102 protein-coding genes, 2 pseudogenes and 1 riboswitch (2 of these 105 running past the window's edge) are annotated in these 112,838 nt (G+C 65.4%); of the genes and pseudogenes, 53 read left to right on the forward strand and 51 right to left on the reverse strand.

Annotation, left to right across the window (positions count from 1 at the left end):
• From AZSP09_RS11795 to argC, 6 genes are all read left to right on the forward strand, one after another.
• A protein-coding gene (locus tag AZSP09_RS11795) for a response regulator (protein WP_152090144.1) crosses the window boundary here: on the forward strand, window positions 1–759 show its 3' portion. 405 nt of this gene lie to the left of the window's left edge; 759 of the gene's 1,164 nt are visible here — the last part of the coding sequence; its start codon lies off the left edge, out of view; its stop codon occupies window positions 757–759.
• Complete coding sequence (gene bamE / locus AZSP09_RS11800) at window positions 756–1,241, forward strand: outer membrane protein assembly factor BamE domain-containing protein (RefSeq protein ID WP_152090145.1); 486 nt, start codon at window positions 756–758, stop codon at window positions 1,239–1,241. Before AZSP09_RS11795 ends, bamE begins: the two co-directional genes overlap by 4 nt.
• An 80-nt stretch (window positions 1,242–1,321) precedes the next feature.
• Window positions 1,322–1,403, forward strand: a riboswitch (S-adenosyl-L-homocysteine riboswitch).
• Window positions 1,404–1,490: 87 nt separating this feature from the next.
• On the forward strand, window positions 1,491–5,171 hold the full coding sequence (gene metH, locus AZSP09_RS11805; protein ID WP_152090146.1) for a methionine synthase: 3,681 nt from the start codon (window positions 1,491–1,493) through the stop codon (window positions 5,169–5,171).
• 286 nt (window positions 5,172–5,457) lie between these two features.
• Window positions 5,458–6,195: an acetoacetyl-CoA reductase gene (gene phbB / locus AZSP09_RS11810; protein WP_014235888.1), complete on the forward strand. Its 738-nt coding sequence runs from the start codon at window positions 5,458–5,460 to the stop codon at window positions 6,193–6,195.
• 160 nt (window positions 6,196–6,355) lie between these two features.
• The gene (locus AZSP09_RS11815; RefSeq protein ID WP_152090147.1) at window positions 6,356–7,720 is read left to right on the forward strand and encodes a ferredoxin reductase family protein; all 1,365 of its coding nucleotides are present in this window, start codon (window positions 6,356–6,358) and stop codon (window positions 7,718–7,720) included.
• 118 nt (window positions 7,721–7,838) lie between these two features.
• On the forward strand, window positions 7,839–8,798 hold the full coding sequence (argC, locus tag AZSP09_RS11820; RefSeq protein WP_152090148.1) for an N-acetyl-gamma-glutamyl-phosphate reductase: 960 nt from the start codon (window positions 7,839–7,841) through the stop codon (window positions 8,796–8,798).
• A 92-nt stretch (window positions 8,799–8,890) separates the two neighbouring features.
• On the opposite strand, the gene AZSP09_RS11825 is transcribed toward argC, so the two are convergent.
• The 3 genes from AZSP09_RS11825 to AZSP09_RS11835 are packed head-to-tail and all read right to left on the reverse strand — an operon-like array spanning window position 8,891 to window position 11,155.
• Complete coding sequence (locus tag AZSP09_RS11825; protein ID WP_197739013.1) at window positions 8,891–9,331, reverse strand: GNAT family N-acetyltransferase; 441 nt, start codon at window positions 9,329–9,331, stop codon at window positions 8,891–8,893.
• Between the two features lie 37 nt (window positions 9,332–9,368).
• A complete protein-coding gene (locus tag AZSP09_RS11830) occupies window positions 9,369–10,577 on the reverse strand; it encodes an exo-beta-N-acetylmuramidase NamZ family protein (protein WP_152090149.1) in 1,209 nt (402 codons plus the stop codon).
• Window positions 10,578–10,585: 8 nt separating this feature from the next.
• Window positions 10,586–11,155 (reverse strand): DOMON-like domain-containing protein, encoded by a 570-nt coding sequence (locus AZSP09_RS11835; RefSeq protein ID WP_152090150.1) that lies wholly within the window; start codon window positions 11,153–11,155, stop codon window positions 10,586–10,588.
• A gap of 117 nt (window positions 11,156–11,272) precedes the next feature.
• On the opposite strand from AZSP09_RS11835, the gene AZSP09_RS11840 reads away from it, so the two are divergent.
• Entirely contained in the window at window positions 11,273–12,163 is an 891-nt protein-coding gene (locus tag AZSP09_RS11840; RefSeq protein WP_152090151.1) for a radical SAM protein, read from the forward strand.
• Window positions 12,164–12,173: 10 nt separating this feature from the next.
• Window positions 12,174–12,620, forward strand: a complete 447-nt coding sequence (locus tag AZSP09_RS11845) for a PACE efflux transporter (RefSeq protein ID WP_152090152.1) — start codon at window positions 12,174–12,176, stop codon at window positions 12,618–12,620.
• On the opposite strand, the gene AZSP09_RS11850 is transcribed toward AZSP09_RS11845, so the two are convergent.
• Together AZSP09_RS11850 and AZSP09_RS11855 are read right to left on the reverse strand one after the other, a co-directional pair.
• Window positions 12,581–13,318, reverse strand: coding sequence for a 2-phosphosulfolactate phosphatase (locus AZSP09_RS11850; protein WP_152090153.1), 738 nt, complete (start codon window positions 13,316–13,318; stop codon window positions 12,581–12,583). The genes AZSP09_RS11845 and AZSP09_RS11850 overlap by 40 nt on opposite strands.
• Window positions 13,319–13,574: 256 nt before the next feature.
• Window positions 13,575–14,594, reverse strand: a complete 1,020-nt coding sequence (locus tag AZSP09_RS11855) for a diguanylate cyclase domain-containing protein (RefSeq protein WP_172974752.1) — start codon at window positions 14,592–14,594, stop codon at window positions 13,575–13,577.
• Between the two features lie 116 nt (window positions 14,595–14,710).
• Between AZSP09_RS11855 and murB the strand changes: the two genes are divergently transcribed.
• Window positions 14,711–15,745, forward strand: coding sequence for a UDP-N-acetylmuramate dehydrogenase (gene murB / locus AZSP09_RS11860; RefSeq protein ID WP_152090155.1), 1,035 nt, complete (start codon window positions 14,711–14,713; stop codon window positions 15,743–15,745).
• Between the two features lie 310 nt (window positions 15,746–16,055).
• On the opposite strand, the gene AZSP09_RS11865 is transcribed toward murB, so the two are convergent.
• Window positions 16,056–16,967: a DUF2971 domain-containing protein gene (locus AZSP09_RS11865; RefSeq protein ID WP_152090156.1), complete on the reverse strand. Its 912-nt coding sequence runs from the start codon at window positions 16,965–16,967 to the stop codon at window positions 16,056–16,058.
• Window positions 16,968–17,474: 507 nt separating this feature from the next.
• On the opposite strand from AZSP09_RS11865, the gene AZSP09_RS11870 reads away from it, so the two are divergent.
• A complete protein-coding gene (locus tag AZSP09_RS11870) occupies window positions 17,475–17,963 on the forward strand; it encodes a hypothetical protein (protein WP_014235900.1) in 489 nt (162 codons plus the stop codon).
• A gap of 22 nt (window positions 17,964–17,985) precedes the next feature.
• Here the strand turns inward: AZSP09_RS11870 and AZSP09_RS11875 are convergent, their stop codons facing one another.
• A complete protein-coding gene (locus tag AZSP09_RS11875; protein WP_152090890.1) occupies window positions 17,986–18,729 on the reverse strand; it encodes an N-acetylmuramoyl-L-alanine amidase family protein in 744 nt (247 codons plus the stop codon).
• Between the two features lie 49 nt (window positions 18,730–18,778).
• Between AZSP09_RS11875 and AZSP09_RS11880 the strand changes: the two genes are divergently transcribed.
• From AZSP09_RS11880 to AZSP09_RS11890, 3 genes are all read left to right on the forward strand, one after another.
• Window positions 18,779–20,605: a M61 family metallopeptidase gene (locus AZSP09_RS11880; RefSeq protein ID WP_152090157.1), complete on the forward strand. Its 1,827-nt coding sequence runs from the start codon at window positions 18,779–18,781 to the stop codon at window positions 20,603–20,605.
• A gap of 20 nt (window positions 20,606–20,625) precedes the next feature.
• A complete protein-coding gene (locus tag AZSP09_RS11885; protein ID WP_152090158.1) occupies window positions 20,626–20,991 on the forward strand; it encodes a cupin domain-containing protein in 366 nt (121 codons plus the stop codon).
• 76 nt (window positions 20,992–21,067) lie between these two features.
• Window positions 21,068–21,445 carry a hypothetical protein gene (locus tag AZSP09_RS11890; RefSeq protein ID WP_014235904.1) on the forward strand — a complete coding sequence of 126 codons (378 nt, stop codon included), beginning with the start codon at window positions 21,068–21,070 and terminating at the stop codon, window positions 21,443–21,445.
• A gap of 9 nt (window positions 21,446–21,454) precedes the next feature.
• On the opposite strand, the gene AZSP09_RS11895 is transcribed toward AZSP09_RS11890, so the two are convergent.
• A complete protein-coding gene (locus AZSP09_RS11895) occupies window positions 21,455–21,787 on the reverse strand; it encodes a DUF1840 domain-containing protein (protein ID WP_014235905.1) in 333 nt (110 codons plus the stop codon).
• 163 nt (window positions 21,788–21,950) lie between these two features.
• On the opposite strand from AZSP09_RS11895, the gene can reads away from it, so the two are divergent.
• The gene (gene can, locus AZSP09_RS11900) at window positions 21,951–22,607 is read left to right on the forward strand and encodes a carbonate dehydratase (protein WP_014235906.1); all 657 of its coding nucleotides are present in this window, start codon (window positions 21,951–21,953) and stop codon (window positions 22,605–22,607) included.
• Window positions 22,608–22,781: 174 nt separating this feature from the next.
• Window positions 22,782–24,341, forward strand: coding sequence for an acetyl-CoA hydrolase/transferase family protein (locus tag AZSP09_RS11905; RefSeq protein ID WP_014235907.1), 1,560 nt, complete (start codon window positions 22,782–22,784; stop codon window positions 24,339–24,341).
• A 70-nt stretch (window positions 24,342–24,411) separates the two neighbouring features.
• On the opposite strand, the gene AZSP09_RS11910 is transcribed toward AZSP09_RS11905, so the two are convergent.
• The gene (locus tag AZSP09_RS11910; RefSeq protein WP_152090159.1) at window positions 24,412–24,927 is read right to left on the reverse strand and encodes a DUF2059 domain-containing protein; all 516 of its coding nucleotides are present in this window, start codon (window positions 24,925–24,927) and stop codon (window positions 24,412–24,414) included.
• A 231-nt stretch (window positions 24,928–25,158) separates the two neighbouring features.
• On the opposite strand from AZSP09_RS11910, the gene AZSP09_RS11915 reads away from it, so the two are divergent.
• The 3 genes from AZSP09_RS11915 (at window position 25,159) to AZSP09_RS11925 (ending at window position 29,126) form a co-directional block, all read left to right on the forward strand.
• On the forward strand, window positions 25,159–26,049 hold the full coding sequence (locus AZSP09_RS11915; RefSeq protein WP_152090891.1) for an ROK family protein: 891 nt from the start codon (window positions 25,159–25,161) through the stop codon (window positions 26,047–26,049).
• 18 nt (window positions 26,050–26,067) lie between these two features.
• Window positions 26,068–26,769 (forward strand): MOSC domain-containing protein, encoded by a 702-nt coding sequence (locus AZSP09_RS11920; protein WP_152090160.1) that lies wholly within the window; start codon window positions 26,068–26,070, stop codon window positions 26,767–26,769.
• A gap of 185 nt (window positions 26,770–26,954) precedes the next feature.
• The gene (locus tag AZSP09_RS11925; RefSeq protein ID WP_172974753.1) at window positions 26,955–29,126 is read left to right on the forward strand and encodes a bifunctional diguanylate cyclase/phosphodiesterase; all 2,172 of its coding nucleotides are present in this window, start codon (window positions 26,955–26,957) and stop codon (window positions 29,124–29,126) included.
• A 10-nt stretch (window positions 29,127–29,136) separates the two neighbouring features.
• Here the strand turns inward: AZSP09_RS11925 and AZSP09_RS11930 are convergent, their stop codons facing one another.
• The 9 genes from AZSP09_RS11930 to rsmB all read right to left on the reverse strand — a co-directional run bounded on the left by AZSP09_RS11930 (window position 29,137) and on the right by rsmB (window position 42,646).
• Window positions 29,137–30,249: a hypothetical protein gene (locus tag AZSP09_RS11930; RefSeq protein WP_152090162.1), complete on the reverse strand. Its 1,113-nt coding sequence runs from the start codon at window positions 30,247–30,249 to the stop codon at window positions 29,137–29,139.
• A 221-nt stretch (window positions 30,250–30,470) separates the two neighbouring features.
• Window positions 30,471–32,495, reverse strand: a complete 2,025-nt coding sequence (locus tag AZSP09_RS11935; RefSeq protein ID WP_152090163.1) for a primosomal protein N' — start codon at window positions 32,493–32,495, stop codon at window positions 30,471–30,473.
• A gap of 651 nt (window positions 32,496–33,146) precedes the next feature.
• Window positions 33,147–34,229, reverse strand: a complete 1,083-nt coding sequence (hemE, locus tag AZSP09_RS11940) for a uroporphyrinogen decarboxylase (RefSeq protein ID WP_014235914.1) — start codon at window positions 34,227–34,229, stop codon at window positions 33,147–33,149.
• A 99-nt stretch (window positions 34,230–34,328) separates the two neighbouring features.
• Window positions 34,329–35,786 (reverse strand): TrkH family potassium uptake protein, encoded by a 1,458-nt coding sequence (locus tag AZSP09_RS11945; RefSeq protein WP_152090164.1) that lies wholly within the window; start codon window positions 35,784–35,786, stop codon window positions 34,329–34,331.
• Window positions 35,787–35,796: 10 nt separating this feature from the next.
• Complete coding sequence (trkA, locus tag AZSP09_RS11950) at window positions 35,797–37,227, reverse strand: Trk system potassium transporter TrkA (protein WP_014235916.1); 1,431 nt, start codon at window positions 37,225–37,227, stop codon at window positions 35,797–35,799.
• Window positions 37,228–37,343: 116 nt separating this feature from the next.
• Window positions 37,344–38,600 carry a sigma-54-dependent transcriptional regulator gene (locus AZSP09_RS11955; protein WP_152090165.1) on the reverse strand — a complete coding sequence of 419 codons (1,257 nt, stop codon included), beginning with the start codon at window positions 38,598–38,600 and terminating at the stop codon, window positions 37,344–37,346.
• Window positions 38,601–38,623: 23 nt separating this feature from the next.
• On the reverse strand, window positions 38,624–40,744 hold the full coding sequence (locus tag AZSP09_RS11960; RefSeq protein ID WP_152090166.1) for a sensor histidine kinase: 2,121 nt from the start codon (window positions 40,742–40,744) through the stop codon (window positions 38,624–38,626).
• Window positions 40,741–41,349, reverse strand: coding sequence for a DUF4390 domain-containing protein (locus tag AZSP09_RS11965; protein ID WP_152090167.1), 609 nt, complete (start codon window positions 41,347–41,349; stop codon window positions 40,741–40,743). The genes AZSP09_RS11960 and AZSP09_RS11965 overlap by 4 nt, the downstream gene beginning before the upstream one ends.
• Complete coding sequence (gene rsmB / locus AZSP09_RS11970; protein ID WP_152090168.1) at window positions 41,309–42,646, reverse strand: 16S rRNA (cytosine(967)-C(5))-methyltransferase RsmB; 1,338 nt, start codon at window positions 42,644–42,646, stop codon at window positions 41,309–41,311. Before rsmB ends, AZSP09_RS11965 begins: the two co-directional genes overlap by 41 nt.
• A gap of 173 nt (window positions 42,647–42,819) precedes the next feature.
• Between rsmB and AZSP09_RS11975 the strand changes: the two genes are divergently transcribed.
• Both AZSP09_RS11975 and AZSP09_RS11980 read left to right on the forward strand, forming a co-directional pair.
• Entirely contained in the window at window positions 42,820–43,722 is a 903-nt protein-coding gene (locus AZSP09_RS11975) for a cation diffusion facilitator family transporter (RefSeq protein ID WP_014235921.1), read from the forward strand.
• A complete protein-coding gene (locus AZSP09_RS11980) occupies window positions 43,722–44,645 on the forward strand; it encodes a S1/P1 nuclease (RefSeq protein WP_152090169.1) in 924 nt (307 codons plus the stop codon). Before AZSP09_RS11975 ends, AZSP09_RS11980 begins: the two co-directional genes overlap by 1 nt.
• 89 nt (window positions 44,646–44,734) lie before the next feature.
• Here the strand turns inward: AZSP09_RS11980 and htpX are convergent, their stop codons facing one another.
• The 3 genes from htpX to def are packed head-to-tail and all read right to left on the reverse strand — an operon-like array spanning window position 44,735 to window position 47,125.
• Entirely contained in the window at window positions 44,735–45,580 is an 846-nt protein-coding gene (htpX, locus tag AZSP09_RS11985) for a zinc metalloprotease HtpX (RefSeq protein ID WP_130459636.1), read from the reverse strand.
• A 57-nt stretch (window positions 45,581–45,637) separates the two neighbouring features.
• Window positions 45,638–46,564 carry a methionyl-tRNA formyltransferase gene (gene fmt / locus AZSP09_RS11990; protein WP_152090170.1) on the reverse strand — a complete coding sequence of 309 codons (927 nt, stop codon included), beginning with the start codon at window positions 46,562–46,564 and terminating at the stop codon, window positions 45,638–45,640.
• Window positions 46,565–46,621: 57 nt separating this feature from the next.
• Window positions 46,622–47,125, reverse strand: coding sequence for a peptide deformylase (def, locus tag AZSP09_RS11995; protein WP_152090171.1), 504 nt, complete (start codon window positions 47,123–47,125; stop codon window positions 46,622–46,624).
• A gap of 180 nt (window positions 47,126–47,305) precedes the next feature.
• Between def and AZSP09_RS12000 the strand changes: the two genes are divergently transcribed.
• The 4 genes from AZSP09_RS12000 to AZSP09_RS12015 all read left to right on the forward strand — a co-directional run bounded on the left by AZSP09_RS12000 (window position 47,306) and on the right by AZSP09_RS12015 (window position 52,700).
• Complete coding sequence (locus AZSP09_RS12000) at window positions 47,306–48,298, forward strand: LysM peptidoglycan-binding domain-containing protein (protein WP_232058792.1); 993 nt, start codon at window positions 47,306–47,308, stop codon at window positions 48,296–48,298.
• 9 nt (window positions 48,299–48,307) lie between these two features.
• Window positions 48,308–49,426, forward strand: coding sequence for a DNA-processing protein DprA (gene dprA / locus AZSP09_RS12005; RefSeq protein WP_152090172.1), 1,119 nt, complete (start codon window positions 48,308–48,310; stop codon window positions 49,424–49,426).
• 10 nt (window positions 49,427–49,436) lie between these two features.
• Entirely contained in the window at window positions 49,437–49,925 is a 489-nt protein-coding gene (locus tag AZSP09_RS12010; RefSeq protein WP_152090173.1) for a DUF494 family protein, read from the forward strand.
• A 189-nt stretch (window positions 49,926–50,114) separates the two neighbouring features.
• Window positions 50,115–52,700: a DNA topoisomerase III gene (locus AZSP09_RS12015; protein WP_152090174.1), complete on the forward strand. Its 2,586-nt coding sequence runs from the start codon at window positions 50,115–50,117 to the stop codon at window positions 52,698–52,700.
• A gap of 89 nt (window positions 52,701–52,789) precedes the next feature.
• Here the strand turns inward: AZSP09_RS12015 and AZSP09_RS12020 are convergent, their stop codons facing one another.
• The 3 genes from AZSP09_RS12020 to AZSP09_RS12030 all read right to left on the reverse strand — a co-directional run bounded on the left by AZSP09_RS12020 (window position 52,790) and on the right by AZSP09_RS12030 (window position 55,446).
• Window positions 52,790–53,266, reverse strand: coding sequence for a Dps family protein (locus AZSP09_RS12020; protein ID WP_014235930.1), 477 nt, complete (start codon window positions 53,264–53,266; stop codon window positions 52,790–52,792).
• Between the two features lie 114 nt (window positions 53,267–53,380).
• On the reverse strand, window positions 53,381–54,292 hold the full coding sequence (locus AZSP09_RS12025) for a hydrogen peroxide-inducible genes activator (RefSeq protein WP_152090175.1): 912 nt from the start codon (window positions 54,290–54,292) through the stop codon (window positions 53,381–53,383).
• Window positions 54,293–54,741: 449 nt separating this feature from the next.
• Complete coding sequence (locus tag AZSP09_RS12030) at window positions 54,742–55,446, reverse strand: pseudouridine synthase (RefSeq protein ID WP_152090176.1); 705 nt, start codon at window positions 55,444–55,446, stop codon at window positions 54,742–54,744.
• 144 nt (window positions 55,447–55,590) lie between these two features.
• On the opposite strand from AZSP09_RS12030, the gene AZSP09_RS12035 reads away from it, so the two are divergent.
• Together AZSP09_RS12035 and tpx are read left to right on the forward strand one after the other, a co-directional pair.
• The gene (locus tag AZSP09_RS12035; protein WP_152090177.1) at window positions 55,591–56,022 is read left to right on the forward strand and encodes a hypothetical protein; all 432 of its coding nucleotides are present in this window, start codon (window positions 55,591–55,593) and stop codon (window positions 56,020–56,022) included.
• Window positions 56,023–56,394: 372 nt separating this feature from the next.
• On the forward strand, window positions 56,395–56,898 hold the full coding sequence (gene tpx / locus AZSP09_RS12040) for a thiol peroxidase (RefSeq protein ID WP_152090178.1): 504 nt from the start codon (window positions 56,395–56,397) through the stop codon (window positions 56,896–56,898).
• Window positions 56,899–57,002: 104 nt separating this feature from the next.
• Here tpx and AZSP09_RS12045 read toward each other — a convergent pair whose 3' ends face one another.
• The 11 genes and pseudogenes from AZSP09_RS12045 to dnaA form a co-directional block, all read right to left on the reverse strand.
• Entirely contained in the window at window positions 57,003–58,127 is a 1,125-nt protein-coding gene (locus AZSP09_RS12045; RefSeq protein ID WP_152090179.1) for an acyltransferase family protein, read from the reverse strand.
• A 272-nt stretch (window positions 58,128–58,399) separates the two neighbouring features.
• Window positions 58,400–58,561, reverse strand: a pseudogene (locus tag AZSP09_RS20380) (IS3 family transposase); the annotation flags it as partial.
• Window positions 58,558–58,644, reverse strand: a pseudogene (locus tag AZSP09_RS20750) (transposase); the annotation flags it as partial. The pseudogenes AZSP09_RS20750 and AZSP09_RS20380, both read right to left, overlap by 4 nt.
• A 76-nt stretch (window positions 58,645–58,720) precedes the next feature.
• Window positions 58,721–59,668, reverse strand: coding sequence for a DUF5655 domain-containing protein (locus tag AZSP09_RS12055; RefSeq protein ID WP_152090181.1), 948 nt, complete (start codon window positions 59,666–59,668; stop codon window positions 58,721–58,723).
• A 28-nt stretch (window positions 59,669–59,696) separates the two neighbouring features.
• Window positions 59,697–61,310: a type I restriction-modification system subunit M gene (locus tag AZSP09_RS12060; protein ID WP_152090182.1), complete on the reverse strand. Its 1,614-nt coding sequence runs from the start codon at window positions 61,308–61,310 to the stop codon at window positions 59,697–59,699.
• A 27-nt stretch (window positions 61,311–61,337) separates the two neighbouring features.
• Window positions 61,338–62,504 (reverse strand): AAA family ATPase, encoded by a 1,167-nt coding sequence (locus AZSP09_RS12065; RefSeq protein WP_152090183.1) that lies wholly within the window; start codon window positions 62,502–62,504, stop codon window positions 61,338–61,340.
• 3 nt (window positions 62,505–62,507) lie between these two features.
• Window positions 62,508–63,758 (reverse strand): restriction endonuclease subunit S, encoded by a 1,251-nt coding sequence (locus AZSP09_RS12070; RefSeq protein WP_152090184.1) that lies wholly within the window; start codon window positions 63,756–63,758, stop codon window positions 62,508–62,510.
• 3 nt (window positions 63,759–63,761) lie between these two features.
• Window positions 63,762–66,797: a type I restriction endonuclease subunit R gene (locus tag AZSP09_RS12075; RefSeq protein ID WP_152090185.1), complete on the reverse strand. Its 3,036-nt coding sequence runs from the start codon at window positions 66,795–66,797 to the stop codon at window positions 63,762–63,764.
• Between the two features lie 153 nt (window positions 66,798–66,950).
• A complete protein-coding gene (gyrB, locus tag AZSP09_RS12080) occupies window positions 66,951–69,443 on the reverse strand; it encodes a DNA topoisomerase (ATP-hydrolyzing) subunit B (RefSeq protein ID WP_152090186.1) in 2,493 nt (830 codons plus the stop codon).
• A gap of 72 nt (window positions 69,444–69,515) precedes the next feature.
• A complete protein-coding gene (gene dnaN, locus AZSP09_RS12085) occupies window positions 69,516–70,622 on the reverse strand; it encodes a DNA polymerase III subunit beta (RefSeq protein ID WP_152090187.1) in 1,107 nt (368 codons plus the stop codon).
• A 229-nt stretch (window positions 70,623–70,851) separates the two neighbouring features.
• Window positions 70,852–72,279: a chromosomal replication initiator protein DnaA gene (gene dnaA / locus AZSP09_RS12090; protein WP_152090188.1), complete on the reverse strand. Its 1,428-nt coding sequence runs from the start codon at window positions 72,277–72,279 to the stop codon at window positions 70,852–70,854.
• A 398-nt stretch (window positions 72,280–72,677) separates the two neighbouring features.
• On the opposite strand from dnaA, the gene rpmH reads away from it, so the two are divergent.
• The 8 genes from rpmH to AZSP09_RS12130 all read left to right on the forward strand — a co-directional run bounded on the left by rpmH (window position 72,678) and on the right by AZSP09_RS12130 (window position 80,389).
• Window positions 72,678–72,812 (forward strand): 50S ribosomal protein L34, encoded by a 135-nt coding sequence (gene rpmH, locus AZSP09_RS12095; RefSeq protein ID WP_014235940.1) that lies wholly within the window; start codon window positions 72,678–72,680, stop codon window positions 72,810–72,812.
• Window positions 72,813–72,853: 41 nt separating this feature from the next.
• Window positions 72,854–73,318 (forward strand): ribonuclease P protein component, encoded by a 465-nt coding sequence (rnpA, locus tag AZSP09_RS12100; protein ID WP_014235941.1) that lies wholly within the window; start codon window positions 72,854–72,856, stop codon window positions 73,316–73,318.
• Window positions 73,318–73,548 (forward strand): membrane protein insertion efficiency factor YidD, encoded by a 231-nt coding sequence (gene yidD, locus AZSP09_RS12105; protein WP_014235942.1) that lies wholly within the window; start codon window positions 73,318–73,320, stop codon window positions 73,546–73,548. The genes rnpA and yidD overlap by 1 nt, the downstream gene beginning before the upstream one ends.
• A 55-nt stretch (window positions 73,549–73,603) precedes the next feature.
• Window positions 73,604–75,259: a membrane protein insertase YidC gene (gene yidC / locus AZSP09_RS12110; protein ID WP_014235943.1), complete on the forward strand. Its 1,656-nt coding sequence runs from the start codon at window positions 73,604–73,606 to the stop codon at window positions 75,257–75,259.
• Window positions 75,260–75,323: 64 nt separating this feature from the next.
• Entirely contained in the window at window positions 75,324–76,676 is a 1,353-nt protein-coding gene (gene mnmE, locus AZSP09_RS12115) for a tRNA uridine-5-carboxymethylaminomethyl(34) synthesis GTPase MnmE (protein ID WP_152090189.1), read from the forward strand.
• Between the two features lie 85 nt (window positions 76,677–76,761).
• Window positions 76,762–77,853, forward strand: a complete 1,092-nt coding sequence (locus AZSP09_RS12120; RefSeq protein ID WP_232058898.1) for a hypothetical protein — start codon at window positions 76,762–76,764, stop codon at window positions 77,851–77,853.
• Between the two features lie 180 nt (window positions 77,854–78,033).
• The gene (locus AZSP09_RS12125) at window positions 78,034–79,188 is read left to right on the forward strand and encodes an ABC transporter substrate-binding protein (protein ID WP_130459609.1); all 1,155 of its coding nucleotides are present in this window, start codon (window positions 78,034–78,036) and stop codon (window positions 79,186–79,188) included.
• 31 nt (window positions 79,189–79,219) lie between these two features.
• A complete protein-coding gene (locus AZSP09_RS12130) occupies window positions 79,220–80,389 on the forward strand; it encodes an ABC transporter substrate-binding protein (RefSeq protein WP_014235947.1) in 1,170 nt (389 codons plus the stop codon).
• Window positions 80,390–80,537: 148 nt separating this feature from the next.
• Here AZSP09_RS12130 and AZSP09_RS12135 read toward each other — a convergent pair whose 3' ends face one another.
• The 5 genes from AZSP09_RS12135 to AZSP09_RS12155 form a co-directional block, all read right to left on the reverse strand.
• Window positions 80,538–81,293: an ABC transporter ATP-binding protein gene (locus AZSP09_RS12135; protein WP_152090892.1), complete on the reverse strand. Its 756-nt coding sequence runs from the start codon at window positions 81,291–81,293 to the stop codon at window positions 80,538–80,540.
• On the reverse strand, window positions 81,293–83,071 hold the full coding sequence (locus tag AZSP09_RS12140) for a branched-chain amino acid ABC transporter ATP-binding protein/permease (RefSeq protein WP_412784076.1): 1,779 nt from the start codon (window positions 83,069–83,071) through the stop codon (window positions 81,293–81,295). Before AZSP09_RS12140 ends, AZSP09_RS12135 begins: the two co-directional genes overlap by 1 nt.
• Window positions 83,071–84,120, reverse strand: a complete 1,050-nt coding sequence (locus tag AZSP09_RS12145) for a branched-chain amino acid ABC transporter permease (RefSeq protein ID WP_152090191.1) — start codon at window positions 84,118–84,120, stop codon at window positions 83,071–83,073. The genes AZSP09_RS12140 and AZSP09_RS12145 overlap by 1 nt, the downstream gene beginning before the upstream one ends.
• A 79-nt stretch (window positions 84,121–84,199) precedes the next feature.
• On the reverse strand, window positions 84,200–85,354 hold the full coding sequence (locus AZSP09_RS12150) for an ABC transporter substrate-binding protein (protein ID WP_152090192.1): 1,155 nt from the start codon (window positions 85,352–85,354) through the stop codon (window positions 84,200–84,202).
• 123 nt (window positions 85,355–85,477) lie between these two features.
• A complete protein-coding gene (locus tag AZSP09_RS12155) occupies window positions 85,478–87,175 on the reverse strand; it encodes a tetratricopeptide repeat-containing response regulator (RefSeq protein ID WP_130459605.1) in 1,698 nt (565 codons plus the stop codon).
• Window positions 87,176–87,448: 273 nt separating this feature from the next.
• Between AZSP09_RS12155 and mnmG the strand changes: the two genes are divergently transcribed.
• The 13 genes from mnmG to AZSP09_RS12220 all read left to right on the forward strand — a co-directional run bounded on the left by mnmG (window position 87,449) and on the right by AZSP09_RS12220 (window position 98,785).
• The gene (mnmG, locus tag AZSP09_RS12160; RefSeq protein ID WP_152090193.1) at window positions 87,449–89,323 is read left to right on the forward strand and encodes a tRNA uridine-5-carboxymethylaminomethyl(34) synthesis enzyme MnmG; all 1,875 of its coding nucleotides are present in this window, start codon (window positions 87,449–87,451) and stop codon (window positions 89,321–89,323) included.
• A complete protein-coding gene (gene rsmG / locus AZSP09_RS12165; RefSeq protein WP_152090194.1) occupies window positions 89,320–89,961 on the forward strand; it encodes a 16S rRNA (guanine(527)-N(7))-methyltransferase RsmG in 642 nt (213 codons plus the stop codon). The genes mnmG and rsmG overlap by 4 nt, the downstream gene beginning before the upstream one ends.
• A gap of 4 nt (window positions 89,962–89,965) precedes the next feature.
• Window positions 89,966–90,748 carry a ParA family protein gene (locus AZSP09_RS12170; protein WP_014235955.1) on the forward strand — a complete coding sequence of 261 codons (783 nt, stop codon included), beginning with the start codon at window positions 89,966–89,968 and terminating at the stop codon, window positions 90,746–90,748.
• A complete protein-coding gene (locus tag AZSP09_RS12175; protein WP_014235956.1) occupies window positions 90,745–91,578 on the forward strand; it encodes a ParB/RepB/Spo0J family partition protein in 834 nt (277 codons plus the stop codon). The genes AZSP09_RS12170 and AZSP09_RS12175 overlap by 4 nt, the downstream gene beginning before the upstream one ends.
• Before the next feature lie 280 nt (window positions 91,579–91,858).
• Window positions 91,859–92,200: an ATP synthase subunit I gene (locus AZSP09_RS12180; RefSeq protein WP_043797713.1), complete on the forward strand. Its 342-nt coding sequence runs from the start codon at window positions 91,859–91,861 to the stop codon at window positions 92,198–92,200.
• 1 nt (window position 92,201) lies between these two features.
• Window positions 92,202–93,077: a F0F1 ATP synthase subunit A gene (atpB, locus tag AZSP09_RS12185; protein WP_152090195.1), complete on the forward strand. Its 876-nt coding sequence runs from the start codon at window positions 92,202–92,204 to the stop codon at window positions 93,075–93,077.
• 63 nt (window positions 93,078–93,140) lie between these two features.
• A complete protein-coding gene (gene atpE, locus AZSP09_RS12190; protein WP_014235959.1) occupies window positions 93,141–93,389 on the forward strand; it encodes a F0F1 ATP synthase subunit C in 249 nt (82 codons plus the stop codon).
• Window positions 93,390–93,427: 38 nt separating this feature from the next.
• Entirely contained in the window at window positions 93,428–93,898 is a 471-nt protein-coding gene (locus tag AZSP09_RS12195; protein WP_014235960.1) for a F0F1 ATP synthase subunit B, read from the forward strand.
• Window positions 93,899–93,903: 5 nt separating this feature from the next.
• The gene (locus tag AZSP09_RS12200; RefSeq protein WP_014235961.1) at window positions 93,904–94,443 is read left to right on the forward strand and encodes a F0F1 ATP synthase subunit delta; all 540 of its coding nucleotides are present in this window, start codon (window positions 93,904–93,906) and stop codon (window positions 94,441–94,443) included.
• A 9-nt stretch (window positions 94,444–94,452) separates the two neighbouring features.
• A complete protein-coding gene (gene atpA / locus AZSP09_RS12205; protein ID WP_014235962.1) occupies window positions 94,453–95,991 on the forward strand; it encodes a F0F1 ATP synthase subunit alpha in 1,539 nt (512 codons plus the stop codon).
• Between the two features lie 18 nt (window positions 95,992–96,009).
• Window positions 96,010–96,873, forward strand: coding sequence for a F0F1 ATP synthase subunit gamma (atpG, locus tag AZSP09_RS12210; protein WP_014235963.1), 864 nt, complete (start codon window positions 96,010–96,012; stop codon window positions 96,871–96,873).
• 28 nt (window positions 96,874–96,901) lie between these two features.
• A complete protein-coding gene (gene atpD / locus AZSP09_RS12215) occupies window positions 96,902–98,305 on the forward strand; it encodes a F0F1 ATP synthase subunit beta (RefSeq protein WP_014235964.1) in 1,404 nt (467 codons plus the stop codon).
• Between the two features lie 57 nt (window positions 98,306–98,362).
• Window positions 98,363–98,785 carry a F0F1 ATP synthase subunit epsilon gene (locus tag AZSP09_RS12220; RefSeq protein WP_014235965.1) on the forward strand — a complete coding sequence of 141 codons (423 nt, stop codon included), beginning with the start codon at window positions 98,363–98,365 and terminating at the stop codon, window positions 98,783–98,785.
• A gap of 83 nt (window positions 98,786–98,868) precedes the next feature.
• On the opposite strand, the gene AZSP09_RS12225 is transcribed toward AZSP09_RS12220, so the two are convergent.
• Genes AZSP09_RS12225 through AZSP09_RS12240 form a run of 4 tightly spaced genes read right to left on the reverse strand, consistent with a single transcriptional unit; the run spans window position 98,869 to window position 101,595 of the window.
• The gene (locus AZSP09_RS12225; RefSeq protein ID WP_152090196.1) at window positions 98,869–99,444 is read right to left on the reverse strand and encodes a ubiquinone biosynthesis accessory factor UbiJ; all 576 of its coding nucleotides are present in this window, start codon (window positions 99,442–99,444) and stop codon (window positions 98,869–98,871) included.
• A 5-nt stretch (window positions 99,445–99,449) separates the two neighbouring features.
• Window positions 99,450–100,361: a Tim44 domain-containing protein gene (locus AZSP09_RS12230; RefSeq protein WP_152090197.1), complete on the reverse strand. Its 912-nt coding sequence runs from the start codon at window positions 100,359–100,361 to the stop codon at window positions 99,450–99,452.
• Between the two features lie 33 nt (window positions 100,362–100,394).
• On the reverse strand, window positions 100,395–101,129 hold the full coding sequence (gene ubiE / locus AZSP09_RS12235) for a bifunctional demethylmenaquinone methyltransferase/2-methoxy-6-polyprenyl-1,4-benzoquinol methylase UbiE (protein WP_014235968.1): 735 nt from the start codon (window positions 101,127–101,129) through the stop codon (window positions 100,395–100,397).
• A gap of 40 nt (window positions 101,130–101,169) precedes the next feature.
• The gene (locus tag AZSP09_RS12240; protein WP_152090198.1) at window positions 101,170–101,595 is read right to left on the reverse strand and encodes a gamma-butyrobetaine hydroxylase-like domain-containing protein; all 426 of its coding nucleotides are present in this window, start codon (window positions 101,593–101,595) and stop codon (window positions 101,170–101,172) included.
• Window positions 101,596–101,749: 154 nt separating this feature from the next.
• Between AZSP09_RS12240 and phoB the strand changes: the two genes are divergently transcribed.
• Window positions 101,750–102,442, forward strand: a complete 693-nt coding sequence (gene phoB, locus AZSP09_RS12245) for a phosphate regulon transcriptional regulator PhoB (protein ID WP_014235970.1) — start codon at window positions 101,750–101,752, stop codon at window positions 102,440–102,442.
• 40 nt (window positions 102,443–102,482) lie between these two features.
• Entirely contained in the window at window positions 102,483–103,784 is a 1,302-nt protein-coding gene (gene phoR, locus AZSP09_RS12250; protein WP_152090199.1) for a phosphate regulon sensor histidine kinase PhoR, read from the forward strand.
• A 16-nt stretch (window positions 103,785–103,800) separates the two neighbouring features.
• Here phoR and AZSP09_RS12255 read toward each other — a convergent pair whose 3' ends face one another.
• Complete coding sequence (locus AZSP09_RS12255) at window positions 103,801–105,414, reverse strand: hypothetical protein (protein ID WP_152090200.1); 1,614 nt, start codon at window positions 105,412–105,414, stop codon at window positions 103,801–103,803.
• A 269-nt stretch (window positions 105,415–105,683) separates the two neighbouring features.
• Window positions 105,684–107,279 carry a hypothetical protein gene (locus tag AZSP09_RS12260; protein ID WP_014235973.1) on the reverse strand — a complete coding sequence of 532 codons (1,596 nt, stop codon included), beginning with the start codon at window positions 107,277–107,279 and terminating at the stop codon, window positions 105,684–105,686.
• Between the two features lie 176 nt (window positions 107,280–107,455).
• Here AZSP09_RS12260 and AZSP09_RS12265 point away from each other — a divergent pair, with 176 nt between their 5' ends.
• Entirely contained in the window at window positions 107,456–108,832 is a 1,377-nt protein-coding gene (locus AZSP09_RS12265) for a deoxyguanosinetriphosphate triphosphohydrolase (protein WP_014235974.1), read from the forward strand.
• Here AZSP09_RS12265 and AZSP09_RS12270 read toward each other — a convergent pair.
• The 5 genes from AZSP09_RS12270 to AZSP09_RS12290 all read right to left on the reverse strand — a co-directional run bounded on the left by AZSP09_RS12270 (window position 108,825) and on the right by AZSP09_RS12290 (window position 111,231).
• Entirely contained in the window at window positions 108,825–109,160 is a 336-nt protein-coding gene (locus AZSP09_RS12270; protein ID WP_152090201.1) for a hypothetical protein, read from the reverse strand. The two genes, AZSP09_RS12265 and AZSP09_RS12270, sit on opposite strands and share 8 nt — an antisense overlap.
• A 3-nt stretch (window positions 109,161–109,163) precedes the next feature.
• On the reverse strand, window positions 109,164–109,472 hold the full coding sequence (locus AZSP09_RS12275) for a YqjK-like family protein (protein WP_014235976.1): 309 nt from the start codon (window positions 109,470–109,472) through the stop codon (window positions 109,164–109,166).
• A complete protein-coding gene (locus tag AZSP09_RS12280; protein WP_014235977.1) occupies window positions 109,469–109,876 on the reverse strand; it encodes a phage holin family protein in 408 nt (135 codons plus the stop codon). Before AZSP09_RS12280 ends, AZSP09_RS12275 begins: the two co-directional genes overlap by 4 nt.
• A 111-nt stretch (window positions 109,877–109,987) precedes the next feature.
• A complete protein-coding gene (locus tag AZSP09_RS12285; protein ID WP_014235978.1) occupies window positions 109,988–110,308 on the reverse strand; it encodes a DUF883 family protein in 321 nt (106 codons plus the stop codon).
• Window positions 110,309–110,445: 137 nt separating this feature from the next.
• Window positions 110,446–111,231 (reverse strand): exodeoxyribonuclease III, encoded by a 786-nt coding sequence (locus AZSP09_RS12290; RefSeq protein WP_152090202.1) that lies wholly within the window; start codon window positions 111,229–111,231, stop codon window positions 110,446–110,448.
• 55 nt (window positions 111,232–111,286) lie between these two features.
• Here AZSP09_RS12290 and pyrE point away from each other — a divergent pair, with 55 nt between their 5' ends.
• The 3 genes in view from pyrE to AZSP09_RS12305 are tightly spaced (each overlapping or abutting the next) and all read left to right on the forward strand, a layout consistent with a single transcriptional unit that may run on beyond the window.
• Window positions 111,287–111,931: an orotate phosphoribosyltransferase gene (gene pyrE / locus AZSP09_RS12295; RefSeq protein WP_014235980.1), complete on the forward strand. Its 645-nt coding sequence runs from the start codon at window positions 111,287–111,289 to the stop codon at window positions 111,929–111,931.
• Window positions 111,912–112,628 (forward strand): hypothetical protein, encoded by a 717-nt coding sequence (locus tag AZSP09_RS12300; protein ID WP_014235981.1) that lies wholly within the window; start codon window positions 111,912–111,914, stop codon window positions 112,626–112,628. The genes pyrE and AZSP09_RS12300 overlap by 20 nt, the downstream gene beginning before the upstream one ends.
• On the forward strand, window positions 112,612–112,838 hold the 5' end (the start) of the coding sequence (locus AZSP09_RS12305) for an AzlC family ABC transporter permease (RefSeq protein ID WP_152090203.1). It continues 517 nt past the right edge of the window; 227 of the gene's 744 nt are visible here — the first part of the coding sequence; it begins with the start codon at window positions 112,612–112,614; its stop codon lies off the right edge, out of view. The genes AZSP09_RS12300 and AZSP09_RS12305 overlap by 17 nt, the downstream gene beginning before the upstream one ends.

Consider the following 112,838-nt stretch of genomic DNA (forward strand, 5'->3'; position numbering starts at 1 on the left):
TTCCTCAAGGACCAGAACGCCTACCTGGAGAGCGAGGTGCAGCGCCGCACCCAGGAGGTTTCCATGATCCAGGACGTGACCATCATGGCCATGGCCTCCCTGGCGGAAACCCGGGACAACGAAACCGGCAACCACATCCGCCGCACCCAGAACTACGTGCGCATCCTGGCCCGGCAGCTGCAGGGCCACCCCCGCTTCGCCGCCTTCCTCAGCGACGCCAACATCGAGCTGCTGTACAAGTCCGCACCCCTGCACGACATCGGCAAGATGGGCATTCCCGACCGCATCCTGCTCAAGCCGGGCAAGCTGACCCCGGAAGAGTTCGAGATCATGAAGACCCACACCACCCTGGGCCGGGACGCCATCCTCCACGCCGAAGTGCGGCTCAACTCGCCCAACACCTTCCTCCGCTTCGCCCGGGACATCGCCTATGCGCACCAGGAGAAATGGGACGGCAGCGGCTACCCCCTGGGCCTGCGGGGCGACGAGATTCCGGTGGCGGCCAGGCTCATGGCGGTGGCCGACGTCTACGACGCCCTCATCAGCCGCCGGGTGTACAAGCCCCCCTTCCCCCATGAGCAGGCGGTACAGATCATCAGCGAAGGGCGCGGCAAGCACTTCGATCCGGACATGGTGGACGCCTTCCTCCAGGTGGCCGAGGATTTCCGCAGCATCGCCGCCACCTTCGCCGACACCGAAGGCGACGCCCAGCTGGAGGCGGAGCGGGTGCGCCTGCAATTCACCGAGGCCGCCCCGTGAAGGGCCGTCCCCTGGCCGTCCTGGCCCTGCTTTTGGGCCTCTCCCTGGCGGGCTGCGACTACCTGGCCCTGCAGGACCTGAAACCCGGCACCTCCACCGACCTGGAAGTGCGGGACCGCTTCGGCACCCCCGCCATGGAATGGCACAACGAGGACGGCAGCCTGACCTGGGAATATCCCCGGGGCCCGGCCGGGGTGGACACCTACATGATCACCCTGGGCCCCGACCGCATCCTGCGCTCGGTGGAACAGGTGCTGACCGAGGCCAACTTCGCCCGCATCGAAAAGGGCATGAGCCAGGAGCAGGTGCGGCGCATCCTGGGCCGGCCGGGCAGCATCAACCACTTTCCCCTGAAGCCGGAAACCGTGTGGGACTGGCGCATCGCCGGCATCCCCGCCAGCGACGAAACCCACTTCCACGTGCACTTCGGTGCGGACGGCCGGGTCAGCGGCACCTCCCGGCGGGTGGAAGCGAAGGCCTGAAGTCGCCGATCGGCACGGAGCCCCCTGTTTTTTATCAAGTTTTGCTTGGCAGCGGGGGCCGCAAAAAGTAAACTTGCGACCCTGCCGAGGAGCGCTGCGACCCGACCGGTTTTTTCCGGACGCCGGGCCAGGCTCGGCAACGATCAACGGCGCTCGCAAACCCCCGAAATGGTTTGTGGCGCCGTTTGCTTTTCCAGCATGCAAAGTGGCGGCGCCCGGCCGGTGAATACTGAAACGCCGAGGTAATCCATGCAGCCCGACCGCAGCTCCGAACTCTCCGCCCTTCTCCAGCAGCGCCTCCTGATCCTGGACGGCGCCATGGGCACCATGATCCAGCGCCACGGGCTGACCGAGAAGGACTACCGCGGGACCCGCTTCGCCGACCACGCCCACGACCTGAAGGGCAACAACGACCTGCTGCTGCTGACCCGCCCCGAGGTCATCCGCGGCATCCACGCCGAATACCTGGCGGCCGGCGCCGACATCCTGGAAACCAACACCTTCAACGCCACCAAGGTGTCCCAGGCCGACTACAAGCTGGAAGCCATCGTCTACGAACTGAACGTGGCCGGCGCCAAGCTGGCCCGGGAAGTGTGCGACGAATTCACGGCAAAGAACCCGGCCAAGCCCCGCTTCGTCGCCGGGGTGCTCGGCCCCACCAGCCGCACCGCCTCCATCTCCCCGGATGTGAACGACCCGGGCTACCGCAACGTCACCTTCGACGAGCTGGTGGAAAACTACCTGGAAGCCATCCGCGGCCTCACCGACGGCGGCGCCGACATCCTTCTGGTGGAGACGGTGTTCGACACCCTCAACGCCAAGGCCGCCCTGTTCGCCATCGAGACCTTCTTCGACAAGGTGGGCCGCCGCTGGCCGGTGATGATCTCCGGCACCATCACCGACGCCTCCGGCCGCACCCTCTCGGGCCAGACCGCCGAGGCCTTCTGGAACTCGCTGAACCACATCAAGCCCCTCTCCTTCGGCCTCAACTGTGCCCTCGGCGCCAAGGAACTGCGCCAGTACGTGGAGGAGCTGTCCCGGGTGTGCGACTGCTTCGTCTCCGCCCACCCCAACGCCGGCCTGCCCAACGCCTTCGGCGGCTACGACGAGACGCCGGAACAGCTGGCCGAGGAAATCGCCGACTGGGCCAGGCACGGCTTCGTGAACATCGTCGGCGGCTGCTGCGGCACCTCGCCGGACCACATCGCCGCCATCGCCAAGATGGTGGCCGGCATCGCCCCCCGGGCCATTCCGGCGATCGAGCCCCAGCTGCGCCTCTCCGGCCTGGAGCCTTTCAACGTCGGCCCCGACAGCCTCTATGTGAACGTGGGCGAGCGCACCAACGTCACCGGCTCCAAGGCCTTCGCCCGCATGATCCTGGAAGGCCGCTACGACGATGCCCTGGCAGTGGCCCGGCAGCAGGTGGAGAACGGCGCCCAGGTCATCGACATCAACATGGACGAGGCCATGCTGGATTCCGTGGCCGCCATGGAGAAGTTCCTCAAGCTGATCGCCTCGGAGCCGGATATTTCCCGGGTGCCCATCATGCTCGACTCCTCCAAGTGGGAGGTGATCGAGACCGGCCTCAAATGCATCCAGGGCAAGGGCATCGTGAACTCCATTTCCATGAAGGAAGGGGAGGCCAAGTTCCTGGAGCAGGCCAAGCTGGCCCGCCGCTACGGTGCCGCCGTCATCGTCATGGCCTTCGACGAGAAGGGCCAGGCCGACACCTACGCGCGCAAGACCGAGATCTGCAAGCGGGCCTACGAGCTGCTGGTCGGTATTGGCTTCCCGGCCCAGGACATCATTTTCGACCCCAACATCTTCGCCATCGCCACGGGTATCGAGGAGCACGACAACTACGCGGTGGACTTCATCAACGCCACCCGCTGGATTCGTGAAAACCTGCCCCACGCCCAGATTTCCGGCGGCGTCTCCAACGTCTCCTTCTCCTTCCGCGGCAACGACCCGGTGCGGGAAGCCATCCACACCGTCTTCCTCTACCACGCCATCCAGGCCGGCATGACCATGGGCATCGTCAATGCCGGCATGCTCGGCGTGTACGACGACCTGGAACCGGAACTGCGGCAGAAGGTGGAAGACGTGGTGCTGAACCGTCATCCGGGTGCGGGCGAAGCATTGGTGGAATTCGCCCAGACCGTGAAGGAAGGCAAGGCCAAGGACACGGGGCCGGACCTCACCTGGCGCACCCTACCGGTGGAAAAGCGCCTGGAGCACGCCCTGGTCAAGGGCATCACCGACTTCGTGGTGGCCGACACCGAGGAAGTGCGGGCCGCCCTGGCTGCCGCCGGCAAGCCGCCCCTGGCCGTCATCGAAGGCCCCCTGATGAACGGCATGAACACCGTGGGCGACCTCTTCGGCGCCGGCAAGATGTTCCTGCCCCAGGTGGTGAAGTCCGCCCGGGTGATGAAGCAGGCCGTGGCCCACCTCATTCCCTACATCGAGGAAGAGAAGGCCCGCACCGGCGCCTCCTCCAAGGGCAAGATCGTCATCGCCACGGTCAAGGGCGACGTGCACGACATCGGCAAGAACATCGTCGGCGTGGTGCTGGGCTGCAACGGCTACGACGTGGTGGACCTGGGGGTGATGGTGCCCACCGAGAAAATCCTGCACGCCGCCAAGGAGCACGGCGCCCAGGCCATCGGCCTCTCCGGCCTGATCACGCCTTCCCTGGAAGAAATGAGCCACGTCGCTTCCGAAATGCAGCGCCAGGGCTTCAACGTGCCCCTGCTCATCGGCGGCGCCACCACCAGCCGGGCCCACACCGCCATCAAGATCGCCCCCAACTACCAGGCACCGGTGGTCTATGTGCCGGATGCCTCCCGGGCCGTGGGCGTGGTCACCAGCCTGCTCTCGGAAGGCCAGCGGGAGAGCTACGCCGCCGAGGTGGCCGCCGACTACGCCAACATCCGCCAGCAGCACGCCGGCAAGAAGGGCAGCGCCATGGTCACTCTGGCCGAGGCCCGGGCCAACCGCCTGGCCTGGGATGCCACCCTGGTGCCGACGGTGCCGCAGAAGCTGGGCCTGCAGGTGCTGCAGGACATCGACCTGGCCACCCTGGCCGAGTACATCGACTGGGGCCCCTTCTTCCAGACCTGGGACCTGGCCGGCCGCTTCCCCGCCATCCTCGACGATGCGGTGGTGGGCGAGACCGCCCGGGGCGTCTATGCCGACGCCCAGGCCATGCTCAAGCAGATCATCGAGGAGAAGTGGCTCCGGGCCGGTGCCGTCTTCGGCCTGTGGCCGGCCAATGCCGTCGGCGACGACATCGTCTTCTACGCCGACGAGCAGCGCAGCGCGCCGGTGCTGACCTGGCACGGCATCCGCCAGCAGCACAAGCGGCCCGAGGACAAGGCCAACCTGTGCCTCTCCGACTACGTGGCGCCCAAGGAAAGCGGCATCGCCGACTATGCCGGCGCCTTCGCCGTCACCGCCGGCCTGGGCATCGAGCAGAAGCTGGCGGAATTCGAGGCGGCCCACGACGACTACAAGTCCATCATGCTCAAGTCCCTGGCCGACCGCCTGGCCGAAGCCTGCGCCGAGTGGCTGCACCAGAAGGTGCGCAAGGAGGACTGGGGTTATGCCGCCGACGAGCAGCTCTCCAACGAGCAGCTGATCAAGGAAGAGTATCGCGGCATCCGCCCGGCCCCCGGCTACCCGGCCTGTCCCGACCACACCGCCAAGGGTGGCCTGTTCCAGCTGCTGCAGCCGGAAGCAAACATCGGCATGGGCCTCACCGAGAGCTACGCCATGACGCCGGCGGCGGCCGTTTCCGGCTTCTTCCTGGCCCACCCCCAGGCCCAGTACTTCGCCATCCAGAAGATCGGCCAGGACCAGCTGGAAGACTGGGCCGGCCGGGCCGGCTTCACCCTGGAGCAGGCCAAGCGCTGGCTGGCGCCCAACCTGTAACGGCACCTGCCCCCAGGGGCAGGAGGGACGCCACTCTCCGGCATGGCATGGCCGGGAAGCCCGTCTTTTCTGCCTCCCGGACCACCCCCTTCCCAGCGCGGCCCGCCCTTCCCGGCGGGCCGTTCTGCTTTTGCTGCACCGCCAGACCACGGGCATTTTCTTGGTGCCATAATGAAATCGCCATGGCGTCTCCCCATGGGGTGCCGCCGGGCCAGATTGCCGGGGGCAGCGCACATTCCTTTAACAAGCCTCCCGGACTCCAACCAAAAATAACGAGGAGGTTCCAATGAATCAAAAACTGGCATACGTCACGGGGGGAATGGGCGGCATCGGCACCGCCATCTGCCAGCGCCTGCACAAGGACGGTTTCAAGGTCGTCGCCGGCTGCGGCCCCACCCGGGACTACAAGCAGTGGCTGGAGGAACAGAAAGCCCTGGGCTACACCTTCTACGCCAGCGCCGGCAATGTGGGCGACTGGGATTCCACGGTGGAGGCCTTCGCCAAGGTCAAGGCCGAACACGGCCCGGTGGCGGTGCTGGTGAACAACGCCGGCATCACCAAGGACGGCCAGTTCCGCAAGATGAGCAAGGCCGACTGGGATGCGGTGCTGTCCACCAACCTGGACAGCCTGTTCAACGTCACCAAGCAGGTCATCGAGGACATGATCGAGGCCAATTTCGGCCGCATCATCAACATCTCTTCGGTGAACGGCCAGAAGGGCCAGTTCGGCCAGGTGAACTACTCCACCGCCAAGGCCGGCATCCACGGCTTCACCATGGCCCTGGCCCAGGAGGTGGCGGGCAAGGGCGTCACGGTTAACACCGTCAGCCCCGGCTACATCGGCACCGACATGGTCCGCGCCATCCGCCCCGAGGTGCTGGAGAAGATCGTCGCCACGGTGCCGGTGAAGCGCCTGGGCGAGCCGTCCGAGATCGCCTCCATGGTGGCCTGGCTGGCCTCCGACGAGGGCGGCTACGCCACCGGCGCCGACTTCTCGGTGAACGGCGGCCTGCACATGGGCTAAGGCCCACTTCGCTGCGGCCCGCGGCCGGCCCGTCCCTCCGGGGGCGGGCCGGCTTTTTTTCGCCCGGCAATAAGTTGTTACCTGAATTTACCGGATACGGCATGGACGCCCCCGGCTCATGGTGGTTTCATATAAAGAAACAAAGCCGCTCGAGATCGTCATGAAGAACATCAAGCTCACCCTGTGGGGCCTGTTCCTGGGCCTGTCCGCCCTCTGGCTGCTGGCCGACAGCCTGCTGCCTGCCCCCTTCACCTACTTTTCCTTCCGCGGCGTCTTCGTCCAGTACACCGGCCTCCTGCTCATGGGCGCCATGAGCCTGGCCATGATCCTGGCGGCCCGGCCCAAATGGCTGGAGCCCCGCCTCAACGGCCTGGACAAGATGTACCGCCTGCACAAATGGCTGGGCATCAGCACCCTGGTGCTGGGCGTCATCCACTGGTGGTGGGCCCAGGGCACCAAGTGGATGGTGGGCTGGGGCTGGCTGGTCAAGCCGGCGCGCAAGGGCGCCGGCCCGGGTGGTCCCGGCGGCCCTGGCGGCCCCGGCATGGGCGCGGACACCCTGGCCGAATGGCTGCGCAGCCAGCGGGGCCTGGCGGAGAACATCGGCGAATGGGCCTTCTACGCCGCCGTGGTGCTGCTGGTGCTGGCCCTGGTGAAGCGCTTCCCCTACCACCGCTTCGTGCAGACCCACAAATGGCTGGCAGCCCTCTACCTGCTGCTGGTGTACCACGCCCTGATCCTGTTCAAGGCCGAATACTGGAGCCAGCCGGTGGGCTGGGCCCTGGCCCTGCTGCTGCTCGGCGGCACGGTGGCGGCCTGGCTGGTGCTTTCCCGCCGGGTCGGCGCCGGGCGCAAGGTTGCGGGACGCATCGAAAGCCTCACCTACTACCCGGAACTGCAGGTGCTGGAGACGGCGATCCAGCTGGAGCCCGGCTGGGCCGGCCACACCGCCGGCCAGTTCGCCTTCGCCACCTCGGACCAGGGGGAGGGCGCCCATCCCTACACCATCGCCTCGGCCTGGGAGCCGGAAAACCGGCGCATCGTCTTCATCACCAAGGCCCTGGGCGACCACACCAGCCGCCTCCGGGAAAAGCTCAAGGTGGGCGCCGGCGTGGTCGTCGAAGGTCCCTACGGCTGCTTCGACTTCAACGACCGGCAGCCCCTGCAGATCTGGATCGGCGCCGGCATCGGCATCACTCCCTTCATCGCCCGCATGAAGCAGCTGGCCGCCCGGCCCGGGCAGCAGAGCATCCACCTGTTCCACCCCACGGCGGAATACTCGGAGGCCGCCATCGCCAAGCTGCGGGCCGATGCCGCCGCCGCGGGGGTGCATCTGCACCTGCTGGTGAGCCCCCGGGACGGCCTGCTGGATGGGGAACGCATCCGCCAGGCCGTGCCCGACTGGCGCCAGGCCAGCCTGTGGTTCTGCGGCCCGCCCGCCTTCGGCCAGGCCCTGCGGCAGGATTTCCAGGCCCAGGGCATGGCGGCGGAACGCTTCCACCAGGAACTGTTCCAAATGCGCTGAGGCCCCAAGAGGCGAAAAGCAGGGCGGGCAGAAGGGAATTGGTCATCAAAAAGCCTTCCAGCCCGCCTACAATAGCGGCTTGATCCTCAGCACACTGCGCACGCACACGGAATTCGCCATGACTTTCAAGGTATTCATCGACGGCCGCCACGGCACCACCGGTCTCAAGATCGACGAGCGGCTCTCCATCCGCCCGGAAATCGAAATCCTCACCATCCCCGAGGACAAGCGCAAGGACCCGGCGGTCAAGGCCGAGTACATCAACAACGCCGACGTGGTCTTCCTTTGCCTGCCCGATGCCGCCTCCCGGGAATCCGTAGCCCTGCTGGCCCCGGGCAACACCAGGACCCGCTTCCTCGACGCCTCCACCGCCCACCGCACCAACCCGGACTGGGTGTACGGCCTGCCCGAACTCAACGGCGGCCAGCGCGAGCGCGTCGCCAAGGCCCAGAAGGTGGCCGTGCCCGGCTGCCACGCCAGCGGCTTCATCATGCTCATGGCCCCCCTGGTGGCCGGCGGCATCGTGCCCAAGGACTACCCGGTCAGCACCTACTCCATCACCGGCTACAGCGGCGGCGGCAAGGAAATGATCGCCAGCTACGAAGAGCCCGCCAGCCTGCCGGACGCCATGAAGAGCCCGCGCTTCTACGCCCTTGGCCTCACCCACAAGCACCTGCCGGAAATGCAGATGCAGACCGGCCTGGCGCATCAGCCCCTGTTCACCCCCATCGTCGGCAACTTCGCCCAGGGCATGGTGGTGGCGGTGCCCCTGCTGCCCCGGATGCTCGGCAAGACGGTCACCCCGGCCGACCTGCAGGCCTTCTACAGCGAGTACTACGCCGGCGAAGTGTTCGTGAAGGTGATGCCCCTGGATGCCGCCCCGGTGCTGGACAACGGCTTCCTGCCCGCCACCGCCTGCAACGACACCAACCGGGCCGAGATTTTCGTCTTCGGCCACGGCGAGCAGATCCTGGTGGCCTCCCGCTTCGACAACCTGGGTAAGGGCGCCTCCGGCGCCGCCATCCAGTGCATGAACCTGATGCTGGGGGTGGATGAGGCGACGGGACTGGCCGTATAACGTCGCCAATCCAATTGCACAAAAAGGCCGAAGCGGAATTACCACTTCGGCCTTTTGTTTTCATGCTGCCCAGCCCTTGGGCTAAATTTCCGTCACCCTACTAGTCGGGACATCACCGCATTCTCCAGGGCCACACCCCGAACCACCGGGTACTGGACTTGCTCCACCACGAAACCAAAATGGCGAAAGAACGGCTGGGCCGTCAGGCTGACGTGGGAATGGAGATGCCGTAACCCCTGAGTCCGGGCTGTATTGAGCAGGTGGCGCATCAACCGCCCACCAACCCCTTGGCCGGCACAGTCCCCGTCGACAAAAAACTGGTCTATGTATCCCGAGGGCTGCAGGTCGGCAAAGCCCACCGGCGCCCCCTCAATCTCCGCAACGTAAGGCCGATTAGCCTGGATGCGTGCTATCCACTGAGCGTCGTAGTCAGCATCGGTCGTAAGCGGCGCCCATGCGTCAAGCTGGACCGCCGTGTAATCCCGGGCCGCCAGGTCATGTACTGACCTACGAAAGACAGCAAGTAATTCCAATTCTTCTCCGGGAATCACGGAGCGAATATGTACCATGTCAGTAGAGCAGGAAGGGGGCCCGTTCCGCCGCCCACGCCGCCTCGTCCGGCCGCACCAGGGCGTCGAAATCGGCCGGGGTGGCGGCGGCATCATCCACCCATTCCCGCAGCAGGGGGCTGCCGTTGATGAGGTCGATGGCCAGACGGTCCCGTTCGTATTCGTAGGGGAAGTCACGCCAGATCGGGTAGTCGGGCTGCAGGCGACGCAGGGCCTTGAAGGCCAGGGTCTGCAGGCGCCAGGGCTGGAAGGCGGCGTGGTCGTAGTGGGCCGGGTCTTCCACGTGGATCTGCACGCCGTGGCACAGCTTGCCGGCGTGCTTGTGGAAGGTGGGCTCGAACCAGCATTCCCGCAGCACGCAGCCCTTGAGCCATTCGGGGGCCAGGGCGCCCATTTCGGCGATGATCGCCCGGGCGTCGATGTCCGGGGCGCCGAAGAGTTCCAGGGGGCGGGTGGTGCCCCGGCCTTCGGAAAGGGTGGTGCCTTCGAGCATCACCGTGCCGGCGTAGGCCCGGGCCATGGAGAGATTGGGGGCGTTGGGGCTGGGGTTCACCCAGCTGCGCTCGCCCAGGGGCCAGCCGTAGCCGGGGCCGGCTTCGGGCTGCCAGCCGGCCATGGTGATGACCTGGCAATCCACGTCCAGCTTGAGGCTGGCGACGAACCAGCGGGCCAGCTCACCCATGGTGAGGCCGTGGCGCATGGGTAAAGGTCCGGCACCGACGAAGCTCTCCCAGCCCTGGCGCAGCAAGAGGCCTTCCACCGGGCGGCCGGCGGGGTTGGGACGGTCCAGCACCCACACCGACTTGCCGTGCTTGGCGGCGGCCTCGAGCACGTAGCGCAGGGTGGTGATGAAGGTGTAGATGCGGCAGCCGAGATCCTGCAGGTCCACCAGCAGCACGTCGAAGCTGTCCATCATGGCGTCCGTGGGCCGGCGCACTTCGCCGTAGAGGCTGAAGACGGGAATGCCGTGCAGGGGGTCCACGTAGTCCGGGGATTCCACCATGTTGTCCTGCTTGTCGCCGCGCAGGCCGTGCTGGGGGCCGAAGGCGGCACTGAGCTTGAGGTCGGGCAGGGCGGCCAGGGCGTCCAGGGAATGGGTCAGGTCCCGGGTGACGGAGGCGGGATGGGCGAGGAGGGCGACCCGCTTGCCCGCCAGGGGACGGCGCAGGGCGGGGTCGGCGAGCAGGCGGTCGAGGCCAAACTGGATCATGGGATGTCCTACAGGTCGGGCAGGGCGAGGGGAACGGCAAGCGCGAATCCGTCCCGGTGGTGAAAGTCGGCTTTGCCGGCGGGGTGGGCCAGGGCCCAATAGGAAAGCTGGCCGGGGGCGCCGTCGGCCAGCTCCACCACGGAGGTCAGGGCCAGATGCAGCTCGCCGTCGCCGGCAGGCAGGGCTTCGGCGGGCAAGGCAACGCGGAGGTTCAGGCTGCCCTCAGCCACCTGCCACTCCAGATGGGGCGCCGGCAGGGTGACATTTTCCAGGCGCTGGCGGTAGGCAGCGAAGGCGTAACCGGCCCACTGGCCGGAGGGGGAGAAGTTGTACTCCCGATACGCCTCACCGCCCCGGCGGAGGAAAACCTCGAAACAGGTGTGGGCCCACAGCCGGTCGGGCGCCACCGGTGCGGCGGGGGAAGGCAGGCGCAGGGCGGCCAGATCGCCGGCGAGGTGGTAGTCCAGTTGCAGGCCGCCGCTGCCATGGGCGGCCACGGCCACCGCAATACCGGCCACGGCAGGAGCCGGATGCTCGGGATGGGGCGTCAGGGCGCGGTTGGCGGGCAAGGAGGTCATGGGCAAAAGGGGGAAGGTGCCGGGCATGGGCAAAATGGGCAAGCAGGGGCGAAGTTTAGCCCAGCCCGGGCCGCCCCGGATGCCGCGAGGCCGGCGAAGGGCCGTACAATTTGGCCCATGCTCCCGATCCGCTACGTCGAACCCGTGTTCCGCCCGCCCAGCGAGGCCGAATCCCTGATCCTGCCCGTCACCGACGGCTGCTCCTGGAACCAGTGCACCTTCTGCGAGATGTACACCGCCCCCCAGAAGCGCTTCCGCGCCCGGGAGGAGGAAGAGGTGCTGGAAAGCATCCGCCGCGTCGGCGCCCAGTACGGCAGCCAGGTGCGGCGGGTCTTCCTGGCCGACGGCGATGCCCTGGTGCTGCCCACCCGGCGCCTCCTGGCCTACCTGGAAGCCATCCGCAGCCACCTGCCGGCGGTGCGGCGGGTGTCCAGCTACTGCCTGCCGCGCAACCTGCGCAAGAAATCCGTGGACGAGATCAAAGCCCTCAAGGAGGCCGGCCTCTCCATGGCCTATGTCGGCGCCGAATCCGGTGACGACCTGGTGCTGGAGAAGGTAAACAAGGGCGAGACCTTCGACAGCACCCGGGAGGCCCTGGCGAAGCTGGGGGAGGCCGGCATCACCCGCTCGGTGATGATCCTCAACGGCCTGGGGGGCCACGCCCACTGGCAGCAGCACGCGGAAAACTCCGCCCGCCTGGCCAACTCCACCCAGCCCGAATTCCTTTCCACCCTGGTGGTCAGCTTTCCCATGGGGGAAGAGCGCTTCCGCGCCGACAACCCGGAGTGGGAACCTCTCGACCAGTTGGGCCTGTTTCGCGAGATGGAGCGCTTCCTCTCCCTGCTGCAACTGAAGCGCACCGTCTTCCGCAGCGACCACGCCTCCAACTGGCTGGTGCTGAAGGGCAACCTGCCCACGGACCAGGACAAGCTGCTGGCCCAGGTGCGCGCCGCCCTGGCCGACCCGGCCCACGCCCCCCTGCGGCCCGCCTGGGCCCGGGGCCTGTGAGGCAGACGCCATGAGCCACGGCGTGCCCCTGCGCAGCTTCAAGGACCGGCTCCGCCAGGTGGCCCTCTTCGAACTGCTCGGCCTGCTGCTGATCACCCCGGGCTTTGCCTGGGTCTCGGGCCAGTCCATGGAAAGCGCCCTGGGCCTGCTGGCCGTGCTGTCCCTCATGGCCGCCCTGTGGAACGGCGGCTACAACACGGCGGTGGACTGGCTGCAGGCCCACCACTTCGGCACCCGGGCCGACCAGCGCGGCTGGCGCGGCCGCATCCTGCACGCCGTGTGCTTCGAGGGCGGCCTACTGCTCCTGACCCTGCCGGTGATCGTGCTGTGGACCGGCCTTTCCTGGTGGGCCGCCCTGGTGGCGGACCTGGGCCTGGCCCTGGTGTATACCGCCTACGCCTTCGTCTTCAACCTGGCCTACGACCGGCTCTTTCCCATCGTCCCGCCGCCAGCGTAGACCGCCACCAGCCGCAGCCCCAGGGGCGAGGGCAGGGCCTGCAGGGCGAAGTCGAAACGGTCGGCCTCGGCGCACAGGTCCAGGTCGGCGGAGGGCAGGTGGGGCTGGTCGCCGGCGGCGAAGCGGCGGCCGAAGTCCGACTGCCGCACCCGCTCGGAGAAGGGCTCCGGGGAAGGGTCGCCGCCCTGCAGCAGGGCTTCCAGATAATCGGCGCAGGCCACGTCCTCGTCGCCGTCCCGGTCCGTCCATTCGCCGGTGATGACCAGGGTCACCCGGGGCACACCGGCGGCCAGGATCACCGCCGCCGTGGCCCGGGCATTGAGCAGGGCCGCGCCGAAGAGCAGGGGGGCCGTCCGGTAGCGGCTGAGGCCCCGCACCCCGGCGGCCGTGCAGTGGATCAGGGTGCGCCCCTGCAGCTCCGCCCCCTGCACCGCGCTGGGGGAATTGCCGTAGTGGTAGCCGGGAATGGGAGCGCCGCCGCCCACCGCCCCCACCAGCAGGGCCTGGGGCAGATGCTGCAACAGCAGCAGGCCGTCGCCGGGGGCGGCCACCGGGTACAGCTCCCGGGCGCCCCGATGGATGGCCCAGGCGGCGGTGGAGAAGGAGCGCAGCACGTCGATCACCACCACCGCCCCGGTGGGTTCGGGGGCGGCACTGAGTCGGTTCAGGTAGCGGCGTTCGACAAGGGGCGGGGGCATGGTGTCCCCATGCTAGCAAAGCCGGGCGGGGCGCGGAATCCAGGGCCTTTCCGGACGTCGCCGGGCTTCAGATGCGGCGCCGCATCGCTGCCCCGGGGGACGGCGGCCACGACACGGAGGAGGACTATCCGCTGGCCCGCCCATAGCCAAACTGCGGGGCGGAGCTGGCCTGGGCCGGCAGCAGCGCTGCGGCGAGGGAAGTCGGCCGATGCCGGCCCTGCCGTTGCTCATGGGGGACTGCCGGCTAGCGCCCCACTCAGGCGGCCGCCAGTTGCAGGCGGTTGCGCCCGGCTCTTTTTGCCCCGTAGAGGGCCTCGTCGGCCTGGTGCACCAGGGTTTCGGCATGCGCCTCCCGGCTCGGCACCACGCTGGCAATGCCAAGGCTGACGGTGACGATGCGGGGAGCGGTTGCCTCATGGGGCAGGGCCAGGGCCCAGATCGCCTGCTGGATGTTGCGGGCGATCTCCTGGGCCTCGGGGGCGGAGGTATTCGGCAGCAGCACGACGAACTCCTCCCCGCCATAACGCGCCACCAGATCGCTGGCCCGCCGCCCCGCCCGAGTGAGCACCCTGGCCAGGGCCTGCAGGCAGGCGTCCCCCTCCAGGTGGCCGTAGTGGTCGTTGAAATGCTTGAAGAGGTCCACATCCAGCATGATCAGCGCCAGGGGAGCGGCGCTACGCTGGGCCCGGCTCCACTCCTGCACCAGGGTCCGGTCGAAAGCCCGGCGGTTGGCGATGCCCGTCAGCCCGTCCGTATAGCTCAGGGCCTCCAGCTTGGCATTGGCCTCTTCCAGGGCCCGGGTGCGCTCCTCCACCAGGGCCTCAAGCTCCCGGTTGCGCTCGTGCAGGCCCTGGAGGGGATACACCTCCCCGTCCCGGACCAGGTGATAGGGAATGGAAATGCCGCTGTGGGCGATCATCCAGGCGCCGTTTTCCTGCTTGAACAGGAGCACCAGCCGGGCCGTCTCCCGGGACAGGATATGGTCGGGCAGCGGCAGGTGGATATGGAAGAAGGCCGTGACCAGGACCACGTCGGCACTGATATCCTGCAGCGACAGATCCAGCATTTCGATGCGCAGGGGTTCGGCAACCTGGGCAAAGTCCTGGCGGGTGATCCGGACCCATTCGGCCTTGTCCTTCACCAGGAAATCACCGCCACCGGTATAGCCGCTGAAGTTTTCGCTGAAGCGGGAGGTCAGCCGGTCATCCCGGGTGGCGTACATCTCGATGTATTCATCAAACAGGGAGCGAATCAGGCGCTGTCGTTCTGGGTCCATGGGCAGTGTCATTCAGTAGATCGTCATAACGAATGATGCCTGAAAACGAAGGCGTAGAATGGTGCCTTGCGCCCTTCTCCCGGCACCCAACCCTCCGCCCGACCTGACGCCACGCCATGCTGCCCACCTTCCTGCAAGCCGACGCCGACCTGCAAGCCCTCAACACCCTGGCCCTGCCGGGACGCGCCGCCTTCCTCGGCTCCATAACCGCAACGGCACAACTGGCGGCCATCTCCGCCGTGCCTGCCCTGCAAGGCAAGCCCCGCTTCATTCTCGGCGGTGGCAGCAATCTGGTGCTGAACGGCGACTTCCCCGGCCTGGTGCTGCGCCTGGCCATCCCCGGCCGGGAGCTGGCGGCGGAAGACGACGAGGCCTGGTACATCCGCGCCGGCGCCGGCGAGAACTGGCACGACTTCGTGCGCTGGACCCTGGCCGCCGGCTATCCGGGCCTGGAGAACCTCTCCCTCATCCCCGGCACAGTCGGCGCCGCGCCGATCCAGAACATCGGCGCCTACGGCCTGGAAGTGGGGGAGCGCTTCCACCACCTGGAAGCGGTGGACCTCACCACCGGCGCCGCGGTGCGCTTCGACCGCCACCAGCTGCGCTTCGGCTACCGGGACAGCCTCTTCAAGCAGGAGGGCTGGCACCTCGACGGCCGCTACGCCATCACCCACGTCACCTTCCGCCTGGAGAAGTGCTGGCAGGCGGTGACCCGCTATGCGGACGTGGCCAAGGAACTGGCCGCCGCCGGCATCGCCGCCCCCACGGCCATGCAGGTGTCGGACGCCATCATCGCCATCCGCCAGCGCAAGCTGCCGGACCCGGCCCAGGTGCCCAACGCCGGCAGCTTCTTCCACAACCCGGTGGTGGACGCCGCCACCGCCGCCCGGCTGGCAGCCGAGTACCCGACCCTGCCCCAGTACCCCCAGCACGACGGCCGGGTGAAGCTGGCCGCCGGCTGGCTGATCGAGCAGGCGGGGTGGAAGGGGAGGAATCTGGGGCCGGCGGGGATGTATGAGAAGCAGGCGCTGGTGCTGGTGAATCGTGGAGGGGCCACGGGGGCGGATGTGGGGGCGGTGATGGGGGCCGTGCAGGCCAGTGTGCAGGAGAAGTTTGGCGTCGGGCTGACGCCGGAGCCGATTTTTCTCTGAGGTTGGCTTTGGGGTTTTCTGCCTTCCGTTCGGAAGGTGTTGCTTCGCTTCAAGCGTGATGGGGTGTTTTACGGCTGGGTTCCGCGCCTGACGCGCGGGTTACTTTCTTTTGTCTCGCCAAAAAGAAAAGTAACCAAAGAAAACGCGAGCCCGGTTTGGCGCCCCTTCGGGGTTCCCTGCGCTACTCGCTTCCGGCGGGGGCTGCGCAACTCGGGCCTGAAGGCCCTCAGACAGTGCTCGCCCTTTTCCCGCCAGAAGCTCCGTTGCTCGGCGCCGCACAGGGCAATCTCGGGACTCTGCCCTGTACAAGCTATTCGCCATCACATACCGAGAAATCACCTTGAGCTTCCTTTTCCCGCCAGTATTGGGAAATACTTGGTGAATCCCATAGCAGTTCGTCAATGTTCCAACGATAGCGTTTCAGCCTAAAGGTTGTTGAATCTTCGCAGATCCCATAAAACTTTGGTTCGTTATCTGTGCCTCTAAACAACTTGGCAAGTGTGGCTGCAACTGAATGAGAACATCTCAGACCAAAATAGATCGCAGAGATTAGATAGGGGCTTGCATCCACTCCACTCCCATCTCTCACATGTCGCCACTCCTTTTCATATCGCCATTGACTAGCTTTGCGATAAAAGTATGAGTCATGCACCCGTTTTCGTGAAGTAACCAACTCGTCAATGATCCAACCATACAGATCACTAGCCTTGATATCTCGGACTCCTGAGTAATCCACCGCAAAAGGTTTGGCAAACTCCAGTTGAGAGGTGTCGTACTCGATACAAATTCCATTATGCTGATCGGCATAATGACTCCACATAAGAGGGCAGTTCCATCGTTGAGCCAACGACAGCACACCCTTTCTACGCATTAGCTTCTCAAGACAGTCTTGAATCTCCCGCGCAAAATTTATCTTCAGTTTTGATTTTGAATCCGAGGGAGTTCCATCCCAGTTCGGCTCGGTACTGTAGTAACGAATTTGGTCAATTCGCTTGCTAATGGCTTTGGAATCTCCACTCCCTTTTTGCGTCTTAGAAAGCATCTCAAAACAGAGCTTTTCAAGGCTCTGAGTGTCAATATCAACATTGATGACAGGACTGCAATCCAAAGGATCGTTGAAGCTTTTTGGATTGGCGTAATAGACAACATTGCTTTCAAGCTCAGCAATCGTAGTTGCTTTGAGCGGGCGGTATTTGTAGAGCTTTTTTGGAACTGAGCACATTGAATCCTCATGGGATGCAAGAAGGTCAAAATGACATTATTAGTTAGCTTGCATTTCTTATTTGTTTCTTACCAGTAACGACCAGACTATCAAAGCAACTCAGCTAGTGGCACCTTGATGTTATCCCCTTCCACCCCCGCCGAGCAGCGCAAGGCGGGCGGGGGGTTTTCGGCGAGGACTGTCTGAGCCCCCGCAGGGGGCGAGTTCCGCAGCCGCCCCGCTCGACTGAGCAGCGCAGGGGAGCCCGGAGGGCCGGGGGTGAGGGTTCCCCTTCTTTTGGTTCCTTTTCTTGGGGAAGCAAGAAAAGGAACACGCGCGGCGGCGCGGAACCCGGCGGTCAAACCTCATTCCACGCCCGAGTCACCAGAGAGCCAGCCCCCTCAACCACCGCCAAACATCACTTTCGTCATATGTACATGACATCCAACAATCCCTACTATCCCGCCCGGCTCAACCGGCCTTGATGCGCCATCCCGGCGCGTCATCACATCATCACAGGGCGAGAAAATGAAAAACAAGCAAGTTGCATTGCTGGTCGCTGTCGCTGCAGTCAGCCTGACCACCGGCTGTTCCACCATTACCCAATCCGAAAACCAGCGCGTTTCCGTGACCGCTTCCTATGAAGGCAAGCCGGTCCCCGACGCGGACTGCTCCCTCAGCAACGACAAGGGCACCTGGACCGCCAAGGCCCCGGGCCAGGTGGACGTGCGCAAGAGCGGCGAAAACCTGAACGTGGTGTGCAAGAAGGAAGGCCTGGTGGACGGCCTGCTCACCGCCGTTTCCCGCGCCGCCGGCTCCATGTGGGGCAACATCGTCTTCGGCGGCGGCATCGGCGCCATCATCGACCACAACAAGGGCACCGGCTACGACTATCCCACCACCCTGCCGGTGGAAATGGGCAAGTCCGTCTCCGTGGACCGGGCCCAGGAAAAGCAGCAACAGCAGTTGCAGCAGCAGGCTGCCGCCGACTGCCGCAACAACGGCAGCACCTGCTAAAACGGGCGGGCCTTCCCGCCGCTTAGTTCCGGGGGCCAGGCAACTGGCCCTCTGCTTTCAGGGGTTCCCCCAGGCACACCGCCAGCCCCTCCGCCAGGCCATGCGCCATAGCCTGCTGGCGGCTCCGGTCCCGCAGGGCCAGTTCCTCATCCCGATGCTTCAACACCCCCGCCTCGAACAGCACCGACGGCATCGCCCCGTGGGAAATGACAAACAGCGTGTCATAGAAGCGCACCCCGTTCTCCTCGTCCGCCCAGGGCCGGGGCGTGCCGGCGGCGGTGGTGCCGTGGTGGGTGGCGGGGACGAAGCCCCGGGCCCTCAGTGCCCGCCCCATGGCGGAAGCGCAGGCGAGGCTTTCTTCCAGCCGGGGATTGCGGTGGGAGATGAAGAGGGCGAAGCCCCGGTCCTCGTCGGCGAAATCCAGGTCTTCGCCCATCCAGTTCCAGGCGGTGAGCTTGAAGGACGAGACCGAGTCGTGATGAATGGAGAGCAGGAAGTCGCTGCCGGCGGCGGCATCGACCCGGGCCTGCAGGCTTTCGATTTCGCCGTCGAAATTCACCGGACGCACCGTGAGGCCCCGGGCTTCCAGAACCGGCCGCAGCACCCGGGCCAGGTTGAGGTTGAAGTCGAATTCGGTGGCGCCCCGGGCGCTGATGGCGCCGGAGTCCCACAGGCCGTGGCCCACATCCACCGCCACGGTGCCGGCGGCCCGGGCCGGGAGGGGGGCGAGGGCGGTCAGCAGCAGGCAGGCTAGAATGGCGGCCATGCTCCAGGGCCGGCGCTGCCGCCCTTCACTCTGACTCTGCGTGATTGCCATGGCCAAGAAAACTCCTTCCGTTGCACTGCCGTCTGTCGATTACCGCCTGGTGCCCATCCGGCCCGAGGCCCATCTGTTCCAGGTGACGTGCACCGTAACCGACCCGGACCCGGCGGGGCAACGCTTTGCCCTGCCCACCTGGATTCCCGGCAGCTACATGATCCGGGAATTCGCCAAGAATATCGTGCGCATCGAGGCCAGTGCCGGCGGCAAGGCGGTGGGCCTGACCCAGATCGACAAGGCCACCTGGCAGGCGGAGAAGGTGCCCGCCGGCACCGCCTTGAGCGTGACCATGGAGGTCTACGCCTGGGACCTCTCGGTGCGAGGCGCCCATCTGGATGCCAGCCACGGCTTCTTTAACGGCACCAGCGTCTTTCTCTGCGCCCTGGGCCAGGAAGACCGGCCCTGCCGGGTGGAACTGGTGAAGCCCCAGGGCAAGGCCTACGCCGCCTGGCGGGTGGCCACCAGCCTGCCCGTGGCCAAAGGGGAGAAGGGCGCCGCCGCCCTCTACGGCTTCGGCCGCTACCGGGCCGCCGATTACGACGAACTGATCGACCATCCGGTGGAAATGGGCACTTTCGCCCTCGTCGAATTCAAGGCCCGGGGCGTACCCCATGCCATCGCCGTCACCGGCCGCACGGACGTGGACCTGAAGCGTCTGGCCGCCGACCTCAAGCCCATCTGCGAATGGCAGATCGATCTCTTTGGCGGCAAGGCCCCCATGGACCGCTACGTCTTCCTGGTGATGGCCGTGGGCGACGGCTACGGCGGCCTGGAGCATCGCGCCTCCACGGCCCTGCTCTGTTCCCGGGACGACCTGCCCAACAGCAATACACCCGCCAGCGGCCCCCTGCCCGAGGCCTACGTCACCTTCCTCGGCCTGTGCAGCCACGAGTATTTCCACACCTGGAACGTGAAGCGCATCAAGCCCGCCGCCTTCGTCCCCTACGACCTAACCCAGGAGGCCTACACCCGCCTGCTGTGGGCCTTCGAGGGCTTCACTTCCTATTACGACGACCTCTGCCTGGTGAAGAGCGGCGCCATCGACAGCGCCACCTATCTCAACCTGCTGGCCAAGACTGCCAGCGCCGTGAAGAAGGGCCCGGGGCGCCACCTGCAGAGCGTGGCCGAATCCTCCTTCACCGCCTGGACCAAGTATTACCGGCAGGACGAAAACGCTCCCAACGCCGTGGTCAGCTACTACGCCAAGGGCTCCCTCATCGCCCTGGCCCTGGATTTGAAGCTGCGGGCCGAGAGCGGCGGCAAGGCGAACCTGGACCAGGTGATGCAGCTGCTGTGGCAGCGCCACGGCCGCACTGGCGTCGGCGTGGCGGAGGAGGGGCCTAACAGCGTCTTCGCCGCCGTGGTCGAGGTGGGCGGTGCAGCCACCGCCCGCTGGCTGAAGCAGGCGGTGACGGGCACCGGCGACCTGCCCCTGGAGCGGCTGCTGAAGCCCTTCGGCGTCACCCTGGCCTGGGAAGCGGCTTCCAGCCTGCCTGTCCTCGGTGCCAAGACCGGCGGGGAGGGTAGCGAGGTGAAGCTGACCAGCGTGTACAACGGCGGTCCGGCGGAAGCGGCGGGCCTTGCCGCCGGCGACGTGCTGATCGCCTGGGACGGCCTCAAGCTCACCCCCGCCGCCCTGGACAAGCGCCTCAAGCGCCACCGGGCGGGAGATCAGGTGAAGCTGCACGCCTTCCGCCGCGACGAACTGATCGAGGCCACCCTGACCCTGGCCGCCCCGGCCGCCGACACCGCCAGGCTCAGCCTCACTGCCAAGGCCGACCGGGCCGCCCAGGCCCTGCGCCAGGGCTGGATCGGCGCCTGAGCATCGTGGAGAAGCCCGCCATGACAGCCCCCCGCGCCATCCACTTCGCCGACCCGCTGCCGGCGCCCACCCTGGACCAGCCGGCCCCGGAACGCTGTATCGGCACGCCGCCCCGGCGCACCACCTGGGAGCTGTATGAGCAGCAGGGCATTTCCATGGGTGTGTGGGCCTGCGAGCCAGGGGCCTGGAAGATCGCCTTCCACGCCCATCGCCACGAGTTCTTCCAGGTGCTGGAAGGGCGGCTGCAGCTCATTGCCGACAGCGGCGAGGTACGGGAATACGGGCCCGGCGATGGGGCCATCATTCCCGCCGGCTTCAGCGGCGTGTTCAAGGTGATCGAGGCGGTGAAAAAACGCTACGTGATGGTGGACCAGCCCGCCGGCTGAGGCGGGGTAAATACCCATGGCGGCTGAGGCCGTCCCCTCTTATGATGGAGCCAATGGCAAACGGGGAGGGCGGAATTTGTCCGTACTCAAGGCACTGTGGGGCGACCTGATCCTGGGCGTGCGCTGGCTCTTCAGCAAGCACGCCTGGAAACTGCTGCTGGCCGTGCTGGTGCCGGCCGGTCTGGTCATGTTCATCGGCTACCTGTCCCTGGCCAAGCCCCAGTTCTACCCCAGCTACCTGTGCCGCCTCTCGGAAAACGGCGCCATCGTCACCCTTTTCTACCTCTCCGCCGGCCTGGCCCTGAGCGGCATGGTGCTCATCGGCGAGGTGGTGAACCTGGTGGAAGCACAACGCCAGCAGCGCTCCCCGGACAATCAGCGGCGCATCGCCGTGGCCGGCATCCTGGCCCTGGCCTTCGCCGCGGCCATCGTCTTCGTCATGCGCAGCTGCTGAAGGCTGCCTTCAGTCTTCGTAGAAATCCTTGGCCGCCGTCCAGGTCACCGGCTTGCCCGCCAGATGGGCCCGGTCGAACATGCGGATGAAGGGCTGCACCCGCTGGGAGAGGGCCACCAGTTCGTGGGCCTCGACGCCGACGCCGCTGTCCGGCGCCGCCTCGGCGCTTTCCCCCTCCTTGTGACAGAGGGCCGCCAGGCGGGCCAGGGCCTCGGTCATGTCTTCGGGCACGATGACGCCCCGGGCGGTGGGCTCCTTGCCGAGGATTTTCAGCAGGACCCGGGCCACGTCGGCGAAAGTGATGATGTCGGCGGTGGCGACGGACTGGAACTTGACGATCATGGTGTGCTCTCCTGTGGCGGCAGGGCCCGCCGGGCCTGGGCTTGGCGCCCTGGTGCAGGCCTCGATTCTACCCCTCTCCCGGCCCTTCGCCCCCGACCTTCGACCTACCCGGCGCCATGGGGTAAAATGCCGTTATTCATAATTATGTAATGGAAGGCCATGCATGGCATCCAGTCTTGACCACCTTTTCGAACAGAACCGGATATGGTCGGAACGCATTCGTTCCGAAGATCCGGAATTCTTCGACCGCCTCGCCACATTACAGAATCCCGAATACCTGTGGATCGGCTGTTCCGATTCCCGGGTCCCGGCCAACCAGATCACCGGCCTGCAACCGGGGGAAGTGTTCGTCCATCGCAACATCGGCAACGTGGTGGTGCATAGCGACCTGAACTGCCTCTCGGTGCTGCAGTACGCCGTCGATGTGCTGCACGTGAAGCACATCCTGGTGGTGGGCCACTACGGCTGCGGCGGCGTCAAGGCGGTGCTGGACAACCTGCGCGTCGGCCTGGTGGACAACTGGCTGCGCCACATCCAGGACGTGCGCCAGAAGCACCTGGCCATGCTCAATGCCATCGCCGACCCGGCAGTCCGCCTGGACCGCCTGTGCGAGCTCAACGTCATCGAGCAGGTGCTCAACGTCTGCCATGCCACCGTGGTCCGCGATGCCTGGGACCGGGGCCAGGACCTGACGGTGCACGGCTGGGTCTACGGCCTGGCCGACGGCCTGGCCAACGACATGAACATTTCGGTGAATTCACACCAGGATACCCACGCGGCCTACGAGGCTGCGATCGCCCAGATCGGCTCGCCGGCCTGATCTGACTTGCGGAGAGGCCGCCCGCAACACGGGCGGTTTTTTCACGTTAACGGACGCCCATCCGCGTCCCGCCGGCGTGCATCACCTTTGAGACCAGCCAGCCGCTGGACCCGGGCCACCCAAGAAAGTCCGGGCCGTTGCTGACCCCCACAATCAACAGCAGGAGTTTCACCCATGTCCGGAACCCGGATTCTTAACGCTGCCATGCGCAGCAAGATCATGTCGGCCGAACAGGCCGCCGCCCTCATTCAGTCCGGCATGAACGTCGGCATGAGCGGCTTCACCGGCGCAGGCTACCCCAAGGTCGTGCCCGCCGCTCTCGCCAAGCACATCATGGACTCCAATCTGAACGGCAAGAAGTTCAAGATCGGCGTCTGGACCGGCGCTTCCACCGCCCCCGAACTGGACGGCGCCCTGGCCATGGTGGACGGCGTGGAAATGCGTCTGCCCTACCAGTCCGACCCCACCTGCCGCAAGCGCATCAACGCCGGCGAGATGGAATACATCGACATCCACCTCTCCCACGTTTCCCAGTTCGTCTGGGGCGGCTTCCTCGGCAAGCTGGACGTGGCCGTGGTGGAAGTGGCCGGCATCACCGAAGACGGCAAGCTGATTCCGTCCTCCTCCGTCGGCAACAACAAGACCTGGCTGGACCAGGCCGACAAGATCATCCTGGAAGTGAACTCCTGGCAGAGCCTGGACCTGGAAGGGATGCACGACATCTATTACGGCACCGCCCTGCCGCCCCACCGCAAGCCCATCCCCATCATCCGCACCGAAGACCGCATCGGCCAGCCCTATTTCAACGTCGATCCCAGCAAGATCATCGCCATCGTTGAAACCAACAAGCCGGACCGCAACTCCGCCTTCACCCCGCCGGACGCCAACTCCAAGCTGATCGCCGGCCACATCCTGGACTTCCTCCAGCATGAGGTGAAGATGGGCCGCCTGCCGACCAACCTGCTGCCCCTGCAGTCCGGCGTCGGCAACGTGGCCAACGCCGTGATGGCCGGCCTCAAGGACGGCCCCTTCGAGAACCTCACCGCCTACACCGAAGTGCTGCAGGACGGTATGCTGGAACTGCTGAAGTGCGGCAAGATGACCTGTGCTTCCGCCACCTCCTTCTCCCTCTCCCCCGAGGCCCTGGCCGATCTCACCGCCAACCTGAAGGACTTCAAGAACAAGATCATCCTGCGGCCCCAGGAGATCTCCAACCATCCGGAAGTGATCCGCCGCCTCGGCGTCATCGCCATGAACGGGCTGATCGAAGCCGACATCTACGGCAACGTGAACTCCACCCACATCATGGGCACTTCCATCATGAACGGCATCGGCGGCTCCGGCGACTTCGCCCGCAACGCCTTCATCTCCATGTTCATGACCCCCTCCAGCGCCAAGGGCGGCACCATCTCCTGCATCGTGCCCATGGTCTCCCACGTGGACCACACCGAGCACGACGTGCAGGTGATCGTCACCGAACAGGGCCTGGCCGACCTGCGCGGCCTCTCCCCCAAGGCCCGGGCCAAGGTGGTCATCGAGAAGTGTGCCCACCCCAACTTCAAGCCGGCCCTGCAGGAGTACTACGAGCGCTCCCTGCGCTACTCCCCCGGCCGCCATACCCCGCACCTGCTGGACGAAGCCTTCACCTTCATGCCCAACTGGATGGCCAACAAGGCCGCCCGGGAAGCCTGGCGCGACGACTCCCTGGTGCAGGCCGACGCCTGGAAGAAGTAAGCCGGGCGGTTCTTTCCGCCCAAACGAAAACCGGCCCCGAGGGGCCGGTTTTTTTTCGGGGTGGGGCCCGTCAGGGCTTGCTGCTGGCGGCCTGCATCTCGGCCACAAAATCCCGCTGGATTGCCTTCAGCTGGGCGCCCATTTCCGCCATGGAGCGCTGGGACTCCTGGGATATCTGACGCAGCACCAGGGGCATCTTCTCGATGGTGGCGCGGCCCGCCGGCGTTTCGTAGAAGGCGAGCATGCCGGCCACTTCGTCCTCGGTGAAGGTCTGGGTATAAAGGCGCATGTACATCGGCTCCTGGCGCTCCCAGGACAACTGCTCCTGGATCAGGGCCACCATGCGCGCCGTCATCCGGGTGATGGCCGCCTCCTGGGCCGGGGTCGGCGACTTGCCCCGCAGGCTCTGCTGTGCCAGGCCCTGCATCATGCCCTGGGCCTGCTGCTGCACTTGCTGCAACAGGGCACGGGCCTGGGTCACCTCCAGCAGGCGCCGGACCGAGGCTTCGCTGGCCGGCTCGGCCAGGGCTGCAGAGCCCCCGAGCAGAAGGACAAGGAGCAGCAGGTTGCGGATTGATGAGTGCATGGGGATTCCAAAAAAGGGATGGAGTAAAAGACAAGGCTACGAGCCCGGGGATTATGCCGTCCGACTTGGCAAACGCCAATGCGGGCTGCCCCGCGTCCCGGCCGGCTTTTCCCGCTCCCGCCCCTGTGCCAGAATGGCCCGCCTGCCATTTGCCGACGCTGCAATGCCCATCCCCGCCACCATCCGCACCATAGCAACCACCCCGCCTCTGCGGCTGCCGAGGGCGTGACCGTGCGTCTCGGCATCGACCTGGGCGGCACCAAGATCGAGATCATCGCCCTGGGCGACGACGGCCGGGAGCTGCTGCGCCGCCGGGTGCCGACGCCCCGGGGCGACTACGGCGCCACCCTGCAGGCGGTGGCAGGCCTGGTGCGGGAGGCTGAAGCGGCGCTGCAGATGACGGGCAGCGTCGGCGTCGGCATGCCCGGCAGCGAATCGATCCTCACCGGCCACATCCGCAACGCCAATTCCACCTGCCTCATCGGCCAGCCCCTGGGGCGGGACCTGGAGGCCCTGCTGCAGCGGCCGGTGCGCCTGGCCAACGACGCCAACTGCTTCGCCCTGTCCGAAGCCATGGACGGAGCCGGGCGGGGCGCCCGCTGCGTCTTCGGCGTCATCCTCGGCACCGGGGTCGGCGGCGGCCTGGTCATCGACGGCCAGGTGCTGCGGGGTGCCAACGGCATCGCCGGCGAGTGGGGCCACATCCCCCTGCCCGGTGCCGGAGCCGACGACCTGCCCCTGCCGCCCTGCTACTGCGGCCGCCACGGCTGCGTCGAAACCTATCTCTCGGGCCCGGCCCTGGCAGCGGACCATCAACGCCACGGCGGCGAAGCCATGGAGGCGGCCGCCATCGCCGCCGCCGCGGCAGCCGGCGACGCCCGCTGCGAGGCCACCCTGCAGCGCTACGAAGCCCGTCTGGCGCAGGCCCTGGCCACGGTGATGAATATCGTGGACCCGGACGTGATCGTCCTCGGTGGCGGCCTGTCCAACCTGCAACGGCTCTATGCCAACGTGCCCCGCCTGTGGGCGCCCCACGTCTTCTCCGACCACATCGCCACCCGCCTGCTGCCGCCCGTGCACGGCGACTCCTCCGGGGTGCGGGGCGCCGCCTGGCTGTGGTGATTGCCTGAAAGTGAAAGCATGGCCCTGATCGTCTCCCGCCTCGCCGTCGGCCCCGTTTCCGCCCTGCCGGAAGGGCGCCCCACGGCCATCTACAAGAATGCCGTGGACGGCCCGCTGGCCATCGGCCCCCTCGGCCTGGAGGGCGACGCCCAGGCCGACCGGCGCGTCCATGGCGGGCCGGAGAAGGCCGTCCATCTTTACCCCAGCGACCACTACGGCAAGCTGGCGGCGGCCTTTCCCGAGGCGGCAAGCACTCTGGTACCCGGCAGCCTGGGGGAAAACCTGGCGGTGGCCGGCACCGACGAGGCCCAGGTCTGCGTCGGCGACATCTACGTCTTCGGCAGCGCCCGCCTGCAGGTTTCCCAGCCCCGCTCCCCCTGCTGGAAAATCGACTCCCGCCACGGCGCCGACGGCATCGCCGCCCACATCGCCGAGCACGGCCTCACCGGCTGGTATTTCCGCGTCCTCACCCCGGGCTCGGCCCGGGTGGGCGATGCCCTGCAACTGGAAGCGCGCAACCCGGACCCGGTGTCCCTGGCCGAGCTGTGGCAGGGCTGGCAGATCCACCGGCCGCCCCTGGAACTGCTGGAGCGCCTGGCCGCCACCCCGGGCCTGACCACGGACTGGAGCCGGCGCCTGCGGCAGCGGGCCGATTGGCTGCGGGCCAATCCCCAGGCGGCTGCCGCGGCCGCCACCACCTGGCATCCGGCACCTTCTTGATTCTTTCTGCGAAAAATCAAATTGGATGCAGGGCACGGCGGAGAATTAGTCGGAAAGTAATATATGCTGGAGGCTTAGTCGGTCGTCGACCTAGTCATCCATAAATGAGAAACAAAGAGCCCATCCGCCCCCACGTATCCCTACGCCCCATTCGGCGGGGTATCGAGGTGTTGCCGCTGCTGTTCATGATTATCCTGACGGCCCTGCTCTGGGGAGCGGTCACCACCATCCTGCACCATGAAAAGGATCGGGAAATCGAGCGTGCATTCCAGCGACTCGACTATTTGCGCCGCACCTTTCAGGAACACAGTCTCAACACCCTGACCACGGCGGACCAAATTCTCCGCCTGCTCAAGGCCGAGTTTGAGGAACGGCCCAGTACCCGGGAATTCAGCGAGTTCCGTCAAGCCCTGGAACGCAGCGCCATCATCGTGCAGCTAGGGGTGATCGGCGCCAACGGCAATCTGCAGTGGAGCAACCTGCCCTTCAAGCCAATCAACCTGGCCGACCGGGAGCACTTTCAGGTCCATGTGGAACGGGACAGTGGCCAAGTCTTTATCAGCAAGCCGGTGCTGGGCCGGGCCTCGGGCAAGTGGTCGATCCAGCTCTCCCGCCGTCTCAATCATCGGGACGGCAGTTTTGCCGGTGTCGTCGTTGCTTCCGTGGATACCCATTATCTGGGACGCTTCTATCAGGAGGTGGGCTTGCAGCCAGGGGCCGTTCTGGGCCTAGTGGGCCACGACAAGGTGGTTCGCGTCCGGGTCACCGACCAGGAGGTGATCGTCGGTCGCTCCCTGGGCGAAGACTCACCCCTGCTCAAGGCCCTGGGCGCCAATCCGGAAGGACATTTCCTGGCGCCCAGTTCCATGGACGGAATCCGGCGCCTCTACAGCTACGGCCAGATGCCCGGGCAGCCCCTGGTCGTCTTCGCTGGATTTGACGAGGCGCGCGTCCTTGCTGCCTATGGGGAGCGCGCCTACTCCTACTACCAGGTGGCCTCCATATGTTCCGCCATCCTCCTCCTGACCGGCATGTTCCTATGGTGGCTCCTGCTGCGCCTGCGCCAGGCGCGCCAGGAAGTGGAGGCGGCCCACGCGGTGTTCTCCGCCTCCCCCGATCCCATGGTGATGCTGCAACGGGACAGCAGCGGCCTCTTCCACTACCGCTATTTCAATCCTGCCGCCCAGGCCCTGGCCGGCCGCCGCGCCGAGGAGATGCAGCACCACGCCCTGGACCAGGTGCTGACACCGGACGATGCTCTGCGCCGCCAGCTGATGCTGGACGAGACGGTACGCAGCGGCGAAGTGCAGGAAGCGGAGCAGACCATGTCCTACCCCGGCGGGGAGCGCACCGTGCGCTGGACGGCGGTACCGGTACACGACGGCAGCGAACACATCAGCCATGTGGCGCTGGTGGGGCACGACCTCACCCTGCTGCGGGAGGAGCAGCGGCAGCTGTGGCTCTCCGACGCCATCGTGGCCCAGACCCACGAAGCGGTCATGGTCACCGATGCCAGCGAGCGCATCTTCCGCGTCAATCCGGCCTTCTGCCTGATGACCGGCTACAGTCCGGAGGAGGTGCTGGACCACTCTCCCGGCCTGCTGGCCTCCGGCGTGCACGACGCCGAGTTCTACCACCACATGCACCAGGCCCTGCAGAGCCGTGGTTTCTGGCAGGGGGAGGTGTGGCAGCGGCACAAGGACGGCCATCTCTTCGCCTGCCTGCTGGACATCTCGACCCTGCGCGACGGCGAAGGCCGCCTCACCCACTACGTGCACGTCTTTTCCGACATCACCGCACAGAAGCACCTGGCCGAGCAGATGGAACACCTGGCCCATTTCGACGGCCTGACCCAGCTGCCCAACCGCAACCTGTTCCAGGACCGGCTCTGCCAGGCCCTGGCCCGGGCCGAACGCAACGGCACCGGCCTGGCCCTGATGTTCATGGACCTGGACGGTTTCAAGGCGGTGAACGACAGCGCCGGCCACAACACCGGCGACCGCCTGCTGGTGGAGGTGGCGCGGCGCATCACCAGCGTACTGCGCAAGGTGGACAGCGTCTCCCGCCAGGGCGGCGACGAATTCACCGTGCTCCTGGAGAACCTCAACAACGGCCAGGGCATTGCAGAAACGGAAGAGGCGGCGCGACGCATCATCGCCGCCATCAACGAGCCGGTGCTGCTGGACGGCCGCAGCTTCCGCGTCGGCGCCAGCATCGGCATCGCCTTCTACCCGGCGGACGGCGACAACGTGGAACTGCTCATGGCCCGGGCCGATGCGGCCATGTACCAGGCCAAGGCCCGGGGCAAGAACCGGCATCTGTGCTGGACGCCGGAACTGGCCCCGGGAGAGGCCTGAGGCCAGCCCTTCAGGTGGTGGCCAGATCCACCTGCTGCAGGGAACCGGCCTCGCCGTTCTCGGCCAGCCAGACGCCGGTCTGGCGCACCTGGCCCTGCTGCTGGTTGTCCCCGTCCTTGAGGCTGAACTCGCTCTGCACCGAGCCCAGCCAGAGGGCGCCCACACCCGCCTCCTGCAAGGTCTGCAGGCCGGCGCTCTTGCCCTCCTGACCTGCCTTTCCGGCTGCCGCCGTGTCGGCGCCGGGCTGCCACAGGCGCAGCTGGGAATAGATGGCGTCGGCTTCGTCGATCCAGTTGTTGCCGTCCGTGTCGTAGGCCTTGAGATCGGCGAAGCCGTTGCCGGAAAGGGCGCCGAACAGCTCCCGGCCGTCGTTGATGGCGCCGTCGCCGTTGCGGTCCAGGGCCAGGAAGGCGGAGCCCCGGCCGAGGCCGGCCACCGACTCCTTGTCGCCGTCCGCATCCAGGTCGAAGTCGAAGCGGGTGTCGGCCAGCTCGGCCGCCTTGCCGGGGAAGTTGAGCACCAGGGGATCTTTCAGTTCCCAGGTACCGCTTTCCTTCTGCTGGTAGTCGGCCTCGTACTGGCGTTGCATGGCCACTTCCAGGTCGAAGTCGATGCAGCGGCCGTCGGCGGTGCGCACACTGCCGCTGGCGCAGACTGTGGTGGATTCGCTTTCCCGCACCTTGAGGTTGGTCTCCGACTCCCAGGCCATCACCCGCACCCGGGGCATACGGGGCTGGGCTTCAAAATCCCCCGCCGCCGGCGTTCTGGCTGACGCCCCTTTGCCCTGGCCCAGGTCGGGCAGGCCGGTGCTGTCCTCGTCCTTGTCGCAGCAGCAGTCCTTGTCGCCGGCGGTGAGCATGGCGAACAGCCGGGTGATCATCTCCTGCAGCAGCTGGTCCACCCTGCGCCGGCGGCTTTCGTCGCCGCTGGCGATGGCGCCGCTGCTCCAGCTTTCCAGCACCAGGGCGATGGCCGAATCTCTCGGCTCTACCTCCTGAGCGACGATCTTGCCGTCCTTGGTATAGCTTTCCAGCATGTTCTTGAACTCCTCGTCACGCCCGAACCGAAAGACATAGCTGCTCTCCCGGGTTTCGCTGGCCGTGCGCTGACAGCTGATATCCATCTGGCAATCCTGGATTCTCATGATTTCTCTCCACAAAAGCCCGGCCCGGAATGGGCTCGGGCCAGAGCCTCTGCAAGAGTCTTGCCAAATGTAAAAAACCTTGTGTTTCAGCGGATTGACGCGAAATTGAGGTATTCCATCGGGCTTGCCGGCGGCAATGATGGACGGTCTTTGCGGCAGGATGTGGCTGGGGGTGGCCGGCAATGGCCGCCGCCCCGGCTTCAGAATTCCAGGGGGTCCACTTCCAGATGCCAGCGCAGGCGGGAGGGCGCCTTGATGCCTTCGAGCAGGGGCCGCCATTCGGCCAGGAAGGCCTGCAGGGCGGGGCGGGAGGTGGATTCGGCGAGCAGCTGGGCCCGCTCCAGGTTGGCCCGGCGGGCCATGCGCATGGGCACCGGGTCGTACAGCAGCACCGGGCCGTTGCCGTTGAGGTCGGCCCCCAGGGCCCGGGCCTGGGCCAGGTACTCCAGGGCCGGCCCCATCTCCGGCGCCTCGGCCCGCAGCATGACCTGGTAGGAGTAGGGCGGAAAGCCGGCACTGCGCCGTTCTTCCAGCTGGCTGGCGGCAAAGGCGGCGAAGTCGTGCTGCTGCAGGGCGCCGTAGAGGGGATGTTCCGGGTGTTCGGTCTGGATCAGCACCTCGCCGGGCAGTTCGGCGCGGCCAGCACGGCCGCCCACCTGCATCAGCTGGGCGAAGAGGCGCTCCGGGGCGCGCCAGTCGGCGGCGAAGAGGGCCGCATCGGCGCCGGTGACGCCCACCAGGGTGAGGCGGGGAAAGTCGTGGCCCTTGGCCAGCATCTGGGTGCCCACCAGGATGTCGGCCTCGCCGGCGTGGATCTTTTCCGCCAGGGCTTCCCACTGCTTGCGGCTCTTCGCCGAATCCCGGTCCACCCGCAGGATGCGGGCCTCGGGAAAGCGTTCCTGCAGGGTCGTCTCCAGGCGCTGGGTGCCGCGGCCGAAGGGATGGATGTCCTGGTTGCCACAGCTGGGGCAGGCCCGGGGAATGCCGTTCTCGAAGCCGCAGTGGTGGCAGCGCAGGCGCCGGTCGGCCAGGTGCAGCACCAGGTTGGCGGCGCAGCGGCGGCAGCGGGAAATCCAGCCGCAGGAAGGGCAGGCCAGCACCGGGGCGTAGCCGCGCCGGTTGAGGAACACCAGGCTCTGCTCGCCCCGCTCCAGGCGCACCTGCAGGGCCGCCAGGAGGGCCGCGGAAAGGCCGTCCTGGAGCTTCTCCCGGCGGGTGTCCAGCAGCCGCACCGGCGGCAGGGAGGCGGCGGCGTTGGCCCGGTCCGCCAGGGTCAGCAGGGTGTAGCGCCGGGGAATACCCTCGCCGGTGGCGTTGGCCCAGGTTTCCAGGGACGGCGTCGCCGAGCCCAGGACGATGGGCACGCCCCGCTGCCAGGCGCGGAACACGGCCACGTCCCGGGCCGAGTAGCGCATGCCGTCCTGCTGCTTGAAGGAGGGATCGTGCTCCTCGTCCACCACGATCAGGCCCAGGTCGGGCAGGGGCGTGAAAATGGAAAGGCGGGTACCGAGGACAATGCGGGCCTCGCCCTTGAAGGCCGCCTTCCAGTGCCGGGTGCGGGCGGCCTCGGTGAGTTCGCTGTGCAGGCTGACCAAGCCAACGCCGGGGAAGCGGCGCCGCACCCGCTCCTCCAGCTGGGGCGTCAGGTTGATTTCCGGCACCAGCAGCAGGGCCTGATGGCCGCCGGCCAGGGCCGCCTCCACCAGGCGCAGGTACACCTCGGTCTTGCCCGAGCCGGTGATGCCGTAGAGCAGGAAAGGGGCAAAACGGGGCGCCGTGCCCACCCCCGCCGCCAGTACGGCGGCGACGGCCTCGGCCTGGCCCGGGGTCAGCTCGGGCGCCACCTGGGGCGCCTCCACCTTGACCTTGGCCTTCACCGCCCGGGCCTTGGGCGGATCGGTACGGCGCAGGCCCACCGGCAAAGCCGCCAGCATCACCTCGCCGATGGGGGCCTGGTAATAGCTGCTGCAGAATTCGGTGAGGCGGAACCAGTCCGGCGGCAGGGGCGGCACGTCATCCCGCAGGATTTCCGCCGCCTTCAGCTTGTCCAGGGGCAGGTCCCCTTCCTCGTCGGCGCCGAGCACGGCGGTGATGACGCCGATGCGCGTGCCCCGGCCGAAGGGCGCCCGCACCCGCCGGCCCACGTCGTCGGGCTGGGCGTCGGGGGCCAGGTAGTCGAACTGGCGGTGCAGGGGAACGTCGAGGGCGACGCGGATGACAGGCATGGGGATGGGCAAAGGGGCCGGCGACACATCACCGGCAAGGCCGGAAGCTTAAGGGATCGGGGGCCTTTGGGAAAGGCCGGCGGACCGGCGGGGATCTTCCGGGCCGGGCCCCACTTCCACGGGCGGGATCTCAGTCCAATGCACAGCCCAACTCTCAGCCCAAGTTAGGGGCACAAGTTCGCCGTCTTTCTCCTGAATAGGGGCCAAGCCCTTTGCCCGAAAGGACTTTTTCACTTACTCACAATTCCTGTGGATAACTTTGTGGATTGTGCCGGAATAATTTTGCTAAGCAGGCCCCCCGCAAGGGTTTTTGTCACTTTGCTGCAAAATAAGGCACTCCTATCACCCTTATAAATCAACGACTTACAAATATGCCCAAAGTAATAGCCGGCCTTTTGTAACAAATCGTCACCGCGCCCTCTTTCTGTGCATAAGTCAAGGGGAAGGAGCGAAAAAACTTTGGGGAACGGTCCCGTCCCCGCGTTATCCCCGGAATGGGGCAGGGGAACTGGAGGATGGCGAGGGCTAGGAGGAAAGGCAGGCGGGAAGCCGCTGACGGCAGGGGCCCCGTGGGGAAGGCCGCCCCCCGCCATGCGGCGGGGAGGGGGATTGCAGACCGGCGCCCCGGGCGGAGCGCCGGGCAGGGCTGGATCAGCCCTGCTGCCGCAGCTTGCGGCTGTGGCCGTGCACCGCTTCCACCAGCGCCGTGACGTGGTCCGGCGGGGTGAACTGGGAAATGCCGTGGCCCAGGTTGAAGACGTGGCCGGTCTTGCTGCCGCCGGCGGCGTGGTAGGAATCCAGCACCTTCTTGGCTTCGGCCTGCACCACTTCGGGGGAGGCGAACAGCACATTGGGGTCCAGGTTGCCCTGCAGCGCCACCTTGCCGTTGGTGCGGCGGCGGGCTTCGCCGATGTCGATGGTCCAGTCCAGGCCCACGGCGTCGCAGCCGATGGCAGCGATCTTCTCGATCCACAGGCCGCCGCCCTTGGTGAAGACGATGCAGGGAATCTTTTCCCCGTCCTTCTCCTTGGTCAGGCCGGCAACGATGCGGCGCATGTACTGCAGGGAGAATTCCTCGTAGGCCGCAGCGGAAAGGCCGCCGCCCCAGGAGTCGAAAATCATCACGGCCTGGGCGCCGGCTTCGATCTGGGCGTTGAGGTAGGAGGTCACGGCATCGGCGGTCACCGAGAGGATGCGGTGCATCAGGTCGGGACGGTTGTAGAGCATGGTCTTCACATGCCGGTAATCGTCGCTGGAGCCGCCTTCCACCATGTAGCAGGAGAGGGTGTAGGGGCTGCCGGAGAAGCCGATGAGGGGCACGGAGTTGTCCAGGGCGCGGCGGATCTCGCTCACCGCGTCGGTGACGTAGCGCAGGTGCTCGTAGGGGTCCGGCGCCTGCAGGTCGCGGATGGCCCATTCTTCGCGCAGAGGACGCTCGAACTTGGGGCCTTCGCCTTCGGCGAAGTACAGGCCCAGGCCCATGGCGTCGGGCACGGTGAGGATGTCGGAGAAGAGAATGGCCGCATCCAGGTCGTAGCGGGCCAGGGGCTGCAGGGTCACTTCGCAGGCCAGGGCCGGGTTCTTGCACAGGTCGAGGAAGCTGCCGGCGCGGGCCCGGGTCTCCCGGTATTCGGGCAGATAGCGGCCGGCCTGGCGCATCAGCCACAGGGGGGTGTAATCGGTGGGTTCCTGCAGCAGGGCGCGCAGGAAGGTGTCGTTGCGGGGTCGGGTCACAGGGGGCTCCGCCGGGTTAGCTAGAAAGACCCGGATTATCCTTCGGAACCCCCACCCCTGTCATTGGGATAGATCAAGCCGCCCCCAGATCGGCCGGCCTCACTTGCGCCAGAAGGCCGGCGTCAGCACCACCAGCAGGGTGAAGATTTCCAGGCGGCCGAGGAGCATGGCGAAGGAGCAGACCCAGGTCTGGAAGTCGCTCAGCACCGAGTAATTGGCCGCCGGGCCCACCGCATCCAATCCCGGGCCCGCATTGTTGAGACAGGCCACCACAGCGGAGAAAGCGGTGACGATGGGCAGGTCGCTGGCCGAGAGCAGCAGGGTCAGGCTGACGATGGTCACCATGTAGATGAAGCTGAAGGCCAGCACCGCGTGCAACACCGGATCGGGCACGATGACGCCCTGGATACGCACCGGATGCACCGCCGTCGGATGCATGGCCCGCACCAGTTCCCGGAACACCTGCTTGTAAAGGATGACGGCCCGCATCATCTTGATGCCGCCGCCGGTGGAGCCGCCGCAGGCGACGAAGCTGCAAAGGAACAGCACCCACAACTGGGCGAACATGGGCCACATGGTGTAGTCCGTGGTGGCAAAGCCCAGGGAGGTGGCCAGGGAAATGACGTGGAAGGCGGTGTAGCGCAGGGCCGTACCGAAGCTGTCGTAGAGGCCGTAGGGCATCAGGTAGAGGGCCAGACCGACGGCGCTGACGGCCAGCACGCCGAGATAGAAGGGCAGTTCGAAATCCCGCTGGTAGGGCTTCAGGCTCCAGCCCCGCAGGGCGAGGAAGTGGGTAGCGTAGTTGATGCCGGAGAGCAGGGCAAAGCCCATGGCCACCAGTTCGATGGTCAGACTGTTGTAGTAACCCAGGCTGGCGTCCCGGGTGGAAAAACCGCCCAGGCCAAGGATGCTGAAAGCGTGCATGAGGGCGTCCCACCCTTCCATGCCGGCCCACCACAGGGCCAGGGCGCAGAGCACGGTGAACAGCAGATAGACGCCCCACAGCCCCTTGGCGGTTTCGGCGATGCGCGGCGTCAGGCTGGAATCCTTCATCGGCCCCGGCAGTTCGGCCTTGAACATGGCCCGGCCACCAATACCCAGCAGGGGCAAAATGGCCACCGCCAGCACGATCACCCCCATGCCCCCCAGCCAGTGCAGGAAGGTGCGCCAGAAGTTGATGGAAAGGGGCAGGGAGTCCAGCCCCGACATCACCGTCGCCCCGGTGGCCGAAAGGCCGGAGGCGGCCTCGAAATAGGCGTCGGTAAATGAGATGTCGGGCAGGAAAAGCAGCAGGGGCAGGCTGGCGAAGAGGGGCAGGATGGTCCAGGTCAGGGCCACCAGGAGAAAGCCGTCCCGCACCCGCAGGTCCTGGCGGTAACGGCGGGTACAAACCCACAGCAGCAGGCCCACGCCCATGGTCACCACGATGGCCTCGTCGTAGGCCGCCGTGGCGCCATCCTGGGCGTAGGCGGATACCGCCAGGGGCGCCAGCATGGTCAGGCCGAAAATGAGGACGATCAGGCCCAGGATATGGAAGACGGGATAGAAGCGGCGCATGGTGCCCCCGTCAGAGAAAGCCGAAGCCGACCTGGAACAGTTTTTCCACCTTGTGCACCAGCTTCTTGTTCACGCAGAAGACGATGACGTGGTCGCCGGACTGGATCACCGTGTCGCGGTGGGCAATGACCACGTGGCCGTAGGCCTGGATACCCACCGGGCCCTGGTAGCCGATGATTTCCGGCGTCTCCAGGTCGCGCACGATAGCGGCGATGGTGACGCCCTTGGGCAGGGGAATCTCGCCCAGGCTGCGGCCCACCACCCGGGAGGAATTGCGGTCGCCGTGGGCCACCAGTTCCAGGGCCTCGGCGGCGCCCCGGCGCAGGGAATGGACCTGGGAGACGTCGGCCCGGCGCACGTGGGCCAGCAGGGTGCCGATGGAGACCTGGGCCGGGGAAATGCCGATGTCGATGGGGCCGCCCTGCACCATGTCGGCGTAGGCGCGCCGGTTGATCAGGGCCAGCACCCGCTGGCAGCCCAGGCGCTTGGCCAGGGAGGCGGCCATGATGTTGTCTTCGTCGTCGTTGGTGAGGGCGAGGAAGAGGTCCATCTCGGCGATGTTCTCCTGCTCCAGCAGGTCCTCGTCCGTGGCGTCGCCGCACAGCACCAGGGTGTCGCCCAGGCGCGGCGCGATCCATTCGGCCCGGCTGCGGTTGTGCTCCACCAGCTTCACCTCCAGGCGCTGCTGCAGGGCCGTGGCCACCCGGTAGCCGATGTTGCCACCGCCGGCGATCATCACCCGCTTCACCGGCCGCATCATGCGCCGCAGCTCCCGCAGCACCGGGCGGATGTGCTCGCTGGCGGCGATGATGAAGACTTCGTCGCCGGCATGGATCACCGTCTCGCCCTCGGGAATGATGGGCTGGTCCTGGCGGAAGAGGGCGGCGATGCGGGCATCCACCTGGGACGGCAGGTGCTCCCGCAGCTTGCGCACCGGCTTGCCCACCAGGGCGCCGCCCTCGTAGGCCCGCACCGCCACCATGACCAGGCGGCCCTCGGCGAACTCCAGCACCTGCAGGGCCTCGGGGAAATCCACCAGACGCACGATGTAGTCGGTGATGTTCTCCTCGGGGCAGATGGCGAAATCCACGGCGAAGTTCTCGTCGGAGAGAAGCTGCTCGTCCTCGAGGAAATCGGCGGCCCGCAGGCGGGCAATGCGGGTCGGCACGTTGAAGCGGCTCTTGGCGATCTTGCAGGCCACCAGGTTGGTCTGGTCGCTCTGGGTCACGGCGATGAGCAGGTCCGCATCGTCCAGGCCGGCGTCGCCAAGGATGGACGGCAGTGCCGCATTGCCGCACACGGTGCGCAGATCAAGCCGGTCCTGCAGGGCGGCCAGGCGCTCCCGGTCGTTGTCCACGATGGTGATGTCGTTGGCCTCGTGCACCAGGGCCTCGGCCACGCTGGCGCCGACCTGGCCGGCACCGAGAATGACGATCTTCATGCTTCCCCCAATGTCCTGGGCCGGCTATGGGGCGGCCGGCGGGAACCTGTTCTATTGCGTCGAGTGTAGCGCCGGCGGGGAAGGGCGGGGCGTGGACTGCATCACGCCCAGGCGGATCAGCCCTCGCCGCCGCGCTTGCCGGTGCTGACGCCCAGTTGCTTGAGCTTGCGGTAGAGGTGGGTGCGCTCCACCCCGGAGCGTTCCGAGACCCGGGTCATGTTGCCCCCTTCCTGACGCAGGACGTGTTCGAAATAGAGTTTCTCGAAGGCGTCCCGGGCTTCCCGCAGGGGCTGGGAGAAAAGGGGCTCCAGGGGCGTGCTGGCGGCCTCGCCGTCGGTGGTGTGGAGCAGGCCGGCCACGTCCTCGGCGCTGATTTCCTCCTCCAGGGCGGTGAGCGCCAGGTTTTTCACCGCGCCCTGCAGTTCGCCCCAGCCGTCGGCGCTCCAACGGTGCATGCGCAGGGCGTTGAGGGCGGCGCTGGAGAAATGGCGGGCCGGCGCTTCGCCCCGCTCCATCAGGTGGGAAAGCAGCAGGCCGGCGATTTCCGGCACCTCGTCGGCATGGGCGGAAAGCTGGGGCAGGGCCACCCAGACCTCGCCGAGACGGGCTACCAGAGCCGCATCCCAGCCGGCTTCGAGCAAGGACTGGAGCGGCTTGTGGCAGGCCACCACCAGTTGCAGCTTGTACTTCTCCAGGCGCTCCAGGGCGAAGGCCAGGTTCATCTGCTGCAGCTTGCCCAGGACCGCCAGGTCCGGCACGAAGAGGATGCCGCCGGAGGACTGTTGCAGACGTTCCTGGGTCAGGGGCCCGGATTCGGCGGCCAGGTCGAGCCAGGGCGCATGGGGCGCCTGCAGGGTGCGGGCGCAGATGTCGGCGATGGCGCCGGCGCCGCCCTTGAGCAGCAGCACCGGGGCGCTCTTGGCCGCCTGCTCCAGGCGCTTCTTCAGGTCCTTGAGCAGGGGCAGCTTGGCCAGAGCGTCCAGGGTCAGGGGCGGCTTGACGGTCTGGGCGTCGTGCTTCAAGGCCTTCTTCACCGTGGCCAGGAGCTTCTGCAGGGCGATGGGTTTTTCCAGGAATTCCACGGCGCCGTGGCGGGTGGCTTCCACCGCGGTGTCGATGGTGCCGTGGCCGGACATCATCACCACCGGCATGGTCAGCAGGCCCGAGGCGCCCCATTCCTTGAGCAGGGAAATACCGTCGGTGTCGGGCATCCAGATATCCAGCAGCACCAGATCCGGGCGCTTCTCGGCCCGCAGGCGGCGGGCGGCCGTGGCGTTCTCCGCCAGCCAGATGTGATGTCCCTCGTCCTCCAGGATTTCCGACAGCAGTTCCCGGATGCCGATTTCGTCGTCCACAACCAGTATTTGAGCCATGTTGCTTGAGATCCTCGGTTTTCTTATGGGTTGGCCAGGGGCAGGCGGATGCTGATCTGGGCGCCGCCTCCAGTGCCGTTTTCATGCTTGTTGGTGATGTCGATGCGGCCGCCGTGCTCGTCCACAATCTTGCGCACGATGGCCAGGCCCAGGCCGGTGCCCTTGGGCTTGGTGGTGACGTAGGGTTCGAAGGCCCGGGCCAGGATTTCCGCCGGGAAGCCGGGACCGTTGTCCTCCACCACCAGGCGGGCAAAGCGCCCGGCCGGCTCGGTGGCGAGGCGGATGGACGGCGCCGGCTGCTCCGCCAGGGCGTCCTCGGCGTTGCGCAGCAGGTTGTGGATGATCTGCCGCAGCTGGGTGGCGTCCCCCAGCACCGGCGGCAAGTCGCCGGCCAGATGCACGTCGATGCTGGCGTGGGAGGTCTCGTAGAGCCCCAGCACCTCGCCCACCAGGGCGTTGAGGTCGAGCACCGCCAGCACCGGCGAGGGCATGCGGGCGTAGTCGCGGAAGTCGTCCACCATGCGCTTCATGGCCTGGACCTGGTTGATGATGGTCTGGGTGCCCTTGTTCAGGGTCTCGGCCGCGGCCGCATCCAGCTTGTCCTCCAGCTTCATCTGCAGGCGCTCGGCGGAAAGCTGGATGGGAGTGAGGGGATTCTTGATCTCGTGGGCCAGACGCCGGGCCACTTCGCCCCAGGCAGCGCTGCGCTGGGCGGCAATGAGCTGGGTCACCTCGTCGAACACCACCACGTAGCCGCCGCCGCTGCCGGCCGGCAACTTGGAGCCCCGCAACAGCAGGACCTGGGGCGCCAGGCCGGGGCGGTCCAGCTCGACCTGGGTCTGCCAGTCCTCTTCCGCATGGGCGGCAAAGCCGTCGCGGATGGCCCGGCCCAGCAGGTTCTGCCGGGGCCAGGCTTCCACCGGCTCGCCGGAAAGGCCGACGAAGTCGTCGCCGAGGATGGTGCAGGCCCCCGCATTGATGGCCCGCAGGACGAAGCGGGCGTCGAAGGCGAGAACGCCGGCGGAGAGGTTGGCCAGGATTTCCTCCAGATAGGCCCGGGCCGATTCCAGCTCGCTGCGGTGGCGCTCCGTCTCCTTGCGGGCATCGTCGAGCTGGCGGGTCATCTGGTTGAAGGACTGGGTCAGCACCCCCAGCTCGTCCCGGCTGTAGATGGCCTGGCGCGGCGTGAAGTCGCCGGCGGCCACGGCCTGGGTACCCTCGGCCAGGATGGAGAGGGGCGCCGAAAGGCGCCGGGCCAGCACATAGGCCACGGCGATGGCGGTAAACAGGGACAGCAGCAGGGCCAGGGTCAGGGTCAGGGCGTAGATGTGGGTGAGGCCGCTGCGGGCCAGGGACAGCTCCTGGTAGTCCCGGTACACGTCCTGCACCGCATCGGCATTCTCGGCGATGGCCGGCGGCACCCCCTGGGTCAGCTGCAGGATGCGCGGCTCCTCGGTCAGGCCGTAGCCGGGAATGCCCACCAGCACCCTGAGGGTCATGTCCTTGCCTTCGCCCTCGATGGAACCGATACCCCGGGAAAGACGGGCCTGCTTCAGCTGGGCGGAGGAGGGCAGGGAGGGCAGCAGGGAAGAATAGTCGCCGTTGGCGCTGGCGATGACCTGGCCGTTGGCGGCGAAGAGGGCCGCGCTTTCCACCCCGGCCTGGTCGCGCAGGCGGTTGAGCAGCAGGCGGCGGGTGCCGTCGGGCCGGTCGGCCAGTTCCTGGGCCATCTGCCGGCCCTTTTCGGTGAGGTCGGAAAGCATGGCGTCAAGGGCGCTGCGGCCCAGGTTGAGGCCCGACTCCAGGGCGGTTTCCACCCGCACGTCGAACCAGCTCTCGATGCTCTTGGTGACGAACTGCACCGACACGGCATAGATGGTGACACCGGGCACCACCCCCATGAGGGCAAAGAAGACCAGCAGGCGCAGCTTCAGGCGGGAGCCGAAGACCTTGGCCCGGTGCTCCTTCCACAGGGCCCGCAGCTGCCAGGCCACCAGGCCGGCCAGGGCCAGGGCTACCAGACCGTTGAGGGCCAGCAGCCAGGGATAGTTGCGGGCGAAAAGGGCCGTATTGGCCGAGGCCGAGGCCAGCAGGAAGAGCAGGATGCCGCCCAGGGCGGCGACGATGACCAGGAGGACTCTCACTTGGCGCCCTCCCGCGGCGGCTCTTCCCGGGGCACGGAGAAGGGCCAGTTGAGCCAGTCGGAAGCCAGGTTCCATTCCCGGTTGGCCAGGGCCGTCAGCTGGAAGGGCTTGGGCAGCTGGGAGGGATCGAGGCGCAGGCGCAGGGAAGCCTGGTAGGTTTCCCCGGGCCGGAGGGCCACGGACTTGTCCAGCACCGTCCAGTGGCGCAGGCGGGAGAGGATGCGCAGGGCCTCCTCCAGGGAGGAGAAGTTCTGGTGCAGGGCACCGGAGGAAAGGCGGTACTGGCGGGTGAGGGCGTTGTAGGAAAGACGCAGGGTCTGGCTGCGGCTGGCCACCTTGTCGTCCAGCCAGTACCAGCGGACGCGGGTCAGCTCGAATTCCACCAGGAAGTTGAGCACCACCCCCCGGGTCACCGCCTCCTCCAGGCGGGAATTGAATTCGAAGGCGAAGTCGGCGGAGAGGGTATAGCCGTCGTCCCCCGGGGTGAGCTGGGGATTGCGTACCTCCACCTCGCTCGCCGCCCCCAGGGCAGCCCAGAGACAGAGCCAGCAGATGGCGAGGAGCTTAAGCGGTCTTTTCCAGCAGCGCATAGTAGAAGCCGTCATGTTCACTTCCTGGCAACAACTGCAACTCGTCGGCACCGTCGATGCCGATGCGGCGGGCATCCCCGTGGCGCGCCAGGAAGGCGCTCACCTGCTGGCTGTTCTCCTCCGGGAAAACGGAACAGGTGGCATAGAGCAGGCGCCCGCCCACCGCCAGGGTCGGCCACAGCACCTCCAGGATCTGCCGCTGCACCCGGGCGAACTGGGCGATGTCGGTCTCCCGCCGCAGCCATTTGCTGTCCGGATGGCGGCGCACCACGCCGCTGGCGGAACAGGGCACATCGGCCAGGATACGGTCGAAGGGGCGGCCGTCCCACCAGTCGTCGGGGCAGCGGGCATCGGCAGCGCACACGGCGGCCCGAAGGCCCAGGCGGCTCAGGTTTTCCTCCACCCGGCGGCAGCGCAGCCCGTCCACGTCCAGGGCCAGCAGGTCCACCCCGGCCCGCTCAAGAATATGGGCCGTCTTGCCGCCGGGGGCGGCGCAGGCATCCAGCACCCGCTGGCCGGCCCGGGCGTCCAGCAGCTCGGCGGCGCGCTGGGCGCCCCAGTCCTGAACCGAGACAAAACCATCGAAAAATCCGGGCAGGGCATCCACCGGCACCGGCTTCTGCAGCAGCAGGGCGGCGCTGCCCAGGGGCGCAGCGGCAATCCCGGCGGCGTCCAGGCGAGCCTGGTATTCCTCCCGGGAACCCCGGGCCAGATTGACCCGCAGGGTCATGGGCGGCTGGCCGTTGCCGGCCGAGGCGATGGCTTCCCAATCCCGGGGATAGGCCCGGCGCAGGCGGGACAGCCACCAGTCGGGATGCCACCAGGCCCCCGACGGCTTGCCGGCGGCCCGGGCCAGCAGCTCGGGCCGCTGCCGCAGATAACTGCGCAGCACGCCGTTGATCACCCCGCGGAAGTTGCCCTTGGCCAGGGTGGCGGCAGCGGCCACGGCCTGGTCCACCACCGTGTGGCTCTGCTCCGGCCGGCTCTCCAGGCGGTACAGGGCGCACAGCAGCAGGCTCTGCAGCTGGGGTTCGGGCAGAGGCTTCTGCAGCAGGGCCGCCAGCACCGCCTCGCCCCAGCCATAACGGCGCAGGGCGCCGTAAGCCAGATCCTGGGCCTGGGCCCGGGTCGGCCCCAGTTCACCCTTGGCCTGCTGCGCCAGCACTTCGGTCAGGCTGCGTCCGGCCTGGACGGCAGCAACGGCTGCACTGGCCAGCAGCAGGGCGCGGGCCAGGGAATCGGGTGCCGGCTCCGGAGCGGAGCGGACAGGAGAAGGGCGGCGGGCGGCGGGCGGGGAGTTGCGGGAAGACAAGGATTGCAGGCTCAAAAAAATCGGTAAAAAAGGCTGCCGGAAGTACATCGGCGTAGTCGAAGCAGTTTAGCATGGCCTTTCTGTCGCTCCGGCAGCACCGGAGCGGTTTTCGCCACTTTTCCCGCCGTCGCGGGTCCCTCGGGCCCGGGGCACTTTTGGGCGATAATCCGGCCATGCACACCAACACCTCCCTGACCCGCTACGCCTGGCTATCCATTGCCGCCGCCATCGCCACCATCCTGCTCAAGGGGGCGGCCTGGTGGTGGACCGGCTCCGTCGGCCTGCTTTCCGATGCGCTGGAATCCTTCGTCAATCTGGCCGGCGCCCTCATGGCCCTGTGGATGCTGACCCTGGCGGCCCAGCCGCCCGACGAAAAGCACGCCTACGGCCATAGCAAGGCCGAGTATTTCGCCAGCGGCTTCGAAGGCCTGCTCATCCTGGTGGCGGCCCTGGCCATCGCCCACACCGCCATCAACCGCCTGCTGAACCCCCAGGCGCTGGAGCAGGTAGGCGTGGGCCTGGCCATTTCGGTAGTGGCTTCCCTGGTCAATCTGGGCGTCGCCCGGGTCCTCCTGGCCGCCGGCAAGCAGTACGGCTCGGTCGCCCTCAAGGCGGACAGCGCCCACCTCATGACCGACGTGTGGACCTCCGTCGGCGTCATTGCCGGCGTGGCCGCCGTGGCCCTGACCGGCTGGCTGTGGCTGGACCCGATCCTGGCCCTGATCGTTGCCACCCACATTCTCTACACTGCCTGGCACCTGATCCGGGATGCAGCCGCCGGCCTCATGGACGCCGCCCTACCGGAAGAATTCCTCGGCAGCCTGGAAAGCACCTTGTTGCCCCACCGGCAGCAGGGCATCGGCTTCCACGCCATCCGCACCCGCCAGGCCGGCACCCGGGCCTTCATTTCCCTGCACGTGCTGGTGCCGGGAGAATGGACGGTGCAACGGGCCCACGAACTGGCCGAGCAGGTGGAGGAGGACATCCGCCGGGCCATTCCCGGCGCCCATGTCACCACTCATCTGGAGCCCCTGGAAGACCCCCTGTCCCACCAGGACATCGACCTGGACCGCTGATGCGAGCCAAGGCGCTGCTCCTGATCCTGGGCATCGGCCTCGGTGCGCCTCCCGCCCTGGCCTGGAACGGGGCGGGACACCGCATCAGCGCCAGCATTGCCTGGAACAGGCTGTCCGCCCCGGCGCGCCAACAGGTGAGCCGCCTGCTGCAGGCACACCCGGACCTCGCCCGCTGGCAACGGCAACAGAAGCACTACGGCAGCCTGGAGCAAAGCCGGGTGCTGTTCATCGAAGCCTCCACCTGGGCCGACGACATCCGTCACGACAGCCGCTACCACGACAACGACGCAGAGACGCTTTCCGACACGCCGGACATGATGGCCCGGCATCGGGACTGGCACTACGAGAACCTGCCCCTGACGCCTGGGCAGGGCGGGCCGAAGGAGCGGGCGCCGCAGCGGGGACAGCTCACCACCCGCATCAAGCAGTTGTCGGCCCAACTGGCCGACCGGCGCCTGGGCGACCCGGAGCGGGCCTACGCCCTTGTCTGGCTGATCCATCTGGTGGGCGACATCCACCAGCCCCTGCACGTGGTCAGCCGCTACGACGAGGAAGGCAATCCGGATGCCGGGGGCAACGACCAGTCGGTGATCGACCCGGCCAACAACCGCAGACCCGAAACCAGCCTGCACACCTATTGGGATGATCTGCCGGGACCCTCCCGGCTGCGGGGAAACCAGCTGCTGGATGCCGCCCAGTTAATGGACTCCGACATTCAGCACACACCACAGAAGACGCTTACCGCCTGGCGGCAGGAGTCATTGCAACTGGCACGCACCCGGGTTTATCCCGGCATCGACAGCAATCTGGTGCCGGTACTGGATGAACGTTACAGCAGGCAAGCCAAGGCAGTCGCAGATAGACGGCTGGTTGAGGCAGGGCGCCGGCTGGCCGGACTGCTCAACAGGATATGGGGTAAGTGACGTTTCACGTGGAACAAAGCCGGCGAACGCCGCCGGGTGTTTCACGTGAAACAGGGCGGTGAGGACCGCCCTGTTTCTTTTGGGAATTGTCAGCGGGCCAGCTGACGCAGCCGCGCAATGCGTTCTTCGGTCGCCGGATGGGTGGAAAACAGTCCGGCCAGACCACCTCCCGACAGGGGATTCATGATCATCATCTGGGCCGTTTCCGGATGGGCCTCCGCCGCCGGCATGGGAATGCCCCGGGCGTAGGCATCGATCTTGGCCAGGGCATCGGCCAGGGCCAGGGGGTCGCCGCTGATCTGGGCACCGCCCCGATCGGCCTCGAATTCCCGGGCCCGGGAAATGGCCATCTGGATCAGGCTGGCCGCCAGGGGCGCCAGCAGGGCCACCAGAATGCCGGCCAGGGGATTTGCCGGCCGACCTTCTTCGTCCCGGCCACCGAAGAACATGGCGATATTGGCAAGGGCCGAAATGGCGCCGGCCATGGTAGCGGAAATGGTGGAAATGAGGATGTCCCGATGCTGCACGTGAGCCAGTTCGTGGGCCATGACACCCCGCAACTCCCGCTGGGAGAGCATCTGCAGGATGCCGGTGGTCGCCGCCACCGCGGCATTCTCGGGATTGCGGCCAGTGGCGAAGGCGTTGGGCTGAGCCTCGTCGATGATGTACACCCGGGGCATGGGCAACCCGGCACGACCAGCCAGCTCCTTCACCATATTGTAGAGATAGGGGGAGGAAGCCTCGTCCACCTGCTGCGCGTTGTACATGCGCAGCACCATCTTGTCCGAATTCCAGTAGGCGAACACATTCATGGCACCGCCCAGAAGCAGGGCGATCACCATGCCCTGGGCACCGCCCACGGCACCGCCGATGACACCGAAAAGAGCGACGATGGCCGCCATCAGCAGGGTGGTCTTGAACCAGTTCGCACTCATCTCAAACCTCCGGACAATCTTGTATGGGTGGTTAACTCGGGGCGTCTGTCGCCAAATTCAAGCCGCCGGGAGTTCGAACCGCACCCCTGCGGACACGCCGTGGCCGGCCAGGAACTGGGCTACCGGCAGGCGTTTGCCGCCGGCCTTCTGCAATTCGGTCAGCAGCAGGGAGCCACTACCGCAAGCCACCAGGATGCCGTGCTTGTCCGCCACCAGCACGGTACCGGGAGCACCGCTTTCGCTGCGGGGCAGGGCGGCCCAGACTTTCAGGGGCGCACCGTCCAGCACCGCGGTGGTTCCGGGGAATGGAGTGAAGGCCCGAATCTGCCGATCCAGCTCGGCTGCCGGACGGCGCCAGTCCAGGGGCGCCTCGGACTTGTCCAGCTTGGCAGCGTAGGTGACACCGGATTCGGGTTGGGCGACCGCCGGCAGCGGCAGGCGCTGCAAGGCGCTGACAATGAGCTGGGCCCCCTGCAGCGCCAGCTTGTCGTGCAGGGTCTGGGACGTATCCTGGGCCGTGATGGGCGTACTGTCGGATAGGAGTACGGGGCCGGTATCCAGGCCCGCTTCCATCTGCATGATGCAGACGCCGCTTTCCGCATCGCCGGCCAGAATGGCCCGGTGGATGGGCGCCGCGCCGCGCCAGCGGGGCAGGAGGGAGGCATGGATGTTGAGGCAGCCATGGCGCGGAATGTCCAGCACGGCCTGGGGCAGGATCAGGCCATAGGCGGCCACCACCATCACGTCCGGTGCCAGCAGGCGCAGCTTCTCCTGGGCCGCCTCATCCTTCAGGGTCAAAGGCTGGAATACTTCGCTGCCCCGGGACAGGGCCAACTGCTTCACCGGCGAGGCCTGCAGGGTCATGCCCCGGCCCGCCGGCCGGTCGGGCTGGGTCAGTACCAGAGGAATGTCGTGGCCTGCCTCGTAAAGGGCGGCCAGGGCCCGGGCGGCAAATTCGGGAGTGCCGGCAAAGACGATTTTCATGGGGGGGGAGAACCAGAAGGAAGGAGGGCAGGGGAGCAGAGCTGCTCCCCCGGAAAATCAGGCGGTGATGCGGGCCTGCTTGGCCAGCTTGGCCTTGATGCGGCCCTGTTTGAGCTGGGACAGGTGATCGACGAAAACCTTGCCCTGCAGGTGATCCATCTCATGCTGGATGCAGACGGCCAGCAGGCCGTCCGTTTCCAGGGAACAGGTCTTGCCTTCCAGGTCCAGGTAACGCACGGCGATATGCTCGGCCCGCTCGACCTTGTCGTAAATGCCCGGCACCGAGAGACAGCCTTCTTCACCCACCTGTAGTCCGTCGCGGTGGGTGATTTCCGGATTGATCAGCACCAGGAGTTCGTCCTTGGTTTCCGACACGTCGATGACAATCACCTGCTTGTGTACATCGACCTGGGTGGCGGCCAGACCGATACCCGGCGCCTCGTACATGGTTTCCGCCATGTCCCGGGCCAGGGCACGAATGCCGTCGTCAATTTTTTCGACCGGAACCGCCACTTTTTTCAAGCGGGGATCCGGGAAGCGCAAAATAGGGAGTAAAGCCATAAAAAGCTTGCCCGAATAATCTATTACATGCAGAATTTAAACCAAATCCCTAGATTCGGGACATGGGTGTGGACAACAAAAGGGCCGCCCTTGTTCCGGCAGCGCGAGGACGCCACGATGATTCGACACCTGTTCGGCCGCCCTGGCCTGAACCCCGCCCGCATTATAGCCACCCTTCTGTTGGCTGTCGCCGCCTCCAGCGCCAGTGCCCAGGAATCTCCCCGCCTCGCCGACAACGCGCCGGACCGCCATATCGTGGTGCCGGGCGACACCCTGTGGGGCATCGCCGGCAAGTTCATCCAGGAACCATGGCGCTGGCCCGAAATCTGGCGCCTGAACAAGGACCAGATCAAGAATCCCCACCGCATCTACCCGGGCGACGTCATCGTCATGGTCACCGGCGAGGACGGCAAGCCACAGCTCAAACTGGCCAAGTCGCTCAAGCTGCAGCCGCGCGAGTACAGCGAAGCGGTCAAGAACGAAATTCCCACCATTCCGCAAAGCATCATCGAGCCCTTCCTGTCCCAGCCCCTGGTGGTGGACCCCAGCGCCATGGACAAGGAAGCCCGCATCATCGCCACCCAGGAAGGACGGGTCTATCTTGGTGGCGGTGATCAGGCCTACGTGGTCGGGGTACGGGAGCCTTCCGAATTGTGGCAGGTCTATCGTCCCGGCAAGGCCATGCTCGATCCCGACACCAAGGAAGTGCTGGGCCATGAGGCGTTCTACCTGGGCACGGCCAGGCTGATTCAACCGGGAGAGCCCTCCGTCATGGAAATGGTGGAGGTGAAGCAGGAGGTCGGCAAGTTCGATCGACTGATGCCCGCATCCCGCCCCGAACTGATCACCTATGCCCCACGTCGTCCGGAAGCCAAGGTTGAGGCCCGCATCATCGCGGTGTACGGCGGTGTTGGCACCGGTGGGCGCTACTCGGTGGTATCCCTGTCCAGGGGCAGCCGCGACGGACTCGAGGTCGGCCACGTCCTAGCCTTGCTGCGCAGTGAAAAGGTCTATGAACAGCGCAACGAACAGGGCGAGCGGGAGTTGGTCAAGGTGCCGCCCCAGCGCTATGGCCTGGTCTTTGTCTTCAGGACGTTTGAACGAGTTTCCTACGCTCTGGTCATGGATGCTGCCTTGCCCCTGTCTCTGGCCGATCTGGTACGCAACCCCTGAGCCCCCGCCGTGGCTGACCCGGCCCTCACCGCCTGGCTCCGGCTGACGCTGGTTCCGGGCGTCGGGCCGGAGACCCAGCGCCATCTCTTGGCCGCCTTCGGCCTACCGGAACAGGTTTTCTCCGCCCCCCGCAGTGCCCTCAAGCAGGTCGTCGGCAAGAAGGCCGATCTGCTGCTCGATACGGACAATCAGGAAGCGGTGGACCGGGCCCTGGACTGGGCCGACAAGCCGGGCAACCGCATCCTGACCCTGGCCGATCCGGACTATCCCCAGCTGCTGCTCGAATCCGCCGATCCGCCCAGCCTGCTCTATGTGAAGGGCCGGGTGGAACTGCTAAACCGGCCTGCCCTGGCCATTGTCGGCAGTCGTAATGCCACGCCCCAGGGCCTCAAGGATGCCGAGGCCCTCGCTGCCGATCTGGCGGCCCAGGGGCTGACCATCGTCAGCGGCCTGGCCCTGGGCATCGACGGCGCCGCCCATCGGGGCGGGCTGAAAGGGGAGGGCGGCAGTGTCGCCATCATCGGCACCGGGGCCGATCGCATCTATCCCTCGCGGCACAAGGAACTGGCGCTGCAGCTGGCGACCGAAGGCGCCATCGTTTCCGAATTTCCCCTGGGTACGCCGGCGGTGGCCCACAATTTTCCGCGCCGCAACCGCATCATCGCCGGCATGGCCAAGGGCTGCCTGGTGGTGGAAGCCGCCCTGGAAAGCGGCTCCCTCATCACCGCCCGTCTGGCGGCCGAACTGGGCCGGGAAGTGTTTGCCATTCCCGGCTCCATCCATTCGCCGGTGGCCAAGGGCTGTCACCGGCTGATCCAACAGGGGGCCAAGCTGGTGCAGGAAGCCCGGGACATTGTGGAAGAAATCGGTCCGTTCGACCCCCCGGGCTGCAGGCCAGCAAGGACGCCACTTTCCACCGGCAATACGCCAACAACCGTGCCAATCCTCGATCCTGGCCAGGCTGCCGTACTCGATGCCCTCGGCCACGACCCGGCCAATCTGGACCAATTGCTGCAGCGCACAGGCTTGACGACGGAAGCCCTATGCGCCATCCTCGTGACGCTGGAACTGGCGGACCACGTTGCCAGTCTTCCCGGAGGCCGCTACCAGCGGCTTTCCCCCACCTGATACGTTGCCAATGTTCGACATCCTCGTCTATCTCTTCGAAAACTACGTCGATTTCGCCGACTTCAGCAAGTCCGGCAATCAACCCGATTCACCCGATTCCCAGGCCGACACGGCCCTCAGCCGCAAACTCACTGCGGCCGGCTTCTCCGAAGAAGAAATCAGCGAAGCCCTGGAATGGCTCCAGGGCCTCAAGGCCACCCTGCCGACCCGCCAGCTGCAGGCCGATTCCCGTTCCCTGCGGGCCTACACGCCGGACGAAAGCGCCCACCTGGGTGCCGACGCCCTGGGCTTCCTGCATTTCCTGGAACAGGCCAAGGTCCTTTCCGCCGACCTGCGGGAACTGGTCATCGAGCGGGCCATGGCCCTGCCGGACGACCGGTTGTCCCTGGGGCGCTTCAAGGTCATCGTGCTGATGGTCCTGTGGAGCCAGGAGCAAAACCTGGATACCCTCATCGTCGAAGAACTGCTCTCCGAAGCGGAACCCGAACACCTGCATTAAGTCCATCCGTCGGGCCTGCCAGCCGGGGCGACTGAGGGGTCGCACCAGATGGCGCAGGCAGCATGATGGGCGAAGCACGCAATATGCAGGCTTCGCGCGTCAAATTAGTGGCTGCTTGCTTGCCAAGGCCCGTAAGTCCCTCTTATCATCCCCCGCACCTCCCGACCGGGACTGCCAGAGGCCCCTGCCATGGGCAAACAGCTCATCATTGCCGAAAAACCTTCCGTCGCTGCCGACATCGCCAAGGCCCTTGGCGGTTTCACCAAGCATGACGACTATTTCGAGAGCGACAACTTCGTTCTCTCCTCTGCTATCGGCCATCTGCTGGAACTGGTGATCCCCGAGGAATACGAGGTCAAGCGCGGCAAGTGGTCCTTTGCCCACCTGCCCGTGATCCCGCCCCACTTCGAACTGAAGCCGGTGGAGAAAACCGAGTCCCGCCTCAAGCTGCTGACCAAGCTGATCAAGCGCAAGGATGTGGACGGCCTGGTGAACGCCTGTGACGCGGGCCGCGAGGGTGAGCTGATCTTCAATTACATCGCCCGCCACGCCAAGTCCGGCAAGGCCGTGCAGCGGCTGTGGCTGCAGTCCATGACGCCCCAGGCCATCCGCGACGGCTTCGCCCGTCTGCGCCGCGGCGAGGAAATGCAGGGGCTGGGCGATGCCGCCGTGTGCCGTTCCGAATCCGACTGGCTGGTCGGCATCAACGGCACCCGGGCCATGACCGCCTTCAACTCCAAGACCGGCGGCTTCCACCTCACCACCGTGGGCCGGGTGCAGACCCCAACCCTATCCCTGGTGGTGGAGCGGGAACGCAAGATCCGCGAATTCAAGGCCCGTCCCTACTGGGAAGTGGAGGCCACCTTCGCCGCCGCTGCCGGCGAATACAAGGGCAAGTGGTTCGACGAAGCCTTCAAGGGCAAGGACGAGGACGAACACGCCCGGGCCGACCGCCTGTGGGACGAAGCCCGGGCCAAGGCTCTGCAGGCCAAGTGCGAAGGCCAGCCCGGCGAAGTGAGCGAGGAGGCCAAGCCCTCCACCCAACTCTCGCCCCTGCTCTTCGACCTCACCAGCCTGCAGCGGGAGGCTAACAGCCGCTTCGGCTTCTCCGCCAAGAACACCCTGGGCCTGGCCCAGGCCCTGTACGAAAAGCACAAGGTCCTGACCTATCCCCGGACCGACTCCCGGGCCCTGCCCGAGGATTACCTGGGCACGGTGCAGGCCACCCTGCAGATGTTCAACGGCGAAAACCTGACCAAGGGTTCCGACACCTCCGTAGTGGACCGCTACGGCATCTTCGCCAACAAGATTCTCAAGTCCAAGTGGGTGGTGCCGAACAAGCGCATTTTCAACAATGCCAAGATTTCCGACCACTTCGCCATCATCCCCACCACCCAGGCGCCGAAGAATCTCTCCGAGCCGGAACAGAAGCTCTATGACCTGGTGGTCAAGCGCTTCCTCGCCGTCTTCTTCCCCGCCGCCGAATACCTGATCACCACCCGCATCACCCGGGTCGCCGGCGAACCCTTCAAAACCGAAGGCAAGGTCCTGGTGAATCCGGGCTGGCTAGCCATCTACGGCCGCGAAGGCCAGGAGGGCGACGAGGGCAACCTGGTGGCCGTCTCCCAGGGTGAGAAGGTGCAGACCGAAGAAGTGGCGGTCAATCAGAACGACACCCGGCCCCCGGCCCGCTACTCGGAAGCCACCCTGCTCTCCGCCATGGAAGGCGCCGGCAAGATGGTGGACGACGAGGAACTGCGTGCCGCCATGGCCGGCCGCGGCCTCGGCACCCCGGCCACCCGGGCCCAGATCATCGAAGGCCTGATCACCGAACAGTATCTGCACCGCGAAGGCCGGGAACTGATCCCCACCGCCAAGGCCTTCTCCCTCATGACCCTGCTCAACGGCCTGGGCATTTCCGAACTGACCTCGCCGGAACTGACCGGCGAATGGGAATGGAAGCTGGCCCAGATCGAGCGCGGCGATCTTTCCCGCAGCGCCTTCATGCAGGAAATCGAGGAAATGACCCGGCACATCGTGGACCGGGCCAAGAGCTACGACAGCGACACGGTGCCCGGCGACTTCGGCCTGCTCAAGTCGCCCTGTCCCAAGTGCGGCGGTCTCATGCGCGAGACCTACAAGAAATTCCAGTGCGGCGATTGCGACTACGGCCTGTGGAAGATCGTCGCCGGCCGCCAGTTCGAGCCGGAGGAAATCGAGACCCTGCTCACCGAACGCCAGGTCGGCCCCCTGATGGGCTTCCGCAACAAGATGGGGCGGCCCTTCAATGCCCTGATCAAGCTCAACGACAAGAACGAACCGGAATTCGACTTCGGCCAGGACCGCTCCGGCGAGGACGGCGGCGAACCGGTGGACTTCTCCGGCCAGGAAAGCCTGGGGCCCTGTCCCAAGTGCGGCAGCCCTGTCTATGAGCACGGTCTGGCCTACGTCTGCGAAAAGTCCGTGGGTCCGGCCAAGAGCTGCGACTTCCGTTCCGGCAAGATCATCCTGCAACAGGCGGTGGAACGGGAACAGATGCAAAAACTGCTGTCCACCGGCCGCACCGATCTGCTCAAGGACTTCATCTCCGCCCGCACCCGGCGCAAGTTCTCCGCCTTCCTGGTGAAGGGCAAGGACGGCAAGGTCAGCTTCGAGTTCGAGAAACGGGAGCCCAAGGCCCCAGCGGCGAAAAAAACTGCCGCCAAGGCCGAGCCCAAGGCAGCGGCGGAAAAGCCCGCCAAAGCCCCGGCAAAGCGCAAGGCGAAGGAAGCCTGAGGTTAAGCAAGGCAAAAGAAAAGGGCTCGGTGTGAACCGAGCCCTTTTTGCATCCGGACCGCCGCCAGGCGGCGAAGCGGTGAATTTACTTATTCTTCGAGCAGGACGCGCAGCATCCAGGCGTTCTTTTCATGCACTTCCATGCGCTGGGTCAGCAGGTCGGCCGTCGGCTGGTCGTTGGCCTTGTCCACCACCGCGAAGACCTGGCGGGCGGTGCGGGCCACGGCTTCCTGGCCGGCCACCAGCTGGCGGATCATGTCCTTGGCCTTGGGCACGCCGTCTTCCTCGGTGATGGAAGCCAGTTCCACGAAGCGCTTGTAGGAGCCGGGAGCCGGGTAGCCGAGGGCGCGGATGCGCTCGGCGATCAGGTCCAGGGAGTTCCACAGTTCGGTGTACTGGGTCATGAACATGGTGTGCAGGGTCTGGAACATGGGGCCGGTGACGTTCCAGTGGAAATTGTGGGTCTTCAGATAGAGGATGTAGCTGTCTGCCAGCAGGTGGGAAAGGCCGTCGGCGATTTTCTTGCGGTCTTTCTCGGTGATGCCGATATCGATCTTGGTTGCCATGTGGATTCTCCTTTCAAGCTTCTCAATAACCATGCGCCCATTGTGGCCGATGGCGGCCGCCCGGGCCAATGACTTATCCCTATGGATTGAATAGGGACGGGCAATACAGACGGACTACAGTACCTTAACCCCGGGTGGCGGACATTGCAAAATGGCGGCCCGCACCGCATCGATGGCCTGGGGCCGGGGGAAGGTGACGCGCCAGGCCAGCACGATGCGGCGGGAAGGCTCCGGCGCCTTGAAGGGAATGACCCGGGCCAGGGACGGATCCGGCGGCGCCACCTCGACGGCGGAAGCGGGCAGCACGGCAACGCCAGTGCCGCTGGCCACCATCAGGCGGATGGTCTCCAGGGAGCCGCCCTCGTAGGAACGTTCCAGCCCGCCCGGCTCGGTCAGACGCGGACAGGCGGCCACCACCTGGTCGCGGAAACAGTTGCCCTGGCCCAGCACCAGCAGTTCCTCGCCCTTCAGCTCCCCCGCATCCACCGATTTCCGCTCGGCCCAGGGATGGGCCGCCGGCACCAGCATGCGGAAGGGTTCGTCGTACACCGGCTGGGTGACGATGCCCGGCTCGTCGAACGGCTGGGCCACCACGATCACGTCCAGCTCGCCCCGCTTCAGGGATTCGGCCAGCACGTGGGTGAAATTCTCCTGCAGGTAAAGGTGCATGTGGGACACGGCCTGGTGCAGAGCCGGCACCAGCCGGGGCAGCAGATAGGGGCCGATGGTGTAGATCACCCCCAGGCGCAGGGGCCCGCTGAAGGGATCCTTGCCCCGCTGGGCGATTTCCTCGACCCGCTGGGCCTCGTTCAAGACCTTCTCGGACTGCCGCGCCACTTCTTCGCCGATGGGCGTCAACCGCACTTCGGCGGCGCTGCGTTCGAACAGCAGCACCCCCAGGCGCTCTTCCACCTTTTTCAGGGCCACCGACAGGGTGGGCTGGCTCACGTGGCATTTCTCGGCGGCGCGGCCGAAGTGGCGCTCCCGGGCCAAGGACACGATGTAGCGCATTTCCGTCAGGGTCATGCTGTGTATAACTCAGGTAAAAGTGGTGGAACCAATTGTGCACAACCTGGGCGGGCAAGGGTAGGGGAAAATCCCTGCACAATCTTCCCACACCACTGCACAGAGGTTTCTCACAGGGATTTTCCGGACCTAAGCCAATGAATGGGATTGGCTTTTCAAAGTTATCCACAGACTTGGGGCTGAGTTAACTGGTTTACGTCTTTGTATACATAAAAAACAGTGAACAACCCCTAGGGAAAAGCCGTGAAAACCGGAACGGCTGAAAAAAGCCAAAGCGGGCGGGGAAAAAACGACCTAGGCCGGAAGGCAGAAAGGGCGGGTCAAAGGAAAGATGATGGCTGGAGAAGCGCTATTTTTCTTTCTCGCAGGCATGGCACCCTGAAAATCGCCGTCATTCCTTCATTTCCAGGCGCCAAAGAAAAAGCCCCGCGTTGGCGGGGCTTTTTCACTCAGGCCGGCTTCAGCTTTTCCAGATCCTCGGCTTCCAGCCAACGCCACTCGCCCGGCGCCAGATCCGCGGGCAGATCCAAAGCGCCGATCCTCACCCGCTTCAAACCCTCCACCCGGTTGCCTACAGCGCCCAGCATGCGCTTTACCTGGTGGTACTTACCCTGGGTGATGGTCAACCGCAGTACGGTGTCGCTGACGAGCTCGCAGCTATCCGCAACCACCGGCTCGTATTCGCCATGAAGGAGAACCCCGGCCAGCAGCTGATCAATCTGGGCCTGGTCGATGGGATGCTTGGCCGTGATCTCATAAACCTTGGGCACCTTGCGCTTGGGCGAACTCATCTGGTGGATGAACTGGCCGTCGTCGGTCATCAGCAGCAGGCCCGTAGTGTCCTCATCGAGGCGGCCGACGCATTGCACGTCCCGGTTCACCAGCTCCTCCGGCAGCAGGGTGAAGATGCTGCGGTGGTGCTTGGGCTTGTGGGAGCACTCGTAGTCCCCCGGCTTGTGGATCATCAGGTAAGCCTTTTCCCGGTAACGCCAGGGCTGGTCGTCCACGGTGAATTCGAAACCTTCGGGATCCACTTCCAGGAAGGGGTCTTCCACCACCACCCCGCCGATTTCCAGCCAGCCGTTACGCACCAGGGCTCGGCATTCCTTGCGGGTGCCGAATCCCTGGCTGTGCAGCAGTTTTTCCAGTTGCATGGTGACGCTCTCTCCTAATCCGGCCGCCGCGGCGACCGCTTACACACTTTTACAACCCCTTGCCGGGGTGAAACACCTGGGACGCCCTGGCCTTCCTATACTGGGCCCGTCGATTCAATGAACCCCGAACCCAGGAGAAACACCATGTCAGGACGCCATGTTCTCGCCTTTCTCGCCCTTGCCGGCTTCGCATTTACGGTACAGGCCCAGGAAGCCCCCCAGCCGGCCCCCAAGGGCCCCGCCATGCAGGAACGCTGTGCCGCCAACCCCAGGGCCTGCGAACGGCTCAAGGAGCGCCACGACGCCTTCTGCAAGGATAACCCCCAACGCTGCGAAGAGCTCAAGGCAAAACGGGAGGAAATGCGGCAGAAGTGTAAACAAGACCCGGCCGCCTGTGACAAGGCGCGGGAAGAAATGCGTGCCAAAGCCCGGGAACAGTTCGAACAGCGCTGCAAGGAAGATCCCAAGCGTTGCGACGACATGAAGAAACGCTTTGTCGAAAGCCGGGGCAAGCGCCACGGCGACCGGCCCGCTCCCGCACCGGCTGCACCGGCATCCGCTCCTCCCCAGAACTGAAGCCTCTTTTCTTCTCTTTTACCGCCCTCTTCACCGGGGGCTTTTTTTTTCCGGCTCCAGCTAAGGGTTGTTCACTGTTTTTTATGTATACAAAGACGTAAACCAGTTAACCTGGCCCCAAATCTGTGGATAACTAATTTTTCTTCCGATACAACAATTGCTTAAGACAGAAAAATCCCTGTGCAAAACGTCTGTGTAGCGCTGTGAGGCAATTGTGCAGGGTTTTTGCCAAACCTGCGAAACAGGGAGTTGTGCACAACTGGTACCCGATCCATACCCAAGTTATGCACAGGCTGTTAACAGGTGTTGGGGAACCGCCGCCATCGTTGCTACTCTGACAACCTCAACCCCATCCATCAGCGAGGAAATTCCATGAGCCAGACCGTTACCCTGGGCGGCAACCCCATTCAAGTGGCCGGCCAACTGCCTGCCCCCGGCAGTGCCGGCCCCGCTTTCACTCTGACCGGCAAAGACCTGGGCGAAGTGACCCTGGCCGGCCTGGGCCCGGTGCGCAAAGTGCTGAACATTTTCCCCAGCATCGATACGCCCACCTGCGCCACCTCCGTGCGCCGCTTCAACCAGGCCGCCGGTTCCCTGGCCAACACTGTAGTCCTGTGCATTTCCGCCGACCTGCCTTTTGCCCAGGCCCGCTTCTGCGGCGCGGAAGGTCTGGAAGCGGTGCGCACCGTGTCCACCTTCCGCAATCCCGAATTCCTGCAGAACTACGGCGTGGCGGTGGAAAACGGCCCCCTCAAGGGTCTCTGCGCTCGGGCCGTGGTGGTGCTGGATGCCGACAACAAGGTCCTGCACAGCGAACTGGTCGGCGAGATCAAGAACGAACCGAATTACGACGCAGCCCTGGCAGCGCTCAAGTAAGGCTGCCTAAAAAAAAATAAAACGCCCGGCTGTGCCGGGCGTTTTTCATTGCGGCTTTGCTGGTGGATCGGCAAGCAACCCGCCCAAGTCCGAACCGCCACCGATCAGGCCCCCTTCCAAGCCGGCACATAACCGGCAGGGGAAGTAGAACCCTGGGTCAGGCGGCGCCCCAGAGCCGCCGCCGGCTGCTCGACCCAGCGGTGGAACAACTGCGCCAGCAGCACACTGCAGACAAAGGCCAGCAACAGGCCCAGGGCCGCCTGCTCCGGCGAATAGAGTTCCAGCCGGGTCCACAGGGCGCCGACAAACACCAGCACCGGGAAATGCACCAGAAACAGGCTGTAGGAAATCCGCCCCAGCTCCAGCACGGCCTTGTGTTGCGGCCAGCGGGCGCCCCAGCCGCGCCATTCCGCGTGCCATAGCAGCAGGCCCACCAGCAGGGCGCTGAGCAGGCGCCAGCGCCATTCAAAACCCATGGCCGCCAGCAGCAGCAGGGCGTAGAGCCAGAACTGCAGGGGGGAACGGGCTTGGCGCACGGCATGGTGAATGACGATGCCCATGAAGAAGTAGGGGAAGAAATACAGCCACCAGCCGTCCAGGGCCCCATCCAGATTGAAGTGGAAGAGGGCAAAGGCCGCCGCCGGCCAGCCCAGCAGCAGGGGCATGTTGATACGGCCCCGGCCCAGACTGTCGCGCAGCCACAGGCTGCCGGCGTACACCAGGGCCAGCTGGAAGTTGATGCAGACGAACCAGAAGCCAGCCGACAATTGCTCATAGCCCAGCAAGCCCTGGAGGAAGAAGAGGTGGGCCAGCACCTGGGGCAGGCTCACGGGGGACCCGGTGATCTCCTCCGGCAGCCATTCCCGCCCATAGGTGTAGGCCAGGCACACCAGGATCATGGCCGCCAGGTAAGGCAGCCCCAGGCGGCAATAACGCTGCACCACGTAGCGCCCCAAGGCCGGCAGGCGCCAGTCGCGCCCGCTCATGCTGAGGGCCATCACATAGCCCCCCACGACGAAGAACACCTGGGTAGCCCGGGCGTGGTCTGCCAGCCAGTCCAGCAGGTGGCCCAGCAGGGGAGCTGCCCATTCCTTCAGCGGCGGATACAGGGCGAAGTGGTGCCAGGCGATGATCACCGCCGCCACGGCCCGTAGGCCGGTAATGAAATAACGCTTGTCGGAAGCCGGGCTCGCCGTACTTCCGCCCTCGATCACTGATTGCATGGGCATGATGGCCGGCCGTGCAGCGCAGCAGCGGCATTGCCGGCAGAAGTATTGAAAAAGCGGGGCGGGTTGAGCCGAAGCAGCGCTGACGCGCTAAAACGCCGGAAAAGACCGCCAGGGCGGCAGCCTTTCGGGGTGGGAATATCGGTTCCCTTTTGTGACTTTCAAGCCCTCGACCTGGAAGAGGAGGACGGACTTAAAGATGGGCAGAGTCTAGGGAAAGTAACAGCCTGGGGAAAGCCGGGAATGGCGTACGGGGATTGACGGGCAGGGCGGTTATCCGTCACCCAGACCTGATTCGGCACGGCCACGTCAAATTTCTGCTTCAGGTGATTTTGTATCACGACAGCTAGCTTGCCGTAACATCCCGCACGACGACGGTAGCCAGTTTGTGAACGCAGCCCTTTGGCTCGCATGAGCCGATAGACCCGGTGCTTGCCACCTCTTCTACAGGATATCCACGCTCCGTAACTTGCTTCGCCGCTTCGATTCGGAATTCTTCCGGGTAACGCTCGTTGCTCATGACACCTCCCTATTACCTCAAGTTTAAGGCTCAAAGGTGTCTACTAGCTCCGGGGCGATTCAGTAAGTTTGCAACCTCAGTTTTCTTGATAGGAGCGCTCGATGAGCGATTTTGCTCTTTCAAAATCCGCTGGCTTACGTAGTACCACTTCGAGGTCGCCTGTCCCCCAATGGCCAATGTTGGTCACATCCCGAGTAAAACCCTTTTCCAACTCGACCGTCGTTGGATCAAGCTTCAGCGTCAGGAAAACATGGGGGTCTTGTTTGGAGATCAGCGACATGCAGACGAAATTCTTGAGGCGGCGGAACGCTACATAGAGCTTCAACGGCTTCTCGATGATGTCGTCGCCTTGCGCAAGGATAAAGCTACGCGTTTGCTCAAATAGCGCCAGCAGCTCTGGTGAGGCCGAGGCAATTTGGTCGGCGTGTGTCTTCATCGCCAGGGTGGAAGCGGCTGGGGTCTTCACCGGCTTTTCGGTGACCGATTCATCGACTTTCGAAACCGATTGCGTACTGGCCGCGCTCGCGCCATTAACAAGTTCGAGCAGCAGTAGATCTTCGCCGAACAACTTATAACGGATCAATTCAATGTTTCGGTTGATCTGTGCAACGGCGTGCTCGTCGTAACGGGTGAAATCCGCCGCAATGCATAGCAGGCGCGTGCCGCTCCACTCGATCTTGTCCGCCTCGTCCTTGCCGAGCTTATCCATCACCAGAAAACGGAAGTCCGCCTTGTGATCGAGCAGCCAGTCCAGATAAAACAGGCCCTGATTTATCACGTTCTCGTTGCTGTGGCGCTTGTATTCGATGATTACCGGGCAGCCGTTCTCGTCCAGCCCCAGCGAATCGATGCGCCCGCGATGCTTGGCGCCGGTGCTGTACTCGGTGGCGAGGAAGCGCACGCCAAGAAAGGCTTCCATCTGCGACTCAATCAGGCGCTGCAGCGTGCGCTCAATGGTTGCTGACTTGCCGGCCAGTTCACTGGCGCAGTTGTTGGCGTAGCGGAAGAGTTTGATATCGCTCATTTTCAGAACCCGAGATGATCTGCACCGATCAAGGCAATAGTGGCAATCCCAATTCCTTCAGGAAAACGTTGTGCTTGCCCTTGGCCTGTTTGATGTCCTGCTCAATTCTTATCAGCTCTTGATGCACTACTGATAGCACAACCTCTTCTTCCGCCACTGACGTGCTGACGTAACGCGAGATGTTCAGGTTGAAATCGTTTTTTTCGATTTCTTCCATGCTTACGCGTCGTGCGTAGCGAACTTCTTCCTTCCGGTACCGGTAAGTCTCGACGATCTTGTGGATATGTTCATCCGTCAGCTGGTTCTGTCGCTTGCCCTTCTCAAAGTGTTCAGCAGCGTTGATGAAGAGCACGTCATCGGGTTTCTTGCATTTCTTCAGCACAAGGATACAGACCGGTATGCCGGTAGAGTAAAACAAGTTCACGGGCAACCCGATGATGGTGTCGATATGGCCATCCTTTAGCAGCTTTGTCCGAATACGTTTCTCGGCGCCGCCACGGAACAGCACGCCATGCGGCAGGATAATGGCCATCACGCCATCGTCCTTCAAGTAGTGCAATCCATGCAGCAAGAAGGCGAAGTCCGCCGCGCTCTTTGGCGCCACTCCGTGGTTCTTGAAACGCATGTCTTCGCTGATCGTGTCGGTCGGGTCCCAGCGATAACTGAAGGGCGGATTCGCCACCACGGCATCAAACTGCGGCTTCTTCGCCGGATTAGTTTCACGTAGAAAGTCCCACGCATTGGTCAGCGTATCGCCGTGGTAAATCTCGAACTCGGTGTCTTTCACCCCGTGCAGCAGCATATTCATGCGCGCCAGGTTGTAGGTGGTGATGTTGAATTCCTGCCCGTAGATCTTGCCGATGCTGCCGCCCGCATCTTTCACACGGTGGCGGATGTTCAAGAGTAGCGAACCCGAGCCGCAGGCGAAGTCGAAGACGCTCTCCAGCTTCTTGCGCGGCCCTTCCTTCGGCTCCTGGCTGTCCAGCGTCACGATGGCGGAAAGGATGTTTGAGACCTGCTGCGGCGTGTAGAACTCGCCCGCCTTCTTGCCAGAGCCCGCCGCGAATTGCCCGATCAGATACTCGTAGGCATCGCCCAGCGTGTCGGTGTTGGTAGAAAACAGCGACATGCCGCGCGCCAGCTCCGAAATGATCGAGCACAGCTTGTTATTGCGTTCCGAGTGCTTGCGGCCCAGCTTGTCGGATGTGAGGTTGATTTCTGAGAACAGGCCCTGGAAGTTGCTCTGGAATGACTCTTCCTCGATGTATCTGAATCCCTTCTGCAGCGTGCCGAGCAGCTTGTCGCTCTGTGTCTTGGCCAGATGAACGATGCTGCCCCACAAAAAGTCCGGCTCGATCACGTAGTGCACCTTGCGGCGCATCTGCTTTTCGAACTCGACGATATCGTCCGGGTTCGCGTCGTACCACAGCGCCAAGGGTGGCCTAGTTTCGCTATCCTCCGGTATGGGGTAATCCACCCCCAGTTCCTTCTTCGCCGCCTGTTCGTAGTTGTCCGAGAGATAGCGCAGGAAGAGGAAAGACAGCATGTAGTCGCGGAAATCGTCCGCGCCCATCGACCCGCGCAATTGGTCCGCGATGTTCCAGAGCGTTTTGCCGAGTTGCTTCTGGTCGTTTTCAGTCATGGCTTAGGTCGTTTCTTAAGCGTGTTTTCATGATGCGCCGTCAAACAGTGCCGGGCTAAAGGGGTGGCTGCTGATGAATTGCCGCAGCGCCCGGCTCAGATGTTCCTTGTTCTCCGGCAGCATTTCCCTCGGCTCATACAGCGAATAGTCACCGTGACTCATCAGGTCGATCACCCGCTTGTAGCCGGTCTGGTTGGGGTCGTCCGCTTCCGGATCAGGCTTGATGCACTCATCCCACTTGGCGTAGCCGAAGAAGCAGGCGGTCTGCTCCATCACCCGGCGCAGCATGTTGAAGTGATGCGTGTAGAGCGCACCGGACTGCATGGCCCGATGCAGTTCAACCAGCGAAGCCAAGTGATGGAGAAACGGCGTGCTGTCCGTCTCGGAAAGCAGAAAACCGCCGGATGCATCGCGAGTCAGGAAGTACTTGCGCGACTTCTTCAGCTCGTTGCACAGCACATTGAAGAACAAGACATGGTGCGTGGAGACCACTGCCTTCACCTGTTGGGGCGAAGCCGCAAGCATCTGCGCCAGATGGTGCGCCACCATCACGGCATTGTTTTCGTCCAGCGATGAAATCGGATCGTCGATGTAGACGTACTTTACCCAACGATAGGCCTCGATCTCCGGGTCCATCGCCAGCTCCACGATGGCGAGGAAGAAACACCAGATGAAGATGTTCTCTTCGCCACGAGAGACCTTGATGTTCTCTTCGCGCACCGTCTCAAAACTGCCATCGTCTTTCTGGCGCCTGATCTCACGCGCAAAGCTCACCTCCCATTCGGTGGTGTCGATGCGGAAATCGAAATCGGCGTAGCGGTTCAGGAGCGGGCGGATGCGATTGTCCATTTCCAGCTCGCCCAGGCCCGCGAAGAAGCGCGATTCCCGGTTGATCTTCAGCACCCGCTCGCGGTCGTTCGCGAGATCGTTGTCCCAGTGAAACAGGTCTTCGGTGAAGGCGTTGAAGTAGAGCGTGTCGCTTTGCGTCTCGGTGATCGCCAGTGCGTCATTCACCCTGTCGTTGACGTTCTTTGGACGATGCGTCGTCTTCTTGCCCAGGTCCTTGAATACCACCGACAGCCGCGTCTTCCCCGTGCCGTTGTAGGCGTAGAGCAGCACGAACTTCTTCTGTGCCAACTCCGTGCGGAATTGTTGCGCGAGTTCGGGCAAGCCGGGGAAGCTCACGGGCGCCATGCTTTATGCCTCACCCATAGATGGGAAGAGCTGCTGCAATAGGCCCTTCTTTTGGAGATTGAGCGCAGCGAATTTGTCCGCTTCAGCCATGATCTGGGTATCGAAGAATGAGAGGAACTGGGCAATTCGCTGCTGCTCGGCCAGGTTCGGCAAGGAGACTACGAAGTTTCCAAGTTTCTCAAGAGTGATTCGGGTAATTGCTTGTCCGGACATTGAATTGATGATGTTTGACTGAGTACGTTCCGACGTAATCGTCTGGTACAAAAAGTTCTGTTTTACGAGAGCAGCATCTCCACGCAAGACTGCGACGCTCGATAAAAGAGAAAACTCAAAGTCCAAAGTATTAATAGCGCAATTGCCCGTGTTCGCACCGTCCTTCGTAAGCAGGATGTCGTCCTTCTTTACTGGACAACGCGTATAAATCTCACGATGCTCATCTTCGGAGATATATGAGATGGTCGAAAGATCGATATGGCCATTACGTATGTTTTTTGACGTTAGGTAAGGACGTGGCCCTTCCTTTGACTTCGGGGAGAAATGCGTTCCGTCCATGATGCGGATACAGATGCTGCGTAGGGTTTGCTCTTCCCATTCCGGTGCATCGCGGAACTCGGGGAAACGGAGGCGGGGGAGGGTTTCGCCTTCGCGGGGAAAGAGCTGCTGCATCAGGCCGCGCTTGTAGGTCTTCAAGGCCTCGACTTTCCGCCCCTGCGAAGCAATCAGCTCATCCAGTGAGCTCAGGCAGTCGGCGATTTTTTGTTGCTCGACCAGAGATGGGAGATATGTCTCCCAGGAGCCGAGCTTGCTGAAATACAAGCGCGTCCGAGTTCCGCCAGCCTTCTGCGAAAGCGCAAAAGCCTTGAAGTCCTGCGAGTGATTGAGCTTTGCGCGAAGGAAACGGCTATCGAGATTGATGGTTCGGAACACCGGATACTCTTTGCTAACAGCTATCTCTCCGCCAGTTTCATTCACGTTGAATGCGAACTGTCCGTCATCACTCATGTGGCGATACACAAAGCAATTCGGCGGAACTACCCCGTACTCGCCATCGTTGATGATCGTGCGTCCGTCGTAGTAGCTCGCTTGCGGTGTGAGTCCGGACCTTGAAGACGAATAGATAGGTAAAGAGGTCGTCGCGGGAACTCTGGAGCCGCACTCCTCCAAGTAAGGCGCTAAGGCTTTCTTGTCCCATGCGTCGCGGAACCCCGGAAACCGCAACTTCGGCACGACCGCTTTTTTACCCTCCTTCACCATCGCTCAATCCTCGTAAGCCTGCAGGCCCGAGATCTCGCGGCCTCCGGCGCGACGCTTAAGCATCGGCACCAGCTCGCCCATCAAGGCCAGCTCTTTCTGCGTGCGGGCTTTCCAGCCCAGCTCCAGCGGGGCGAGCAGTTCGGTGAGTTGTTCGCCGTCGAAGATGCGGCGGTCAAGTACGGCATCCACGAAGCTTTGCAGGGCCGTGGCGGGCAGGCTGTGGCGGGCGGCGAGTTCGTTCAGCTCACGGGCAGCCTGCACGGCTTTGAATTGCTGGTAGCCGGTGCGGATGGCGCGCTCGTCCAGGCCTTCGCCGGCCGTAAGGCCCCGTACGTATTCGGTGATGAGGTCGCGTTCGTCGATGAACTTGGCGTCGCCCGCGATGAGGCTGATCAGTTGATCGCGGCTCATGGTGGCCTTGCCGGGCTTCTTGGTGGAGAAGTCGGCGATGAGCTTCATGATGTAGTCGTAATCAATCGTCGCGGAGGCAAAAAGCACGAACTCGAAATCGAGCTGTGCCATTTCTTCGTTTTGGGCTTCGCCCTCGCGGTCGCCAGCGCGCGCACGTTCGTCGCGCAGGCGCTTGGCGGTTTCGAGGTACTGGCCACGGAAGGCGTTGAGTTCATCGCGGGGCAGGATGGTCTCGATGGTGTTTGCCTGCTCGGGGGTAAGGTCAGTGTATTGGTCGAGCTGGGTCTGCAGTTTCTGCACATCCTTGAAGGCCTTGACGAAGCCAACGCGGGCTTCGTCGCCCATGAGTTTGGCGACGTCTTCGGGCTTGCCTGCAAGCCCGTGCGCCTGCATGAAGCTTTGCAGGGCCAACTTGGCTTCCTGCAGCTTCTCGATGACCACGGGAGCCTTGTCCACCAGCCAGATTTCGCGTGCGCGCGCTTCGTCCTTCTTGCCAGAGAAGAGCGCGATGGCGGCATCGACCGCATCCTGCTGACCCCGGAAGTCGAGGATGTGGCCGTAGGGCTTGGTGTCGTTGAGCACGCGGTTGGTGCGGCTGAAGGCCTGGATGAGGCCGTGGTGCTTGAGGTTCTTGTCAACGTAGAGGGTGTTCAGGTACTTGCTGTCGAAGCCGGTGAGCAGCATATCGACGACGATGGTGATGTCGATCTTGTGTTGTGCAGCGGCGGGATTGGCTTTACGCAGGTCGGCATCGGGCCATTGCTGGTCTTTGATGCGTTGCTGCACGTCCTGGTAATAGAGGTCGAATTCCTCGATGCGGTGGTTGCTGCCGAAACGCGCGTTGTAGCTGGCGATGATGTCGCCAAGCGCGGCCTTCTTGGCGTCCGGTTCCTGTTGGTTGTCCGCCAGTTCGGTGGGTAGGTCTTCTTGCAGCTGGCGCACGTCGGCACTCACGTCGCTGGGCGGTGAAAACACGGCGGCGATACTGAGCGGCACGAAGCTGGCATCGGCCTTCTGTTTTTCGTCCTGTATTTCCTTGAATAGGCCGTGATACTCGATGGCGTCGTTGATGGATGCCGTAGCAAAGATGGCGTTAAACTTGCGCCCGCCGGTGGCGGCATCGTGCTTGGCGAGGATGGCCTCGACGATGGCGCGCTTGGCGATGGTCTCGCCCTGCTTGGGTGGGTTCTTGCCATCGGGCTTGAAGTAGTCGACGTGAAACTTCAAGACATTGCGGTCTTCAATCGCGTGGGTGATGGTGTATTCGTGCAGGGACTGCTGGAAAAGGTCTTCCGTGGTTTTGAGTGTTTTCTCTTCACCCGTGATCTGCTTGATGGCCGAGTTTTCCGAAAAGATCGGCGTGCCGGTAAAGCCGAAGAGCTGGGCCTTGGGGAAGAACTCTTTGATGGTCTGGTGGTTCTCGCCAAACTGCGAGCGGTGGCATTCATCGAAAATGAAGACGATGCGCTTGTCACGCATGGCTTCGAGTTGGTCGGCATAGGTGGCAAGGCCACGTTTCTCGCGGCTCTTGTTGCGCTTGCTGTTTTCGTTCAGCGCCAGGCCCAGCTTCTGGATGGTGCAGACGATGACCTTGTCGGCCGCGTCGTCAGACAGCAGGCGGCGGACCAGCTCGCCGGTGTTGGTGTTGCTCTCGACGCAGCCTTCCTGAAAGCGGTTGAATTCCTCGCGGGTCTGCCGGTCGAGGTCTTTGCGGTCGACCACGAACAAGCATTTTTCGATATTCGGATTGGCCTTGAGCAGCGTAGAGGCCTTGAAGCTGGTGAGCGTTTTGCCGCTGCCGGTGGTGTGCCAGATGTAGCCGTTGCCGCTGTTCTCTTCGATGCACTTGACGATGTTTTTTACGGCGTAGATTTGGTAGGGCCGCATCATCAAAAGCTTCTGCTCGCTGGCGACCAGCACCATGTAGCGGCTGATCATCTGGCCGAGCGTACATTTGGCGAGGAAGGCTTCGGCAAACTCATCAAGCCCGTTGATCTTGCCGTTATCAGGCGCAGCGAATTGGTAGATGGGCAGGAAGCGCTCGTCAGTGTTGAAGCTGAAGTGCCGTGCGTTGTTATTGGCGAAGTAGTAGGTGGAGTGCTGGTTGCTGACGACAAAGATTTGCATAAAGCACAACAGCGTGCGCGTAAATCCGTTGCCGGGGTCGTTCTTGTATTCGACGATCTGCTCGATGGCGCGGCGCGGGTTGATGCCAAGTGTCTTGAGTTCGATCTGTACCACGGGCACGCCGTTGATCAGCAGAATGACATCGAAGCGGTGGTGGCTGTAGTCGGTACTGATGCGCAGTTGGTTGACAACTTCGAAGCTGTTCTTGCACCAGTCTTCAATGTTCACCAGCGTGTAGTTTAGGGGAGTGCCGTCTTCCCGGATGAAACTGTTGCGCGTGCGAAGGGTTTGCGCGGCAGTGAACACATCTGGTGTAACGATCTCTTCGAGCAGGCGGGCAAACTCGTCGTCGGTGAGTTTGACACGGTTGAGTTGCTGGAATTTATCGCGAAAATTAACTTCAAGAGCGGCGCGATCTCGGATGTCCGGACGGTAGGTGTATTTAAGCTCACCCAGCTTGGCGATGAAATTGTGCTCGATCTGGTTTTCGGTTGTAGTCATCTGCCGCTACTAAATTTAGGTTAGTGTCGAATAATGAACCAAACCTACTGAGAGTTGAAAAAAGCCTACGAATGCAGGCTCTTTTCATTATCTGTGTCAGAAGTTTTTCACCAACTTGGCACAGTTTTCACTTTCTGTGTCACCCGGCAAACATTACACGTCGATGTTCTGCGCCCGCAGGGCATTGCTTTCGATGAAGTTGCGGCGGGGTTCCACCAGTTCGCCCATGAGGGTGGTGAAGACTTCGTCGGCGCCGATGGCGTCGTCGATGCCGACCCGCAGCAGGCGGCGGACGTTGGGGTCCATGGTGGTTTCCCACAGCTGCTCGGGGTTCATTTCGCCCAGACCTTTGTAGCGCTGCTTGCTGATGCCCTTTTCCACTTCGTTGAGCAGCCAGGTCATGGTGCTGGCGAAGTCGGCGACGGCCATCTTCTTCTCGCCGCGCTGGATCAGGCCGCCGGGGCCGAAGAGGCCGTTGAGCAGTTCGGCGGTCTTGCGCAGCTGCAGGTAGTCGCCGGAGCGCAGGAAGTCTTCGTCGATGCTGCTGACCTTGCGGTTGCCGTGGTGCATCTTTTCCATGCGCACCTGCCAGCTTTCCTGGGCTTCGTTGTAGTGGGCGAAGACGTCGATGCCGTCGCTGGACACCTTGGCCAGCAGGGCGGCGCTGGCCTTGGCGGCGGCTTCGTCGTCTAGCTTCAGCTCCAGGTTGTGGTGCACCAGGGCGTGCAGCACTTCTGGGTTGATGTGGTTGGAGAGGCGGTTGATGACGGCCTCGGCCAGCAGGTATTCCCGGGCCAGGGATTCGAGGGCCGCGCCGCTGATGGGCTCGGCGCCGGCCCGGGGCAGCAGCTCGGTGCCTTCCATGGCCATCTGCAGCAGGAACTGCTGGTATTCGTGGTCGTCCTTCAGGTAGCGCTCGGTCTTGCCGTGCTTGACCTTGTACAGGGGCGGCTGGGCGATGTAGATGTGGCCGCGCTCCACCAGCTCGGGCATCTGCCGGTAGAAGAAGGTGAGCAGCAGGGTGCGGATGTGGGCGCCGTCCACGTCGGCATCGGTCATGATGATGATGCGGTGGTAGCGCAGCTTCTCCGGCTTGTATTCGTCCTTGCCGATGCCGGTGCCGAGGGCGGTGATGAGGGTGGCGATTTCCTGGCTGGAGATGAGCTTGTCGAAGCGGGCCTTTTCCACGTTGAGAATCTTGCCCTTGAGGGGCAGGATCGCCTGGAACTTGCGGTCCCGGCCCTGCTTGGCGGAGCCGCCGGCGGAGTCGCCCTCCACCAGGTACAGTTCGCACTGGGTGGGGTCCTTCTCCTGGCAGTCGGCCAGTTTGCCGGGCAGGCCGACGCCGTCCAGGATGCCCTTGCGGCGGGTCATTTCGCGGGCCTTGCGGGCCGCGTCCCGGGCGCGGGCGGCTTCGACGATCTTGCCGCAGATGGTCTTGGCATCCACCGGGCGTTCCAGCAGGAATTCGGTGAGCTTGGCGGCCACCACTTCTTCCACCGCCGGACGGGCTTCGGAAGAGACCAGCTTCATCTTGGTCTGGGAGGCGAACTTGGGATCGGGCATCTTCACCGAGAGAACGCAGGCCAGGCCTTCGCGCATGTCGTCGCCGGTGATTTCCACCTTGGCCTTCTTGGCGATCTCATTCTCTTCGATGTACTTGTTGATGATGCGGGTCATGGCTGCCCGCAGGCCGGTGAGGTGGGTGCCGCCGTCAGACTGGGGAATGTTGTTGGTGAAGCACAGCACCTGTTCCTGGTAGGAGTCGTTCCACTGCATGGCCACTTCGACGCCGATGGTGACGCCGGTGTCGCCGACCTTGGCTTCGCCGGCGGAGTAAAAGATGCTGGGATGCAGGACGGACTTGGTGCGGTTGATGTACTCGACGAAGCTCTGTACGCCGCCGGCAAAGGCGAACAGCTCTTCCTTGCCGTTGCGCTGGTCCACCAGGCGGATGCTGACGCCGTTGTTGAGGAAGGACAGTTCGCGCAGGCGCTTGGCCAGGATTTCGTAGTGGAATTCCACGGTGCCGAAGATTTCGTCGTCGGCCAGGAAGTGCACTTCGGTACCGCGCTTGTCGGTATCGCCCAGCACCTTCAGGGGGGAAACTTCAAAGCCGTCGCGCACTTCGATGACGCGCTCCACCGGGACGCCCCGGTTGAACTCGATGAAGTGGCGCTTGCCGTCGCGACGGATGGTCAGGCGCAGCCACTTGGAGAGGGCGTTCACGCAGGAGACGCCGACGCCGTGCAGACCGCCGGAAACCTTGTAGGAGTTCTGGTTGAACTTGCCGCCGGCGTGCAGTTCGGTGAGGGCGATTTCGGCAGCGGAGCGCTTCGGCTCGTGCTTGTCGTCCATCTTCACGCCGGTGGGAATGCCGCGGCCGTTGTCGGTGACGGAGATGGAGTTGTCGGCGTGGATGGTGACGGTGATGTCGTCGCAATGGCCGGCCAGGGCTTCGTCGATGGAGTTGTCCACCACTTCGAAGACCAGGTGGTGCAGGCCGGTGCCGTCGGAAGTGTCGCCAATGTACATCCCCGGGCGCTTGCGCACGGCCTCCAGGCCTTCAAGGATCTGGATGCTGGATTCGCCGTAGGCCGGTGAGGCTTCCTGCGGGTTGTTCATTTGCGGGTTTTCTTCGCTCATTGTTCCTGTTCCACTTAAAACTGCAAAAGGTCCGCCGGGCGGCGGACCTTAGATCACGGCGTTCGGCGGCGATCAGATGCGCATGGGCATGACGACGTACTTGAAGCGGTCGTTGCCCGGCACGGTGATGAGGGCGCTGGAATTGGCGTCGTTGAAATTGAGGGTGACGGTGTCGCTGCTGACGTTGTTCAGCACGTCGAGCACGTAGCCGACGTTGAAGCCCACATCCAGGGAGTCGCCGGCGTATTCCACTTCCAGCTCTTCCTGGGCTTCTTCCTGCTCGGCGTTGGCGGCCATGACCTTGAGGCTGTTGCCCTGGAGTACCAGGCGCACGCCGCGGAACTTCTCGTTGGTCAGGATGGCGGCGCGGACCATGGACTGCAGCAGGGCGGTGCGGCCCAGCTCCAGGCTGTTCTTCAGGGTGGCGGGAATGACGCGCTCGTAGTCGGGGAACTTGCCGTCGATCAGCTTGGACACCAGCACCACGTTGCCGAAGGCGAAACGCACCTGGTTGGCGGAGAGGGTGATTTCCAGGGCCTCGTCGGAATCGGCCAGCAGGCGGTTCAGTTCGAGCACGGTCTTGCGCGGCAGGATCAGTTCCTGGCGGGGCAGCTCGGCTTCGATCTCCATGCTGGCGAAGGCCAGGCGGTGGCCGTCGGTGGCCACGGCGCGCAGTTCCTTGCCTTCGGTCAGCAGCAGCAGGCCGTTCAGGTAGTAGCGCACGTCCTGGGCGGCCATGGCGTACTGGGTCTGGGCCAGGAGCTGGCGGAACTGCTTTTGGGTGACGGAGAAGCGCTTGGCGTCGTCGTTGCCGATGGCCATGCGGGGGAAGTCGTCGGCGGGCAGGGTCTGCAGGGTGAAGCGGCTCTTGCCGCCGCGCACCAGCAGGCGCTTTTCTTCCAGCACCAGGCTGACTTCCGTGCCTTCGGGCAGGGAGCGCAGGATGTCCTGCAGCTTGCGGGCGCCGACGGTGACGGCACCGTCGCCTTCACCGCCTTCGGCGGCGGCGCTGGTGGTGATCTGGATTTCAATGTCGGTGGCCAGGAAGGTCAGGGCATCGCCCTTCTTTTCCAGCAGCACGTTCGACAGGATGGGCAGGGTGTGCCGCTTCTCCACAATGCCGGAGACCGATTGCAGCGGCGAAAGCAGCGTGTCGCGTTGGGTCTTGATTAGAAGCATAGAGATCAATCCTTAAAAGATAGTAGCGGCGCCAACTCTGTGGATAACTCGCGTTGATCCGATTATTGCAGAAGCCTGTGTTGCGAAAACCTGTTGCCTCCGGCTGCCCGCGAAAAAGGGCGGGTCACCGGGTGAAGCCTGGGAAAATAGGGGCTGCCCACGGCGAAACCTCGATTATCCACATTTCATCCCGGGAAAAAACCCGGGGCACGACATAACTGCAGGCTTTTCAGCCTTTCAGGACCTGCAGCAGCACGTGCAGGTCGTGGTTCAGTTCGTTGTCCTTGGCCCGCAGGGTGTCGATGGTGCGGACCGCATGCAATACCGTGGTGTGGTCCCGGCCTCCGAAGGCATCCCCGATCATGGGGTAGCTGTGGGGGGTCAGGTCCTTGGCCAGCCACATGGCCACCTGGCGCGGCCGGGCGATGGCCCGGGTGCGCTTCTTGGAATAGAGGTCGGCCACCTTGATTTTGTAGTACTCGGCCACGGTCTTCTGGATGTTCTCCACCGTGATCTGCCGGTTGAAGGCGCCGATGACGTCCTTCAGCGCGTCCTTGGCCAGATCCAGGGCGATCTCACGGCCGTGGAAGAGGGAATAGGCCAGCACCTTCTTCAGGGCCCCTTCCAGCTCCCGCACATTGGAGCGCAGGTGCTTGGCGATGAAGAAGGCCACTTCGTCGTCCAGGGCCACGCCCTCGGCTTCGGCCTTCTTCTTCAGGATGGCCACCCGCATTTCCGTCTCGGGCGGCTCGATCTGCACCGTCAGGCCCCAGTCGAAGCGTGTCACCAGGCGGTCGTCGAGGCCGTTGATGTCCTTCGGATAGGTGTCGCAGGTGATGATGATCTGCTTCTTGGCTTCGGTGAGGGCGTTGAAGACGAAGAAGAACTCTTCCTGGGTGCGGTTCTTGCCGTTGAAGAACTGCACGTCGTCCACCAGCAGCACGTCCAGGGACTTGTAATAGCGCTTGAAGACGTCGAAGGATTTCTGCTGGTAGGCCCGTACCACGTCCGAGTAGTAGTCCTCGGCGTGCACGTAGCGCACCACCTTGTCCGGATCGGCTTGCAGGATGGCGTTGCCGATGGCGTGGATGACGTGGGTCTTGCCCAGGCCGACGCCGCCGTAGATGAACAGGGGGTTGTAGGAGACGCCCGGATTCTGGGCCACCTGCATGGCGGCAGCCCGGGCCAGGTCGTTGGCCTTGCCCACCACCAGATTGTCGAAAGTGAAGCCGGGAATCAGCCGGGTCTTCTCGTAGCTGCTTTGGGGGCCGTTATTGCGGCGGGCGGCGGGCGCCGGTGCCGGTGCCGGGGCGGCGGCAGGTGCCGGGGCCATGATCCGGGGGGCGGCGGCGGGAATCTCGGCGGGCGCGGCTGCCGGCGCCGTGGGCCGGGCCACCGCCACGGCGGTGCGGCCGCCGCCGATGCCCAGGCTGATGGCGACAGGGGCGGAGAAGTGGCTGTGGGCCAGCTCCTCGATGCGGGACAGGTAGCGCTCCTTCACCCACTTCAGGATGAAGCCGTTGGGCGCGAGCAGGCGCAGGCCTTCGGCGAGGTTGTCCTCGCCTTCCAGCCGCAGGGGCTTGATCCAGGTGTTGAATTGCTGGGGCGGCAGTTCTTGTTCGAACTGGCTCAGACAGATTGACCAGAAACCGCTCATTACCTCAACCACTCGGAAACCGGACGCCGGGGGCGCCCCGTCAGCCGGGGACAAGTCCGGTTCGGAGGCCGCAGCCCCCGGGCCGGCAGGATGGGGCCCCGCAGGGCCCGACCCGGAAAATAAAAAAGCCTACGCTTCAATAGGCTGGGAACGGGGCACAGGCCAGGGCCGTGCCGCCGGGAATCGCGTGCTCCGGAAAAGACGGCAGCGGGCTTGTTGCATTTTTACAATGGCGCTGCCGGCCAGAGCGAAGGCGCATTTTAGCCTGTCTGGGAAAAGTTATCCACAGGCCGGGGCGAATTTTCCCGGGGCGGCCAATCGTTTTGTTCTTGACAGCCCGGGGGTTAACCCATTCTAATTGCGCGTTTATCTTTCCCCAAGCATCAAGGACTTAAGACATGAAGCGCACTTACCAACCCTCCGTCGTCCGTCGCAAGCGTACCCACGGCTTCCTGGTCCGCATGAAGACCAAGGGTGGCCGCGCCGTCATCCGCGCCCGCCGCGCCAAGGGCCGCAAGCGTCTGGCCGTTTGATCGGACCTGACCTGCCCGGTAGCTCCGGGGAGGTGACGCCGGTGTCTGACGAGTCTCGACTCCAGGCCCCCCAGCGCTTTCCCTTCCCCAAGCGCTACCGCTTGACCAAAACGGATGAGTTTTCATCCGTTTTTGGTTTTCGGAGGGCCATAAAAGGCCCTTACTTCCTCCTGCACTGGCGTCTTTGCAGTCCGGAGGAGGCCCGACAGGGCGCCCGCCTGGGCCTGGTGGTCGGCAAGAAGCTGTGCCGTGCCTCCGTCGGCCGCAACCGGGTGAAGCGCCTGGCCCGGGAAGCCTTCCGCCTGCAGCGGCAGGATTTCCCGGCGGTGGATTTGATCCTGCGTCTGGGAGTTTCCCTGGACAAGGCCAAGCCACGGCCGAGCAAGGCGGAAATGGCGGCCGAGATCGCCGGCCTGTTGCGGCGCCTCAGCCGTCGCCTGGCGGAACCCCGGGATGCCGGCAACCCGCCGCCCGCCGCAAACCCGGCAGCACCGGAGCCTCGGTAATGAAACGACTCAGAGCCCTCAGCATCATGCCGTTCCTGCTGCTGTTGCGCGTCTACAAATACGCCATCAGCCCCATGCTGGGTCGTAATTGTCGTTTCGAACCGAGCTGTTCCGACTATACTGCCGAGGCTCTGAAGAAGCACGGCGTGATCAAGGGGCTGTGGTTGGGCTCGCGGCGGCTGCTGCGCTGCCATCCCTTCCATCCCGGCGGTTACGATCCGGTGCCCTAAGTGGCTGCGCCACGCCGCGCCATGAATTCCAAAACCTGCAATCGATAGGCTGTGCATGGATAACCGTCGCCTGTTCCTGTTCCTGATCTTCGCCGTCTCCATCATCATGTTGTGGGACGCCTGGGTGAAACATAACCAGCCCAAGGATGTGCCGGCCACCGCCGCGGCCACCCAGGCCGGGGCCGCACCCGCTCCCTCCGCCACGCTGCAGTCCGGCGCTGCCGCCGTTGCCGCAGCCGTCGCCGCACCGGCGCCGGTCAAGGCCGAGACCGTCACCATCACCACCGACCTGATGGTGGCCGACATCTCCACCCAGGGCGGCGATCTGGTGCGTCTCGAACTGCCCGGCTACAAGTCGGCCACCGACGAGAGCAAGCCCTTCCAGCTGTTCGGCGAGGACCACCGCTACAGCGCCCAGAGCGGCCTGATCGGCGACGGCCTGCCGACCCACAAGACCATGTTCAAGGTGCTGCCCGGCCCCCGCGAGATGGGCGACAGCAAGGAACTGCAGGTGCGCCTGGAAGCCGTGACCGACGGCGTCAAGGTGACCAAGGTCTATACCTTCCGCAAGGGCTCCTTCCTGGTGGATGTGGGTTATGAAATCCACAACGGCAGTGCCAAGGCCATCGCCCCCCACGCCTACTTCCAGCTGGCCCGGGACGACAAGGCACCGGCCGGCGAGTCCTCCATGGTCAGCGTCTATACCGGCCCGGCCCTGTATACCGAGCAGGACAAATTCCACAAGCTGGCCTTCTCCGACATCGAGAAGGGCAAGGCCAAGGTGCCCCAGAACGCCGACAACGGCTGGGTGGCCATGGTGCAGCACTACTTCGTTTCCGCCTTCGTGCCCCAGGGCAAGTCGCCCCGCGAATTCTTCGTGCGCAAGGTGGAAGCTCCGGCCGACGGCAAGCCCGGCGTCTATTCCGCCGGCGTCATCGTGCCCGTGGCCCAGGTGGAAGCCGGTGCCCAGGGCAGCGTCAGCGTGCCCCTCTTCGCCGGTCCCCAGATCCAGTCCCAGCTCAAGCAGGTCGCCGAAGGCCTGGACCTGGTGGTGGACTACGGCTGGCTGACCGTCATCGCCGCGCCCATCTTCTGGGCCCTGGAGTGGATTCACAAGCTGGTGGGCAACTGGGGCTGGGCCATCGTGGTCCTGACCATCGCCCTGAAGCTGATCTTCTTCCCCCTCTCCGCCGCTTCCTACAAGTCCATGGCCAAGATGCGCCAGGTGACGCCGCGCCTGCAGCACATCAAGGAGCACTTCGCCGACGACCGCCAGCGCATGAACCAGGAGATGATGGATCTGTACCGCAAGGAAAAGATCAATCCCCTCGGCGGCTGTCTGCCCATCCTGATCCAGATTCCCGTGTTCATCGCCCTCTACTGGGTGCTGCTGGGCGCCGTGGAAATGCGCAACGCGCCGTGGGTCGGCTGGATTCACGACCTCTCCGCCCAGGACCCGTTCTACATCCTGCCGGTGATCATGATCGCCACCATGGTGATCCAGACCCGTCTCAACCCGACCCCGCCGGACCCCATCCAGGCCAAGGTCATGATGATGATGCCCTTCGTCTTCGGCTTCATGTTCTTCTTCTTCCCGGCCGGCCTGGTGCTGTACTGGGTGGTGAACAACGTGCTGTCCATCGCCCAGCAGTGGCAGATCACCCGCATGATCGAGGCTGGCGGCAAGGCGGCCAACGACGCCAAGGCCTGATGTCCGCGAAAAGGCCGCCTGAGGGCGGCCTTTTTTTCGTTAACGCTCCGGAATCCTCCCCGCCATGATGCCCCGCACCGACACCATCGCCGCCATTGCCACCGCTCCCGGCCGGGGTGGCGTCGGGGTCGTACGCATCTCCGGCAACGGCCTGCTGCCCCTGGCCGAACAGCTCACGGGCAGGCTGCCCCGGCCGCGCCATGCCACCCTGGCCGACTTCCGTGCTGCCGACGGCAGTGTCATCGACAGCGGCCTGCTGCTCTACTTCCCCAACCCGTCCTCCTTCACCGGCGAGGACGTGCTGGAACTGCAGGGCCACGGCGGCCCGGTGGTGCTGCAGATGCTGCTGGCCCGCTGCCTGGATCTGGGCGCCCGCCTGGCCGAGCCCGGCGAGTTCACCCGCCGCGCCTTCCTCAACGGCAAGCTGGACCTGGCCCAGGCCGAAGCCGTGGCCGACCTCATCGACGCCACCACCCAGGCCGCCGCCCGCAGCGCCGTGCGCTCCCTGCAGGGAGAGTTCTCCCGGGAGATCCGCGTCCTCACCGACGAGCTGATCGAACTGCGGGCCCTGACCGAGGCCACCCTGGACTTTCCCGAGGAGGAGATCGACTTCCTCAAGGCAGCCAACGCCTTCGGCCGCCTGGACAGCCTGGCGGCCAGGCTGGAGGCGGTGTTCGACCGGGCCCGCCAGGGCCGCCTGCTGCAGAACGGCCTGCACGTGGTGCTGGCCGGCCAGCCCAACGTGGGCAAGTCCAGCCTGCTCAACGGCCTGGCCGGCGACGAACTGGCCATCGTCACCCCCATCGCCGGCACCACCCGGGACGTGGTGCGGGGCAACCTGCAGATCGAGGGCATCCCGCTCCACGTCATCGACACCGCCGGCCTGCGGGAGACGGAGGACGAGGTGGAGCGCCTGGGCATCGAGCGCACCTGGCGCGAGATCGAGAAGGCCGATGTGCTGGTGCTGCTGGCCGATGCCCGGGAAGGCATCGCCCATGGGGAGGAGGCCATCCTCAGGCGTCTGCCGCCGGACCTGCCGCGCATCACCGTCTACAACAAGATCGACCTCACCGACCGGGTGCCGGAGCGCCATGAGGAGCCGGAAGGAGGGGAGGGCTGCGTCGCCATTTCCCTTTCCGCCAAGAGCGGCGCCGGCCTCGACCTGCTGCGCCGGGAGCTGCTGCGCATCGCCGGCTGGCACGAGGCGGAAGACGTCTTCATCGCCCGGGAGCGCCACCTGCGGGCCCTGGCTGCCGCCCAGGAGCACCTGCAGCTGTCGCGCCAGCGCCTGCCGGCCCTGGAGCTTTTTGCCGAGGAACTGCGTCTGGCCCAGAACGCCCTCTGCGACATCACCGGCGAGTTCACCGCCGACGACCTGCTCGGCGAAATCTTCGGCCGCTTCTGCATCGGCAAGTAGGCCCCCCGCCGGGCCAACCCCGGTGGCATTTTTCCTGGTCTAGAATGGGTTTTTCCCATTCCCAGCCGGAGGTGCTGCCGTGGCCATGCGTCTTTCTTCCCTCTCCCCCGCCGTCCTGGTCCTCTCCCTGGGGGCGGCGCACCTGCCGGCGGTCGCGGCCCCGGTCAGTTACGAAATGAATCTGCGTACCCTGTCCGGCCTCGGAGCCGGCGGCATGGGCGGGGTCATGGGCATGATGTTCGGCAGCAAGCCCGGCGCCAGCCGCAGCATGGACCTGCGCCTGACCAACCCGGCCGACCTGCCGCCCGACTACAGTGCCAGCCACCAGGTGCCCGAAACCATGGGCATCGGCCCCCTGCTGCCCCTCAAGGGCGAGCGGCGCAGCGGCGGCCAGGGCGGCGGCAGCGATGGCGAGGCCGATGGCCGGGTACTCATCTACTGGGGCTGTGGTCCGGCCGTGGCCAAGGGCCAGCCCGAGATCCTGGATTTCCGCACCATGGCGGGCAAGGTCTCGCCCGAGGTGATGGCCATGGCCCGCCAGGGCCGCAGCATGGGCAAGGGCGGCCCGGGCGCCGGGGCGGACGGCCTGCCGCCCCGCTCCCTGCACTGGCCCGCCGGTGACCGGGACTTCAAGGGCCTGCCCGACGGTGCCTCGGCGGTGGGCGAGCATGTGGTCAAGGCCAGCTTCCTGACGCCGGACATCCGCTTCACCCTGGGGGCGGCCATGGATTTCCTCGAGCCCATCAACCTCAAGGCCGGCAATACCAACCTGCGCGGCGCCGTTCCCCTGAGCTGGGACGCTTCCTCCCGGGTGCGGGGCTACGATCTCAACGCCGTGGCCGCCAACGGCGACAAGGAGGTGGTGCTGTGGCTGGCGGCCCGCAACAAGAGCCCCATGCTGCCGGGCAGCCAGCGCGAATGCACGGTGCCGGAAGGCATTTTCGCCAAGGCCGAGATGGCCATGGTCTCCGCTGTGGCCCACGGGCCGAGCCAGGGCTTTGCCTATCCGCCGCAGAAGCCGGCGGAGAAGAAGCCCCTGGTGTGGAGCGCGGTGGTGCGGGTGACCGGCTACGACAGCCTGGCCCTGGGCCTGGAGCAGGCGGCCGGTGACGCGGCGGTGGAGTCGGCGGCTCCGGCCGGTGTCGGGGGGCTGCTGAAGGGCATCTTCGGCCGCTGATCCCGGGCGGGGGTGCCGCGGGACGCCCTTTCCGGGCCCCCACCGGCGCCCCCGGGCCGGCGCCATCCTCCTCCGGCGCCCGCTCTTCCCCTGGGGGGAGGGGGCCGGGTATGATCCGCCGCTGGGTGTGAGCCCCCGCCGTCCCGGCGGTACTAATATAAAAAACGCAGTGGAGGAGTCATGAAACTGAACGCCCTGGTGGCGGCATTGCTGCCGCTCGCCTGTATTTCCCTATCCCGTCCCGCCCTGGCCGACCTCAATGTCGGCATCACCCTCTCCGCCACCGGTCCGGCGGCATCCCTGGGCATTCCCGAGAAAAACACCGTGGCCCTGCTGCCGGCCAGCATCGGCGGGCAGAAGGTCAATTACATCGTCCTCGACGATGCCTCGGACACCACGGCGGCGGTGAAAAACGCCAAGAAGCTGATCGGCGAGCACAAGGTGGATCTCATCATCGGCTCCACCACCACGCCCAACTCCCTGGCCATGATCGACACCGTGGCCGAAGCGGAGACGCCCATGATCGCCATGGCCGCCTCGGCCCGCATCGTCGAGCCCATGGACGAGAAGCGCAAGTGGGTGTTCAAGACGCCCCAGAACGACGCCCAGATGTCCACCGCCATCGTCGAGCACATGACCAGCAACAACGTTAAGACGGTGGCCTACATCGGCTTTGCCGACGCCTACGGCGAAGGCTGGTACGGCGAGTTCGCCAAGGTGGCGGAGGTGCGCAAACTGGCCCTGGTGGGCAACGAGCGCTTCAACCGGGCCGACACCTCGGTTACCGGCCAGGTGCTGAAGCTGCTCGCCGCCAAGCCCGACGCCATCCTCATCGGCGCCGCCGGCACCCCGGCGGCCCTGCCCCAGAAGGCCCTGCGGGAGCGGGGCTACAAGGGGCCGATCTACCAGACCCACGGCGTCGCCAACAACGACTTCCTGCGGGTCGGCGGCAAGGAGGTGGAGGGCACCCTGCTGCCCAGCGGCCCGGTGCTGGTGGCGGCCCAGCTGCCCAACGACAACCCGGTGAAGAAGTCGGCGGTGGAGTACGTGGGCAAGTACGAGGCGGTGCACGGCAAGGGCAGCGTCACCGCCTTCGGCGGCTATGCCTGGGATGCGGGCCTGCTGCTGGCCCAGGCCGTGCCGGCGGCCCTGAAGAAGGCCCAGCCGGGCAGCAAGGAATTCCGCAAGGCCCTGCGCGACGCCCTGGAGGCGAGCCGCAACGTGGCCGGCGCCCACGGGGTGTACAACATGAGCGCCCAGGACCACCTGGGGCTGGACCAGCGGGCCCGGGTCATGGTCACCATTCAGGACGGAGCCTGGAAGCTGGTCAAGTAGTCGCAGGACAACATCACTGGGAGAACGCACCATGCAAGGAAGCTGGAGTATTCCCGGGGCCAGGTTGGGCGCATCGCTGCTCGGCCTGTCCCTGTTGTTCGCAGCACCCGCCCGGGCCGACCTCAACGTCGGCATCAGCGTCTCGGCCACCGGCCCGGCGGCGTCCCTGGGCATTCCCGAGAAGAACAGCGTGGCCCTGCTGCCGGCCAGCATCGGCGGGCACAAGGTCAATTACATCGTCCTCGACGATGCCTCGGACACCACGGCGGCGGTGAAGAATGCGCGCAAGCTGATCGCCGAGCACCGGGTGGACGTCATCGTCGGTTCCACCACCAGCCCCAATTCCCTGGCCATGATCGACGCGGTGGCGGAGGGCGAGACGCCCATGCTGGCCCTGGCCGCCTCCAGCCGCATCGTCGAGCCCATGGACGAGAAGCGGCGCTGGGTCTTCAAGCTGGCCCAAAACGATGCCCACATGGCCACCGCCCTGGTGGAAAGCATGACCAGCCAGCAGGTGCGCAGCGTCGCCTACATCGGCTTTGCCGACGCCTACGGCGAGGGCTGGTTCAACGAGTTCGCCAAGATCGCCGAGGCGCGCAAGCTGCGGCTGGTGGCCAACGAGCGCTTCAGCCGCAGCGACACCTCGGTCACCGGCCAGGTGCTGAAGGTGCTGGCGGCCAGGCCGGACGCGGTGCTCATCGGCGGCGCCGGCACACCCGCGGCCCTGCCCCAGAAGACCCTTAGGGAGCGGGGTTACAAGGGCCTGATCTACCAGACCCACGGCGTCGCCAACAGCGACTTCCTGCGGGTCGGCGGCAAGGAGGTTGAAGGGACTTTGCTGCCGGCGGGGCCGGTGCTGGTGGCGGCCCAATTGCCGGCGGACAACCCGATCCGCAAGGTGGCCCTGGACTATGTGGGGCGCTACGAGGCGGTGCACGGCAAGGGCAGCGTCTCCACCTTCGGCGCCCACGTCTGGGATGCGGGCCTGCTGCTGCAGCACGCCGTGCCCCTGGCCCTGAAGAAGGCCCAGCCGGGCAGCCCGGAATTCCGCAAGGCCCTGCGCGAGGCCCTGGAAAACACCCGGGACGTGGTGGGCTGCCACGGGGTGTACAACATGGGGCCGACGGACCATCTGGGCTTCGACCAGCGGGCCCGGGTCATGGTCAGGATCGACAACGGCGCCTGGAAGCTGCAGCCCTAGGGCCGCCCCCGGCAAGAGAAAAGGCCCGGGCCGCCGAGGGGCGGCACCGGGCCTTTTTCATGTACCCCTGCCAGGAGGCAGGCAGGATGCGGCTGGCGGGGCAGGGATGGCGGAAACAGCCGTCCCTATTGCCTTCCAGGCCGATGCCTCAGGCGGTCTTGTTCCCGCCCAGGCCCAGGTAGGTTTCGATCACCCGGGGGTCGTCGGCCAGTTCGTGACTGGGGCCTTCCAGGGAGACCTCGCCGGTTTCCAGCACGTAGCCGTAGTCGGCCACCTGCAGGGCGGCCCGGGCGTTCTGTTCCACCAGCAGGATGGAGACGCCGGTCTGCTTCAGCTCGGCAACGATGCGGAAGATTTCCTTGATGATGAGGGGGGCGAGGCCCAGGGAAGGCTCGTCCAGCATCAGCAGTTTCGGCTTGGCCATCAGGGCCCGGCCCATGGCCAGCATCTGGCGCTCGCCGCCGGACAGGGTGCCGGCAGCCTGGGTACGCCGCTCCTTGAGGCGGGGGAAGAGGGCGAACACCTCCTCCATGGTCTGGGCGTGGTCCCGCAGGCCGCTGCGGTAGCGGTGGAAGGCGCCCAGCAGCAGGTTGTCCTCCACGCTCATCTCGGCGAACAGCTCCCGCTTTTCCGGCACCAGGGTCAGGCCCTGGCCGACCCGCTCTTCCACTTCCACATGGGCATCGAGATTGTGGCCGACGTAGGCCACCTCGCCCCGGTAGGGCAAGAGGCCCATCAGGGCGGAGAGCAGGGTGGTCTTGCCGGCGCCGTTGGGGCCGATGACGGTGACGATCTCGCCCTCGCGGATGCGCAGGCTGACCTTGTGCAGGGCTTCCACCTTGCCGTAGGCAACGCACAGGTCGCTCACTTCCAGCACGGGCTTGGGTTCGTGCGCGGCGTTCATCATTCCACTCCCCCCAGGTAGGCTTCCAGCACCGCCGGGTTTTTCTGGATTTCCTCCGGCAGGCCCTCGGCCAGCTTTTCGCCGAATTCCATGACCACCACCCGGTCGGCCAGGCCCATGACGAAGTCCATGTCGTGCTCCACCAGCAGGATGCCCATGCCTTCGCCGCGCAGCTTGCGCAGCAGTTCGGCCAGGGCCTGCTTTTCCAGGTAGCGCAGGCCGGCGGCGGGCTCGTCCAGCAGCAGCAGGCAGGGATCGGCGGCCAGGGCCCGGGCGATCTCGACGATGCGCTGCTTGCCCAGGGCCAGGCTGCCGGCGGCGTCGAACATGTGTTCGGCCAGGCCCACGCGCTCGATCTGGCGCGCCGCTTCGGCCAGCAGACGGGCCTCTTCGGCCCGCTCCAGGCGCAGGCCGGCGGCCAGGTAGTTGTGGCGGCCCCGCAAATGGGCGCCGATGGCCACGTTCTCCAGCACCGTCATGCCCGAGAGCAGGCGCACGTGCTGGAAGGTGCGGGAGAGGCCGAGGCGGGCGATGTCCCGGGCCTCCAGGCCGGCCACCGGCTGGCCGAGGAAGCTGATGCGGCCTTCGCTGGGCGGATTGACGCCGGAAATACAGTTGAACATGGTGCTCTTGCCGGCGCCGTTGGGGCCAATCAGAGCCATCACCTCGCCGGCCTGCACCGTCAGGGCCATGTCCTTGTTCGCCACCAGGCCGCCGAAGCGCTTGGTGACGCCCTCGGCCTGCAGCAGCACGGTGCCGGCGGCAGGCATCTGGCGCCGCGGCAGGGGCTCGGCGGCGGCCACGGCGTGGCGCTCCTGCTTTTGCGCCGGCACCAGGCGGGCGATGGCCGGCCACAGGCCGTTGCGGGCCCGGTGCAGGACGAAAATCATCATCAGGCCGAAGACGATCACCTCGAAGTTGCCGCTCTGGCCCAGCAGTTCCGGCAGCAGGTCCTGCAGCCACTGCTTGAGCACGGTGATGAGGCCGGCGCCGACCACGGCGCCCCAGACGTGGGCGACGCCGCCGATCACCGCCATGAAGAGGAATTCCACCCCCTGGTTGATGGAGAACGGGGTGGGATTCACGAAGCGCTGCAGGTGGGCGTAAAGCCAGCCGGAGACGCAGGCATAGAGCGCCGCCACGGTGAAGATGACGATCTTGGAGCGGGCCGTGTTCACGCCCATGGCCTCGGCCATGACGGTGCCGCCCTTGAGGGCGCGGATGGCCCGGCCTTCCCGGGAATCCAGCAGGTTGCGGGTGGCCAGCATGGCCCCCAGCAGCACCACCCAGATCAGGTAGAAGAAGCTGCGGCTGTCCTTCAGTTCCAGGCCGAACAGGGACACGGCGGGGATGCCGGTCATGCCGGTGTGGCCCCCCAGCCATTCCAGGTTGCCGAAGAGGAAGTAGAGGCTGATGCCCCAGGCGATGGTGCCCAGGGGCAGGAAGTGGCCCGACAGGCGCAGGGTGATGAACCCCAGGCAGAGGGCAAAGGCCAGGGTCAGGCCCAGGCCGGCCAGCAGGGTCAGCCAGGGAGAGACACCGTAGGCCGTGGTCAGGTAGGCCGTGGTGTAGGCGCCGAGGCCGACGAAGGCGGCCTGGCCGAAGGAGGTGAGGCCGCCGACGCCGGTGAGCAGCACCAGGCCCAGGGCTACCAGGCCGTAGAGGCCGATGTAGTTGAGCAGGGTGACGTGGAACTCCGGCAGCCACAGGGGGCCGGTGACGAGGAAGAGCAGGAAGGCGGCCAGGATGGCCCGGGCCGGGGAGAGTTTGGCGGACATCATTCCTCCTCCTCCTCGACGTGGTGGGAGGTGAGGGAGCGCCACACCAGCACCGGGATGATGAGGGTGAACACGATCACTTCCTTGAAGGCGCTGGCGTAGAAGGAGGAGTAGGACTCCAGCAGGCCCACCAGCACGGCGCCGAGGGCGGCCACGGGATAGGAGGCGAGGCCGCCGATGATGGCGCCAACGAAGCCCTTCAGGCCGATGAGGAAGCCCGAGTCGTAGTAGAGGGTGGTCATGGGCGACACCAGCACGCCGGAGAGGGCGCCGATGAAGGCGGCCAGGCCCAGGGACAGCTTGCCGGCCATGGTGGTGGAGATGCCCATCAGGCGGGCGCCGGTGCGGTTGAGGGCGGTGGCGCGCAGGGCCTTGCCGTACACCGTGCGCTCGAACAGCACGTAGAGCACGGCGATGAGGGCGGCGGAGGCGAACAGGATCCACAGGGTCTGGTGCTGCAGCAGCAGGGGGCCGATTTCCAGGGCACCGTCGGAGAAGGGCTGGGTGCGGAAGCCTTCGGCGCCGAAGAAGACCAGGCCCAGGCCGATCAGGGTCATGTGCAGGGCCACGGCGACGATCAGCAGTACCAGGGAGGAGGCTTCGGCGATGGGCTGGAACACCAGGCGGTAGAGCAGGGGGCCCAGGGGCACGACGATGCCCAGGGTGAGCAGGATCTGCAGGGGCAGGGCGAGGGCCGCCAGGGCCTCCGCCTCCAGGCCGGAGATCAGGCCCAGCAGCACCAGGGGCAGGCCCAGGTTGCCGAGGACGATGCGGGGCAGGCGCTTCAGGTTGCCGCTCTTGAGGGCCAGGCCGCCGTCGATCAGGACCACGGCGACGCCGAGGATGACGGCCAGCCACACCGTTCCCGGCAGCTTGCCGGCCTGGATGGCGGCCAGGGTGAGGGCGCCGTAGGCGACGAATTCGCCCTGGGGCAGAAAGATCACCCGGGTGACGGCGAACACCAGCACCAGGGCCAGGGCCAGCAGGGCGTAGATGGCGCCGTTGGTGAGGCCGTCCTGGCCCAGGAGCAGAAGAATTTGCAGATCCATGAGTGCTTTCAACGCCGCGGCCCCGGGGGAAGCCCGGGGCCGGCGTTTGGCTGGGTAATACGGTTAGGCGTTCAGCGGTTTACTTGATCAGCTTCCAGGTGCCGTTCTCGACCTTCACCATGACCCGGGCGCGCTGGTCGAAGCCCTGGTGATCCTGGGCCGTCATGTTGAAGATGCCGTGGGCGGCGGGCAGGTTCTTGCTGCCTTCGATGGCGTCGCGCAGGGCCTTGCGGAACTCCTTGGTGCCGGGCTGGGCCTTCTTCAGGGCGGCGGGAATGGCGTTGCTCAGCAGCACGCCCGCATCCCAGGCATGGCCGCCGAAGGAGCTGATGCTGCCCTTGCCGTGCACGCCCTCGTACTTCTTCACGTATTCCAGGGCGGACTTCTTCACCGGGTTGTCGTTGGGCAACTGCTCGGCCACCATCATGGGGCCCACGGGCAGCAGGGCGCCTTCCACGTCCTTGCCGCCGACCCGCAGGAAGTCCGCATTGGCGACGCCGTGGGTCTGGTAGATGGCGCCCTTGTAGCCCTTCTCCTTCAGGGTCTTCTGCGGCAGCACGGCCGGGGTGCCGGCGGCGCCCACCAGCACGGCATCGGGCTTGGCGGCGAGAATCTTCAGGGTCTGGCCGGTGACCGAGGTGTCGTTGCGCTGGTAGCTCTCGTTGGCCACGATCTTGATCTTGCGGGCCTCGGCGATCTTGGCGAATTCCTTGAACCAGCCCTGGCCGTAGGCGTCGGCGAAGCCGATGAAGGCGACGCTGTGCACATTGTTGTTGGTCATGTGCTCGACGATGGCGGTGGCCATGTGGGCGTCGTTCTGGGCGGACTTGAAGACCCAGTGGCGCTTGGCGTCCATGGGCTCGACGACGATGGCGGAGCCGGCCATGGAGATCATGGGGGTCTCGTTTTCCACGGCCACGTCCATCATGGCCAGGGAGCTGGGCGTGGTGGAGGAGCCGATGACCAGGTCCACCTTGTTTTCGCTGATCAGCTTCTTGATGTTCTTCACCGCGGTGGTGGAGTCGGTGGCGTCGTCGAGGACGATGTAGTTCACCTTTTGGCCGGCCACGGTGGTGGGCAGCAGGGCGATGGAGTTCTTTTCCGGAATGCCGAGGGAGGCGGCGGGGCCGGTGGCGGCCAGGGAGACGCCCACATTGATGTCGGCCCAGGCAGGAACGGCGGCCAAACCGGTGGCCAGGGGAAGCAGGGCGGCGATCAGGGTTTTGCGGGACATCGTGGGTCCTTCCGGGGTTGAGAAAAGCCGCAAATGATACCAAAAAGCCCCTGGGATCAGGGGCCTGAGCGGGTTTTCCCCAAGCTGTCCCGTACGGCGCCGGGCCGGGCCGGCGACGCCGGATCAGCTGTCCGTATCGACCTGAACCCCGTATTTGCGGGCCACCCGCTGGTACATGTCGCGCCCGGATATGACGCGGGGGTCGTCCGGGGAGCGGCTGCGGGCCTTTTCCAGATAGCGGTGGGCCCGCTCCGCCAGTTCCGGCTGCCAGCCCTTCTGGTCCATCAGGGTGTAGATGGACTTGGCTGCATTGACCAGGAACTGCAGGTTGGGCACCCGCTCCGCCGCCTCGATCAGCAGCTGCACCGAGCCGTCGAAATCGCCGCTGCGGGCGGCCAGCACGCCCTGGTTGTTGATCTGGATGATCTCCCGGGAGACGTCCTCGAGCAGGGCCTTGCCCGCCTCGGCGTTGCCGGTCTTCTCGAAGACGCCCTGGATGTGGGCCAGCACGCCCCGGTCCTCGTTGTTCTCCGCCGCCACCTGGCGCAGCAGGCTCTGGGCGTCCGCCTCCTTGCCGTTGGCCATGCAGGCATGGGCCAGGTCCACCGCCACCTTCTGCGACAGGGGGCGCTTCTCCTCCATCTTGCCCTCGGCCACCAGGACCTTGTGCAGCTCCATGGCGGCGGCAATGCTGCGGGCCGCCTTGTCCGGCGCCCCTTCCTTGGTCTGCACCAGGCTGTCGATGACCAGGGAGGCCAGCTCCCCCTGCTTGTCGCCGCGCCAGTCCCGGCGCAGGTCCTGGGCCACCAGCTTGGCGCCGGCCACATTGCCCTTCTCCAGCATGACCCGGGACAGGTTGGCGTAGTCGTCGATGCTGCGCAGGGAAGAGCCCCGGGCCCGGCTGAGCACCGTGTTGTAGGCCCGCTCGGCCGCTTCCAGGTCGTTGTTGCGCACCGCCATGTCGCCCACCGCCCGCTGGCGCATGGTGTTGTTGGGGGAAATGGCGGCGGCGGCCTGCAGGGCCTGCTGGGCACCGGTGGAGTCGCCCTTTTCCTCCCGCAGCCTGGCCAGGAAGTCGAAGGCGGCCAGGTATTCGGGGAAATCCTGCACCAGGGCCTCGAGCTGGGTCACGGCCTCGTCCACCCGCCCCTGGCCGTGCACCGCCACGGCCACGCCCATGCGGGCCCAGGCCAGATCCTTCTGTTCCAGCATCTGGCGGTAGGCGGCCTCCGCCTCGACATAGCGGCCCAGGCTGTTGAGCAGGTCGGCCTGCAGGTGGCGGGCGTCGTGCTGGTACTGGGGGTATTGCTGGATGATGTCGTCGCAGGCGGTGACGGCGTCCTCGTAGCGGCTGCGCTCGACGTTGCGGTAGGCCTGGTGGAAGACGAACTTCTTGTACAGGGCCCGGGCCAGGCGCTGCTGAAGCTGCTCGCCGGTGAAGGGCTTGATCAGGTAGTCGTCCGGCGCCAGCTCGGCCACCGACACCACGTTCTTGTAGGCCCGCTCCCCGGTCACCACCATGAACAGGGTGGACAGGGAAATGAGGCGCTTGTAGCGCAGCTCCTCCAGCAGCTGCTGGCCGTCGCGGCCGTCCTCCAGCTGGTAGTCGGAGAGGATGATGTCGTAGCTGCTGCTCTTCACCAGGCGCAGCACCTCGGTGGCCGAGCCGACCCCCTGGACGCTGGTGATGCCGATGGTGGACAGCATCATGCGCATGGCGTTGCGGGCGTCCGGGTGGCGGTCCACCACCAGCACCTTCTTGTTCTTCAGTTCGCCCTGGAGTTTGTAGAGTTGTTGGGCGGCGAGTTCGTTGGCGTCCATGGTTGCGCTTGGCATTGATTTTGGCGGAAGTTACGTCAATTCCCGACTCCGCGGCAAGGGAATTCCTGACAAGGCCCCGGGCCAGTCTGCCGGTGGCGCTCCGGGAGCCGTGCCGGCAGGCTGCCGAAGCAATGCCGGAAACGTGCCGGCGGGCTCCGCCGGTTCGGGCGAAAACTGTTAAGTTTCATGGAACTGGCGTATCATTCGAGCCCCTTTGCCCTACCCGAGTGCCCGTGGGATTTGCCTGCGGGCCTTTTGCGTAAACGAGTCCCCATGCTGTTTCCCACCCGGTTCGATGTCATTGTCGTCGGCGGCGGTCACGCCGGCACCGAGGCTGCCCTGGCGGCGGCCCGGGCCGGAGCGCGCACCCTGCTCCTGACCCACAACCTGGAAACCCTGGGGGCCATGAGCTGCAATCCCTCCATCGGCGGCATCGGCAAGGGCCACCTGGTGAAGGAGGTGGATGCCCTGGGCGGCGCCATGGCGGCGGCCACCGACGAGGGCGGCATCCAGTTCCGCATCCTCAACGCCTCCAAGGGCCCGGCGGTGCGCGCCACCCGCGCCCAGGCCGACCGGGTGCTGTACAAGCAGGCCATCCGCACCCGCCTGGAGAACCAGCCCAACCTGACCCTCTTCGCCCAGGCCTGCGACGACCTGATCGTCGAAGGCGACCGGGTGGTGGGGGCCGTGACCCAGCTGGGGGTGCGCTTCGAAGCCCGGGCGGTGGTGCTGACCGCCGGCACCTTCTTGAACGGCCTGATCCACGTCGGCCTGCAGAACTACACCGGGGGCCGCATGGGCGACCCTCCCAGCGTCTCCCTGGCGGCCCGCCTGAAGGAACTGGCCCTGCCCCAGGGGCGCCTGAAGACCGGCACGCCGCCGCGCCTGGACGGCAAGAGCATCGACTTCTCGGTGATGGAGCCCCAGTACTCGGATGATCCCCTGCCGGTGTTCTCCTTCCTCGGCAACGCGGCCCAGCACCCGAAGCAGCTGCCCTGCTGGATCACCGACACCAACAGCCGCACCCACGACATCATCCGCGCCAACCTGGACCGCTCCCCCATGTACACCGGGGTGATCGAGGGCGTCGGGCCCCGCTACTGCCCCTCCATCGAGGACAAGATCCACCGCTTCGCCGACAAGGACAGCCACCACGTCTTCCTCGAGCCGGAGGGCCTGGATACCCACGAGATTTACCCCAACGGCATCTCCACCAGCCTGCCCTTCGACGTGCAGTTGCAGATCGTGCGCTCCATCCGCGGCATGGAGAACTGCCACATCCTGCGCCCCGGCTACGCCATCGAGTACGACTACTACGATCCCCGGGGGCTGAAGTCCTCCCTGGAGAGCAAGGCCATCAACGGCCTTTTCTTCGCCGGCCAGATCAACGGCACCACCGGCTACGAGGAAGCGGCGGCCCAGGGCCTGCTGGCGGGCGTCAACGCCGCCCTGCAGGTGCAGGAGAAGGAAGCCTGGTGCCCGCGCCGGGACGAGGCCTACCTGGGCGTCCTGGTGGACGACCTGATCACCCGGGGCGTCTCCGAGCCCTACCGCATGTTCACCAGCCGGGCCGAGTACCGCCTGCAGCTGCGGGAAGACAATGCCGACCTGCGCCTCACCGAGAAGGGCCGGGAACTGGGCCTGGTGGACGACGCCCGCTGGGATGCCTTCTGCCGCAAGCGGGATGCCATCGCCGCCGAAGCCGAGCGCCTGAAGAGCACCTGGGTGCGCCCCCAGACCCTGCCGGAAGCCGATGCGGTGCGGGTTCTGGGCAAGGCCATCGACCACGAATACAACCTCTTCGAGCTGCTGCGCCGGCCGGACGTGAGCTACGCCGACCTGCTGACCCTGCCCGGTGCCGGCGAGTCCCTGGCCGATGCCCGGGCGGTGGAGCAGCTGGAAATCCAGGCCAAGTACCAGGGCTACATCGACCGCCAGCGGGAGGAGGTGGCCAAGGCCGCCGACTACGAGAACCTGGCGATCCCCGCCGACCTGGACTATGCCCAGGTGCACGGTCTCTCCAACGAGGTGCGCCAGCGCCTGGCACGGCAGCGGCCCGAGACCATCGGCCAGGCTTCCCGGCTGCAGGGCATCACCCCGGCGGCCATCTCCCTGCTGCTGATCCACTTGAAGCGGAGCGCCCGATGAGCGGCTCCAGTCAGGCCCAGCAACTGGCCCAGGGCCTCGATGCCCTCGGAATACCCCTGGACGGCGCCGCACAGGGTAAACTGCTCGCCTACCTGGCCCTGCTCGCCAAGTGGAACAAGGTCTATGCCCTGACCGCCCTGCGCGACCAGGACAAGGCGGTGAGCCACCACCTGCTGGATTCCCTGGCCATCCTGCCCTTTGTGGACGCCCTGGCGCCCGCCAATGTGCTGGACGTGGGCAGCGGCGGCGGCCAGCCCGGCATTCCCCTGGCCATTGCCCGGCCAAGTCTGGCGGTGACCCTGCTGGACAGCAATTCCAAGAAGGTGGCCTTCTTGAAGCAGGCCGCCATGGAACTGCCCCTGCCGGGGCTCTCCGCCCAGTGCCTGCGGGTGGAGGCCTGGCAACCGGAACAGAAGTTTGCGGCCATCACCTCCCGGGCCTTTGCCGAGGTGGCCGATTTCGTCAGTCTCACCCGTCACCTGCTGGCGCCCGGTGGGCGCTGGCTGGCGATGAAGGGGATCTATCCCCAGGAAGAGCTCTCCCGCCTGCCGGCGGGGATTGTCGTCGAGGCGGTACACCCGCTGGCCGTGCCCGGAGTCGAGGGGGCGCGCCATCTGGTGGTTCTGAGAGAGGAATGAAGGCGTGAAGATCCTGGCCATTACCAACCAGAAGGGGGGGGTCGGCAAGACCACCACCAGCGTCAACCTGGCCGCCTGCCTGGCGACCCTGGGGCAGCGCGTCCTGCTCATCGACCTGGACCCCCAGGGCAATGCCACCACCGGCTGCGGCATCTTCAAGAAGGAAGCCCTGCCTTCCGTCTATCAGATCCTGCTGGGGGCGGCGACCCTGGAGCAGGCCACCATCAAGACCGAATTCGGCTTCGACGTCATTCCCGCCAACCGGGAACTGGCCGGGGCCGAAGTGGAACTGATCGACGTGGGCCAGCGGGAGCGCCGCCTCAAGGAGGCCCTGGACGGCCAGGCCTACGACTTCGTCCTGATCGACTGCCCGCCCGCCCTCAACCTGCTGACGGTGAATGCCCTGGCGGCGGCCCAGGCGGTGATGATCCCCATGCAGTGCGAGTACTACGCCCTGGAAGGCCTCACCGATCTGGTCACCACCCTGCGCAAGGTGCGGGCCAATCTCAATCCCGCCCTGGAAATCGAAGGCCTGCTGCGCACCATGTACAACTCCCAGTCCACCCTCAATCAACAGGTTTCCGCCGAACTGGAGAGCCACTTCTCCGGCAAGGTGTACCGCACCGTCATCCCGCGCAACGTGCGTCTGGCCGAGGCCCCGTCCTACGGCAAGCCGGTGATCGCCTTCGACAAGACCTCCAAGGGCGCCCTGTCCTACCTGGCCCTGGCCGAGGAGATGCTGGAGCGCATCGGTGGCGCTCCGCGGCAGCAAGAGGTGGCGGCATGAAGATGAAGGGACTGGGCCGGGGCCTGGACGCCCTGCTGGCCGGCGACGCCGCCGACGCCAAGAAGGACCAGCAGCGGACGCTGCCCATCGATGCCCTGAAGCCGGGCAAGTACCAGCCGCGGACCCGCATGGACGAAGGTTCCCTCAAGGAGCTGGCGGCCTCCATCCAGGCCCAGGGCATCATGCAGCCCATCCTGGTGCGGCCGATCAACGGCGGCTACGAAATCATCGCCGGCGAACGCCGCTGGCGTGCCTGCCGCATGGCGGGCATGACCGAAGTGCCGACCCTGGTGCGGGAAATCCCCGATGAAGCCGCGGCCGCCATGTCCCTCATTGAGAACATCCAGCGGGAAAACCTCAATCCCCTGGAAGAAGCCATGGGCCTGCAGCGCCTGGTGGACGAGTTCGAGATGACCCACCAGCAGGCCGCCGATGCGGTTGGCCGCTCCCGTCCCGCCGCTTCCAACCTGCTGCGTCTGCTGCAGCTGGCGGCGCCGGTCCAGGAACTGCTGCTGGAAGGCAAGCTGGACATGGGTCACGCCCGGGCCCTGCTCTCCCTGGAAGGGGCGGAGCAGATACAGGTGGGCAACCGGGTGGCCCACAAGGGCCTTTCCGTGCGGGAAACGGAGCGCCTGGTGCAGGCCCTGCTGAATCCGCCGAAAAAGGTCGAGAAGGCCAAGGACCGGGATCTGCTGCGACTGGAGGAAGAACTGTCGGACCTGCTGGGAGCCAAGGTGACGGTGGCGGCCAACAGGAAGGGCGCCGGCAAGATGGCCATCGAATTCTCCAGCCTGGACCAGCTCGACGAACTGCTGGCCCGTTTCCGCTGAGTCCGGCTGCAAACGGCGACTGTGGCGGACGAGGACTGCGGTAAACCCGTAGGAGTCAGGGCTGACAAGGCCTGAAACCATTTGTCCTGCCATGGCCATGTCATCCCAAAGGCGCGAATGGCGCCCTGAGACTGGCAAACCCCTTATTTTGTTCCGGCGTTTCCATTGACTAAATAAGGGATAACTCTTATATTATTTATCTTTGTGTGCGGCGGCTGGCGACGTTGGTTCGGGTTTTGAACCGCTCCCTCCAGTTTGGAAAAACCGCGGAAAATCAATCATGTTCCGGGCAATCATTTTCCAAATCTGGGCGGTAGTAATCACGGCTGGCCTGCTTGGCATGTTCGTCGGAGGGCACGGTGCGGCCTCTGCGGCGGTGGGTGGTGGCGCTTGCCTGCTCCCCAACGCCCTGTTCGCCCTGCGCCTGGCTGTAGCGGCGCGGCGCCCGGGTGGTCCCGGCGTAGCGGGCTTCTTCCTCGGCGAATTCGTCAAGGTTGCCGCCACCATCGGAATTCTGGCTGTTGCTGCCAAGGTTTATCCCGAGATGCATTGGCCCTCCATGCTGCTCGGTCTGGTAGTGACGCTGCAGGCGAGTTTTTTGGCTTTTTGGAAGAAATCCTGAAATGGAAAACGCTCACGAGGCAGTCGCGGAACACGCCGCCAACGCCCCCACCGCTGGCGAGTACATCGTCCACCACCTGACCCACTTCAATTCCACCGGTCACGCCCAGTCCGCCGTTATTGACTTCTCCGTCATCAACGTCGACACCGTGGTTTTCTCCATTCTTATGGGGGTCCTCGGTCTGTTCGTCATGTGGCGTGTCGCCAAGAGCGTTACCTCCGGCGTTCCCGGTCGCATGCAGGCCGCCGTGGAAATCGTCCTGGAAATGGTGAACAACCAGGCCAAGGGCATCGTGCATAGCGAAGAGTCCCGCAAGTTCGTGGCTCCCCTGGCTCTGACCGTGTTCATCTGGATCTTCCTGATGAACTCCATGGACTTCCTGCCCGTCGATCTGCTGCCAAGCCTCTGGCAAGCCGCTTCCGGCGACCACCACGCCTTCCTGCGCGTGGTTCCCACCGCCGACCTGAACGGCACCCTGGGCATGTCCATCGGCGTGCTGCTGGTCTGCATCTGGTACAACATCAAGATCAAGGGTCTGGGTGGCTGGGTGCACGAGCTCTTCACCGCTCCCTTCGGCAGCCATCCCCTGCTCTACCCGATCAACTTCGCCATGCAGATGATCGAGTTCCTGGCCAAGACCGTGTCCCACGGCATGCGGTTGTTCGGCAACATGTACGCCGGCGAACTGGTGTTCATGCTGATCGCCCTGATGGGTGCTGCCTGGGCCGGTACCGCCACCGGTGCGTTCCTCTGGATCGGCGGCGTCATCGCCGGTTCCGTGTGGGCCATCTTCCATATCCTGATCGTTGCCCTGCAGGCCTTCATCTTCATGATGCTGACCCTGGTGTACATCGGTCAGGCCCACGAGAGCCACTAATCTCGTAACGGTTTCCCGTTTTACCTTTTCAACTTACTACCTCTACTTTTGCAAGGAGCAAACATGGAACACATCCTCGGTTTCGTCGCACTGGCCGCCGGTCTGATCATCGGTCTGGGTGCTATTGGCGCCTGTATCGGTATCGGCATCATGGGCTCCAAGTACCTGGAAGCCTCCGCTCGCCAGCCCGAACTGATGAACGAACTGCAAACCAAGATGTTCCTGCTGGCCGGTCTGATCGACGCCGCCTTCCTGATTGGCGTTGGTATCGCCATGATGTTCGCCTTCGCCAACCCGTTCGTTCTCAAGTAATTCGCGCCTCGAACAACTTTTTTTAAAGGGTTAGAGCCGTGAATCTGAACGCAACTCTGGTCGCCCAGCTCGTTGTGTTCTTCATTTTGGCGTGGTTCACGATGAAATTCGTGTGGCCGCCCATCGTGAAGGCGCTCGACGAGCGAGCGAAAAAAATCTCTGACGGTCTTGCTGCCGCCGATCGTGGCAAGCACGACCTCGAGCTCGCGACCAAGCGCTCGGCGGAAGCCCTGCGCGAAGGCAAGGAAAAGGCCTCCGAACTGATCGCCGGCGCTGACAAGCGCGCCGCCCAGATCATCGACGAAGCCAAGTCCCAGGCGAAGGTTGAAGCTGACCGTATCGTCGCCGCTGCCAAGGCCGAGATCGAACAGGAAGTGGTGCGTGCCAAGGAAGGTTTGCGTGAGCGCGTGGCTGAGCTGGCCGTTGTCGGTGCAGAGAAGATCCTGCGCCGCGAAATCGACGCCAAGGCCCACGCTGACATCCTGAGCACGATCAAACAGGATCTGTAACGCTTATGGCTGAATCCGTCACCATCGCTCGTCCCTACGCGGAAGCAGTTTTCCGCCTGGCGCGCGACGGAAAGGCCCTGGCTCAGTGGTCGGACACCCTGAAGCTGCTGGCTGTCATTGCACAGGACCCCGAAATGGTCCAGTGCATTGGCAACCCGAAGCTTTCGGCCGATCAGCTGACCCAGCTTTTCGTCTCGCTCAGCGGCGAGGCTGCCAAGAATGCCGACGTGACCGGTTTTATCCGGGTTCTCGCGGCAAACGAGCGCCTCTCCCTGCTGCCGCAAGTCCAGGAAATCTACGAGCAGCTCAAGAGTGCCGAAGAGGGCATCAAGGAAGCCGTTGTTTACAGCGCCTTCCCCCTCGATGACGCGCAAGTGAAAAATCTGTTGGGCCAACTTGAAACCCATTTCAGCTCCAAGCTCCAGCCCCGCGTGGTGGTGGATGCAGCGCTGATCGGTGGTATCAAAGTGGCGGTGGGTGACCAGGTCCTCGACGCTTCCGTACGCGGCAAGCTCGAAGCGATGGCTACGGCGCTCAAGAACTAGGAGAAATTCATGCAGTTGAATCCGTCCGAGATCAGCGAACTGATCAAGAGCAAGATTCAAAACCTGCAGGTGGGCGCCGAGACCCGCACGCAGGGTACCGTTGTCTCGGTGACCGACGGCATCTGCCGCGTTCACGGCCTGCAGGATGTAATGCAAGGCGAAATGCTGGAATTCCCCGGCAACACCTTCGGTATGGCCCTGAACCTGGAGCGTGACTCCGTGGGCGCCGTGGTGCTGGGTGAATACGAGCACATTTCCGAAGGTGACACCGTCAAGTGCACCGGTCGCATTCTGGAAGTGCCCGTTGGTCCCGAGCTGATCGGCCGCGTGGTTAACGCCCTGGGCCAGCCTATCGACGGCAAGGGCCCCCTGGGCAACAAGCTGACCGACAAGATCGAGAAGGTCGCCCCCGGCGTGATCTGGCGGAAGTCCGTGTCCCAGCCCGTGCAGTCCGGTATCAAGGCTATCGATTCCATGGTTCCCGTCGGCCGCGGCCAGCGCGAACTGATCATCGGTGACCGTCAGACCGGTAAGACCGCTGTGGCCGTTGATGCGATCATCGCCCAGAAGGGTCAGAACATGAAGTGTATCTACGTGGCGGTGGGCCAGAAGGCTTCCACCATCGCCAACGTGGTACGCAAGCTGGAAGAACACGGCGCCATGGAATACACCATCGTGGTGGCCGCTTCCGCTTCTGACTCCGCTGCACTGCAGTTCATCGCTCCCTACGCCGGCTGCACCATGGGCGAATACTTCCGCGACCGCGGTGAAGACGCCCTGATCATTTATGACGATCTGACCAAGCAAGCCTGGGCCTATCGCCAGATCTCCCTGCTGCTGCGTCGTCCTCCCGGCCGTGAAGCTTACCCCGGTGACGTGTTCTACCTGCACTCCCGTCTGCTGGAACGCGCAGCCCGCGTTTCCGAAGAATGGGTGGAAAAGCTGACCAACGGCGAAGTCAAGGGCAAGACCGGTTCTCTGACCGCTCTCCCCGTGATCGAAACCCAGGCTGGTGACGTGTCCGCCTTCGTGCCGACCAACGTGATCTCCATTACCGACGGTCAGATCTTCCTGGAAACCGACCTGTTCAACGCCGGTGTCCGTCCCGCTATCAACGCCGGTATCTCCGTGTCCCGCGTCGGTGGTGCTGCCCAGACCAAGCTGATCAAGAAGCTGTCCGGCGGTATCCGTACCGACCTGGCCCAGTATCGCGAACTGGCCGCTTTCGCCCAGTTTGCTTCCGATCTGGACGAAGCTACCCGCAAGCAGCTGGAGCGTGGCCGCCGTACCGTGGAAGTGCTGAAGCAGGGCCAATACACCCCGCTGAGCATTGCCGACCAGGCCGTGACTCTGTACGCCATCACCAAGGGCTACGCTGATGACATCGACGTGAAGCGCGTTCTCGAATTCGAGAAGGGCCTGCACGGCTACGTTCGTCAAAAGTACGCCGATCTGGTGACCAAGATGGAAACGTCCAAGGACCTGGATGCTGACGGCGAAAAGCAACTCGTCGAAGCGATCAAGGAATTCAAGGCCGCTTGGGTTTAATCCGTCCAGGAGAGCGTAATGGCTAGCGGCAAGGAAATCCGCAACAAGATCAAGAGCGTGGAAAACACGCGCAAGATCACCAAGGCCATGGAGATGGTGGCCGCGTCGAAGATGCGCAAGGCGCAGGAACGTATGCGTCAGGCGCGTCCTTATGGCGAGAAGATCCGCCGCGTGGCCGCCCACCTCTCTCATGCGCTGACCGAGTACAAGCATCCGTTCCTGGTGAAGCGTGATCCGATCAAGAAGGCCGGCATCATCGTCGTGACCTCCGACAAGGGCCTGTGCGGCGCGTTGAACTCCAACGTGCTGCGCAACGTTCTGAACCAGATGAAGGACCTGGAAAGCCAGGGCATCGCCATCCAGGCGACCGCCATCGGCAACAAGGGTCTGGGCTTCCTGCAGCGTTCCGGCGCCAGCGTCGTTTCCCAGGTCACCGGCCTGGGCGATACGCCCCACCTGGAACGCCTGATCGGGCCCGTCAAGGTTCAGCTCGATGCCTACATCAACGGTGAGATCGACCAGTTGTTCATCGCCTACACCCGCTTCGTGAACACCATGAAGCAGGAGCCGGTTATCGAGCAGCTGCTGCCCCTGTCCGGTGAGGTCGTGGGCTCCGAGTCCGCCCGTTGGGACTACGTCTACGAGCCCGACGCCAAGTCCGTGATCGACGACCTGCTGGTCCGCTATGTCGAAGCGCTGATCTATCAGTCAGTGGCTGAAAGCATGGCTTCCGAGCAGAGCGCCCGGATGGTGGCCATGAAGTCGGCTTCCGACAACGCCAAGAATGTGATCGGCGAACTGAAACTGGTCTACAACAAGACCCGTCAGGCAGCGATTACCAAGGAATTGTCCGAAATCGTCAGCGGCGCAGCGGCGGTCTAACTGGTTTCTATAGTTTGAGGGATTCAAAATGAGTCAAGGTATGATCGTTCAGTGCATCGGCGCTGTGGTGGACATCCAGTTCCCCCGCGAAGCCATGCCCAAGGTCTATGACGCCCTGATGCTCGATGTGGCCGAAGAGCACGCCAACATCGAAAAGGGTCTGACCTTCGAAGTTCAGCAACAGCTGGGTGACGGCATTGTCCGTACCATCGCCCTGGGTTCTTCCGACGGCCTGCGCCGCGGTATGAAAGTCAACAACACCGGCAAGCCCATTTCCGTGCCCGTGGGCCACGGTACCCTGGGTCGCATCATGGACGTGTTGGGCCGCCCCATCGACGAAGCCGGCCCCATCGCTTCCGACGAAACGCGCGCCATTCACCAGAAGGCTCCCGCTTTCGACGAGCTGTCCCCCTCCGTGGAACTGCTCGAAACCGGTATCAAGGTGATCGATCTGATCTGCCCGTTCGCCAAGGGCGGCAAGGTGGGTCTGTTCGGTGGCGCCGGCGTGGGCAAGACCGTGAACATGATGGAGCTGATCAACAACATCGCCAAACAGCACTCCGGTCTGTCCGTGTTTGCTGGCGTGGGTGAGCGTACCCGTGAAGGTAACGACTTCTACCACGAGATGAAGGACTCCAACGTGCTGGACAAGGTGGCCATGGTGTTCGGTCAGATGAACGAACCCCCCGGCAACCGTCTGCGCGTGGCGCTGACCGGCCTGACCATGGCCGAGCGTTTCCGTGACGAAGGCCGTGACATCCTGTTCTTCGTGGACAACATCTACCGCTACACCCTGGCCGGTACCGAAGTGTCCGCTCTGCTGGGCCGTATGCCGTCCGCCGTGGGTTACCAGCCCACTCTGGCCGACGAAATGGGCCGCCTGCAGGAACGGATCACCTCCACCAAGGTGGGTTCCATCACCTCCATCCAGGCCGTGTATGTGCCTGCCGATGACTTGACCGACCCGTCCCCCGCCACCACCTTCCTCCACCTGGACTCCACCGTCGTGCTGTCCCGGGACATCGCTGCGCTGGGTATCTACCCCGCCGTGGATCCCCTGGACTCCACCTCCCGCCAGCTGGATCCCCAGATCGTGGGCGAAGAGCACTACAACGTGGCCCGCGGCGTGCAGATGACCCTGCAGCGCTACAAGGAACTGCGCGACATCATCGCCATTCTGGGTATGGACGAACTGGCTCCCGAAGACAAGCTGGCCGTGGCCCGCGCTCGTAAGATCCAGCGCTTCCTGTCCCAGCCCTTCCACGTGGCCGAAGTGTTCACCGGCTCTCCCGGCAAGTACGTGCCGCTGAAGGAAACGATCAAGGGCTTCAAGATGATCGTGGCCGGCGAATGCGACAACCTGCCGGAACAGGCCTTCTACATGGTCGGCTCCATCGAAGAGGCCTTCGAAAAGGCGAAGACCCTCCAGTAATCAACCGGTAAGCCGCATCCCGTCCGGGGTGCGGCCATCCTGAGGGGAACCCCTATCATGGCATTGAGAGTACATGTAGACGTGGTCAGCGCCGAAGAGTCCATCTTCTCCGGCGAAGCTGAATACGTGGTGCTCCCGGGCGAAGCCGGCGAACTCGGCATCTACCCGCGGCACACCCCGCTGCTGACCCGTATCAAGCCCGGTACCGTGCGTATCAAGGTGCCGGATGCCGAGTTCGAGATGATCTACGTCTCCGGCGGCATGCTGGAAGTTCAGCCCACCATCGTGACCGTGCTGGCCGATACCGCTATCCGCGGTGGCGACCTGGACGAGGCGAAGGCGCTGGAAGCCAAGAAGGCAGCGGAAGAAGCCCTGCAGAACCGCTCTGCCGAAATGGACTACGCCAAGGCCGAAGCCGAACTGGCTGAAGCCGTGGCCCAGCTGGCAACCATCGAGCAGCTGAAGAAGCGCAAGCACTAAGCAGCTGATCGTCGCAGCACAAAAAAGGCAGCCTCCGGGCTGCCTTTTCTTTTGTGTGTTTGGGAAGTTCTGGCTGGATTGAGTCAGCCCTGCAGACGCTCCAGGCGGGCGGCCAGGGCATCGGCCTCCGTCGCAGCGGCGGAAACGGCCTGCTGATGGCCCTGCCATTCGCGGCGCTGGATGGGGCCGCCGGCGCCCTGCTCGTGTCTGAAATATTCGCCAAAGTTGGCGTTCAGGCGGCTCCAGGCCTCCTTTTGCCAATTGAAGAGGCTGGCACCCAGTCCCGCCAGGCGCCGGGCCGGAATGTCGCCCAGCAGGCGCGCCAGGTCTTCTTCCGCATCCCAGCGCAGGTTGCGGAAGACAAAGCCCAGGGCTTCGGCGAAATCGGCCGTGCCTTCCAGACGGGCGGCTGCCAAGGCTTCCTGGGGATGGCCGAAGAAGCGCAAAGGGGCATGTTCCGGCAGGCTGATGAGGACGTCGGGAGCAGCCAGGGGGCCGCCGTGCAGGGTGCCGTCCTCGGCCACGGTCAGGTCCAGGCTGAACCAGGGCGGCAGGGAAATCCTGGCGCCGCGGCCGGCGAAGGGCCGCAGGCGCTGGCGCGCCCACGGCTCCCGGCCCAGCAGGTGATTGAGCCCGGCGAGGAAGGGACGGTCCAGCATGGGGTTCAGGACAGTTGCTGAATGCCGGCGACCATCCAGCCCCGGCTGCCGTCGGTGGGTTTGACCAGGTGCCAGACTTCGTCGAAGGGCGCCGGTGCTGCATCCTTCTCTTCCCGCAGCAGGCCGTTGAAACGGACACTGGCGATGTGGCGGCCGGTCTCGCTGACCACCTCCAGCAGGCTGGCGTTGAGCTGCACCACATCGGTCTGCTGGGCCTTGCCGCCCCGCTCGCTCAGTTGCAACTGCACTTCGGCGAACATCTCGGGGGCCAGGAACTCCCGCATGTCGTCCAGGTTGCCCTGGTCGTTGGCGGCCTGGAGGCGGACGAAGTTGAGCTTGGCCACCCGCAGGAAACCTTCGCTGTCGAAATCGGCAGGAATGTTGGCTGCGGCGGCCGGCGCAGCCTCAGCGGCCGGGACGGCTGCGTTGCCGCCACCCACGGGCGTCACTTCCGGCATGGGAGCCATGGAGGGGCCGCCGACGCCGGCATACTGCAGGGGTTCGGAGCGCGGCGCTGCTGCAGCCGGGCGGCGGAAAATGAGACGGAAAACGAACACGGCAGCCATGGCCAGCAGGGCGATCATGAGGAAGTTGGCCATGCCTTCGCCGAAGCCGAAGTGGGAAGCCAGGGCGGCCAGGCCGATACCGGCGGCCAGGCCGGCGATGGGACCGAGCCAGCTGCGCTTGGGCGCAGCCTGGGGCGCCGGCGCACCGGCGGTGGCAGGCTGGGCCTGCTGGGCCGGAGCGGCGTTCTGCTTGGGGGCCGTGGTGCCGCTGGGGGCGGTGTTGTGCTGGGGCGTGACGCTGCGCTGCATGCCGCTGCTGCGGCCGCCGCCGAGGCGGGCGGCATCGGCATCGGGGGCGACCAGGGCCAGGCCCAGAACCAGGGTGCACAGGGCGATCAAGGGCTTCTTCACTGATGTCTCTCCTCGTTGTTGGTATGGGTACGCTTAGTACTTGTAACCGCGGTGCAGGGCGACCACGCCCATGGTCAGGTTGAAGTATTCGACCTTTTCCAGGCCCACCTGTTCCATGATGCCCTTGAGGGTTTCCTGATCCGGATGCACGCGGATGGATTCGGACAGGTAGCGATAGCTGTCCGGGTCCTTGACGATCAGCTGGCCCAGGCGGGGGATGACCTGGAAGGAGTAGAAGTCGTAGAAGGGCGCCAGGGGCTTCCACACCTGGGAGAACTCCAGCACCAGCAGGCGGCCGCCCGGCTTCAGGACCCGGCGCATCTCGGCCAGGGCCTTGTCCTTGTGGGTCATGTTGCGCAGGCCGAAGGCCACGGTGACCACGTCGAAATAGTCGTCGGGGAAGGGCAGCTTCTCCGCATCGCACTGGGCCACGGGGACGACGAAGCCCTTGTCGCAGAGGCGGTCCCGGCCCCGGGTCAGCATGGCGTTGTTGATGTCGGTGAGCCACACCTGGCCGCTCTTGCCGGCCTTCTTGGCAAAGGCCAGGGAGAGGTCGCCGGTGCCGCCGGCCACGTCCAGCACCCGGCTGCCTTCGCGCACGCCGCTCTGGGCGATGGTGAAGGCCTTCCACAGGCGGTGCAGGCCGCCGGACATGAGGTCGTTCATCAGGTCGTAGCGCTGGGCCACGGAAGAGAAGACGTCGGCCACCTTCTGGGCCTTTTCGGCCTCGTCGACCTGTTGATAGCCGAAATGAGTTTTGTCGCCCATGATGGGAATCCGTTTAGCTAAGCGTTGAAATGGGGAAAGGTCAGTGCTTGCCGCAACCGCCCTGGGGGCGGGGCGGCGGCGGGGGCAGGTCGGCCGGGTCCCGGGAGAGGCCGGCGGCGGCGAGCTTTGCCAGGTACTCCTGCCACAGGGCGTCCCGGTTGAGGCCCAGTTCGTAGAGGTAGTCCCAGGAGTAGAGGCCGCTGTCGTGGCCGTCGGAAAAGACCAGCTTGATGGCGTAGTTGCCGACCGGCTCCACGCGCTCGATCTCCACCGCCTGCTTGCCGGCCTGCAGCCGTTCCTGGCCGGGGCCGTGGCCCCGCACCTCGGCGGAGGGGGAGAGCACCCGCAGGAACTCGTAGGCGAGTTCAAAGCGCTGTCCGTCGGCGAAGCTGATTTCCAGCAGTCGGGATTTCTGGTGCAGCTTGATTTCGGTGGGAATGGGAGTTTCCCGATTGAGCCCGGCCATGGCCGCAAATCCTGCAAAAAAGACGCGCTATCATAGCGCAGATGGGGCCTGGCCGGGACGTCGGGCCCGTGCCGGACGATCCGTTCCGGCTGTCATCAATTTGTCACCTGGCTGCAATAGACTTTTCTGCAAAGCTTAACGGACAACCAACCCAATGCCAGCCAACATCCTTGTCGTCGAAGACGAACCCTCGATCCAGGAACTGATCGCCGCCAATCTGCAGCATGCCGGGCACCAGGTGCTGCGGGCCTACGATGCCGAAGAGGCGGAGCGCAAGGTGCGCGAGGTGCTGCCCGACGTGGTCCTGCTGGACTGGATGCTGCCCGGCATGTCCGGTGTGCAGTTCGCCCGCAAGCTGCGGGCCGACGAGCGGACCAAGGACGTGCCCATCATCATGCTCACCGCCCGGGGCGAGGAGCACGACAAGATCGCCGGCCTCGAAGCCGGGGCCGACGACTACGTCACCAAACCCTTCTCCCCCCGGGAGCTGCAGGCCCGCATCAAGGCGGTGCTGCGCCGGCGGGCGCCCCAGATGACCGAGGACCCGGTGGATATCGAAGGCCTGCGCCTGGATCCCATCACCCACCGGGTGCTGGGCAACGGCAGCCCGGTGGACCTGGGGCCGACGGAATTCCGCCTGCTGCACTTCTTCATGACCCACCCGGAGAGGGTCCACAGCCGGGCCCAGCTGCTGGACCAGGTGTGGGGCGATCATGTGTTCGTCGAGGAGCGCACCGTGGATGTGCACATCCGCCGCCTGCGCTCGGCCCTGGAGCCCACCGGCCACGAACGCCTGATCCAGACCGTGCGCGGCAGCGGATACCGCTTCTCCACCCAGGCCGGCTAAACTGCCGCCCTGACCACTTCTTCCTGATCGGTCTGTTCTCATGGTCAAAGCCGTCTGGCTGCGCGCCTTCTTCTTCCTCTTCCTGCTTTGTGCCGTCACCGGTCCCGTCTGGATCTTCGTCGGCCGCCAGCAGGCCTGGGAAACCTTCTGCGGCGGCCTGCTGCTCTACCTGCTGTACCACCTGTGGTTCCTCGCCAAGCTCATGCGCTGGCTGCGCGGGCCCCTGGACGCCCGGGTGCCCGCCGGCTGGGGTATCTGGGAAGTGGCCTTCGCCGGCCTGCACCGCCGGGTGCGCATCCGCCTGGAGCAGCAGCACTCCCTGGCCCGGGCCCTGGAGCGCTTCCGCCTGGCCGGCGAGGCCCTGCCCGACGGGGTGGTGGTCTTCAACCGGCACCGCCAGATCGACGGCCTCAATGCCCAGGCCGCCGCCCACTTCAATCTCAACCCGGCCACCGACCGGGGCCAGCCGGTCACCAACCTGATCCGCCAGCCGGAGATGGTGAGCTACCTCAGCGCCGGCCAGTTCGACGAGCCCCTGCTGCTGCAGAACGACCTGCACAAGGGCCAGACCCTGCAGATCCAGGTGATCCCCTATGGCGACGACCAGAATCTGCTCATCAGCCGGGACATAAGCCAGCTGGAGCGCCTGGAAAACATGCGCCGGGATTTCGTCGCCAACGTCTCCCACGAACTGAAGACGCCCCTGACCGTGGTCAGCGGCTTCGTCGAGATGCTGGTGGATGATTTCGACGCCTATCCCCGGGAAGACGCCCTGCACTACCTGCGCCTGGTGCAGGAGCAGTCGGGACGCATGCAGCACCTGATCGACGACCTGCTGACCCTCTCCGCCCTGGAGACCGGCAGCCTGACCCCCCTGGACGAACGGGTGGAAGTGCCGGCCCTGCTGGCCTCCATCCAGCAGGAAGCCCAGGCCCTCTCCGCCGGGCGGCACCAGATCAGCCTGGTGTGCGACGGCCCTCCGGTGCTGCTGGGCTGTGCCAACGAACTGCGCAGCGCCTTCGGCAACCTAGCGTCCAACGCCGTGCGCTACACGCCGGATGGCGGCAGGGTGGAGCTGATCTGGCAGCGCACCGCCGACGGCGCCGCCTTCACCGTGGCCGACAGCGGCATCGGCATCGCGCCCCAGCACATTCCCCGGCTCACCGAGCGCTTCTACCGGGTGGACCGCAGCCGCTCCCGGGAGACCGGCGGCACCGGCCTCGGCCTGGCCATCGTCAAGCACGTGCTGACACGGCACCAGGGCCGTCTCGAAGTGGAGAGCGAGGCCGGCAAGGGCAGCCGCTTCTCCGCCTGCTTCCCGGCCCTGCGCATTCCCGACTGAGGCGCCGGCAACCGCCCTAGCCGCAGACGCTGAAGCTGACCCGCTCGAAATCGGCGCCGCCTTGCAGCAACTCTTCCAGCTGCACCAGCCAGGTGCCGTCGCTGTGGATTTCCACCTGGCGCCGGGCTCCGTACCAGCCCAGGGGCAGGATCAGGGAAGCCCCTTGTTCCAGGCTTGGCACCGGCGGCAGCAGAAAGGCCCGCACATAGGGCTCCGAGGGCGAATGGTCGGCGCCATGGTGGCGTACCGCCACCGCCTGGGGCAGTCCCGCCAGCAGGCTGATGCCGGCTACCAGTCCGCCGGCCTCGGCGCCGTCCCGCTCCTGCATGACCCAATTGGCCTGGCCGAGCATGAACTGCTCCGCCTCCTCCCCGGCCACCCCCACCAACTGCCCCTGCTGTAGCCGCTGGCCGGCGCCGTCCCGGCGCAGGCGGTAGCCGGCGGCCGACTCGTTGGCCACGCTCCAGGTATCGGCGGCGAAAGCCAGGCGGGCCGAGGCGACCGCCAGGGGCTGGCTCGGGTCCACCTGGTGGCGGAAGATGAAGAGGCTGTCGAACTCCTGGCGGGAATAGACCCGCACATTGTCGGGCTGCACGAACTCCCGGCCGGCGACAAAGTAGTGCAGGGCTTCCCAGCCGACGCAAAGACGCAGCCGGCCCTTGCCCGGGTGGCGCCGGAAGCGGCGCAGGGCGGGGGTCTGGGACCAGGGGCGAAAAAGCAGGGCGAGCAGGTGGACGCACTGGCTGGCGCTGCAGCCTTCGCCCAGGCCGGCGTCCACCGGTGAGAGCCGGGCCTTGAGGCCCTGGTGGGCCTGGCGCAGGCGCAGGGTCAGGCGCGAAGTGTCGAGGCGGCGCAGGGTCGGTGCGTCCGCCGTCGCGTCATGGGGTTGGAGGCCGCCGTCCCGAAGCAGATCAACGACGAAGCGGGGCGCGCCATCGCCCGCTGCCAGGGCGTCGATCCCCACCAGGGGCGCCCACAGCCGGGCCCAGCGCCAGGCCAGTTCCAGCTGGCGCAGGGAAAGGCTGTAGGGGCCGGCCAGTTCCAGCAGCAGGGCGGCGTTGTAGATGGCCGCGCAATGGCCCTGGCCGTGTTCCGGCATCTCGGGATCGGCCACCGGCAGGGTGGCCACGCCCCATTCCTCGGCGCTGCCGAAATAGCCGTGGAGCTCGAGCCACAGGCCCGCTTCCAGCTCGCGCCGGGCCCGGTAGTGCTCGACCATGGGCAGGGCGGTGTAGTGCAGGCAGCGGTGCAGGATCAGGGCCAGCCGCTCCGGCGTGTCCTGGCCTGGCTCCAGCCCCTGGGCGACCCGGGCGTAGGCCTGGGCCATGCGCCGCCAGGCGGCCGTGACCGCGGCGAAGGTCGTTTCTTCCTGGTCCGCCAGGGGCAGGGGGCGGTTGAGGTAGCGTTTGGCCAGCTCCTCCTGGGCGAAGGCGAGGGGCGTGCGGGCCTGCTCCAGGAGCTGCAGGGCGGCCAGGGGCGCCGGCGGGGCAGTCAGCAGGCTGTGCTGGAAGCGGACCAGGCCGTCATGCAGGAGGGACGGGTCTGCCAGGGGCAGCCGCGCCAGGAAGGCCGCCCCGCTTGGCAGATCGGGGAAGGCCAGGGCGACGCCGGCAGCGTTTGGGTTGCCCATGGCCTAGCCCTCCCGTCCGGACCGGCCGACGGTGCCGGCCGGGTGGCTCGTGAGACCCGGGGAGCGGGCGCTGCCGGCGGCGTTGTGGCAGGAGGGGACGGGACCCGGAGGTCGCAGCGTGGACCGGCGGGGACATGCGGGGGCGGTGCGTGGTGCACTGGTGGGGGCTGGCATGGCGGCGCTCTTCCTGGCGATGGTTCCGGGTCCGGCAACGGCCCGGGAATGGCTTGATTCTTGGGCCCCGGCGGGGCGCCGCCCAAGGAACTAAGTCACGCCGCCTCGTTGCTGCCGCAGCTCACCAGGTCGAAGTCGTGGCCGCTGAAGACCACCTTGTCCAGACGGTAGCGGCGGGACTGGCCCTGCTCCAGTTCCACCGGGCGGTTCTTCAGGTACCAGCCCCGGGGCAGCACCAGGTCGGGCAGGGCGCCCGGATCGGCACCGACGGGCTGGATGATGAAGCCGCCGACGCTGGCCTGGAGCGGCAGGTTGGCGCCCAGGGCCGTCACCGCCACCCCCAGGGCCAGGCCCGGCAGGCGCTTGGCCTTGGCCACGACGCCGCCGCTGCCGGTCTGCATCAGGCTGCTGAGGCGGGTCAGCACCAGCTGCCCGTCCTCCCCGGCAATGGCCGCCAGCTGGCCCACTGCGACCCGGGCGCCGCCTTCGGGGCGGTACAGGCGGAAGGCGTGGGCGCTCTGCTCCAGCAGGGTCCAGGTTTCGCCGCTGTAGCGCTGGCTGGCTTCTTCCCTGACGCTGCTGGCGTCGTCCCGGGCGGTGCCGAACACGGCCAGCCGCTCCGCGTCCTGGCGGGAATACTGGTAGGCGGCGGCCGCCGCCTTGGGTCGGTGCATCTCGCGGCCGGTGAGGCGGTAGTGGATGGCCTCGTAGCCGAGCACCACCTCCGCCGTGCCGATGGGCTGGCGCAGGTCGAAGGCCCGGGCGATGGCTTCCTGGGACCAGGGGTATTTGAGGTGGGCCAGCAGGCGCTGGGCGTCGCCGGGGCTGACCTCGTCGCCCAGCTGCAGGTCCGCCGGCGACACCGCCTCGGCCAGGCGCCGCCGCAGCTTGCGCATGTGGCTGGCCAGGTCGGCGGTGACGAGTCGGCGCACCTGGGGGCCGAGGATGGCGGAGGGCAGGGGCTTGGCCACCGGCCGGTCGCTTTCCAGGTCGATGACGAAGGGGGCCGGCTCGCCGGCGTCAATGCTGGCGATCTGCACCAGCTGGGCCAGGGCCCGGGACCAGCGCCACACCACCGGAATGTCGCGGGAACGCAGGGAATAGGGCTTGGAGAGGTCGAACAGCAGCACCGCCGCGTAGCTGCGGGCGCAACTGAGGCTGCGCCCCTTGGGGTCCTGGAACACCAGGTCGGCCACCTGGCGCCGTTCGCTCTCGGCGTAGATGGCGTGGAAGGACTGCCACAGGCCGTCGGGAATCTGGAAGCGGGCCTCCAGGTGTTCGGCCAGGGCCATGCCGCGGCAGAAGAGGGCCCGTTCCAGGACCGCCGCCGTGTCGGCGTCGCTGCCGGCCGGGGGCTCGGCGGCCAGCCAGGCGTCGGCGGCGTCCTGCCACAGCTGCACGGTGCGCTGGAACAGGGCCAGTTCCTGGCCCGCGTAGGGCAGGGGGCGGGACAGGTAGCGGCGGGTGGCTTCGTCCTGAACGAAGGCCAGGGCCTTTTCCGCCTGGGCCAGGACGGGAGCCTGCTCCAGAGGCGGCAGGGGATGCCGGGCCAGGGTGGTGAAGAAGCGGGTCAGGGCTTCATGGGTGCGCACCGGATCGGCCATGGGCAGGCGGCCGAGGAAGGCGGCGGCATCGGCACCGCTGCGCAATTCCAGGGGCTGGGCGGCGGTGAGGGTAGCGGGTTTCATCATGACGCACCTCCGGAGGTGACGTAGCTTTTTTGTTCTTTAAGCTTAGATGAGAATTCAGCCGGAAACGGGGGCGAGGCCGGTCTTATGGGCAGCCATTGTGCCTGCCGGGCCCCGAAACGCCAAGGCGCCACCGTATAATCGGAATCCCTGCTCCCCATCCCCGGCTCACCCATTCCATGAATGACCGTCAACTGGCCAGCCTCTGGCAGCAACGTCTTTCCACCCGCCGCTTCAAGGTCAAGGCCGGCGAGATCATCGAGGCCCGGGCATCCACGGCGGCGGAAGGGGCGGCGGGGCTGCGCACCGAATATCACATCGACCACGACCGGGTGGTCTTCTCCACCGCCTTCCGGCGCCTGGGGCGCAAGACCCAGGTCCATCCCCTGGCCACCCACGACCACACCCACAACCGCCTCACCCACAGCGTCGAAGTGGCCTGCGTCGGCCGCAGCCTGGGCAACCGGGTGGGGGCCATGATGGCCGAGCAGGGCTATCTGCCGGAGGGCATCACCCCCTTCGACCTGGGCATGGTGGTGCAGGTGGCCTGCCTGGCCCACGACATCGGCAATCCCCCCTTCGGCCACACCGGCGAGGATGCCCTGCGGGCCTGGTTCCGCGATGCCCGCAACGCTTCCTTCCTGACCGGCCTGTCCGAGGCCGAGCGCCTCGATGTGCAGACCTTCGAGGGCAACGCCCACGGCTTTCGCATGGTCTCCCGCCTGGAGATGTACGCCAACGAAGGCGGCATGCGCCTCACCGCCGCCGCCCTGGGGGCCATGATCAAGTATCCGTGGACCGTGGCCGCCAGCCCCAAGCCGGGCAAGTTCAATTTCTACCAGTCCGAACTGGCCTATTTCGAGGCCGTGGCCGAGGCCCTGGGACTGCCCCGGAGCGGAGACCGCTGGGGGCGCCATCCCCTGTCCTACCTGATGGAGGCGGCAGACGACGTCTGCTACGCCATCCTGGACCTGGAGGATGCGGTGGAAATGGGCATCCTGGAGGTGGAGGAGTTCGAGCGCCTGATCAATCCCCTGGCCGCCGCCGAGAGCGGCCGGGTGTGGGAGAGCCCCGGTGCCCGCCAGCGTTGCGCCATGCTGCGCGGCGTCGCCGTGGGGCGTTGCGTCAATGCCATCAGCGAAGCCTTCATCAAGAACCTGCGCTCCCTCACCGACGGCACCTTCAGCGAAAGCACCGGCGCCAAGGACCTGCTGGCGGCCTGTCCGGAGGATGTGGACCGGGTCCTCTCCGAGGCCAAGGACCTGGCCCGGCGCCGGGTCTACCGCCACAAGAGCAAGGTCATGACCGAACTGGCGGCCTATCCCTGCCTGGCTTCCATCCTGGATGTGCTGGTGCCGGCGGTGCATGCCCAGGTGACGGGCAGCGGCGAGGTGGACAACCGGCAGAAGACGGCCCTCTCCCTGCTGGAGGTGCCGGTGCGGCGCGAGGCCGGGCTTTACGCTGCCTACATGGAAGTGCTGGACTACGTCGGCGCCATGACCGACAACGCGGCGGCGACCCTGGCCCGGGAAATTTCCGGCGTGGGGATTATCTGAGGGCGTTGCGGCGCAGCCGGCGGCGGTCCAGCCACCAGGCGTAGAAGGGCAGGATCAGGGCCGAGCCCGGCAGCAGCAGGAACAGCAGGTAGGGCGAGAGGCGGGAGAGGCGCCGCAGGTGGCGCAGCAGTTCGGCCTTTTCCTCGGTGGTCCAGTGGCCGCCATTGCGGGTCTTCATCAGCAGGGGCATCAGGCCCCGCATCTGCAGCACTTCCGTAATGACCTGGCGCGACTGCCGCTTCTGGGCGGCGAGAATCTGCCGCAGCAGCGTTTCTTCAGGGACAGGGTCGGCGGCGGCGGTGGCCGCCGTGTTCTCGGGCGGGGCCATGGCTCAGCCCCGGCTGCGTTGGCTGAGGTCGTTCAGGCGCTGCCGCAGGGCAACGTAGGTCTTCCAGCCGAAATAGCCGCGCCGCAGCCAGCGGAAGACCCGCTTTGGCCGCAGGATGAAGCTGAAGGCCAGGCCGGCGCCCACGGTTCCCGGATGTTCCCTGAGCCAGCGCAGTCCCTGGGCCCCCGTGTCGGCGGCTCCCAGGGTGGTGGCCAGGGGCCAGCTGTCCCGGGCCAGGGCTTCGCGCTGGGCCTGGATCTTGGCGGAGAGGCGGCCCCGCTTGTGGGCCAGCTCGAGCAGGCGCTCGTTCATGGCCGGGGCTGTTCCCCGTCGGCCTCGGCCTGGGCGGCGCGCAGGGCTTCCAGATCGGCCTGCAGCTCGCTGATGCTGCTGGCGAAGAGGCCGGAGCGGCGGCGGGAGAGGCGCAGGGCCGTGGCGGTGAGGGCCAGGCCGCCACCGATGAAAATCAGGGAGAAAACGGCAAAGATGACGATGCGGCTTTCCCAGAAGGCGGCAGCCACCAGGGCCACCAGCAGCACCATGCCGATGCACAGGAAGACCAGGGCGGCGACGCTGAACACCAGCAGCTGGGTGAGACGGATCTTTTCCTCTTCCAGCTCGGCACCGAGCAGTTCCAGGCGCGTCTTGCCCGTCGCCACCAGGGTGGCGAGCAGACGTTTCAGGGAAGCAAAGAAGCCCGCGCTTTGATCGGCCATGGGTTTACCGGAGTGGAAGTGGAACGGGATGGAACGGAAAAACAAACCCGGAAGGCGCGCCACGCGTGCCGGAGCACGCGCCGTCCTTCCGGGAGGCGTTACGGCTGCGGCTTAGCGGCGGCCGATGATGACGCCGAGCAGCAGGCCCACGCCGGCGGCGATGCCGACGGCCTTCCAGGGGTTTTCATGGACGAAGTCGTCGGTGGCGCGGGCGGCGGCCTTGGTCTTGTCCACCAGGGCGGCTTCGGCGTCGGCCAGGCGGATCTTGGCGTCCCGCAGGCGGTCCTGGATTTTCTCGCGCAGTTCGGAAACCTTTTCGCCGGCGGAGCTGGCGGTGGCGCGCAGCAGTTCTTCGGCGTCGGCAACCACCACCTTCAGGTCGGTGACCAGCTTTTCCTTGGAGACGGCGGACAGATCGGTATTGGCATTCATGGCGATTCCTCTTCTCGGAGTATGTTGCGGAAATCTTGCAGCGGGGCTCACAGCAGGGCCGTCAGTGCGAGTTGACCAGAGTAACGGGAGTCCGCCCCAAAATCAACGAGCCCATGCAGGCGGCAAATGACAGGGGCCTAGGCGGGGGCGAAGTCGTAGTCCACGATCAGGGGAGCGTGGTCGGAGAAGCGCTGCTCCTTGTAGACAAAGGCCTCCCGGGCGGTGGCGGCGATGCCGGGGGTGGCAATATGGTAATCGATGCGCCAGCCCACGTTCTTGGCCCGGGCCTGGCCCCGGTTGGACCACCAGGTGTAGGCCTCGCCGGTGGCTTCCGGATGCAGGCGGCGGTACACGTCGACCCAGCCCTTGTGCTCGAACAGATCGCCGATCCAGGCCCGCTCTTCGGGCAGGAAGCCGGAATTCTTCAGGTTGCCCTTCCAGTTCTTCAGGTCGATTTCCTGATGGGCGATGTTCCAGTCGCCGCACAGCACCACTTCCCGGCCTTCGGCCTGGAGCGCGGCGAGCACGGGCGCGAATTCGTCCATGAACTGGAACTTCGCTTCCTGCCGTTCCGGCGAGCTGGAGCCGGAGGGCACATACACGGAAATGACCGAGAGATTGCCGAAATCGGCGCGGATGTAGCGGCCTTCGGCGTCGAAGCCGGCATGGCCGATGCCTTCGCTGACCCGGTCCGGCTGCTGGCGGCACCACAGGCCGACACCGCTGTAACCCTTCTTCTCGGCATAGTGGAAATAGCCGGTGAAGCCGGGCGGATTGGACATTTCCGGGGTCAGGTCCGGGGCCTGGGCCTTCAGTTCCTGCAGGCAGACGATGTCGGCGTCCTGGGCGGCCAGCCATTCGGCCAGGCCCTTGTTGAAGGCGGAGCGGATGCCGTTGAGATTGAGGGAGATGATGCGTAACATTGCCTTGTTGCGCCGCGCCAGGCGGCGATCGGAATAATTAGGAAACAGGATCGTTATGGATTTTCGTCAGGAGTTCATCGAGTTCGCCGTGGCCCGCCAGGTGCTGCGTTTCGGCGAGTTCAAGACCAAGGCCGGGCGGCTTTCGCCCTATTTCTTCAACTCCGGCCTGTTCAACGACGGGGACTCTCTCCTGCGGCTGTCCCAATTCTACGCGAAAGCCATCGCCGCCTCCGGCCTTGAGTTCGACCTGCTCTTCGGCCCGGCCTACAAGGGCATTCCCCTGGTGGCCGCGGTGGCCGTGGCCCTCGCCGGCCAGGGCCGCAATCTGCCCTATTCCTTCAACCGCAAGGAAGCCAAGGACCACGGCGAAGGCGGCACCATCGTCGGCGCCCCCCTGCAGGGTCGGGTGCTGATCGTGGACGACGTGATTTCCGCCGGCACTTCCGTGCGCGAATCGGTGGAACTGATCCGTGCCGCCGGGGCCACCCCGGCGGGCGTCGTCATCGCCCTGGACCGCATGGAGCGGGGCACCGGCGAACTTTCCGCGGTGCAGGAAGTGGAGCGGGACTACGGCATTCCGGTGGTGGCCGTGGCCACGCTGGAAGATCTGATGACCTTCCTGGCCAGCCATGGTGAGCTGGCCGCGCATCAGGCGGCGGTTGCCGCCTACAGGAGCCAATATGGGGTATCCCGCGTCTAAGCTGCTTTCCCTGGTCCTGGCCGGGGGCGTGGCGCTGCCGGCTTGGGCGGCCCCCCCCAGGTCCGGTGAAGACCCGAATCGCCTGGTCAAGCTTTATTGCTGCGAGGTGGACGGCCAGAAGACCTGCGGCGACACCCTGCCGCCCCAGTGCCAGAAGCGCGCCTACAAGGAACTCAATTCCCTGGGCGTGGCCCGGGAAGTGGGGCCTCCCCTGACGCCGGAACAGCAGGCGCAGAAGGTCAGGGACGAGCAGCGGCGCAAGGAGGAAGAGGCCGCCCAGAAGGAACAGGCGCGCAAGGATACGGCCCTGCTCAACACCTATAGCAGCGAGAAGGACATTGACCTGATCCGGAGCCGCAATGAGCAGGAAATGCAGGGCCAGATCAAGCAGTCCGAAAACAAGGTGGCCGATGCCCAGAAACACCTGAAGCGGCTGCAGGACGAAATGGAGTTCTACAAGCACCGCCCGGCGCCCTCTGAACTGGGCAAGAACATCCGGGATGCGGAATACGACCTGCGTCTGCAAAAGGAGCTGCTGGAGCGCAAGAATCAGGAGTTGCAGCAGATCCGCAGCAAGTACGACCAGGACAAGCGCCGCTACATCGAACTGACCCGGGCCCGGGCAGCCAATCCTGCCGGCCTGCATCCCGCCCTGGTACACCCCGCACCGCCACCGGCTGTTGAACGCCCCCGCTGAAACTTCCGGCCCGACTGGGGCCGGACTGACGCCCCGGGGGGCTTTCCTCCTGGGATTACGGGCCCTGCTGCCCCTGCTGGTGGGGGTGGCGCCCTTTGGCGTCATTTATGGCGTGGTGGCGCTGCAGTCGGGCATCCCGCCCCTGGCGGCGGTACTCATGTCTTCCGTGGTCTTCGCCGGTTCGGCCCAGTTCCTCCTGGCCCAGCTGAT

The sequence above is a fragment of the Azospira sp. I09 genome (genome assembly GCF_009177135.1).
Taxonomy (GTDB): domain Bacteria; phylum Pseudomonadota; class Gammaproteobacteria; order Burkholderiales; family Rhodocyclaceae; genus Azospira; species Azospira oryzae.

Coding starts and splice junctions, on each gene's coding strand:
- tpx (WP_152090178.1), top strand. CDS start 56,395: ATGAGCCAGACCGTTACCCTGGGCGGCAACCCCATTCAAGTGGCCGGC.
- AZSP09_RS11885 (WP_152090158.1), top strand. CDS start 20,626: ATGACAGCCCCCCGCGCCATCCACTTCGCCGACCCGCTGCCGGCGCCC.
- dnaN (WP_152090187.1), bottom strand. CDS start 70,622: ATGCTTCTAATCAAGACCCAACGCGACACGCTGCTTTCGCCGCTGCAA.
- AZSP09_RS12075 (WP_152090185.1), bottom strand. CDS start 66,797: ATGACTACAACCGAAAACCAGATCGAGCACAATTTCATCGCCAAGCTG.
- AZSP09_RS12280 (WP_014235977.1), bottom strand. CDS start 109,876: ATGGCCGATCAAAGCGCGGGCTTCTTTGCTTCCCTGAAACGTCTGCTC.
- AZSP09_RS12300 (WP_014235981.1), top strand. CDS start 111,912: ATGGGGTATCCCGCGTCTAAGCTGCTTTCCCTGGTCCTGGCCGGGGGC.
- ubiE (WP_014235968.1), bottom strand. CDS start 101,129: ATGGGCGACAAAACTCATTTCGGCTATCAACAGGTCGACGAGGCCGAA.
- AZSP09_RS12045 (WP_152090179.1), bottom strand. CDS start 58,127: ATGCCCATGCAATCAGTGATCGAGGGCGGAAGTACGGCGAGCCCGGCT.
- AZSP09_RS11855 (WP_172974752.1), bottom strand. CDS start 14,594: ATGGACCCAGAACGACAGCGCCTGATTCGCTCCCTGTTTGATGAATAC.
- AZSP09_RS12140 (WP_412784076.1), bottom strand. CDS start 83,071: ATGTCCGCCAAACTCTCCCCGGCCCGGGCCATCCTGGCCGCCTTCCTG.
- AZSP09_RS12260 (WP_014235973.1), bottom strand. CDS start 107,279: ATGATGAAACCCGCTACCCTCACCGCCGCCCAGCCCCTGGAATTGCGC.
- AZSP09_RS12120 (WP_232058898.1), top strand. CDS start 76,762: ATGCGTCTTTCTTCCCTCTCCCCCGCCGTCCTGGTCCTCTCCCTGGGG.
- argC (WP_152090148.1), top strand. CDS start 7,839: ATGACTTTCAAGGTATTCATCGACGGCCGCCACGGCACCACCGGTCTC.
- yidD (WP_014235942.1), top strand. CDS start 73,318: ATGAAACGACTCAGAGCCCTCAGCATCATGCCGTTCCTGCTGCTGTTG.
- htpX (WP_130459636.1), bottom strand. CDS start 45,580: ATGAGTGCGAACTGGTTCAAGACCACCCTGCTGATGGCGGCCATCGTC.
- atpG (WP_014235963.1), top strand. CDS start 96,010: ATGGCTAGCGGCAAGGAAATCCGCAACAAGATCAAGAGCGTGGAAAAC.
- AZSP09_RS11905 (WP_014235907.1), top strand. CDS start 22,782: ATGTCCGGAACCCGGATTCTTAACGCTGCCATGCGCAGCAAGATCATG.
- AZSP09_RS12275 (WP_014235976.1), bottom strand. CDS start 109,472: ATGAACGAGCGCCTGCTCGAGCTGGCCCACAAGCGGGGCCGCCTCTCC.
- trkA (WP_014235916.1), bottom strand. CDS start 37,227: ATGAAGATCGTCATTCTCGGTGCCGGCCAGGTCGGCGCCAGCGTGGCC.
- AZSP09_RS11815 (WP_152090147.1), top strand. CDS start 6,356: ATGAAGAACATCAAGCTCACCCTGTGGGGCCTGTTCCTGGGCCTGTCC.
- AZSP09_RS11850 (WP_152090153.1), bottom strand. CDS start 13,318: ATGCCCCCGCCCCTTGTCGAACGCCGCTACCTGAACCGACTCAGTGCC.
- AZSP09_RS12240 (WP_152090198.1), bottom strand. CDS start 101,595: ATGGCCGGGCTCAATCGGGAAACTCCCATTCCCACCGAAATCAAGCTG.
- AZSP09_RS11865 (WP_152090156.1), bottom strand. CDS start 16,967: ATGTGCTCAGTTCCAAAAAAGCTCTACAAATACCGCCCGCTCAAAGCA.
- murB (WP_152090155.1), top strand. CDS start 14,711: ATGCTGCCCACCTTCCTGCAAGCCGACGCCGACCTGCAAGCCCTCAAC.
- pyrE (WP_014235980.1), top strand. CDS start 111,287: ATGGATTTTCGTCAGGAGTTCATCGAGTTCGCCGTGGCCCGCCAGGTG.
- AZSP09_RS12150 (WP_152090192.1), bottom strand. CDS start 85,354: ATGTCCCGCAAAACCCTGATCGCCGCCCTGCTTCCCCTGGCCACCGGT.
- AZSP09_RS12055 (WP_152090181.1), bottom strand. CDS start 59,668: ATGAGCGATATCAAACTCTTCCGCTACGCCAACAACTGCGCCAGTGAA.
- phoB (WP_014235970.1), top strand. CDS start 101,750: ATGCCAGCCAACATCCTTGTCGTCGAAGACGAACCCTCGATCCAGGAA.
- AZSP09_RS12255 (WP_152090200.1), bottom strand. CDS start 105,414: ATGGGCAACCCAAACGCTGCCGGCGTCGCCCTGGCCTTCCCCGATCTG.
- AZSP09_RS12030 (WP_152090176.1), bottom strand. CDS start 55,446: ATGCAACTGGAAAAACTGCTGCACAGCCAGGGATTCGGCACCCGCAAG.
- AZSP09_RS11965 (WP_152090167.1), bottom strand. CDS start 41,349: ATGACGGCTTCTACTATGCGCTGCTGGAAAAGACCGCTTAAGCTCCTC.
- atpB (WP_152090195.1), top strand. CDS start 92,202: ATGGAAAACGCTCACGAGGCAGTCGCGGAACACGCCGCCAACGCCCCC.
- AZSP09_RS12200 (WP_014235961.1), top strand. CDS start 93,904: ATGGCTGAATCCGTCACCATCGCTCGTCCCTACGCGGAAGCAGTTTTC.
- AZSP09_RS12130 (WP_014235947.1), top strand. CDS start 79,220: ATGCAAGGAAGCTGGAGTATTCCCGGGGCCAGGTTGGGCGCATCGCTG.
- AZSP09_RS12285 (WP_014235978.1), bottom strand. CDS start 110,308: ATGAATGCCAATACCGATCTGTCCGCCGTCTCCAAGGAAAAGCTGGTC.
- AZSP09_RS11955 (WP_152090165.1), bottom strand. CDS start 38,600: ATGGCTCAAATACTGGTTGTGGACGACGAAATCGGCATCCGGGAACTG.
- can (WP_014235906.1), top strand. CDS start 21,951: ATGGCATCCAGTCTTGACCACCTTTTCGAACAGAACCGGATATGGTCG.
- AZSP09_RS12290 (WP_152090202.1), bottom strand. CDS start 111,231: ATGTTACGCATCATCTCCCTCAATCTCAACGGCATCCGCTCCGCCTTC.
- AZSP09_RS12070 (WP_152090184.1), bottom strand. CDS start 63,758: ATGGTGAAGGAGGGTAAAAAAGCGGTCGTGCCGAAGTTGCGGTTTCCG.
- phbB (WP_014235888.1), top strand. CDS start 5,458: ATGAATCAAAAACTGGCATACGTCACGGGGGGAATGGGCGGCATCGGC.
- AZSP09_RS11845 (WP_152090152.1), top strand. CDS start 12,174: ATGAGCCACGGCGTGCCCCTGCGCAGCTTCAAGGACCGGCTCCGCCAG.
- rpmH (WP_014235940.1), top strand. CDS start 72,678: ATGAAGCGCACTTACCAACCCTCCGTCGTCCGTCGCAAGCGTACCCAC.
- rsmG (WP_152090194.1), top strand. CDS start 89,320: ATGAGCGGCTCCAGTCAGGCCCAGCAACTGGCCCAGGGCCTCGATGCC.
- AZSP09_RS11895 (WP_014235905.1), bottom strand. CDS start 21,787: ATGATCGTCAAGTTCCAGTCCGTCGCCACCGCCGACATCATCACTTTC.
- phoR (WP_152090199.1), top strand. CDS start 102,483: ATGGTCAAAGCCGTCTGGCTGCGCGCCTTCTTCTTCCTCTTCCTGCTT.
- def (WP_152090171.1), bottom strand. CDS start 47,125: ATGGCTTTACTCCCTATTTTGCGCTTCCCGGATCCCCGCTTGAAAAAA.
- AZSP09_RS12015 (WP_152090174.1), top strand. CDS start 50,115: ATGGGCAAACAGCTCATCATTGCCGAAAAACCTTCCGTCGCTGCCGAC.
- AZSP09_RS12270 (WP_152090201.1), bottom strand. CDS start 109,160: ATGGCCCCGCCCGAGAACACGGCGGCCACCGCCGCCGCCGACCCTGTC.
- AZSP09_RS12125 (WP_130459609.1), top strand. CDS start 78,034: ATGAAACTGAACGCCCTGGTGGCGGCATTGCTGCCGCTCGCCTGTATT.
- mnmE (WP_152090189.1), top strand. CDS start 75,324: ATGATGCCCCGCACCGACACCATCGCCGCCATTGCCACCGCTCCCGGC.
- AZSP09_RS11835 (WP_152090150.1), bottom strand. CDS start 11,155: ATGACCTCCTTGCCCGCCAACCGCGCCCTGACGCCCCATCCCGAGCAT.
- AZSP09_RS12220 (WP_014235965.1), top strand. CDS start 98,363: ATGGCATTGAGAGTACATGTAGACGTGGTCAGCGCCGAAGAGTCCATC.
- AZSP09_RS12020 (WP_014235930.1), bottom strand. CDS start 53,266: ATGGCAACCAAGATCGATATCGGCATCACCGAGAAAGACCGCAAGAAA.
- AZSP09_RS12025 (WP_152090175.1), bottom strand. CDS start 54,292: ATGACCCTGACGGAAATGCGCTACATCGTGTCCTTGGCCCGGGAGCGC.
- fmt (WP_152090170.1), bottom strand. CDS start 46,564: ATGAAAATCGTCTTTGCCGGCACTCCCGAATTTGCCGCCCGGGCCCTG.
- AZSP09_RS12145 (WP_152090191.1), bottom strand. CDS start 84,120: ATGGATCTGCAAATTCTTCTGCTCCTGGGCCAGGACGGCCTCACCAAC.
- AZSP09_RS11880 (WP_152090157.1), top strand. CDS start 18,779: ATGGCCAAGAAAACTCCTTCCGTTGCACTGCCGTCTGTCGATTACCGC.
- AZSP09_RS11920 (WP_152090160.1), top strand. CDS start 26,068: ATGGCCCTGATCGTCTCCCGCCTCGCCGTCGGCCCCGTTTCCGCCCTG.
- AZSP09_RS12010 (WP_152090173.1), top strand. CDS start 49,437: ATGTTCGACATCCTCGTCTATCTCTTCGAAAACTACGTCGATTTCGCC.
- AZSP09_RS12065 (WP_152090183.1), bottom strand. CDS start 62,504: ATGGCGCCCGTGAGCTTCCCCGGCTTGCCCGAACTCGCGCAACAATTC.
- AZSP09_RS11875 (WP_152090890.1), bottom strand. CDS start 18,729: ATGGCCGCCATTCTAGCCTGCCTGCTGCTGACCGCCCTCGCCCCCCTC.
- atpE (WP_014235959.1), top strand. CDS start 93,141: ATGGAACACATCCTCGGTTTCGTCGCACTGGCCGCCGGTCTGATCATC.
- dnaA (WP_152090188.1), bottom strand. CDS start 72,279: ATGAGCGGTTTCTGGTCAATCTGTCTGAGCCAGTTCGAACAAGAACTG.
- metH (WP_152090146.1), top strand. CDS start 1,491: ATGCAGCCCGACCGCAGCTCCGAACTCTCCGCCCTTCTCCAGCAGCGC.
- mnmG (WP_152090193.1), top strand. CDS start 87,449: ATGCTGTTTCCCACCCGGTTCGATGTCATTGTCGTCGGCGGCGGTCAC.
- AZSP09_RS12265 (WP_014235974.1), top strand. CDS start 107,456: ATGAATGACCGTCAACTGGCCAGCCTCTGGCAGCAACGTCTTTCCACC.
- AZSP09_RS12035 (WP_152090177.1), top strand. CDS start 55,591: ATGTCAGGACGCCATGTTCTCGCCTTTCTCGCCCTTGCCGGCTTCGCA.
- AZSP09_RS11975 (WP_014235921.1), top strand. CDS start 42,820: ATGCACACCAACACCTCCCTGACCCGCTACGCCTGGCTATCCATTGCC.
- atpA (WP_014235962.1), top strand. CDS start 94,453: ATGCAGTTGAATCCGTCCGAGATCAGCGAACTGATCAAGAGCAAGATT.
- gyrB (WP_152090186.1), bottom strand. CDS start 69,443: ATGAGCGAAGAAAACCCGCAAATGAACAACCCGCAGGAAGCCTCACCG.
- yidC (WP_014235943.1), top strand. CDS start 73,604: ATGGATAACCGTCGCCTGTTCCTGTTCCTGATCTTCGCCGTCTCCATC.
- AZSP09_RS11910 (WP_152090159.1), bottom strand. CDS start 24,927: ATGCACTCATCAATCCGCAACCTGCTGCTCCTTGTCCTTCTGCTCGGG.
- AZSP09_RS11980 (WP_152090169.1), top strand. CDS start 43,722: ATGCGAGCCAAGGCGCTGCTCCTGATCCTGGGCATCGGCCTCGGTGCG.
- AZSP09_RS12225 (WP_152090196.1), bottom strand. CDS start 99,444: ATGCTGGACCGTCCCTTCCTCGCCGGGCTCAATCACCTGCTGGGCCGG.
- AZSP09_RS11945 (WP_152090164.1), bottom strand. CDS start 35,786: ATGCGCCGCTTCTATCCCGTCTTCCATATCCTGGGCCTGATCGTCCTC.
- AZSP09_RS11935 (WP_152090163.1), bottom strand. CDS start 32,495: ATGCCTGTCATCCGCGTCGCCCTCGACGTTCCCCTGCACCGCCAGTTC.
- AZSP09_RS12180 (WP_043797713.1), top strand. CDS start 91,859: ATGTTCCGGGCAATCATTTTCCAAATCTGGGCGGTAGTAATCACGGCT.
- AZSP09_RS11870 (WP_014235900.1), top strand. CDS start 17,475: ATGAAAAACAAGCAAGTTGCATTGCTGGTCGCTGTCGCTGCAGTCAGC.
- atpD (WP_014235964.1), top strand. CDS start 96,902: ATGAGTCAAGGTATGATCGTTCAGTGCATCGGCGCTGTGGTGGACATC.
- AZSP09_RS11930 (WP_152090162.1), bottom strand. CDS start 30,249: ATGGATATCAGCTGTCAGCGCACGGCCAGCGAAACCCGGGAGAGCAGC.
- AZSP09_RS11840 (WP_152090151.1), top strand. CDS start 11,273: ATGCTCCCGATCCGCTACGTCGAACCCGTGTTCCGCCCGCCCAGCGAG.
- AZSP09_RS12175 (WP_014235956.1), top strand. CDS start 90,745: ATGAAGATGAAGGGACTGGGCCGGGGCCTGGACGCCCTGCTGGCCGGC.
- AZSP09_RS12155 (WP_130459605.1), bottom strand. CDS start 87,175: ATGGACGCCAACGAACTCGCCGCCCAACAACTCTACAAACTCCAGGGC.
- AZSP09_RS11830 (WP_152090149.1), bottom strand. CDS start 10,577: ATGATCCAGTTTGGCCTCGACCGCCTGCTCGCCGACCCCGCCCTGCGC.
- AZSP09_RS12060 (WP_152090182.1), bottom strand. CDS start 61,310: ATGACTGAAAACGACCAGAAGCAACTCGGCAAAACGCTCTGGAACATC.
- AZSP09_RS11925 (WP_172974753.1), top strand. CDS start 26,955: ATGATTATCCTGACGGCCCTGCTCTGGGGAGCGGTCACCACCATCCTG.
- AZSP09_RS12135 (WP_152090892.1), bottom strand. CDS start 81,293: ATGAACGCCGCGCACGAACCCAAGCCCGTGCTGGAAGTGAGCGACCTG.